This window comes from Pseudarthrobacter oxydans, from assembly GCF_013314975.1.
Lineage (GTDB): Bacteria > Actinomycetota > Actinomycetes > Actinomycetales > Micrococcaceae > Arthrobacter > Arthrobacter oxydans.
In genome coordinates this window covers 1-114,472 of the sequence record NZ_JABTYH010000013.1, presented here as the reverse complement: position 1 = coordinate 114,472, position 114,472 = coordinate 1, and the positions used below count along the sequence as shown (strand labels likewise).

98 protein-coding genes, 4 tRNA genes and 1 riboswitch (1 of these 103 cut by a window edge) are annotated in these 114,472 nt (G+C 67.2%); of the genes, 33 read left to right on the top strand and 69 right to left on the bottom strand.

Annotated features, from left to right (window positions below; translation table 11 throughout):
* The 5 genes from HTS88_RS10910 to HTS88_RS10890 form a co-directional block, all read left to right on the top strand.
* Positions 1 to 640, top strand: partial view of a PucR family transcriptional regulator gene (locus HTS88_RS10910; RefSeq protein ID WP_174178223.1) — the 3' portion only. It extends 605 nt beyond the left edge of the window; only the last 640 of its 1,245 coding nucleotides appear in the window; its start codon lies beyond the left edge, outside the window; its stop codon occupies positions 638 to 640.
* Positions 641 to 728: 88 nt separating this feature from the next.
* Positions 729 to 1,658 (top strand): acyltransferase domain-containing protein, encoded by a 930-nt coding sequence (locus HTS88_RS10905; protein ID WP_174178221.1) that lies wholly within the window; start codon positions 729 to 731, stop codon positions 1,656 to 1,658.
* Entirely contained in the window at positions 1,655 to 2,716 is a 1,062-nt protein-coding gene (locus tag HTS88_RS10900; RefSeq protein ID WP_174178219.1) for a beta-ketoacyl-ACP synthase III, read from the top strand. Before HTS88_RS10905 ends, HTS88_RS10900 begins: the two co-directional genes overlap by 4 nt.
* Before the next feature lie 79 nt (positions 2,717 to 2,795).
* Positions 2,796 to 3,041 (top strand): acyl carrier protein, encoded by a 246-nt coding sequence (locus HTS88_RS10895; protein WP_009359314.1) that lies wholly within the window; start codon positions 2,796 to 2,798, stop codon positions 3,039 to 3,041.
* Between the two features lie 208 nt (positions 3,042 to 3,249).
* A complete protein-coding gene (locus HTS88_RS10890; RefSeq protein WP_174178217.1) occupies positions 3,250 to 4,485 on the top strand; it encodes a beta-ketoacyl-[acyl-carrier-protein] synthase family protein in 1,236 nt (411 codons plus the stop codon).
* An 88-nt stretch (positions 4,486 to 4,573) separates the two neighbouring features.
* Here the strand turns inward: HTS88_RS10890 and HTS88_RS10885 are convergent, their stop codons facing one another.
* From HTS88_RS10885 to HTS88_RS10805, 17 genes are all read right to left on the bottom strand, one after another.
* On the bottom strand, positions 4,574 to 5,077 hold the full coding sequence (locus tag HTS88_RS10885; protein ID WP_174178215.1) for a DUF3145 domain-containing protein: 504 nt from the start codon (positions 5,075 to 5,077) through the stop codon (positions 4,574 to 4,576).
* A gap of 242 nt (positions 5,078 to 5,319) precedes the next feature.
* Positions 5,320 to 6,246, bottom strand: a complete 927-nt coding sequence (locus HTS88_RS10880) for a tyrosine recombinase XerC (protein ID WP_174178213.1) — start codon at positions 6,244 to 6,246, stop codon at positions 5,320 to 5,322.
* Between the two features lie 108 nt (positions 6,247 to 6,354).
* Complete coding sequence (gene dprA, locus HTS88_RS10875; protein ID WP_246256184.1) at positions 6,355 to 7,545, bottom strand: DNA-processing protein DprA; 1,191 nt, start codon at positions 7,543 to 7,545, stop codon at positions 6,355 to 6,357.
* Positions 7,546 to 7,556: 11 nt separating this feature from the next.
* Entirely contained in the window at positions 7,557 to 9,101 is a 1,545-nt protein-coding gene (locus HTS88_RS10870) for a YifB family Mg chelatase-like AAA ATPase (RefSeq protein ID WP_174178209.1), read from the bottom strand.
* Positions 9,102 to 9,458: a YraN family protein gene (locus HTS88_RS10865; RefSeq protein ID WP_066276799.1), complete on the bottom strand. Its 357-nt coding sequence runs from the start codon at positions 9,456 to 9,458 to the stop codon at positions 9,102 to 9,104.
* Positions 9,459 to 9,596: 138 nt separating this feature from the next.
* Positions 9,597 to 9,923: a DUF2469 domain-containing protein gene (locus HTS88_RS10860; protein ID WP_056335405.1), complete on the bottom strand. Its 327-nt coding sequence runs from the start codon at positions 9,921 to 9,923 to the stop codon at positions 9,597 to 9,599.
* 48 nt (positions 9,924 to 9,971) lie between these two features.
* Positions 9,972 to 10,742 carry a ribonuclease HII gene (locus tag HTS88_RS10855; protein WP_174178207.1) on the bottom strand — a complete coding sequence of 257 codons (771 nt, stop codon included), beginning with the start codon at positions 10,740 to 10,742 and terminating at the stop codon, positions 9,972 to 9,974.
* A gap of 2 nt (positions 10,743 to 10,744) precedes the next feature.
* Positions 10,745 to 11,572, bottom strand: coding sequence for a signal peptidase I (gene lepB / locus HTS88_RS10850; RefSeq protein ID WP_174178205.1), 828 nt, complete (start codon positions 11,570 to 11,572; stop codon positions 10,745 to 10,747).
* Positions 11,573 to 12,247: a signal peptidase I gene (lepB, locus tag HTS88_RS10845; protein ID WP_174178202.1), complete on the bottom strand. Its 675-nt coding sequence runs from the start codon at positions 12,245 to 12,247 to the stop codon at positions 11,573 to 11,575. It lies immediately after the preceding gene.
* 86 nt (positions 12,248 to 12,333) lie between these two features.
* Positions 12,334 to 12,693, bottom strand: coding sequence for a 50S ribosomal protein L19 (gene rplS, locus HTS88_RS10840; RefSeq protein ID WP_066276805.1), 360 nt, complete (start codon positions 12,691 to 12,693; stop codon positions 12,334 to 12,336).
* Positions 12,694 to 12,968: 275 nt separating this feature from the next.
* Entirely contained in the window at positions 12,969 to 13,781 is an 813-nt protein-coding gene (gene trmD / locus HTS88_RS10835; protein ID WP_174178200.1) for a tRNA (guanosine(37)-N1)-methyltransferase TrmD, read from the bottom strand.
* Positions 13,782 to 14,330, bottom strand: a complete 549-nt coding sequence (gene rimM / locus HTS88_RS10830; protein WP_174178198.1) for a ribosome maturation factor RimM — start codon at positions 14,328 to 14,330, stop codon at positions 13,782 to 13,784.
* Between the two features lie 107 nt (positions 14,331 to 14,437).
* A complete protein-coding gene (locus HTS88_RS10825; protein WP_013601399.1) occupies positions 14,438 to 14,680 on the bottom strand; it encodes an RNA-binding protein in 243 nt (80 codons plus the stop codon).
* Position 14,681: 1 nt separating this feature from the next.
* A complete protein-coding gene (rpsP, locus tag HTS88_RS10820; protein WP_104184819.1) occupies positions 14,682 to 15,104 on the bottom strand; it encodes a 30S ribosomal protein S16 in 423 nt (140 codons plus the stop codon).
* Between the two features lie 215 nt (positions 15,105 to 15,319).
* Positions 15,320 to 15,760, bottom strand: coding sequence for a hypothetical protein (locus HTS88_RS10815; protein WP_174178248.1), 441 nt, complete (start codon positions 15,758 to 15,760; stop codon positions 15,320 to 15,322).
* 79 nt (positions 15,761 to 15,839) lie between these two features.
* The gene (locus HTS88_RS10810; RefSeq protein ID WP_174178196.1) at positions 15,840 to 16,715 is read right to left on the bottom strand and encodes a VOC family protein; all 876 of its coding nucleotides are present in this window, start codon (positions 16,713 to 16,715) and stop codon (positions 15,840 to 15,842) included.
* Between the two features lie 101 nt (positions 16,716 to 16,816).
* Complete coding sequence (locus HTS88_RS10805) at positions 16,817 to 17,899, bottom strand: amidohydrolase family protein (RefSeq protein ID WP_174178194.1); 1,083 nt, start codon at positions 17,897 to 17,899, stop codon at positions 16,817 to 16,819.
* A 77-nt stretch (positions 17,900 to 17,976) separates the two neighbouring features.
* Positions 17,977 to 18,084, top strand: a riboswitch (TPP riboswitch).
* On the opposite strand from HTS88_RS10805, the gene thiC reads away from it, so the two are divergent.
* Entirely contained in the window at positions 18,079 to 19,902 is a 1,824-nt protein-coding gene (thiC, locus tag HTS88_RS10800) for a phosphomethylpyrimidine synthase ThiC (RefSeq protein WP_174178192.1), read from the top strand. (Overlaps the previous riboswitch by 6 nt.)
* 75 nt (positions 19,903 to 19,977) lie before the next feature.
* On the opposite strand, the gene HTS88_RS10795 is transcribed toward thiC, so the two are convergent.
* Both HTS88_RS10795 and ffh read right to left on the bottom strand, forming a co-directional pair.
* On the bottom strand, positions 19,978 to 20,709 hold the full coding sequence (locus HTS88_RS10795) for an alpha/beta hydrolase (RefSeq protein ID WP_174178190.1): 732 nt from the start codon (positions 20,707 to 20,709) through the stop codon (positions 19,978 to 19,980).
* 101 nt (positions 20,710 to 20,810) lie between these two features.
* Positions 20,811 to 22,394 carry a signal recognition particle protein gene (ffh, locus tag HTS88_RS10790; protein WP_174178188.1) on the bottom strand — a complete coding sequence of 528 codons (1,584 nt, stop codon included), beginning with the start codon at positions 22,392 to 22,394 and terminating at the stop codon, positions 20,811 to 20,813.
* Positions 22,395 to 22,511: 117 nt separating this feature from the next.
* Here ffh and HTS88_RS10785 point away from each other — a divergent pair, with 117 nt between their 5' ends.
* Entirely contained in the window at positions 22,512 to 23,915 is a 1,404-nt protein-coding gene (locus HTS88_RS10785) for a glucose-6-phosphate dehydrogenase (protein ID WP_174178186.1), read from the top strand.
* Positions 23,916 to 24,055: 140 nt separating this feature from the next.
* Here the strand turns inward: HTS88_RS10785 and HTS88_RS10780 are convergent, their stop codons facing one another.
* Entirely contained in the window at positions 24,056 to 24,394 is a 339-nt protein-coding gene (locus HTS88_RS10780; RefSeq protein ID WP_104184824.1) for a P-II family nitrogen regulator, read from the bottom strand.
* The gene (locus HTS88_RS10775) at positions 24,391 to 25,752 is read right to left on the bottom strand and encodes an ammonium transporter (protein ID WP_174178183.1); all 1,362 of its coding nucleotides are present in this window, start codon (positions 25,750 to 25,752) and stop codon (positions 24,391 to 24,393) included. Before HTS88_RS10775 ends, HTS88_RS10780 begins: the two co-directional genes overlap by 4 nt.
* A gap of 283 nt (positions 25,753 to 26,035) precedes the next feature.
* On the opposite strand from HTS88_RS10775, the gene HTS88_RS10770 reads away from it, so the two are divergent.
* Positions 26,036 to 27,226: an MFS transporter gene (locus tag HTS88_RS10770; protein ID WP_174178246.1), complete on the top strand. Its 1,191-nt coding sequence runs from the start codon at positions 26,036 to 26,038 to the stop codon at positions 27,224 to 27,226.
* Positions 27,227 to 27,245: 19 nt separating this feature from the next.
* Here HTS88_RS10770 and ftsY read toward each other — a convergent pair whose 3' ends face one another.
* Positions 27,246 to 28,454, bottom strand: a complete 1,209-nt coding sequence (ftsY, locus tag HTS88_RS10765; protein ID WP_174178181.1) for a signal recognition particle-docking protein FtsY — start codon at positions 28,452 to 28,454, stop codon at positions 27,246 to 27,248.
* 76 nt (positions 28,455 to 28,530) lie between these two features.
* Complete coding sequence (gene smc, locus HTS88_RS10760) at positions 28,531 to 32,118, bottom strand: chromosome segregation protein SMC (RefSeq protein WP_174178179.1); 3,588 nt, start codon at positions 32,116 to 32,118, stop codon at positions 28,531 to 28,533.
* Positions 32,119 to 32,350: 232 nt separating this feature from the next.
* Between smc and HTS88_RS10755 the strand changes: the two genes are divergently transcribed.
* From HTS88_RS10755 to HTS88_RS10745, 3 genes are read left to right on the top strand one after another with little or no spacing between them, the layout of a single operon-like run.
* Positions 32,351 to 33,373, top strand: coding sequence for a 3-oxoacyl-ACP synthase III (locus tag HTS88_RS10755; RefSeq protein WP_174178177.1), 1,023 nt, complete (start codon positions 32,351 to 32,353; stop codon positions 33,371 to 33,373).
* Positions 33,367 to 36,102, top strand: coding sequence for an alpha/beta fold hydrolase (locus HTS88_RS10750; protein WP_174178175.1), 2,736 nt, complete (start codon positions 33,367 to 33,369; stop codon positions 36,100 to 36,102). The genes HTS88_RS10755 and HTS88_RS10750 overlap by 7 nt, the downstream gene beginning before the upstream one ends.
* The gene (locus tag HTS88_RS10745) at positions 36,099 to 37,070 is read left to right on the top strand and encodes an NAD-dependent epimerase/dehydratase family protein (protein ID WP_174178173.1); all 972 of its coding nucleotides are present in this window, start codon (positions 36,099 to 36,101) and stop codon (positions 37,068 to 37,070) included. The genes HTS88_RS10750 and HTS88_RS10745 overlap by 4 nt, the downstream gene beginning before the upstream one ends.
* Before the next feature lie 34 nt (positions 37,071 to 37,104).
* Here HTS88_RS10745 and mutM read toward each other — a convergent pair whose 3' ends face one another.
* The 5 genes from mutM to coaD all read right to left on the bottom strand — a co-directional run bounded on the left by mutM (position 37,105) and on the right by coaD (position 40,219).
* A complete protein-coding gene (gene mutM, locus HTS88_RS10740) occupies positions 37,105 to 38,076 on the bottom strand; it encodes a bifunctional DNA-formamidopyrimidine glycosylase/DNA-(apurinic or apyrimidinic site) lyase (RefSeq protein WP_174178171.1) in 972 nt (323 codons plus the stop codon).
* Positions 38,077 to 38,080: 4 nt separating this feature from the next.
* Positions 38,081 to 38,809: a ribonuclease III gene (rnc, locus tag HTS88_RS10735; protein WP_174178244.1), complete on the bottom strand. Its 729-nt coding sequence runs from the start codon at positions 38,807 to 38,809 to the stop codon at positions 38,081 to 38,083.
* A gap of 21 nt (positions 38,810 to 38,830) precedes the next feature.
* Positions 38,831 to 39,034: a 50S ribosomal protein L32 gene (rpmF, locus tag HTS88_RS10730; protein ID WP_009356569.1), complete on the bottom strand. Its 204-nt coding sequence runs from the start codon at positions 39,032 to 39,034 to the stop codon at positions 38,831 to 38,833.
* Positions 39,035 to 39,070: 36 nt separating this feature from the next.
* On the bottom strand, positions 39,071 to 39,595 hold the full coding sequence (locus HTS88_RS10725) for a YceD family protein (protein ID WP_082874416.1): 525 nt from the start codon (positions 39,593 to 39,595) through the stop codon (positions 39,071 to 39,073).
* Between the two features lie 123 nt (positions 39,596 to 39,718).
* Positions 39,719 to 40,219 (bottom strand): pantetheine-phosphate adenylyltransferase, encoded by a 501-nt coding sequence (coaD, locus tag HTS88_RS10720; RefSeq protein ID WP_066276863.1) that lies wholly within the window; start codon positions 40,217 to 40,219, stop codon positions 39,719 to 39,721.
* Positions 40,220 to 40,262: 43 nt separating this feature from the next.
* Between coaD and HTS88_RS10715 the strand changes: the two genes are divergently transcribed.
* Positions 40,263 to 41,492, top strand: coding sequence for an aminotransferase class I/II-fold pyridoxal phosphate-dependent enzyme (locus HTS88_RS10715; RefSeq protein WP_174178169.1), 1,230 nt, complete (start codon positions 40,263 to 40,265; stop codon positions 41,490 to 41,492).
* The gene (locus HTS88_RS10710; protein WP_174178167.1) at positions 41,492 to 42,277 is read left to right on the top strand and encodes a spermidine synthase; all 786 of its coding nucleotides are present in this window, start codon (positions 41,492 to 41,494) and stop codon (positions 42,275 to 42,277) included. Before HTS88_RS10715 ends, HTS88_RS10710 begins: the two co-directional genes overlap by 1 nt.
* A gap of 28 nt (positions 42,278 to 42,305) precedes the next feature.
* On the opposite strand, the gene rsmD is transcribed toward HTS88_RS10710, so the two are convergent.
* From rsmD to thiL, 4 genes are read right to left on the bottom strand one after another with little or no spacing between them, the layout of a single operon-like run.
* A complete protein-coding gene (gene rsmD / locus HTS88_RS10705; RefSeq protein ID WP_174178165.1) occupies positions 42,306 to 42,929 on the bottom strand; it encodes a 16S rRNA (guanine(966)-N(2))-methyltransferase RsmD in 624 nt (207 codons plus the stop codon).
* A 45-nt stretch (positions 42,930 to 42,974) separates the two neighbouring features.
* A complete protein-coding gene (locus HTS88_RS10700) occupies positions 42,975 to 45,242 on the bottom strand; it encodes an ATP-dependent DNA helicase RecG (RefSeq protein WP_174178163.1) in 2,268 nt (755 codons plus the stop codon).
* Positions 45,232 to 46,218 carry a DAK2 domain-containing protein gene (locus HTS88_RS10695; protein WP_174178161.1) on the bottom strand — a complete coding sequence of 329 codons (987 nt, stop codon included), beginning with the start codon at positions 46,216 to 46,218 and terminating at the stop codon, positions 45,232 to 45,234. The genes HTS88_RS10700 and HTS88_RS10695 overlap by 11 nt, the downstream gene beginning before the upstream one ends.
* A 22-nt stretch (positions 46,219 to 46,240) precedes the next feature.
* Positions 46,241 to 47,191, bottom strand: a complete 951-nt coding sequence (gene thiL, locus HTS88_RS10690) for a thiamine-phosphate kinase (protein ID WP_174178242.1) — start codon at positions 47,189 to 47,191, stop codon at positions 46,241 to 46,243.
* A 258-nt stretch (positions 47,192 to 47,449) separates the two neighbouring features.
* Between thiL and HTS88_RS10685 the strand changes: the two genes are divergently transcribed.
* On the top strand, positions 47,450 to 47,953 hold the full coding sequence (locus tag HTS88_RS10685) for a DUF3515 domain-containing protein (protein WP_174178159.1): 504 nt from the start codon (positions 47,450 to 47,452) through the stop codon (positions 47,951 to 47,953).
* A gap of 34 nt (positions 47,954 to 47,987) precedes the next feature.
* Here HTS88_RS10685 and HTS88_RS10680 read toward each other — a convergent pair whose 3' ends face one another.
* The 6 genes from HTS88_RS10680 to leuC all read right to left on the bottom strand — a co-directional run bounded on the left by HTS88_RS10680 (position 47,988) and on the right by leuC (position 54,522).
* On the bottom strand, positions 47,988 to 49,136 hold the full coding sequence (locus HTS88_RS10680; RefSeq protein ID WP_174178157.1) for a D-alanine--D-alanine ligase family protein: 1,149 nt from the start codon (positions 49,134 to 49,136) through the stop codon (positions 47,988 to 47,990).
* A gap of 2 nt (positions 49,137 to 49,138) precedes the next feature.
* On the bottom strand, positions 49,139 to 50,191 hold the full coding sequence (locus HTS88_RS10675) for an NAD(P)H-dependent glycerol-3-phosphate dehydrogenase (RefSeq protein ID WP_174178155.1): 1,053 nt from the start codon (positions 50,189 to 50,191) through the stop codon (positions 49,139 to 49,141).
* Positions 50,188 to 50,961: a lysophospholipid acyltransferase family protein gene (locus HTS88_RS10670; protein WP_174178153.1), complete on the bottom strand. Its 774-nt coding sequence runs from the start codon at positions 50,959 to 50,961 to the stop codon at positions 50,188 to 50,190. The genes HTS88_RS10675 and HTS88_RS10670 overlap by 4 nt, the downstream gene beginning before the upstream one ends.
* 9 nt (positions 50,962 to 50,970) lie before the next feature.
* Entirely contained in the window at positions 50,971 to 52,296 is a 1,326-nt protein-coding gene (murA, locus tag HTS88_RS10665; RefSeq protein ID WP_066276889.1) for a UDP-N-acetylglucosamine 1-carboxyvinyltransferase, read from the bottom strand.
* A 151-nt stretch (positions 52,297 to 52,447) separates the two neighbouring features.
* A complete protein-coding gene (leuD, locus tag HTS88_RS10660) occupies positions 52,448 to 53,059 on the bottom strand; it encodes a 3-isopropylmalate dehydratase small subunit (RefSeq protein WP_174178151.1) in 612 nt (203 codons plus the stop codon).
* An 8-nt stretch (positions 53,060 to 53,067) separates the two neighbouring features.
* A complete protein-coding gene (gene leuC, locus HTS88_RS10655) occupies positions 53,068 to 54,522 on the bottom strand; it encodes a 3-isopropylmalate dehydratase large subunit (RefSeq protein WP_174178149.1) in 1,455 nt (484 codons plus the stop codon).
* 113 nt (positions 54,523 to 54,635) lie between these two features.
* Between leuC and HTS88_RS10650 the strand changes: the two genes are divergently transcribed.
* Both HTS88_RS10650 and HTS88_RS10645 read left to right on the top strand, forming a co-directional pair.
* Positions 54,636 to 55,355, top strand: a complete 720-nt coding sequence (locus tag HTS88_RS10650; protein WP_066276894.1) for an IclR family transcriptional regulator — start codon at positions 54,636 to 54,638, stop codon at positions 55,353 to 55,355.
* 47 nt (positions 55,356 to 55,402) lie between these two features.
* The gene (locus tag HTS88_RS10645) at positions 55,403 to 55,948 is read left to right on the top strand and encodes a DUF1697 domain-containing protein (protein WP_174178147.1); all 546 of its coding nucleotides are present in this window, start codon (positions 55,403 to 55,405) and stop codon (positions 55,946 to 55,948) included.
* Here the strand turns inward: HTS88_RS10645 and HTS88_RS10640 are convergent.
* The 8 genes from HTS88_RS10640 to HTS88_RS10605 all read right to left on the bottom strand — a co-directional run bounded on the left by HTS88_RS10640 (position 55,926) and on the right by HTS88_RS10605 (position 63,822).
* Positions 55,926 to 57,542: a GTPase gene (locus HTS88_RS10640; RefSeq protein WP_174178146.1), complete on the bottom strand. Its 1,617-nt coding sequence runs from the start codon at positions 57,540 to 57,542 to the stop codon at positions 55,926 to 55,928. The two genes, HTS88_RS10645 and HTS88_RS10640, sit on opposite strands and share 23 nt — an antisense overlap.
* Positions 57,539 to 59,332, bottom strand: a complete 1,794-nt coding sequence (locus HTS88_RS10635; RefSeq protein ID WP_174178144.1) for a dynamin family protein — start codon at positions 59,330 to 59,332, stop codon at positions 57,539 to 57,541. The genes HTS88_RS10640 and HTS88_RS10635 overlap by 4 nt, the downstream gene beginning before the upstream one ends.
* A 112-nt stretch (positions 59,333 to 59,444) precedes the next feature.
* Positions 59,445 to 59,520, bottom strand: a tRNA-Glu gene (locus HTS88_RS10630).
* Positions 59,521 to 59,658: 138 nt separating this feature from the next.
* Positions 59,659 to 59,730: transfer RNA gene (locus tag HTS88_RS10625), tRNA-Gln, on the bottom strand.
* 158 nt (positions 59,731 to 59,888) lie between these two features.
* Positions 59,889 to 60,626, bottom strand: coding sequence for an HAD family hydrolase (locus tag HTS88_RS10620; RefSeq protein WP_174178239.1), 738 nt, complete (start codon positions 60,624 to 60,626; stop codon positions 59,889 to 59,891).
* A gap of 13 nt (positions 60,627 to 60,639) precedes the next feature.
* Positions 60,640 to 62,154: a glutamate--tRNA ligase gene (gene gltX / locus HTS88_RS10615; RefSeq protein WP_174178142.1), complete on the bottom strand. Its 1,515-nt coding sequence runs from the start codon at positions 62,152 to 62,154 to the stop codon at positions 60,640 to 60,642.
* A 50-nt stretch (positions 62,155 to 62,204) separates the two neighbouring features.
* Complete coding sequence (locus HTS88_RS10610; RefSeq protein ID WP_174178139.1) at positions 62,205 to 62,981, bottom strand: fumarylacetoacetate hydrolase family protein; 777 nt, start codon at positions 62,979 to 62,981, stop codon at positions 62,205 to 62,207.
* Positions 62,982 to 62,991: 10 nt separating this feature from the next.
* Positions 62,992 to 63,822, bottom strand: a complete 831-nt coding sequence (locus HTS88_RS10605) for an MBL fold metallo-hydrolase (RefSeq protein WP_174178137.1) — start codon at positions 63,820 to 63,822, stop codon at positions 62,992 to 62,994.
* 124 nt (positions 63,823 to 63,946) lie between these two features.
* Between HTS88_RS10605 and HTS88_RS10600 the strand changes: the two genes are divergently transcribed.
* Complete coding sequence (locus tag HTS88_RS10600) at positions 63,947 to 64,540, top strand: hypothetical protein (RefSeq protein WP_174178135.1); 594 nt, start codon at positions 63,947 to 63,949, stop codon at positions 64,538 to 64,540.
* A gap of 85 nt (positions 64,541 to 64,625) precedes the next feature.
* On the opposite strand, the gene HTS88_RS10595 is transcribed toward HTS88_RS10600, so the two are convergent.
* From HTS88_RS10595 to ilvD, 10 genes are all read right to left on the bottom strand, one after another.
* Complete coding sequence (locus tag HTS88_RS10595) at positions 64,626 to 65,738, bottom strand: branched-chain amino acid aminotransferase (RefSeq protein WP_174178133.1); 1,113 nt, start codon at positions 65,736 to 65,738, stop codon at positions 64,626 to 64,628.
* Positions 65,739 to 65,841: 103 nt separating this feature from the next.
* Positions 65,842 to 66,894: a 3-isopropylmalate dehydrogenase gene (locus tag HTS88_RS10590; protein ID WP_174178131.1), complete on the bottom strand. Its 1,053-nt coding sequence runs from the start codon at positions 66,892 to 66,894 to the stop codon at positions 65,842 to 65,844.
* Positions 66,895 to 67,067: 173 nt separating this feature from the next.
* Entirely contained in the window at positions 67,068 to 68,627 is a 1,560-nt protein-coding gene (gene metG / locus HTS88_RS10585) for a methionine--tRNA ligase (protein ID WP_174178129.1), read from the bottom strand.
* A 34-nt stretch (positions 68,628 to 68,661) separates the two neighbouring features.
* Entirely contained in the window at positions 68,662 to 69,417 is a 756-nt protein-coding gene (locus HTS88_RS10580) for an ABC transporter ATP-binding protein (protein WP_104184854.1), read from the bottom strand.
* Positions 69,414 to 72,209, bottom strand: coding sequence for an ABC transporter permease (locus tag HTS88_RS10575; RefSeq protein ID WP_174178127.1), 2,796 nt, complete (start codon positions 72,207 to 72,209; stop codon positions 69,414 to 69,416). Before HTS88_RS10575 ends, HTS88_RS10580 begins: the two co-directional genes overlap by 4 nt.
* A gap of 214 nt (positions 72,210 to 72,423) precedes the next feature.
* Entirely contained in the window at positions 72,424 to 74,013 is a 1,590-nt protein-coding gene (gene serA, locus HTS88_RS10570; RefSeq protein ID WP_174178125.1) for a phosphoglycerate dehydrogenase, read from the bottom strand.
* A 127-nt stretch (positions 74,014 to 74,140) separates the two neighbouring features.
* Positions 74,141 to 75,166: a ketol-acid reductoisomerase gene (gene ilvC, locus HTS88_RS10565; RefSeq protein WP_174178122.1), complete on the bottom strand. Its 1,026-nt coding sequence runs from the start codon at positions 75,164 to 75,166 to the stop codon at positions 74,141 to 74,143.
* Between the two features lie 90 nt (positions 75,167 to 75,256).
* Positions 75,257 to 75,769: an acetolactate synthase small subunit gene (ilvN, locus tag HTS88_RS10560; RefSeq protein WP_009356538.1), complete on the bottom strand. Its 513-nt coding sequence runs from the start codon at positions 75,767 to 75,769 to the stop codon at positions 75,257 to 75,259.
* 2 nt (positions 75,770 to 75,771) lie between these two features.
* Positions 75,772 to 77,679: an acetolactate synthase large subunit gene (locus tag HTS88_RS10555; RefSeq protein WP_174178120.1), complete on the bottom strand. Its 1,908-nt coding sequence runs from the start codon at positions 77,677 to 77,679 to the stop codon at positions 75,772 to 75,774.
* A gap of 370 nt (positions 77,680 to 78,049) precedes the next feature.
* Positions 78,050 to 79,768, bottom strand: a complete 1,719-nt coding sequence (ilvD, locus tag HTS88_RS10550; protein ID WP_174178118.1) for a dihydroxy-acid dehydratase — start codon at positions 79,766 to 79,768, stop codon at positions 78,050 to 78,052.
* A gap of 254 nt (positions 79,769 to 80,022) precedes the next feature.
* Here ilvD and HTS88_RS10545 point away from each other — a divergent pair, with 254 nt between their 5' ends.
* The 3 genes from HTS88_RS10545 (at position 80,023) to HTS88_RS10535 (ending at position 82,523) form a co-directional block, all read left to right on the top strand.
* Entirely contained in the window at positions 80,023 to 81,204 is a 1,182-nt protein-coding gene (locus tag HTS88_RS10545) for a sunset domain-containing protein (protein WP_174178116.1), read from the top strand.
* A 58-nt stretch (positions 81,205 to 81,262) separates the two neighbouring features.
* Positions 81,263 to 82,333 (top strand): PQQ-dependent sugar dehydrogenase, encoded by a 1,071-nt coding sequence (locus tag HTS88_RS10540; protein ID WP_343044927.1) that lies wholly within the window; start codon positions 81,263 to 81,265, stop codon positions 82,331 to 82,333.
* Positions 82,334 to 82,447: 114 nt separating this feature from the next.
* Positions 82,448 to 82,523 (top strand) — tRNA-Lys (locus tag HTS88_RS10535).
* A 245-nt stretch (positions 82,524 to 82,768) separates the two neighbouring features.
* Here the strand turns inward: HTS88_RS10535 and HTS88_RS10530 are convergent.
* Positions 82,769 to 83,230 carry a MarR family winged helix-turn-helix transcriptional regulator gene (locus HTS88_RS10530; RefSeq protein WP_174178237.1) on the bottom strand — a complete coding sequence of 154 codons (462 nt, stop codon included), beginning with the start codon at positions 83,228 to 83,230 and terminating at the stop codon, positions 82,769 to 82,771.
* A 96-nt stretch (positions 83,231 to 83,326) separates the two neighbouring features.
* Between HTS88_RS10530 and bcp the strand changes: the two genes are divergently transcribed.
* The 8 genes from bcp (at position 83,327) to HTS88_RS10490 (ending at position 93,391) form a co-directional block, all read left to right on the top strand.
* On the top strand, positions 83,327 to 83,800 hold the full coding sequence (gene bcp / locus HTS88_RS10525) for a thioredoxin-dependent thiol peroxidase (protein ID WP_174178112.1): 474 nt from the start codon (positions 83,327 to 83,329) through the stop codon (positions 83,798 to 83,800).
* 99 nt (positions 83,801 to 83,899) lie between these two features.
* A tRNA-Leu gene (locus HTS88_RS10520) sits at positions 83,900 to 83,981 on the top strand.
* Between the two features lie 252 nt (positions 83,982 to 84,233).
* The gene (locus HTS88_RS10515) at positions 84,234 to 84,908 is read left to right on the top strand and encodes a fasciclin domain-containing protein (protein ID WP_174178110.1); all 675 of its coding nucleotides are present in this window, start codon (positions 84,234 to 84,236) and stop codon (positions 84,906 to 84,908) included.
* 178 nt (positions 84,909 to 85,086) lie between these two features.
* Positions 85,087 to 86,757, top strand: coding sequence for an ABC transporter substrate-binding protein (locus HTS88_RS10510; protein WP_174178109.1), 1,671 nt, complete (start codon positions 85,087 to 85,089; stop codon positions 86,755 to 86,757).
* A 79-nt stretch (positions 86,758 to 86,836) separates the two neighbouring features.
* Positions 86,837 to 88,339, top strand: coding sequence for a malate:quinone oxidoreductase (locus tag HTS88_RS10505; RefSeq protein WP_174178107.1), 1,503 nt, complete (start codon positions 86,837 to 86,839; stop codon positions 88,337 to 88,339).
* 69 nt (positions 88,340 to 88,408) lie between these two features.
* Positions 88,409 to 91,639 carry an efflux RND transporter permease subunit gene (locus HTS88_RS10500; RefSeq protein ID WP_174178105.1) on the top strand — a complete coding sequence of 1,077 codons (3,231 nt, stop codon included), beginning with the start codon at positions 88,409 to 88,411 and terminating at the stop codon, positions 91,637 to 91,639.
* A 160-nt stretch (positions 91,640 to 91,799) separates the two neighbouring features.
* Positions 91,800 to 92,909 carry an LLM class flavin-dependent oxidoreductase gene (locus HTS88_RS10495; protein ID WP_174178103.1) on the top strand — a complete coding sequence of 370 codons (1,110 nt, stop codon included), beginning with the start codon at positions 91,800 to 91,802 and terminating at the stop codon, positions 92,907 to 92,909.
* The gene (locus HTS88_RS10490) at positions 92,909 to 93,391 is read left to right on the top strand and encodes a MarR family winged helix-turn-helix transcriptional regulator (RefSeq protein WP_174178101.1); all 483 of its coding nucleotides are present in this window, start codon (positions 92,909 to 92,911) and stop codon (positions 93,389 to 93,391) included. The genes HTS88_RS10495 and HTS88_RS10490 overlap by 1 nt, the downstream gene beginning before the upstream one ends.
* Here the strand turns inward: HTS88_RS10490 and HTS88_RS10485 are convergent.
* Both HTS88_RS10485 and HTS88_RS10480 read right to left on the bottom strand, forming a co-directional pair.
* The gene (locus HTS88_RS10485) at positions 93,388 to 94,194 is read right to left on the bottom strand and encodes a transglutaminase-like domain-containing protein (protein ID WP_174178099.1); all 807 of its coding nucleotides are present in this window, start codon (positions 94,192 to 94,194) and stop codon (positions 93,388 to 93,390) included. The genes HTS88_RS10490 and HTS88_RS10485 overlap by 4 nt on opposite strands.
* Positions 94,195 to 94,267: 73 nt before the next feature.
* Entirely contained in the window at positions 94,268 to 95,080 is an 813-nt protein-coding gene (locus HTS88_RS10480) for a hypothetical protein (RefSeq protein ID WP_174178097.1), read from the bottom strand.
* Between the two features lie 144 nt (positions 95,081 to 95,224).
* Here HTS88_RS10480 and HTS88_RS10475 point away from each other — a divergent pair, with 144 nt between their 5' ends.
* On the top strand, positions 95,225 to 95,887 hold the full coding sequence (locus HTS88_RS10475) for a DUF1684 domain-containing protein (protein ID WP_174178095.1): 663 nt from the start codon (positions 95,225 to 95,227) through the stop codon (positions 95,885 to 95,887).
* Positions 95,888 to 95,927: 40 nt separating this feature from the next.
* On the opposite strand, the gene HTS88_RS10470 is transcribed toward HTS88_RS10475, so the two are convergent.
* Genes HTS88_RS10470 through HTS88_RS10450 form a run of 5 tightly spaced genes read right to left on the bottom strand, consistent with a single transcriptional unit; the run spans position 95,928 to position 101,878 of the window.
* Positions 95,928 to 97,082 (bottom strand): cysteine desulfurase family protein, encoded by a 1,155-nt coding sequence (locus HTS88_RS10470; protein WP_174178093.1) that lies wholly within the window; start codon positions 97,080 to 97,082, stop codon positions 95,928 to 95,930.
* Between the two features lie 3 nt (positions 97,083 to 97,085).
* Positions 97,086 to 98,003, bottom strand: coding sequence for a carboxylating nicotinate-nucleotide diphosphorylase (nadC, locus tag HTS88_RS10465; RefSeq protein ID WP_174178091.1), 918 nt, complete (start codon positions 98,001 to 98,003; stop codon positions 97,086 to 97,088).
* Entirely contained in the window at positions 97,996 to 99,813 is a 1,818-nt protein-coding gene (gene nadB / locus HTS88_RS10460) for an L-aspartate oxidase (RefSeq protein ID WP_174178235.1), read from the bottom strand. The genes nadC and nadB overlap by 8 nt, the downstream gene beginning before the upstream one ends.
* A gap of 53 nt (positions 99,814 to 99,866) precedes the next feature.
* On the bottom strand, positions 99,867 to 101,171 hold the full coding sequence (nadA, locus tag HTS88_RS10455) for a quinolinate synthase NadA (RefSeq protein WP_174178089.1): 1,305 nt from the start codon (positions 101,169 to 101,171) through the stop codon (positions 99,867 to 99,869).
* Entirely contained in the window at positions 101,168 to 101,878 is a 711-nt protein-coding gene (locus HTS88_RS10450) for an NUDIX hydrolase (protein WP_174178087.1), read from the bottom strand. Before HTS88_RS10450 ends, nadA begins: the two co-directional genes overlap by 4 nt.
* Before the next feature lie 257 nt (positions 101,879 to 102,135).
* Between HTS88_RS10450 and HTS88_RS10445 the strand changes: the two genes are divergently transcribed.
* From HTS88_RS10445 to HTS88_RS10435, 3 genes are all read left to right on the top strand, one after another.
* Positions 102,136 to 103,518 carry an amino acid permease gene (locus HTS88_RS10445; RefSeq protein ID WP_174178085.1) on the top strand — a complete coding sequence of 461 codons (1,383 nt, stop codon included), beginning with the start codon at positions 102,136 to 102,138 and terminating at the stop codon, positions 103,516 to 103,518.
* A 73-nt stretch (positions 103,519 to 103,591) separates the two neighbouring features.
* Positions 103,592 to 104,422: an alpha/beta fold hydrolase gene (locus tag HTS88_RS10440; protein ID WP_174178083.1), complete on the top strand. Its 831-nt coding sequence runs from the start codon at positions 103,592 to 103,594 to the stop codon at positions 104,420 to 104,422.
* A 133-nt stretch (positions 104,423 to 104,555) separates the two neighbouring features.
* Complete coding sequence (locus HTS88_RS10435; RefSeq protein ID WP_174178081.1) at positions 104,556 to 105,203, top strand: phosphoribosyltransferase; 648 nt, start codon at positions 104,556 to 104,558, stop codon at positions 105,201 to 105,203.
* Between the two features lie 129 nt (positions 105,204 to 105,332).
* On the opposite strand, the gene HTS88_RS10430 is transcribed toward HTS88_RS10435, so the two are convergent.
* Positions 105,333 to 106,664, bottom strand: coding sequence for an MFS transporter (locus HTS88_RS10430; RefSeq protein WP_174178079.1), 1,332 nt, complete (start codon positions 106,662 to 106,664; stop codon positions 105,333 to 105,335).
* A gap of 306 nt (positions 106,665 to 106,970) precedes the next feature.
* On the opposite strand from HTS88_RS10430, the gene HTS88_RS10425 reads away from it, so the two are divergent.
* A complete protein-coding gene (locus HTS88_RS10425) occupies positions 106,971 to 107,705 on the top strand; it encodes an IclR family transcriptional regulator (RefSeq protein ID WP_174178077.1) in 735 nt (244 codons plus the stop codon).
* On the opposite strand, the gene HTS88_RS10420 is transcribed toward HTS88_RS10425, so the two are convergent.
* From HTS88_RS10420 to HTS88_RS10405, 4 genes are all read right to left on the bottom strand, one after another.
* A complete protein-coding gene (locus tag HTS88_RS10420; RefSeq protein ID WP_246256181.1) occupies positions 107,702 to 109,072 on the bottom strand; it encodes an MFS transporter in 1,371 nt (456 codons plus the stop codon). The two genes, HTS88_RS10425 and HTS88_RS10420, sit on opposite strands and share 4 nt — an antisense overlap.
* 188 nt (positions 109,073 to 109,260) lie before the next feature.
* Positions 109,261 to 112,329 (bottom strand): AAA family ATPase, encoded by a 3,069-nt coding sequence (locus tag HTS88_RS10415; protein WP_174178075.1) that lies wholly within the window; start codon positions 112,327 to 112,329, stop codon positions 109,261 to 109,263.
* Positions 112,326 to 113,510 (bottom strand): exonuclease SbcCD subunit D, encoded by a 1,185-nt coding sequence (locus HTS88_RS10410; protein ID WP_174178073.1) that lies wholly within the window; start codon positions 113,508 to 113,510, stop codon positions 112,326 to 112,328. The genes HTS88_RS10415 and HTS88_RS10410 overlap by 4 nt, the downstream gene beginning before the upstream one ends.
* A 53-nt stretch (positions 113,511 to 113,563) precedes the next feature.
* Positions 113,564 to 114,460, bottom strand: a complete 897-nt coding sequence (locus tag HTS88_RS10405) for an aquaporin (protein ID WP_174178071.1) — start codon at positions 114,458 to 114,460, stop codon at positions 113,564 to 113,566.
* Positions 114,461 to 114,472 lie beyond the last annotated feature (12 nt).

Below are 114,472 nucleotides of genomic sequence, written 5' to 3'. Positions count from 1 at the left end.
GGTGGGCAACTCCCCCTCGGAGCCCAGTGCCAGCTACGTCAGCGAACTGCGCCGCATGGCCGGCCGGTACGCGGAGGATGCGCTGGTGGGCATCCAGGGCGACCGGCTCATCCTCATCCTGGGCGGCGTGCAGGACAGGGAAACCGCATATGTGAAGCTCAGCGAGATGTTTGCTCCCGGCCCTGTGGTGTACGGCCCCGAGGCCGGTTCACTGCTGGAGGCCAGCGGTTCCGCCCAATCGGCATTTGCCGGCCTGACCGCGGCCAGGGCGTGGCCCTCCGCCCCCCGGCCCGTGGCTGCCGACGATTTGCTGCCTGAACGGGTCATCTCCGGGGACGACGCCGCCCGCCGGTCCCTGGTCAAGAACATCTACCGCCCCCTCCTGGCGGCATCCAACGGGCTCGTCGAAACCCTCGGCACCTACCTGGAGCTGGGGCATTCACTGGAGGCGACAGCGCGGGAACTCTTCGTTCACGCGAACACCGTGCGGTACCGTTTGAAGCGCGTCTGCGACGTCACGGGGTGGGATCCACTCCTGCCGAGGGAGGCTTTCGTGCTGCAGGCCGCACTCGTCGTGGGGCGTCTTTCGGCGCCACCGAAAGCTGCGGCCGAACGCCAGCCGTCCCGGAATCAGCCCTGACGCGTTGTAGACTTCCTACAACCTGACCCCGTGAGCTTGGTGCGGACAAACACCGCTGGATCACACAGTAATTTGGAAAGCTGGATACGTGCTTGCAATAGTCTGCCCTGGACAGGGCTCACAGACCCCGGGTTTTCTGGCCCCTTGGCTGGAACTGCCCTCGGTGGCAGGCCAGCTGGCCGCCCTCAGCGACATCGCAGGCATTGACCTGATCGCCCACGGGACCACCTCGGACGAAGAAACCATCAAGGACACCGCCGTAGCGCAGCCCCTGATCGTGGCCGCCGGACTTGTTGCGGCCGCTTCCCTGTTCGATGTTGAGCTCAGCTCACTTCCGGTCATCCTGGCAGGCCACTCCGTTGGTGAAATCACCGCCTCCGCCCTCGCAGGCGTACTCACCGAGCAGGAGGCCATGACGTTCGTCCGCGAGCGGGCCAACAGCATGGCTGCAGCTGCTGCCGTCACCCCCACCGGCATGAGCGCAGTGGTGGGCGGCGACCCCGCCGACGTCCTGGCAGCCATCACGGCCTCGGGCGCCACTCCAGCCAACGTCAACGGCGCGGGACAGACCGTTGCCGCAGGAACCTTTGACCAGCTGAAGGCCCTGGCCGACAACCCGCCGGCAAAGGCCCGGGTCATCCCCCTGAAGGTTGCCGGCGCCTTCCACACCAGCCACATGGCTCCCGCAGTCAGTGCCCTTAAGGCGCTTGAACCCCAGCTGAAGCCGCAGGCGCCGAAGGTGCCGCTGCTGTCCAACTACGACGGCGGTGAAGTCACTGACGGCCACGCCGCCGTCGGGAGGCTCATCGCCCAGGTGTCACGTCCCGTCCGCTGGGACCGGTGCATGGAGACGATGGTTGCGCGGGGCGTCACCGGCGTCATTGAACTTGCTCCTGCCGGCACTCTTGCCGGGCTCGCCAAGCGGGGCATGCCCGGCGTCAAAACCGTCGCGGTCAAAACCCCGGACGACCTTTCCGCCGCCCTGGCGCTTTTCGCAGAACTGGAGGGCAACGCATGAGCGTTCCCACACTGAAACAGGCCCCGATTCAGGAGCACACCCGGATCCTCGGCCTGGGCGCCTTCCGGCCGGACGTCATCGTCACCAACGAAGACGTGTGCCAGTGGATCGATTCCTCCGACGAATGGATCCGCCAGCGCACCGGCATCGTGACCCGCCACCGGGCCCCGGCCGGGGTCAGCGTCATCGACATGGCCGAGGGCGCTGCCCGCGAGGCGATGGAGAAGGCTGGAATCCAGGCCTCGGACCTGGGCGCCGTCATCGTCTCCACCGTGACCCATCCCTACGCCACGCCGTCTGCCGCGGCCGCCCTGGCGGACCGCCTGGGCGCCACCCCGGCACCCGCCTTTGACATCTCCGCAGCCTGCGCCGGCTACTGCTACGGCATCGCCCAGGGGGACGCACTGGTCCGTTCAGGCGCCGCGAAATACGTCCTGGTGGTGGGCGCTGAAAAGTTGTCGGACGTCATCGACAACCGTGAACGAACCATCTCCTTCCTGCTCGGGGACGGTGCCGGCGCCGTCGTCATTGGACCCTCCGAAACTCCCGGAATCGCACCGTCGGTCTGGGGGTCGGACGGCAGCAAGTGGGACGCCATCGGCATGACCCGTTCCATGCTGGATGTCCGCGACCTTGGCATGGCTGCCCGCCAGTCGGACTCGACAGGGGACCTTGCCCTGCTCGAGGAAGCCCAGGAACTGTACCCCACCCTCCGCCAGGACGGCCAGACCGTCTTCCGCTGGGCCGTGTGGGAGATGGCAAAGGTGGCCCAGCAGGCCATGGACGCAGCCGGTGTACAGGCCGACGACCTGGTGGCCTTCATCCCCCACCAGGCCAACATGCGCATCATCGACGAGATGGTGAAGAAGCTGAAGCTGCCCGAGACGGTTACAGTGGCACGGGACATCGCCGATGCAGGGAACACCTCTGCAGCGTCCATTCCGCTGGCCACCCACCGCCTGCTGGCCGAAAAGCCGGAACTGAGCGGCGGACTGGCCCTCCAGATCGGATTCGGGGCCGGGCTCGTCTTCGGCGCACAGGTAGTTGTCCTTCCTTAGGAACGCCCCAACAGGCCGCAACCGCGTCCTGAACCATTTCCGGCAGCCCCTGCCGGCAATACAAGAAAAGGAGCCATCAATGGCTAGCAACGAAGAGATCCTGGCCGGCTTGGCTGAAATCGTCAACGAAGAAACCGGCCTGGCCCCCGAGGCCGTGGAGCTGGACAAGTCCTTCACCGAGGACCTGGACATCGACTCCATCTCCATGATGACCATTGTGGTCAACGCCGAAGAGAAGTTCGGCGTGCGCATCCCGGACGAAGAGGTCAAGAACCTCAAGACCGTCGGCGACGCCGTCAGCTTCATCGCCGGAGCACAGGCCTAGCCAAGGCTTCCGCCGTTCAATCGGCATGGCAGGGCTGCCGGTCCGGACGACCGGACCGGCAGCCCGCCGCATTTTCCGGTACCTGCACCACGCGGCAGTCCCCCTACGGGCGTTGTCCCCGGCAGCGTTGTTGCTTGAAGCAGTGTGCCGATCATCAATACGCGGGACCTCCGGCAGACGGATTCCCCACCGACGAAAGAGTGATCCCATGACACGCAAAGTAGTCATTACCGGTCTGGGTGCCACCACGCCCATCGGCGGCGATGTACCCACGATGTGGAACAACGCGCTCAAGGGGGTCTCCGGTGCCCGCACCCTGGAGGACGACTGGGTAGCCAAGTACGAGCTTCCCGTCCACTTCGCCGCGCGTTGCAGCACCCCGGCCCTGGACGTGCTCAGCCGCGTCGAGGCCAAGCGGATGGACCCGTCCACCCAGTTCGGCGTCATCGCAGCCCGTGAAGCCTGGGCTGACTCCGGCATCACCGACTTTGACAAGGACAGGCTGGCAGTCGCCTTCGCCACGGGTATTGGCGGCGTCTGGACGCTCCTTGATGCCTGGGACACCCTCAAGGAAAAAGGCCCCCGCCGGGTCCTCCCCATGACCGTTCCCATGCTGATGCCCAACGGCGTTGCCGCAGCCGTCAGCCTGGACCTCGGCGCCCGCGCCGGCGCCCACACCCCTGTTTCCGCCTGCGCGTCCGGCACCGAAGCCCTGCACCTCGGGCTCGACCTGATCCGCTCAGGCAAGGCCGACGTGGTCATGTGCGGCGGCGCCGAAGCCGCCATCCACCCGATGCCCCTCGCAGCCTTCGCCTCCATGCAGGCCCTCTCCCGCCGGAACGACGAGCCGGAACGCGCTTCCCGCCCCTACGACACGGGCCGCGACGGCTTTGTTATGGGTGAAGGCGCCGGAGCCCTGGTCCTCGAAGCTGAGGAGCACGCCCTGGCTCGCGGGGCGCGCATCTACGGTGAACTGGCGGGAACATCCGTCACCGCCGACGCCTACCACATCACCGCCCCCGACCCCGCAGGCCTGGGTGCCACCCGCGCACTGAAGGCCGCAATGTTCGATGGCAGGATCCAGCCGGAGGATGTGGTGCACGTCAACGCGCACGCCACGTCAACGCCGGTGGGAGACAAACCTGAATACACGGCCCTCCGCGCTGCACTGGGAAACCATGTGGACAACGTCGCCGTCTCCGCGACGAAGTCCCAGATGGGCCACCTCCTGGGCGCATCCGGTGCCGTTGAGGCCGTCCTGACTGTGCTTGCTGTCTACGACCGAAAGGCACCGGTCACCATCAACCTGGAAAACCAGGACCCGGAGATCCCGCTCGACGTCGTCACCTCGGCCCGCGACCTGCCCGCAGGCAACATCGTGGCGCTGAGCAACTCGTTCGGCTTTGGTGGCCACAACGCCGTGATTGCGGTCCGCAGCGTCTGATGTTCCGGACCTTGTACCGCGTACAAGAGGAGGCCCCGCCATTCGGCGGGGCCTCCTCTTTGCTATGGAAAAATCAGGTCGACGGCGGTCAGCCCACCTGGTGGAGCCAACGGACAGGGGCGCCTTCGGCCGCGTGCCGGAACGGCTCAAGTTCCTCGTCCCAGGCCTCCCCGAGGGCAAGGGAAAGCTCATGGTAGACGGCTGCGGGGTCGCCGGCGCCCGACTCGTAGGCGTACCGGATCCTGTCCTCGGACACCATGATGTTGCCGTGCACGTCGGTGACGGCGTGGAATATGCCCAGCTCAGGGGTGTGGGACCAGCGGCCGCCGTCGACACCCTGGCTTGGCTCCTCGGTGACCTCATAGCGGAGATGCGCCCATCCCCGCAGGCACGACGCAAGCTGCGATCCCGTGCCGGGGGCACCGGTCCAGGACAACTCGGCCCGGAACATTCCGGGCGCGGCAGGCTGCGGGGTCCACTCAAGGTCCGTCCGCTTGTCCACGACAGATCCGATGGCCCACTCAACGTGGGGGCACAGAGCCGTAGGGGCCGAGTGAACGAACAGCACACCGCGGGTCATTGCAACAGACATTCCATCCTCCATAGCTCTAGGTACGTCTTCCCCAACGACCTCTGCCTGGATGGAACTGCCGTGCCGTGCACTGCGGCTGTGTTTCCTGCCTGCGTATTCAGATGTATCAGATAAAGCTGTGTCCGGGCTTACCGTGACGCAGGAAGCTGCTAGCTTCAAGCGGGACTTGAAAGTTGCCGGACGTGATTCTTATTGTGCCGTACCGCACCAAATTACGCCAGTGCGATTCCCGTAACGCGGACTTACGCCCTCGGGTGCGCCTGCTGGTAGCTCTTGCGAAGCCGGTCGACCGAGACGTGGGTATAGATCTGGGTGGTGGCCAGGCTGCTGTGCCCGAGGATTTCCTGCACCGCGCGCAGATCGGCTCCGCCGTCCAGCAGGTGCGTGGCCGCCGAATGCCGGAGCGCGTGCGGGCCTGACGCGGAGGTGTCGCCGAGCCCAGCGAAAAGGTCGTTGACCATGGCGCGGACCTGCCGCTGGTCCACCCTTCCGCCCCGGACGCCCAGGAAGAGGGCCGGCCCGCTGTTGTCCCGGACAACGAGTGGCCTGCCGCGCCGCAGCCAGTCATCCACTGCCAGGGCTGCCGGAACACCGTACGGAACAGTGCGCTCCTTGTTGCCCTTGCCGATGACGCGCAAAGTCCGCCGGTCCGGGTCCAGGTCATCAACGTCCAGCCCGGCCAGTTCGCCCACCCGGACTCCCGTGGCGTAGAGCAGCTCCACGATGGCGCGGTTCCGCAGGGCGAGCGGGGCACCCTCGGCCGCAGCCTCTTCAAGGGTGGACAGCAGCCGGGTCAACTGTCCGGCCTGCAGTACCCCGGGCAGGGACTGTTCGCGCTTGGGGGCCTTGAGCCGGAGGGCGGGATCGGTGGTGATACGTTCCTCCGCCATGGCCCAGGCCGTAAAAACCCTGACAGCGGCGGACCGGCGGGCCAGGGTGCTGCGCGCCGCGCCCTCCTGGCTCTGGGCACCGAGCCAGCGCCGGAGGGTTCCGAGTTCCAGGTCCTGGAGCCGGACCGCGCCTTCGGACGCAGCGTGGGACAGGAGGCTGCGGACATCACCCAGGTATCCGCGGAGAGTATGGGGGGAGACTGCGCGCTCGGCGGACAGGTACTGCGCGAAGGCGTCAAGCGCCCCGCCGAGCTCCGCAGGCAATCCCTCATCATCCACCCGTCTACTCTCTCAGCTGCGGTGGGGAAATTATTGGCTGACACGCGTCGCGCCGCCCGGCGCCTGCGCCTCAGGTCCGGGGCGGCCGTACCTGCCGGGCAATTCGCGTCAGCCTGTTGCCTTGCCGCGTTTCCAGCCTCCCCGTTCCGGGACGGCGAGGCCCAGCAGGCCCAGCCGGCCCAGCCCGGCCCGCACCGACTCCTGGGCCAGGCCGGCCACCACCGAGAGTTTTTCCACCGATGTCACGGAGCGGAGGGGAAGAGCGTCCAGGAGGATCAGATCCTCCAGCGTCAGCCCGTCCTGCACCGCGGCCTGCCCGTGGCGGGGATCAGGGAGGGCGGAGCCGCTCGGCCCGGCCAGCTCGGCTACCTCGGCAGCATCGGTCACGCAGACAGCGCCGCCGTCCCTCAGAAGCCGGTGGCATCCGGCCGAGTTGGCGCTGTGTACCGACCCCGGAACAGCCCCGACCGCCCGGCCAAGGGTCTCGGCGTGATGGGCGGTGTTGAGCGCCCCGGACCGCCACCTGGCCTCGACCACCACGGTCACGGCGGACAGGGCGGCAATGATGCGGTTACGTTGCAGGAACCGGTAACGGGTGGGAGCGGAGCCCGGCGGAACCTCGGCCAGGACAGCGCCTTGGTTGGATACGGCCCGCAGGAGGTCATCGTTCCCCGAAGGATAGAACCGGTCCACTCCCCCTGCCATCACAGCAATGGTGGGGACCGCACCGGACGCTCCGGCGAGGGCGGCCCGGTGGGCATGCGCGTCGATCCCGTAGGCCCCTCCCGACACCACGGTGAAGCCGCGCTGGGCCAGCGAGTAGGCAAGATCGCCGGTGACGGAGGCGCCGTAACTGGTGCTGTCCCGCGAGCCAACCAGGGCTATGGATGTTGCTGCTCCGGGCAGCGGCTGTTGCTGGCCCCGCCACCAGAGGCAGATCGGCTCCTGGATTCCAAGGTCAGCCAGCTGGACCGGCCACAATTCGTCCGACGGAATGATCAGCCGGCCGCCCAGCCGCGCCATGGTTGCCAGGTCCCGCTCGGGGGCCAGATCCGGTATCCGGGGATGCCAGCGTTTCAGGGAAGCGGCCAACCCTGCCCAGCTGGTGCCAGGGCCCCCGTCCGAGAGCAGCGCGGTGATCTCCCGCTCCAGCTCGGGGCCGGCCGACAGTTGCCCCGTGGCGATCCGCAGGGCATCCACTGCCCCGGCCGCCTGCACCAGCGCAAGGCCGGCCGCGTCCTGGGGTTCCATGAGGCGTGAGAGTGCGGCTCGGGAACGCCGCTCGATGCCCGAATCCATGGCTGCCTCCTTCATGCTGCGGCCGCCGTTGCCTGCCGAAGCCCCAGCGCCTGGCCGATGTCGTTGATGTCCGGTTGCTCCCGGTATCCCAAGTCGGCGAGGGTCCATGCGAGCCGGAGCACCCTGTCGTAGCCGCGCGCCGTGAGGATGCCGCGCTCCAGGGAATGATCCAGGATGCGCGTCACTGCGGGCGGGAGCCGAAGCTCGCCCCGGAGGATGCGGCCGGGGATCTGCGCATTGGTTTCCAGCCCGTAGGCGGCCAACCGCTCCCGTTGCCGGGACCGTGCGCCCAGCACCCGCCGTGCGACAGTTGCCGTGTCTTCCTCAGCCCCTGCCTGTCCGAAGTCGGCCAGGGAAACCCGTTCCACCTGAAGCTGGATGTCCACCCTGTCGAGGAGCGGACCGGACATCCTGGCCAGGTAACGCCGTCGCATCATGGGCGTGCAGGTGCAGTCGAGGCCTTTGCCGGAGGCCTTGCCGCAGGGACAGGGATTGGCGGCGAGCACCAGCTGGAACCTTGCTGGGTAGGCAGCGGTTCCTGCTGACCGGTGGATCACCAGTTCACCGCTTTCCAGGGGCTGGCGGAGGGCATCGAGCACGCGGCGCTCGTACTCGGGTGCCTCGTCAAGGAACAGGACTCCGCGGTGGGCACGGGAGGCGGCTCCGGGCCGGGGAAGCCCCGAGCCTCCCCCAATGATGGCTGCCGCGGTTGCCGAGTGGTGCGGACTTTCGAAGGGTGGCCGCCGGAGGAGCTGCACAGGGGAAGACGGCAGTCCGCACAGCGAATGGATGGCCGTGACCTCCATGGACTCATGGTCGCCAAGATCCGGCAGGAGCCCGGGCAGGCGTTCCGCCAGCATGGTCTTGCCCGCGCCCGGAGGACCGGTCAGGAGGAGGTGGTGGGCGCCGGCAGCTGCGACTTCCAGTGCGCGCCGGGCATCCCCCTGGCCGGAGACATCCGCCATGTCAGGGTAAGTGCCGGCCTCCACTCCTGCGTCCCCGGGGCTGTCCGTGTCCTCTGGTTCGAAATCCAGCGCAAGCTCCTGGGGATCCGCGCCGAATTCCAGCGCCAGCCGGGCCAGGGTGCTGTACCCCCGCACGTTGGCATCGGGAACCAACGATGCCTCCGCCAGGTTTGCCTGCGCCACAACGATGTCCGGAAAACCGGCCTGCACCGAGGCCATCACCGCCGGCAGGATTCCGCGAACAGGGCGCAGCCGGCCGTCGAGTCCCAGCTCTGCGATAAACACCGTCCGCCCGGTGGGTTTGATGTCATTGGCGGCGCGGAGTACGGCCATGGTCACCGCCAGGTCGAATCCGGATCCCCGCTTCGGCAGGGAGGCGGGGATGAGGTTGGCGGTGATCTTCCGGCGGCTCAGCGGAATTCCGGAATTCTTCGCCGCCGACCGGATCCGCTCCTTGGCCTCATTAAGGGAAGCGTCCGGGAGGCCGAGCAGTACGAATGCAGGGAGGGTCTGGCCGATGTCGGCCTCGACCTCCACCATGTAGCCGTTGAGCCCCACCAGGGCAATGGAGTAGGTGCGTCCCAGCGGCATTCAGCCCACCCCCCTGAGGTGCTCCACCAGGGGCGACCCGCCGCCGTCGTCAATCACCGCGATGACGTCAACGCGCCGCAGCGGCATCCGAAGCTCACGGTCCCGGCACCATGCGGCCCCCAGCCGGTGCAGCCGCGCCAGCTTGTCCGGGCCAACGGCTTCAAACGGATGGCCGTAATCGAGGGTACGGCGGGTTTTGACCTCGGCGATCACGAGGGCATCGCCGTCGAGCGCGACGATGTCTATTTCACCCTCGGTGCAGCGCCAGTTGCGCTCCACCACGAGCATGCCAAGGGTTTCCAGGTATCCGGCGGCAAGGTCCTCGCCGTGCCGGCCCAGCAGGTCTTTCGATTTCATGTCTACCTCCGCAACCAGCCTGGACGGGCTGGAACACGAAGGACAGGACGGCGGTCCCCTATGTGGATGAACCGGGCCCGGCAGGCCTTGTGAAGGAAAAGTCAGCTGTGCAGGGGAAGTCCGGGCCCGCGCAAGGTGCTAGTTGCCCAGGTCGACATCCTTGGGCAGGGCAAGCTCCTCGTTGCGCGGAAGCTCTTCGACGTTGACGTCCTTGAAGGTCAGGACGCGGACACTCTTGACGAACCGTGCGGAACGGTAGACGTCCCAGACCCAGGCATCCTGCAGGGTCAGGTCAAAGTAGACCTCGCCGTCTGCGCTGCGGGCCTGCAGGTCCACGTGGTTGGCCAGGTAAAAGCGGCGTTCGGTCTCGACAACATAGCTGAACAGCCCGACGACATCGCGGTATTCACGGTAGAGCTGAAGCTCCATGTCGGTTTCGTAGTTTTCAAGATCCTCGGCACTCATGCTTCCATCTTGCACCATCGGCAGGGCGGCTGGTGTCCGGCGCGGGGCTCAGTCCCCGTCGGCAGGCCCTGCACCGTCCGCCAGGCCTTCGTCAGCCAGTTCCCCGCCAAGGAGCCGCCAGCTGACCCGGTGGTATGGCGTGGGCCCGGCAGCACGGAGGACATCCCGGTGCAGTGCGGTGGCGTAGCCCTTGTTGACGTCCCAGCCGAAGTCAGGGAACTCAGCATGGAGCTCCCGCATCATCCGGTCGCGCTCAACCTTTGCGATGACGCTGGCAGCCGCCACGCTCAGGCACTGCATGTCCGCCTTGACCTTGGTGTGCACGGGAGCGTCGCAGCTGCCCTCCAGTACCGGCTCGTCGAACAGGGACAGCTGCCCGGCAGGTGAGAGCCAGTTGTGGCTTCCGTCCAGGAGCACCGCCTCGGGGCGGACACCCGCGGAAAGGACTTCCTGCCACGCCCTGGTTCCGGCAAGGCGCAACGCGGCGATGATGCCGATGGAGTCGATTTCCTGCGCTGAGGCGTGGCCCACTGCCGACGCCACGCTCCACCGGCGGACCAGCGGGTCAAGGCGTTCCCGCTCCGCAGGGGGCAGGAGTTTGCTGTCCCGGACCCCGGCCAGGGGCTTCTGCCGTTCCAGGTCAACGACGGCGATGCCCACACTGACGGGCCCGGCAAGCGCGCCGCGCCCCACCTCGTCTACACCGGCAAGGTACCGGATCCCCTGGGCCTTGAAGGTCCGCTCGTGCCGGAGGGTGGGTGCCTTCCCTGGTGAGGGAACCTTGGTGGAACCCGGCCTGGTCTTGAGTGCGGCGGGCATGGTCAGGGCGCCGCCGGTACGTTGCGGAACACGTCGGGATAGTTGCCCAGGGTGGTGAACCGGCTCAGCGGCCAGGCAATGACGGCGGCCTTGCCCTCAAGGTCGGCCATGTCGATGAATCCGCCGTCGGAGTCCATGTGGGCGCGGGAGTCGGCGGAATGGTTGCGGTTGTCTCCCATCACCCATACCTTGCCCTCGGGGACAGTCACGTCGAAGTTGCGGATCTGCGGGATTTCAGCCGGATTGACGTAGCTCTCGTTGATGGCGGTCCCGTTAATGGTCAGTCTACCGCCGGCATCGCAGCAGACCACGTGGTCACCCGGGAGCCCGATGACCCTCTTGACCAGGTGCTGCTCGGAGTTGTCCGGCAGCAGGCCAACGAACGTCAGCCCGTCCTGGACCCAGGTGAAGGGGCCCTGCGGTTGTTCGGGCGCGGGCTGGAGCCAGCCCTTGGTGTCCCGGAAAACCACGACGTCGCCGCGGTTCAGCGCGAACGGCTCGGGGACCAGGAGGTTGACGAAGATGCGGTCGTCCACTTCCAGGGTGTTGACCATGGACTCGGACGGGATGAAGAACGCACGGAACAGGAAGGTCTTGATCAGGAAGGACAGGACGACGGCGATCACCACCACCGTGGCCACTTCCTTCAGCCATGCGAAGACGGGGCTGCCGGCGGGCTTCGCCGCAGACTTGGCGGCGGCGCGGCTGCCCGCGGCGCCGGACGCAGGCGCGCCAGGACCCTGGGCCGAAGTCCCGGGAACGGCATCGGCCGGAACGTCCGAAGCGCCTTCGTGGCGTGGTTCGGGAGTCCGCGCGTGGTTCTCGGGCATCTACTGTCCGTTCTCTGTTGTTGGTCCTGCAGGCGGACGGGGTATTGAAGCAAATCTATCAAGCGGCCAGATGATCTGGACCGGCCTGCCGATCACCCTGTCCAGCGGGACCATGCCGCCGCCGGGGGCTCCGAGCAGGCTTCGCGAATCGGCCGAGACGGAGCGGTGGTCCCCCATCAGCCACAGCCGGCCATCTGGGACCACGGCACTGAACCTTTGGGTGCTGGGGGCATCTCCGTTGAAGATGTAGGGCTCCGCCAGGGGCTCCCCGTTCACCGTCACGTTGCCGCCGCCGTCGCAGCAGGCCACCGAGTCCCCGGGGAGCCCGATGACCCTCTTGACGTAGGTGGTGTCGCTGCCGGTGAGGCCGACCCAGTGGGTGACGGCAGCCGCGGTGTCCGCCAGGGGGCCCTTGCCGCTGTTGAGCGGGGCGAAACTGCCCCTGCCGTCAAAGACGACGATGTCCCCGCGCCGGATCGGCTCGGCGCGGAAGTCGGTCCGGGAAACCAGGATGCGGTCCCCGCCTTCCAGCACGGGCTCCATGGACGCGGACGGGATGAAGTACACATCAAGCCACAGTGATCGGACCAGTCCGCTGACCGCAACGGCCAGGATGGCGGCCAGGAACGCAAAACGCCAGCCCATTTTCCGGGGCTGGCGTTTTGTGTGGTCCATGGTCCGTATCCTGGGCGCTGGTGCTGAATGGCTCCGGCGCTGGCCGGATACGGCTGTGGCCCGGCCTCTGCAGGTCCGAAAAGGACTTACTTTGCGGTGCTGAAGTCGCGCTTTTCCTTGATCTTCGCAGCCTTACCGCGCAGTGCGCGCATGTAGTAAAGCTTCGCGCGGCGGACGTCACCCTTGGTGACGACCTCGATCTTGTCGATGATCGGGGAGTGAACCGGGAAGGTACGCTCCACACCGACGCCGAAGGAGACCTTGCGGACCGTGAAGGTCTCACGGACGCCGTCGCCCTGGCGGCCCAGGACGAAGCCCTGGAATACCTGGACACGGGAGTTCTTGCCTTCGATGATGTTCACGTGCACCTTGAGGGTGTCACCCGCGCGGAACTCGGGAACATCGGTACGCAGCGAGGCTGCATCGAGGGAATCGAGAATATGCATAATTGCACTCCTGGTGAACGCCACAGGTCATTCACTTTGGGTCACGGCAGCAAAACCTGGGGCGCTCGTGGCGCACCGGGGATCTCCGCCGAAAGGTAAGTGGTCCGGCCACTTCACTGGTTGATGAGGCCGGTTGCCTTAGCTGTTGGTTGCGCTCCCCCTGTGGCAGGTGCGGACCCAGCAGACACAAGGACTAATTTTGCCACACTGCGGGGTCTACGGCCAATCCCGCAGCGCCCGCACCCAGGCTGCCTGCCATGGCTGCATGACGCCCCTTAGTCCTGCGGGGTGCCTTCAGCGCCGGGCCGGCGGCGCAGGCGGCCGTTCACGACGTCGTATCCCAGGTCCTGCAGTTCGGTGCGGTCGGCACGCGGCAGCTTCCCGGCGTCGAACGCTTCGAGGAGGTCGGGGCGGCGTTCCGCCGTCCGCCGGAACTGTTCATGGCGGCGCCACTGCGCAATCCTGCCGTGGTTCCCGCTCAGCAGCACGGCAGGCACTTCGCGCTCGCGCCACACAGAGGGCTTGGTGTAGACGGGGTACTCCAGGAGCCCGTCGGAATGGGATTCCTCCACCAGGGACTCGGGGTTGCCTACAACGCCCGGCAGCAGTCGTCCAATGGCTTCCACCATGGCCAGCACCGCAACCTCGCCGCCATTGAGGACGTAGTCACCCAGGCTGACGGGGCGGACGTCGAAATGCTCCCGGGACCACTCGATGACGCGTTCGTCGATGCCCTCGTAGCGTCCGCAGGCAAACGCGAGGTGCTCCTGCTCGGCCAGCTCGTAGGCCAGCGCCTGGGTGAACCTCTCCCCCGCCGGCGACGGCACGATCAGGACAGGCCTGCCCGATCCCTCCGGGCGGTCGGCTGCGATGGATTCCAGGGCCTGCGCCCATGGTTCGGGCTTCATCACCATGCCGGCGCCCCCGCCGTAGGGCGTGTCGTCGACGGTGCGGTGCCTGTCCGTGGTGAAGGCGCGGAGGTCGTGGACGCGGAGGTCCAGGATCCCGTCCTGGCGGGCTTTCCCGATCAGGGACAGTTCCAGCGGTGCCAGGTATTCGGGAAAAATACTGACGACGTCGATCCGCATTTAGTCTTTCTCCTCCGGCTCCGAAGCGGCTGCTTCGTCCTCCGCATTCAGCTCGAAGAGGCCGTCCGGCGGCGTGAGGAGGATGAACCCGCCGTCAACATTGACCTCGGGCACGATCTGCTCCACGAAGGGAATCAGGATTTCCTTGCCCTCCGGAGTGGTAACCATCAGCAGGTCCTGGACGGGCATGGTGTTCAGTGCGGTGACCTTGCCGACCACCCGGGAACCGATTCTGGCCTCGAGGCCAACGAGTTCGTGCTCGTACCAGCCTTCGTCGTCGTCTTCGTCCAGCTCCTCGGTTTCAATGAAAAGCTTGGCACCCCGGAGGGTTTCCGCTTCGTTGCGGGTCCCAATTTCGTCGAAGCCCAGCAGCAGGATGTCCTTGTTCCAGCGGGCGCTGTTTACGGTGAGCGGTCCCGCTGACGCCGGCTCAACCACGAATTCGGTGCCCGGCACGAACCTGTCCCCAGGGGCGTCGGTCAGGACCTGGACCGTCACTTCGCCGCGGATGCCGTGCGGTTTGCCGATTCGTGCCACCTGAAGCTGCATGTGTTCCTCTGTGTTGGATGTGGTTTTCGGTGCTCTGGTAAAAGCACTCCGGCCCCTCCACCGCATGGGTGGAGGGGCCGGAGCTAAAACGGAATAGTGCCGAGCGCTCAGCGGCGGCGGTCGGTGTCGACAACGTCGACCCGTACCGGTTCACCACCGGCCAGGGCTGCCACTACGGTGCGCAGTGCGCGCGCCGTGCGGCCCTGGCGGCCAATCACCCGTCCAAGGTCGTCCTGGTGAACGCGCACTTCGAGGGTGTCCCCGCGGCGGTTGCTCTTGGAGCTGACCTTGACGTCGTCCGGGGAATCAACGATTCCGCGGACCAGGTGTTCCAGCGCTTCTGCCAGCAATCTACTCAGCCTCGGTGGTCTCTGCCTCGGCCTCGGCGGGAGCTTCGGCTGCGTCAGACTTGGATGCCTTCTTGGTGATGGCTTCCGGGATGATCACGGAACCCTTTTCCGGGGCAACGAAGGCTTCCTTCTGGGTCTTGGTCTTCAGGGTGCCTTCCTGGCCCGGCAGGCCCTTGAACTTCTGCCAGTCACCGGTGATCTTGAGGATCGCGGCGACCTGCTCGGACGGCTGGGCGCCGACGGACAGCCAGTACTGGGCACGCTCGGAGTTGACCTCGATGTATGAGGGCTCTTCGGTGGGGTGGTACTTGCCGATCTCTTCGATGGCGCGGCCGTCACGCTTGGTGCGTGAGTCCGCGACGACGATGCGGTAGTACGGTGCGCGCATCTTGCCAAAGCGCTTAAGGCGAATCTTTACGGCCACTGTTGTGGTCACTCCTGTTTCAGAAAAGGGGGTGAACCCGGCGTTCTGCACCCGTGGGGCGGGCCATACTTGCGGGTTCGAAGGACAGGATCCAGACGCGGAGAGAGGGGCCACGCAGATCGAGTACCTGTTTATTGTGCCAGATCAGCGCCAGGATTTCGACTTGGCGCGGCGTGACACGGGCGACGCCGGCCGGAGGTTCCGGCCGGATCAGCTCAGGCGGACCAGACGTACAGGCCGGTACGCTCCGAGTCGTCGATTCCGCCGGCGAGTTCAGCGAGCCGCTGCACGTATGTCCGCGCCTCTGCAGCGCCAAACGGCATGTCATCCTGCGCGGCCCACTGCTCGGCAACCTCTTCGAGGATGTCGCCTTCCCCTTCGGTTTCATAGGACAGCAGGTCCGCCAGGGCGCGCACCATGGCCGGGGGCACGGCCAGGAGCGAATCGCTGCCCACATCCACCATGGTCAGTTCGTAATCCGCTCCTCCGGCGTGCACGGCGGTACCGGCCAAGTCGCCCAGCTGCTCCACTTCAAAATCGCTGATGTCCGGAATCCGGACCGCGTCACCTGCGGGAGCGCTGCCGCCGCCGTCAAGGACGCCAGCACGCTTCAGTGCTGCGTCGTGGGTGGCAACAAAGATCTCGGTGAAGCCCATGGGGATTGCCCTCATTCCTTTGGCGGTGGTGCGGCCGCCGGGAGGCTGCTCCTGCCCGGCCGTTCGGATTCAGCCTAGTTCAGCGCACAGCCACCCGGATGCGGTTGCGCCACGGATCCTCGAAGCGGAGTTCGGCTCCGGTGTGGTGCGCGGCAACGCCGGCGACCTTGAGGCGGTCGGCGAGGGAGCCGACGTCGTCCCCTGACGGCACCTCGATGAGGACCTCGCCCAGGCCGAGGGTGTCCTTGCGGGGTCCCGCCCCGCGGCTGTTCCAGACGTTCATGGCCATGTGGTGGTGGTAGCGTCCGGCGGAAACAAACAGGGCCTGCCCGTGCCAGCCGGCGGTCTTCTCGAAGCCGAGGGTCCCCACGTAGAAGTCGCGCGCCGTCTGGACGTCTCCCACCTGGAGGTGCACGTGGCCGACGCCTGCCACGGACCCGAGCTGGCGCTCCAGGGAATCTTCCGTCAGGTGCTGCTCGAGGTACCGCTGCGGCGGGAGGGCCAGGCTGTCCATCACCACGTCCGTGCCGTTCCAGGACCAGTTGCTGCGCGGCCGGTCCCAGTAGAGCTCGATGCCGTTGCCCTCGGGGTCGTTGAAGTAGAAGGCTTCGCTGACAAGGTGGTCGGCGCTGCCGGTGAACGAGCGCGGTTCGAACCGGGCGGCGGTGGCGATGGTGGCAGCAAGGTCTGCCTGGTTCTCGAACAGCAGCGCCGTGTGGAACAGGCCGGCCTCTCCCCTGCCCGGCAGGTTCAGCCCGGGCGCGGGCGCCAGGTGCACAAGCGGCTTCTGCAGCCGGCCAAGGTAGATGCCGCCGTCCTGCTCCGCAATGACCTCCAGGCCGAGGGCGCGCTGGTAGTAGTCGGTCATAACCTTCATGTTGCCCACCTTGAGCATCACAGTGCCCATGGCGAGGTCGGCAGGAAGAAGATCCTGGCTTGCGGCTTGTGCAGTCATTGGTAACTCCCGGTGCTGTGGGCCTTCCGGTTGGCAGCCCTTACACACTTAAAATTACTTGAAGCTTCAATTTATTCCAAGTCCCGGGGCCGGTTATCTTTTCAGCGGACCACCCGTCCGCCCAGGACAACGTGCGCCAGGTTACGGACCGCTTCCGGTACCTTCCGCGGGTCCTCCCGGCACAGGACAACATCTGCCCGTGCCCCTTCCTCCAGGCCCTCCGCGCCCAGCCACTCCCGCGCACTCCAGCACGCGGCGTCCAGGGCAGACGCCATGGGCAGCCCGGCAGCATGGAGGGCCAGGATCTCGTCGGCGATCCTGCCGTGCCTGATCACGCTGCCGGCGTCGGTCCCGGCGTAGATCCGCACGCCGGCCTCGAACGCCTCAAGCACCCGCTCCTCCCGCCGTTCCCACAGTGAACGCATGTGCGTCGCATACTGCGGGAACTTGGGTGCTGCCTGCGCGGCGATGTCCGGGAACGTGGCGATATTGACCAGGGTGGGCACAATGGGCACCTGCTGCTCCACGAAGCGGGGCAGGTGCCGCGGCAGGAGGCCGGTGGCGTGCTCGACGCAGTCGATGCCGGCGTCCAGCACGTCGTCGAGCGTCTCTTCCGCGAAGCAGTGGGCGGTGACGCGCGCGCCTTCGTCATGGGCGGCCAGGACTGCATCGCGGACGACGGCGGCAGGGAACGACGGCGCGAGGTCGCCGGCGCCGCGGTCAATCCAGTCCCCCACAAGCTTGACCCAGCCGTCACCTTCCCTGGCCTGTTTACGGACAGCTTCCACCAGGCCCTCCGGTTCGACTTCCTCAGCAAACCCCCGCAGGTACCGGCGCGTGCGCGCAACGTGGCGTCCGGCGCGGATCAGCACCGGGACGTCCTTTCTGTCCTGCAGCCATCGCGTGTCAGCAGGGGAACCTGCGTCCCGGATCAACAGTGTGCCTGCCATCAGGTCCGTCCGCGCCTGCTCTTCGGCAGTCGGAGCATCCACCGCCCCTCCCACGCCGAGCCCGATGTGGCAGTGGGCATCCACGAAGCCCGGCAGCACCCATCCCGCCAGGATCCGGTCCGGAGCCTTCGCCGGCCGGCGGAACGTCAGGCGCCCGTCGACGGACCACAGTCCGTGCTGCTCACTCCCGGGTCCGGTCAGGACTGTTCCCGTGAAGTGGATGATTTCTGCCATGTGCACCTCTTTCCTGCCCGGTCAGGCTAGCACCGGCAATGTGACAAGCCCCGAAAGAAGGGCTGTGGTAGCTTTCATCTTGACCACACGGGTGCCCCTGCAGGGGCTGAGATCGGGCTGACGCAGCCTGCGACCGTCGAACCTGTCCGGGTAATGCCGGCGAAGGAAGTGAGTATTCCTTGAGTACACCAAATCAGCAGCTTAACCCTGCCCGCAACACCCCGGGTGCCGCCACTGACGGGAACCCGCCGCCGGTGACGCAATCCTTGAAATCCCACTCCCTGGCCTACCTCGAGGACGCCGGGACCGGGATCCGTGTTCCCGTGACGGAAATTGCGTTGGAGCCGTCCCCCAACGGCATTGCGAACCAGCCGTTCCGGACCTACCGGACGGCCGGTCCGGGGAGCAATCCAGTTCAGGGCCTTCCTCCCTTTCGCAGGGAATGGATCGAGGCGCGGGCAGACACGGAAGCGTACAGCGGCAGGGAGAGGAACCTGCTCGACGACGGCCGCTCGGCTGTACGCCGCGGCGCCGCCAGCGCGGAGTGGAAGGGAGCGCCTCCCGTGCCGCGCCGCGCCGTAGAGGGCCGGACCGTGACCCAGATGCACTATGCGCGCCAGGGCGTCACCACCCCGGAAATGCGCTTCGTGGCGCTGCGGGAGAACTGCGATGTTGAACTGGTCCGGAGCGAACTCGCCGCGGGCCGGGCCATCATTCCCAACAACATCAACCACCCCGAATCCGAGCCGATGATCATCGGCAAGGCCTTCCTGGTGAAGATCAACGCCAACATCGGCAACTCGGCAGTGACCAGTTCAATCGCCGAAGAGGTGGACAAGCTGCAGTGGGCAACCCGGTGGGGCGCCGACACCGTCATGGATCTCTCCACCGGCGACGACATCCACACCACCCGGGAGTGGATCATCCGCAATTCGCCTGTCCCGATCGGCACCGTCCCCATCTACCAGGCCCTGGAGAAGGTCAACGGCGAAGCCAACGCCCTGACCTGGGAGATCTTCCGTGACACCGTCATCGAACAGTGCGAGCAGGGGGTGGACTACATGACCATCCACGCCGGCGTGCTGCTTCGCTACGTCCCCCTGACCGCCAACCGCGTCACGGGCATCGTGTCCCGTGGCGGGTCCATCATGGCCGGGTGGTGCCTGGCGCACCACCGGGAGAACTTCCTCTACACGCACTTCGATGAGCTCTGCGAAATTTTCGCCCGGTACGACGTCGCGTTTTCCCTGGGTGACGGCCTGCGGCCGGGGGCGACGGCGGATGCCAACGATGCCGCGCAGTTTGCCGAGCTGGACACGCTCGCCGAGCTCACGCAGCGTGCCTGGGAGCACGACGTCCAGGTGATGGTGGAGGGTCCTGGACACGTCCCGTTCCACCTGGTCAGGGAGAACGTTGAACGGCAGCAGGAGCTGTGCAAGGGCGCGCCGTTCTACACGCTGGGCCCGCTGGTGACCGACGTGGCCCCGGGCTACGACCACATCACCTCCGCCATCGGTGCAACGGAAATTGCCCGCTACGGCACGGCAATGCTGTGCTACGTCACGCCCAAGGAACACCTGGGGCTGCCCAACAAGGACGACGTCAAGACAGGGGTGATCACGTACAAGATCGCTGCTCACGCGGCAGACCTTGCCAAAGGCCACCCGGGCGCCCACGAACGTGATGACGCACTGTCCAAGGCACGCTTCGAGTTCCGGTGGCGGGACCAGTTTGCGTTGTCGCTGGACCCGGAGACGGCCGAGGCCTTCCACGACGAAACCCTCCCGGCCGAACCGGCGAAGACCGCGCATTTCTGCTCCATGTGCGGGCCCAAGTTCTGCTCCATGAGGATCAGCCAGGACATCAGGGACGAGTACGGCTCCGCCGAGTCGCAGGCGGCGCTTGCTGTAGCGGTAGCCGGCATGCGGGGCAAGAGCGAGGAATTCCTGGCCGCCGGCGGGAAAGTCTATTTGCCGGAGCTGAGCGTTCCGCCGGGGCGCTAGCAGCCTGCAGGTGCCGTCCGGCTGGTCATTGGGGGCCGGCCGGACGGGCCCCTGTGGAGGGCAGTTTCGGGAGGATCAGGAGGCGCGTGCCTGCACGCGGCTGGAGTCGCTGATGAACGAACGGATGATGCGGTCCCCTTCCGGGGAGTCGTGGGGCCGGTGCCCGCCGGCGGCAGTACGGTGGAGCGCCCCGGTTTCACGGAGGTAGCCGGCGATCTCCTCGTAGAGCGGCTCCCAGCCGCCGGTCAGGACGAGCGTCGGCACGCCGGGGACGATATGCAGCGGGGCTTCCCAGGACGGCGCCTGCAGCCGCAGCCGCCTGGCAGAACGCTTCTCCTCGGCAGTCACCGGCTGCTGCAGGTCGGTGGCATAGACCCTGCGGACGAACTCGCGCTGGAAATCCTCGTCACTGAGTTGATGCCGGACGTTATGCAGCGGCTGCATCAGCCCGATGTGCGCCGCCGTGGCCGGCAGTTCAGCGGTCAGGGACAGGCAGGCCGGCTCCACCAGGGTCAGCGAGTAGACAAGGTCCGGTCGTTCGACGGCGGCCATCATGGCGGAGATGGCCCCTTGCGCATGCGCCACAACGTGCCCGCCGGCGCTGCCCCGGCCGTCGTCCCCAAGGGAGTCCAGCAGGATGCGTGTGTCCTCCTCGAACGAGGACGCGGTGGGTTCGGCAACGGTGTCGAAGCCGTGGCGGCGCAGGAACAGGGCATCGTAGGACAGGGCCACGCCGTGCTGGCGGGGCCAGGCTGCGGCCCCGAAGCTGCCCGCGCCGTGCACGAACACTACCCTCTGCTTGAACATGACCCAACCCTATTCCACGGCACCGGCATCCCCGGCAGGCAGCAGCAGATGTCGTCGCGAGCCCTCAAACGGCATATGCTGCTGAGCTGATCCTGGTGTGCCTATTTGCCGAGGAACTTGTCGAAGCCCTTGGGCAGGTTGAGCTGGGAGGGATCGAAATCGCCGGCCTGCTGGCCAAAGGCTGCGCCGGTGGGCAGCGCCTTGGCCGCGTTCGCCCGGCGGGCCTCGGCGTCCTTGCGCTCCTGCGCGGCTTTGGCCGGGTTGCCGGACTTGGCCTTCTTCTTGGGCGCGCTCTTGGCGTTCTTCCGGGCACCGCCGCCGGCCCCCGGCAGGCCCGGCATCCCGGGCATTCCCGGCATGCCGCCCTGGGCCATCTTCTTCATCATCTTCTGGGCCTGCGCGAAGCGCTCCAGCAGGCCGTTGACCTCGGAAACGTGGACGCCGGAACCGCGGGCGATGCGGGCACGGCGGGAGCCGTTGATGATCTTGGGAGCGACGCGCTCGTGCGGGGTCATGGACCTGACGATGGCCTCCACGCGGTCGATCTCGCGCTCGTCGAACTGCTCGAGCTGCTGGCGGATGTTCTGCGCACCCGGCATCATCATGAGCATCTTCTTCATGGAGCCCATGTTGCGGATCTGCTGCATCTGGGCCAGGAAGTCGTCAAGGGTGAAGTCCTCCTGGTCGGCGAACTTCTTCGCCATCCGGGCGGCTTCGTCCTTGTCCCAGGACTTCTCTGCCTGCTCAATCAGGGTGAGGACGTCACCCATGTCCAAGATGCGCGAGGCCATCCGGTCAGGGTGGAAAAGCTCAAAGTCGTCCAGGCCCTCGCCGGTGGACGCAAACATCACCGGCTTTCCCGTGACAGACGCGACGGAAAGGGCGGCACCACCGCGGGCATCGCCGTCGAGCTTGGACAGGACGATGCCGGTGAAGTTGACGCCTTCGTCGAAAGCGAGCGCCGTGTTCACCGCGTCCTGGCCGATCATCGAGTCGATGACGAAGAGGACCTCGTTGGGCACGATGGCGCGGCGGATCTGGCGCGCCTGCTCCATCATGTCCGCGTCGACGCCCAGCCGGCCGGCGGTGTCCACAATGACGATGTCATGGAGTTTCTGCCGCGCTTCCTCAACACCGGCGCGGGCAACCTCAACCGGGTCCCCGGCGGGGTGTTCGAGCTCGGTGTAGGTGGCACCGGGGTGCGGTGCGAAGACGGGCACCTTGGCGCGCTGGCCCACGATCTGCAGCTGCGTGACGGCGTTGGGGCGCTGCAGGTCGCAGGCCACGAGCATCGGGCTGTGGCCCTGTGACTTCAGCCACTTGGACAGCTTGCCGGCGAGGGTGGTCTTGCCGGCACCCTGGAGGCCGGCCAGCATGATGATGGTGGGGCCGCTCTTGGCCAGGCGGATCCGGCGGGTTTCACCGCCGAGGATCTCCACCAGTTCCTCGTTGACGATCTTGACGATCTGCTGGCTTGGGTTCAGGGCACCGGAAACCTCAGCGCCCAGGGCGCGTTCGCGTACCCGGCCGGTGAACTCACGGACCACTGGAACGGCAACATCGGCGTCCAGAAGGGCGCGGCGGATCTCGCGGACTGTGGCATCGACGTCGGCTTCAGTAAGCCTGCCTTTACCGCGCAGGTTCTTGAAGGTTGCTGTCAACCGGTCAGAGAGTGAATTGAACACGCGACGTGCACTTCTTTCAGTGGATGATCAGGGCAGTGGATGATCAAAGGCTGTTGATGATCGGGACTCGACTATCTAGGGTACCAAGCCGGGCCCGCAAGGTGGCATGCTGGCCAAATGACGAGCCAACCAACTGTTAAGACCCTGCTCATCCTCGGCGCCTCGGGGGACCTGACGGGCAGGCTGCTCCTGCCGGGACTGGCGCGCCTGGTGGCAAGGGGACGCGCTGCGGGCCTCCGGCTGGTGGGTGCCGGATCCGATCCCTGGACCCCGGAACAGTGGCGGGAACGGGTGCATGCGTCCTTCGAGGCAGCCGCCGGGTCCGCAGCCGCCGAGGGGAAGGAAGCCCTCCAGTCACTTGAGAAGGAAACGGTGTACCACCAGCTGGATGTCACCGCCGAGGGGGCGCTGGCCTCGCTTCTTGGGGCGCTCGAGGGTCCCACCGCCGTCTACTTCGCGCTGCCGCCCCGCATCAGCCAGCTTGCCTGTGAGTCCCTCCGGCCGGAGCAGGTCCCGCCGGGCACGCGGCTGGTGATGGAAAAGCCCTTCGGTTCCAGTGAGGACTCGGCCCGCTCTCTCAACCAGACCCTGGTCCGGCTGGTCCCCGAAGACCACGTCCACCGGGTGGACCACTTCCTGGGCAAGGCCACGGTGCTGAACATCCTGGGCCTGCGGTTCGCCAACAATTTCCTGGAACCGGTGTGGGACCGGCACCACGTGGAAAAGGTGGAAATCATCTTCGACGAGGACCTCGCGCTGGAGGGGCGGGCCCGCTACTACGACGGCGCCGGCGCACTGCGGGACATGATCCAGAGCCACCTGCTGCAGATCATGGCCCTGCTGGCCATCGAGCCTCCGGCCACCATCGGTGAACGGGACCTGCGGGATGCCATTTCCGCCGTCCTTCGGGCCAGCAGCGTACCGGAGCCCTATGCCGGTTCCACCCGCAGGGCACGCTACACAGCTGGCCAGGCAGGAGGGAAGGACGTTCCCGACTACGCACGGGAGGAAGGCGTGGACGCTGAACGCGGGACCGAGACGCTGGCCGAGATCCAGGTCAACATCGACAACTGGCGCTGGAACGGGGTCCCGTTCATTCTTCGGTCCGGCAAGGCACTGGGCGCGAAGCGCAAGGAGGCAGTGGTCACCTTCCGCCCGGTGCCCCACCTGCCCCGGGGCTTTACCGGCGTGGACTCCCCCAACAAGCTGCGGATTGGCTTCGGCCCGGACACCCTGAGGTTCGACGTCGACGTGAACGGGCCCGGGAACATCTTCAGCCTGAGCCGGGCCACCCTGGAAACCGAGCTCAGCGGCTCCGACCTCCTCCCCTACGGCGAAGTCCTGGAGGGGGTGCTGGCGGGCGACCCGCTGCTGTCCGTCCGCGGAGATACGGCGGAGGAGTGCTGGCGGATTGTGGAGCCGGTCCTGCGGGCCTGGCAGCAGGACCTGGTCCCCCTGGAGGAGTACGACGCCGGCTCTGCCGGACCGGCATCCTGGCCCACCGCGGTGCACGGAAAGTGAGCCCCGGCGGCTTCGGCCGGCGGGCCCGCCGCCGATCAGGGGCCCTGCCTTAAACAGCGGAAGAGCGGGCAGGAAAACCCTGGGGTTTTCCTGCCCGCTCTTTTGCTGTTCACGGATGTTTCCGTGGAGTACCGCCGGCCCTAGATCGCGGCGACACCGCGTTCACCGGTGCGGACCCGCACGGCTTCGGAGACATCAACCGTCCAGACCTTGCCGTCACCTGCCCGGCCGGTGTTGGAACTGGCGATGATGACATCGAGGATGTCGTCCGCCTGCTCGTTCGTGGCCAGGACCTCCACGCGGATCTTTGGCAGCAGATCCACGTTGTACTCCGCTCCGCGGTAAACCTCGGTATAGCCGCGCTGCCGGCCGTAGCCGCTGGCCGCGCTGACCGTCAGACCCTGTACGCCGTAGGCCTCCAGACCTTCCCGGATGGCTTCGAGCTTTTCCGGCCTGACGATCGCTGTAATCAGTTTCATGCCCCCACGCTTTCCTTACCTGTTGCTGATTCTGTCTTCTGCGCACCCGTTGCTGCGTCGGATGCCTGCGCGGCGTCCGCCTGCGTCTTTCCGGTGATCATGTCGTGCAGGGGCTGGAAGCTTCCGCCGTGTCCCCCGACGCCGAACTCGTAGGCTGTCTCGGCGTGCAGGCTGAGGTCCACACCCACCGTTTCCTGTTCCTGCGAGACCCGGAAGCCCATGGTCTTGTGGATGGCCAGGGCGATGATCGTGGTCAGGACCGCGGAGTAGGCGATGGCGATCCCGGCTGCTGCCAACTGTGCCCACATCTGGGTCATGCCGCCGCCGTAGAAGAGGCCGCCGCCGGCGCCTTCCTCGGGAAGGGCGATGAAGCCAAGGGCCACGGTGCCGATGATGCCGGAAACAAGGTGGACACCCACAACGTCCAGCGAGTCATCGAAACCCCAGCGGAACTTCAGTCCGACTGCCAGGGCGGAAGCGACGCCTGCGACGACGCCCAGGCCAAGGGCACCGACCGGGCTGACGTTGGCGCAGGCGGGGGTGATGGCAACGAGGCCTGCAACCACGCCGGAGGCTGCACCGAGTGAGGTGGGGTGGCCGTCGCGGATGCGCTCCGTGACCAGCCAACCGAGCATTGCTGCTGCCGGGGCCGCGAGGGTGTTGACCCAGATGAGGCCGCCCTGCTCTGCGGTGGAGGCAGCGCCGCCGTTGAAGCCGAACCAGCCAAACCAGAGAATCGCAGCGCCGAGCATCACGAACGGGATGTTGTGCGGGCGGTGGTTGGGGTCCTTGCCGAAGCCCCGGCGGTTACCGACGATGAAGACGAGGATCAGGGCCGCAACACCGGCGTTGATGTGGACCACGGTGCCGCCAGCGAAGTCGATGGCTTCGCCGAGTGCCGCGCCGACAGCGCCTTCGGTGCTGAACAGGCCGCCGCCCCACACCATGTAGGCGAGCGGGCAGTAGACCAGCGTGACCCAGACCGGAACGAAGACGGTCCAGGCGCCGAACTTGGCGCGGTCAGCGATGGCGCCGCTGATGAGGGCCACCGTGATGATGGCGAAGGTGGCGCCGAAGCCCACCGTGATGAGCCCGTCGGGGGTGTCAATGCCTTCAAGCCCGAAGTTGGCGAAGGGGTTGCCCACCATCTGGAGGAAGCCGTCCCCGGAGGTCATTGAGTATCCCCACAGGACCCAGATGACTCCCACCATGCCGATGGAGATGAAGCTCATCATCATCATGTTCAGCGCGGCTTTGGCCCGGGTCATGCCGCCGTAGAAAAATGCCAGACCCGGTGTCATCAACAGCACAAGCGCCGCCGACACCATGATCCATACGTGACCTGCGGTAAGTTCCATGGTGCACGCCTCTCTTGTCTATGTGGTCGAAATTTTGCGGAGATGATCCGCCTGCCAACGCCTTTTGCGTCCTGTAACGAGTGTGTCGGCGCTGTGTTTCGGCCGCGGAGGATTTGTATTGCGGGGCTGTTACAACAACCTCTAGGAAGTAAATGGTGCATATCTGGCTTGTTACGGTTATGTTTCACCCCTCCCGCCGTAGCCCGGCACCCACATATGCAAGGACCACTGGACCATGACGGCAGATACCCGCGTGAGCCGCGCTACATCGCGGATTTTTTCGATGCTGGGCAGGGACAGGCAAAAGCTCCCGCGCGACATCAAGGTGATGCTGGCCGCGGCGTTCCTGATTGCGCTGGGATTCGGTCTTGTTGCCCCCGTGTTGCCGCAATTCGCCACAACCTTCGGGGTGGGAAATACCGAGGCTTCCGTAATCGTGGCCATCTTCGCGTTCATGCGGCTGGTCTTCGCCCCTGCGGGCGGCGCCCTCATAGGCCGGCTGGGCGAACGCCCCGTCTATGTCACGGGGCTGCTGATCGTGGCCGCATCCACCGCTGCGTGCGCCTTCGCCCAGGACTATTGGCAGCTGCTACTGTTCCGCGGGCTGGGCGGCGCCGGCTCAGTGATGTTCACCGTGGCGTCGATGGCGCTGGTGGTCCGGCTCGCGCCGCCCGAGAGCAGGGGCCGCGTCTCGGGTGCCTATGCGTCCGCGTTCCTCATCGGGAACGTGTGCGGCCCTATTGTCGGCGGGCTCCTGGCAGGTTTCGGCCTGCGCGTTCCCTTCCTGGCGTACGCAGCCGCCCTGGTGGTAGCCGCCGTCGTGGTCCAGACGCAGCTGAGCCATCAGCGCCGGGGCAGCGGGCCCCGGCAGGAACGCGCGGACATGCCGCTGGCCGAGGCCCTGGCTGCAGGGACGTACCGGACGGCGCTGGTGTCCAGCTTCGTGAACGGCTGGGCCACGTTCGGGGTCCGGATGGCCACCGTTCCGCTGTTCGCGGTGGCCGCGCTCGGCGCGGGGCCTGAAGCGGCGGGGTTTGCCTTGGCAGTCTTTGCTGCCGGCAACGCGGCGGCTCTGACGTTCTCGGGCCGGCTGGCCGATACCCTGGGCCGTAAGCCCATGATGGTGGCCGGGCTGCTGGTGGCGGGTGCCTCCACGGCTGCCATCGGCTTCACCACCGGGCTGGGCTGGTTCCTGGCGGCATCGGCGCTTGCCGGCATCGGCTCGGGACTCTTCGGCCCTGCCCAGCAGGCCGCCGTCGCCGATGTGATCGGCAACGGGCGGTCCGGCGGGAAGGTGCTGGCCGTGTACCAGATGACGTCCGACGTCGGCGCGATCGTGGGGCCGGTCCTGGCCGGCGTGCTGGCCGACCGGCTGGGCTACGGCTGGGCCTTCGGGGTGACCGGCGGCATCATGGTGGTGGCGGCGTGCTCCTGGCTTGCCACCCGGGAGAGTCTGCGGAAGCCCGCGGCGTAACCGCGGCCTGCAGCTGCGGCTAGTTCAGCAGGGCGTCCACGAAGCCTTCAACCTCGAAGGGGGCAAGGTCGTCTGCCCCTTCCCCGAGGCCGATCAGCTTCACCGGGACGCCGAGAGTCTTTTGGATTGCGACGACGATGCCGCCCTTGGCGGTTCCATCCAGTTTGGTCAGGACGATGCCGGTGATGTTGACCACTTCGGAGAACACCCGGGCCTGGTTCAGGCCGTTCTGGCCGGTGGTTGCGTCCAGCACCAGGAGGACCTCGTCCACTTCGGCCAGCTTCTCCACCACGCGCTTGACCTTCCGGAGTTCGTCCATCAGGCCCACCTTGTTCTGCAGCCGGCCGGCGGTGTCGATCATCACGACGTCGACTTCCTGGTCGATGCCGGCCTTGACCGCCTCGTAGGCAACCGAGGCGGGATCTGCGCCGTCGACGTCCGACTTGACGGTGGGAACGCCGACGCGCTGGCCCCAGGTTGCCAGCTGCTCTGCAGCGGCAGCACGGAACGTGTCCGCCGCGCCGAGCAGGACGTCCTTGTCTTCTGCCACCAGCACGCGGGCAAGCTTGCCTACGGTGGTGGTCTTGCCGACGCCGTTCACGCCGACCACCATCATCACGGCAGGCCTGTCGGCGTGCCGCTGGACGTTGAGCGTGCGGTCCATGGTGGGATCGACGAGCTTGATGAGCTCCTCCCGCAGCAGCAGCTTGACCTGCTCAGGAGTCCGGGTGCCCAGCACCTTCACGCGTTCGCGCAGCGCGTCCACGAGCTGCATGGTGGGTTCGGTGCCGAGGTCTGCGAGGAGGAGCGTTTCCTCCACTTCGTCCCAGACGTTTTCGTCGATCTTGTCGCTCGAGAGCAGGGCCAGGAGCCCCTTGCCCATGACGTTGTTGGAGCGGACCAGCCGTTCGCGGAGGCGGACCAGCCGGCCCGCCACAGGCAGCGGGGTTTCCACCGGAATGACTTCAAGTCCTGCGGCGTTGTCCGGGACTTCGGTGGCCTCCAGGCCTTCAAGGTCCGCGCCGTCCGGGGCCGTGCGGTCTGCCACCGAGCCCGGCCGGTCCTCCACCGCCGTGCTGCCGCCCCGCGGCAGGACGGGGTCGTTGGCGTCCCGCGTGCCGGGGTAGCGCGTGATGTTCTTCCGGGTCTTCATCAGGACCGGAATCAGCCCGCCGAGAACCACCAGGGCAGCAAGGATGGACAGAAGTATGGGAAGGATGTCATTCACTCCCCTAGCTTCTCATAGACGCCGGGGCTCTTTTGGGGGCCGGGGAGGCAGTTGACCTGCCGTTACACCGGCGGCGTCAGACCTCGGCCCCAAGCCTCTGGCTGATCACGGTGGAGACGCCGTCGCCGCGCATGGTGACGCCGTACAGGGCGTCGGCAACTTCCATGGTCCGCTTCTGGTGGGTGATGACGATGAGCTGGCTGGATTCCCGGAGTTCTTCGAAGATCGTGATGAGCCGGCCCAGGTTGGTGTCGTCCAGGGCCGCCTCCACCTCGTCCATGACGTAGAACGGCGAAGGCCGCGCCTTGAAGATGGCAACGAGCAGGGCCACCGCGGTCAGCGAGCGTTCGCCGCCGGACAGGAGCGACAGCCGCTTGATCTTCTTGCCGGCGGGACGGGCCTCCACGTCGATGCCGGTGGTGAGCATGTCGGACGGGTCGGTCAGGACCAGCCGCCCCTCGCCGCCCGGGAAGAGCCTGGCGAAGACCCGGGTGAACTGGGCCTGGGTATCCTCGAACGCCTCCGTGAACACCCGCTGGACGCGGTCATCCACTTCCTTGATGATGTCCAGGAGGTCCTTCCGGCTGGCCTTCAGGTCTTCCAGCTGGGCGCTGAGGAACTGGTGGCGCTCCTCAAGCGCGGCGAATTCCTCCAGCGCCAGGGGGTTGACCCTGCCCAGGCCGGCGAGGTCCCGTTCGGCCTTCTTCAGCCGCTTTTCCTGCTCTGCCCTGTCATAGGGTTTACCCTCCACGATGTCCGCACCGGTGTGGTCCACAGGGGCGCGAAGGGCGGCCCATTTGTCACCGCTCTCCCCCGCCGGGACGGGAACCGGGACGTCCGGGCCGAACTCGGCCACCAGGGCATCGGGGGTGATCCCCAGTTCGTCAATGGAGCGGCTCTCGAGGGCTTCGATCCGTGCTTTTTGCTGGGTCCGGGCGAGCTCATCACGGTGGACGTTGTCCGTGAGGTCGGCGAGTTCACGGGCCAGCAGTTCGTTTGCGGTCCGGATCGCGGCGAGCTCCCGGTCCCGCTGCTCCCGGTTTTCCTCCGCCAGGTCCCGCTCATGCTGTGCCAGGTCCACGGACACGTCCACATGGCGAAGGGCCAGGCCGACGGCGGCCGAAACGGCTGCCGCCCGCCGCGCCTTGATGCGGCGGACCCGGGCGCGTTCGGCAGCTTCCTCGCGTGCCCTGCGTTCCGTTGCGGCCGCGCGCTCCAGGGATGCGGCCCGGTTCCGTGTGGCCGCGAGCTGCTCCTCTGCGCTGCGGAGCGACAGCCGTGCCTCCACTTCGGCGCTGCGGGCATGGGAGGCCGCCTGTGCGAGCGCGTCACGGTGCCCGGTGGAGGGCTCCTCTTCCAGCGGGACTTCCTGCGCTGCGGCCAGGCGGGCAGTGACAGCAGCGAGCGCCTCCTCCTCGGCGGCAACGTTCTCCTCAGCCTTGGCCAGCGATGCCGCCAGGCGGTCGCTTTCCCCGACGGCGCTGCGAAGGACGGAGTTCAGGTGGCCCAGGCGTTCTGCCACGGCGGCCAGCCTGGCGTCCGAGTCATGCAGCCTGTCCAGTGCAGCGTCGGCATGCTCCTGCGCCTCGGACCGCCGGGCCTCGGCGCCGGCCAGGGCGAACCTGTTCCGCTCCAAACCTGCCGTGACCTCGGCAAGTTCGCTCTCGGCGTCGTCCACGGCGGCCTGCACCTCGAGGAGGGACGGCGCCTTCGCCGAACCACCCGTGGCTGACATGGCCGTAAAGATGTCTCCGGCCCGGGTGACGGCAGTCAGCTCCGGCTGCGCCGCCACCAGGGCGGACGCGGCCTGGATGTCGGGGACGACGGCGGTGCCGGACAGCAGGTGCGCCACGAGAGGTGGGCATGGGGACGCGGATGTGACGAGGTCCGCTGCCCAGTGTGCCCCCGCGGGGAGGGGCGCCGTTGCGTCCGCCGGCTTTTCCGCAGCGTCATCAGCCGATTCGACGAGCAGCGACGCGCGTCCGGCGTCGTGGTCCTTCAGAAGCTGGACCACGGCGACAGCAGTGGCGGAATCCTGGACCACGACGGCCTCGGAGGCCTCGCCCAGGACCGCGGCGATGGCGGTCTCGAAGCCCGGCGTCACGGCCAGTTGCCCTGCCAGCGATCCGTGGATCCCTTCGAGGCCTGCGTGCAGGGCGTGGCTGGCGCCGTCCTTCCGTTCGAGGCCCAGCTTCAGGGCGTCCCGCCGCGCCACCAGGGCGTCACGCTTCCGGACTCCCTCGCTGACGGCGGCCTGGAGGCCTGCGATCTGCTGGACCACCGTGTCCAGGGCGTCGCTGGCGGCCTCGTAGTCGGCGTCAAGGGATTCCTCCCCCTCCTCAACGCCCGCCACCTGGTTTTCCAGGGCCGCGAATTCGGCCTGGGCGCGCGCCCGCCGTTCGTTCCCGGCGGCAAGAGATTCGCGCAGCCTGCCCAGCTCCGCCTGGGCGGACTCCACCCGTGACCTCGCCGCCGCCACCTGGCCGGCCAGGCGGGCCAGGCCCTCACGCCGGTCGGCTGCCGCGCGGAGCTCTGCAGTGAGCCGCATGTCCTCTTCCAGGGCAGCGCGTTCCGCGTCGGCCTTGTCCGCCGAGGCTGTTTCGAGGGCGCTTCGCCGGTCCAGGATGCCCCGCTCCAGTTCGGCAAGCTCCTGACGGACCCTGGCCGCCTGGCGTTCCAGCTGTTCCGGATCGCGGCCGGGCGGCGGGGCCTCCACGGAACCGAGGAGGCTGCTGCGTTCCTGCGCCAAGGAGCCCAGGGACCGCAGGCGCTCCCTGGTGGCGGACAAACGGTACCAGGCGTCCCTGGCGGCGTTCAGCTGGGGGGTTGCTTCAGCTGCACGTTGTTCCAGCACGGCCTGCTCCCGGCGGCCGGTCTCCAGCTCCCCGGCAACAAGGGCCCGGCGTTCCTTGAGGGCGGCCTCGTCCGCTACGTCCTGTTCCAGCGCCAGCTGAAGCTGGACGAGGTCGTCGGCCAGGAGGCGGGCGCGGGCATCGCGGACATCGAACTGGACACGCTGGGCCCGGCGGGCCACTTCGGCCTGCTTCCCCAAGGGCGTGAGCTGGCGGCGGATTTCCCCGGTGAGGTCGTTGAGGCGCTGCAGGTTGGCCTGCATGGCGTCCAGCTTGCGCACCGTTCTTTCCTTGCGCCGGCGGTGCTTCAGGATGCCGGCCGCTTCCTCGATGAAGCCGCGGCGGTCCTCCGGCGTGGCGTGCAGGACACGGTCAAGCTGGCCCTGGCCCACAATGACGTGCATCTCGCGGCCGAGGCCGGAGTCCGACAGCAGTTCCTGGATGTCCAGCAGGCGGCAGCCGGCGCCGTTGATGGCGTATTCCGAGCCGCCCGAGCGGAACAGGGTCCGCGAGATGGTCACCTCGCTGTACTCGATGGGGAGGGCGCCGTCAGTGTTGTCGATGGTCAGCGACACATGGGCCCGGCCCAGCGGCGGCCGGCCCGAGGTGCCGGCGAAGATGACGTCTTCCATCTTGCCGCCGCGAAGGGTCTTGGCACCCTGTTCCCCCATGACCCACGCCAGGGCGTCCACCACGTTGGACTTTCCGGATCCATTGGGGCCGACCACCGCGGTAACCCCCGGCTCGAAATTGAAGGTGGTGGCGGACGCGAATGACTTGAACCCCCGGACGGTCAGGCTTTTGAGGTGCAAGGCGTTTCGGTTCTCCTGCTCGGCGGACGCGGATGGTGGGGACAGCCACGGATACCTACAATCTACTGCGGGCCGGGACATTTTCGTGCAGAAGCCCGGCCGGGCCGGGCCGGATGCCCTGTCCTGCATGTGCAGGAATGGACCGGCACCGGGCATGATTAGTCCTTGGGCTTTGTGCTTGAGGGGGCGGTTACCCGCCACAGCACGGGACGGACACGAACAGAGGCTTGATTTGATGGGGAATGCAACATTCCGGCACCGCAACACCGCTCTGCTCTCGGTGATCGGCGTCCAGGCTCCGCGGATTGTCAGTTCAACGGAATTCGACCACCGGCTGGCATCCACCCTGCGCCGGCTGAAATTTCCCCCAAAGCTGCTCGAGCGGGTAGCCGGTGTCACGCACCGCAGGTGGTGGGCACCCGGTACCTCCTTCGACGACGCCGCCATCGAGGCAGGCGCAAAGGCCCTGGCGGACTCCGGCATCGAAGCGTCCGAGGTGGGACTGCTGATCAACACCTCCGTCACGCGGCGGAACCTCGAACCGTCCGTCGCGGTCAAGATCCACCACGGACTGGGCCTGCCGTCCTCCGCCATGAACTTCGACGTCGCCAACGCCTGCCTGGGGTTCGTCAACGGCATGACCCTGGCCGCGAACATGATCGACTCCGGCCAGATCAAGTACGCGGTGATCGTCAACGGCGAGGATGCACAAGCCACGCAGGAGGCCACCCTGGCCCGGCTGCAGAGGCCCGAAACAACCCGCGAGGACTTCAACCGCGAGTTCGCCACGCTCACCCTGGGCTCAGGGGCCGCTGCGGCCGTCCTGGGACCGGCGGACGAACACCCGGGGGCGCACCGGATCCTCGGCGGCGTGATGCGGGCCGGGACGGAGCACCACGAACTGTGCGTCGGCGGCATCGACGGCATGGCCACCGACACCAAGGGCCTTCTCGACGGCGGCCTGCAGCTGGTGCTCGACGCCTGGCACGAGGCCCAGCCCGAGTGGGATTGGGGCTCGATGGACCGTTATGTCACGCACCAGGTGAGTACGGCGTACACCCAGGCCATCGTTGACGCCATCGACCTGGACCCGGACAAGGTGCCCATCACGTTCCCGCACTGGGGCAACGTGGGGCCGGCGTCGCTCCCCATGACGCTGGCCGCCGAGTCCCAGAACCTCAATGAGGGGGACCGCGTGCTGTGCATGGGCGTCGGTTCCGGCCTCAACACCGCCATGGTGGAAATCGTTTGGTAACCGCCGACTGGCCCGGCGTCGACCCGGAATGGTCACGCGGAATCGATGTGCCGTCCACCTCAGCCGCAGATGAACCCGGAACGGTGCGCCGCTGGCACCTCCTGGACAACGGAGCGCAGCTGTCCCGCCGCGGCCTGGCTCCTGCCGGCACCCTGCTCTGCGTGCACGGCAACCCGACGTGGTCCTACCTGTGGCGGACGCTGCTGGCCGCCGGATCGCGCCCGGAGCAGCCCTGGCGCGTGGTGGCCGTGGACCAGCTGGACATGGGCTTCTCCGAGCGGACCGGGACATTCCGCCGGCTGGCGGACAGGATCAACGATCTTGGCGACCTCACCGCCGCCCTGGAGCTGGACGGCCCCGTGGTCACCGTCGGCCACGACTGGGGCGGGGTGATCAGCCTCGGCTGGGCCCTGGCCCATCCGCAGCAGCTCGCCGGGGTGGTGCTGACCAACACCGCGGTCCACCAGCCTGCCGGCTCACCCATCCCGCCGGCGCTGCGCCTTGCCCTGCACCCCGCCGTGCACAAATGGGGCACAACGACGTCGGACGCTTTCCTGCGGATCACCCATGCCCTGGCACGCCCGCAGCTTGCCCCCGGGGTCCGGCGCGCGTTCATGGCCCCGTACGCGGGCGCCGGCCGCCGCGGGGGCGTGGGGAACTTCGTGGCGGACATCCCCGCGGACCCATCCCATCCCAGCTTTGCCGCGCTCAGGCGCGTCGCCGAAGGAGTGCGCGGGCTGAAGGTTCCAGCGCTCCTGCTCTGGGGCCCGCGGGATCCGATCTTTTCCGACCGGTACCTCAAGGACCTGATCGGCCGGCTGCCGGACGCGAAAGTACACCGCTTCGAAGGAGCCGGCCACCTGGTCGCGGAGGACCGGGATATCGCCGGTCCCGTCTTCGAGTGGCTCGCCGGGTACGGCGTGGACAGTGCGGCGGGCGGCGGGGGGACTGTGTTTGCGGCGGCAGCCCAGCCTGCCGCGCCTTCCCAGGCTGTGTCATCCCATGCGGCGCCTGAGCCTGCCGTGCGTTCCCTCACGGCAGATTCCGGCACCGGCTTTACGCCTTTGTGGGAACCGCTGGCGGAGCTCGCGGCAGGACCGGCCGGCGGGGACACCGCCGTCGCTGAAATGGCCTCGGACGGGAGCGTCTCCCGTTCGCTCAGCTGGCTGGAGCTTGAACAGCAGATCGCCGCCGTGGCCAAGGGACTCCGGCAGGCCGGGGTACGGACGGGCAGCCGTGTGAGCCTGATGGTTCCACCCGGCGTGGACCTGACCGTGGTCCTCTACGCCTGCCTGCGGCTCGGCGCCGTGGTGGTGGTGGCGGACGCCGGACTCGGCACCCGGGGCCTGAGCCGCGCCGTCAAGGGCGCCGCCCCGGATTTCCTTATCGGCATCGACAAGGCCCTCGCCGCAGCCTCAGTACTCGGCTGGCCCGGGCGGCGGATCAGCGTGCGGGACCTGCCCTCCGCCCGCCGCCGGCTCCTCGCCGTCGAGACCTCCCTCGCCGCCCTGGCCCGCCAGGGCAAGCTCATGACACCCGTCCTGCAGGACCCGGACCCGGATGCGCCCGCCGCGGTGCTCTTCACCTCAGGCTCCACCGGACCCGCCAAGGGTGTGGTGTACACGCAGCGGCGGCTGGCGGCGATGCGGGACACCGTGGCCGCGACGCTGGGGATCCGTCCCGGCGCACGCCTGGTGGCCGGGTTCGCGCCCTTCGCCCTGCTGGGACCGGCCCTGGGGGCGGTCTCCGTGACGCCCGCCATGGACGTCACCGCACCGCGCACCCTCACAGCCCGCGCACTGGCGGACGCCGCCGCGGCCATCGACGCCACCGTGGTCTTCGCCTCCCCCGCGGCACTGCGCAACGTCCTCGCCACCCGGAACAACCTGGGCCAGGCCAGCCGGCAGGCCCTGGGACGCGTGGACCTGCTCCTCTCGGCCGGCGCCCCCGTGGCCGAAACGCTCCTCGCGGAGACGCAGCGGCTGCTGCCCCACGCCTCGCTGCATACCCCCTATGGAATGACCGAGGCACTGCCGGTTACCGACATCAGCTATGAACAGATCCGTGCCGCCGCGGCAGACGCTGCCGCCGGACATACGGCAGGGGCCGGCAACGGCGTGTGCGTGGGACGGCCCGTGCACGGCGCCCGCGTAGCGGTCATCCCGCTCGCTGCGGACGGCACCGCCCCCGGCGACACACCTGTCACGGAACCGGGAACCACCGGCGAGATCCTGGTGAGCGCACCGCATGTGAAGGAAACCTACGACAGGCTCTGGCTGACCCAGCGTGAGAGCATCCGCACGGCCGGCTGGCACCGCACCGGCGACGTCGGACACTTCGACGGTGCCGGCCGGCTCTGGGTGGAAGGACGCCTGGCCCATGTCGTCACCGCGCCGGACGCCGTGGTGACTCCGGTGGGCGCAGAACAGGCTATCGAACGGCTGGACGGCGTCGGGCTGGCGGCCGTCGTCGGCGTCGGCCCTTCCGGGACGCAAGCTGTGGTGGCCGTCGTCGAGACGATGCCGCAGGCCCGCCGGGCGGGCCCCGCCGCGCAGCAGCTCGCAGCGCGGGTCCGGGAAGCGGCCCGAACGCAAGGCGTCAGCGTCTCCGCCGTCCTGGTTGTGCCCTCCCAGCCCACCGACATCCGCCATAACGCCAAGATCGACCGGACGCGCCTGTCCCGGTGGGCCGCCGCGGTGCTGTCCGGCGGACGGGCGGGCAGGCCATGAGGGTCCTGGTCACCGGGGCGAGCGGCCTGCTGGGCGGCGGGGTGGCGCGGCTGCTGGTCCACCAGGGCCACGACGTCAGCACCTTCCAGCGGCGCCCGGCCCTCGTCGACGGCGCCACGGACCATCCCGGCTCCCTCACGGACGACGATGCCGTCCGCCGCGCCGTTACCGGTGCGGACGGCGTTATCCACCTGGCCGCCAAGGTCTCCTTCACGGGGAAAGCCGCGGACTTCGACGCCGTGAATGTGGACGGCACGCGCCGCCTGCTCCGCGCAGCCCGCAGGGCGGGGGTCAGGGACCTGGTCTTCGTTTCCTCGCCGTCCGTGGCCAACTCGGGGTCCGCGATAGCGGGGTTGGGCGCCGAGCCCGCGGACCCCGCCCGCGCGCACGGCGACTATTCGCGCACCAAAGCCGAAGCCGAACTGCTGGCGCTGGCTGCGGACTCCCCGGATTTCCGGGTCGCAGCGGTGCGGCCGCACATCGTGTGGGGCCCTGGTGACACACAACTGGTGGAACGGGTCCTGGACCGCGCCCGCCGCCGCCGGCTGCCGCTCCTCGACGACGGGGCTGCCCTGATCGACACAACCTACGTGGACAATGCGGCTTCGGCCATCGTCGCGGCGCTGCACCGCATGGAGCACATCCACGGCCGGGCGCTCGTGGTCAGCAATGGTGAACCACGGCCGGTGGGCGAGCTGCTGGCGGGCATCTGTGCAGCAGGTGGCGTCCCGGCTCCGTCCTGGTCCGTTCCGGGCGGCCTGGCGCGGGCGGCAGGGTCCCTGATCGAAGGCCTGTGGACCCGGGCCGGGCGGGCCGGGGAACCACCGATGACCAGGTTCCTCGCCGAGCAGCTCTCCACCGCCCACTGGTTCGACCAGCGCGAAACCCGCCGGCTCCTGAACTGGGCACCGGCAGTATCCCTTGACGAGGGCCTGGCGAGGCTGGCCGCGCACTACCGCGCCCGGTAGGCCGCTGGTCTATTACGCTTCCGCGAGCGTTCCGCTACCAGCGCCCGTTCCGCGGCCGGGGCTGGCAGGCCGGGCAGGTGTAGGACGAACGGTTCATGAACTGTTCGCGCTTCATGACGCTGGACACGCCGGCCGCGGCGCAGCGCTTGCACTCCAGGCCTTCGCGGCCGTAGGCATTTAGGGACCGGTCGAAGTACCCGGAGGCGCCGTTGACGTTGACGTAGAGGGAGTCAAAGCTGGTCCCGCCGGCGGCCAGGGCGTCCAGCATGACCTGCCGGGCTTCCGCGATGACGCGTTCCGCCTCGGCCCGCCGCAGCGTGTCCGTGGGCCTGGCGTAGTGCAGCCGGGCGCGCCAGAGGGCTTCATCGGCGTAAATGTTGCCGATGCCGGACACCAGGCCCTGGTCCAGCAGTGCCCGCTTCAACCCCGTTTTACGTTTCCGGAGACGCCGGTAGAAAAGGTCGAACGAAAAGGCCGGGTCCAGGGGATCCCGTGCGATGTGCGCCGCTTCCCCTGCGATCAGCGGAAGGGGCGATTCAGCGAGTCCGCCGGGGCCGCCGTCGTCTGTTGGAACCAGGTCGGTGACAAACAGGCCCCCGAAGATCCGCTGATCCACGAACCGCAGCTGGTCGGGCATGCCGTCGCGGGGGCTGAGCCGGAGGCGGACTTTGAGGTGCTTTTCGTCCGGTACGTCCCTGCCCTGCATCAGGAGCTGGCCGCTCATGCCCAGGTGCGCCATGAGCGCCACCTGCGGTACGCCGGCACTTTCCCGGGTTCCCGCCGGCGCGCCGGCGCCGGTGTCCAGAAGCGGCATCCAGAGGAACTTGCCACGCCGCACAACGTCCCCGACGGTGGCGCCCTGCAGGTTCCCGATAAAGTCTTCGGTGCCCAGCGCGTGGCGGCGGATCGAGCGTGGATCAACCACCTCCACCGCCTCGATGGTCCGTCCCCGGACCCAGCTGACCAGGCCGCGCCGGACCACCTCGACTTCGGGAAGTTCGGGCACGGCGCTAGGTTGCGGGGGTGGAGCCGGCGGACGCGGCTGCCCCCGGAGGGTTGCCGGCTCCGGAGAGTACCCGCCAGGCGTCTGCGGCAGCTTCCTGCTCCGCTTCCTTCTTGGAATGGCCGGAGCCCTTACCGTAGGCGGTGCCGCCGACGTGCAGGACTGCAGTAAAGGTCCGCGCGTGGTCCGGCCCGGAGCCATCCACGGCGTAGTGGATGGTGCCCAGCTGGCGGCTGGCGGCCAGTTCCTGGATGCTGGTCTTCCAGTCCGTCCCGGCGCCCAGGGCTGCGGCGTCCTTGAGCAGCGGACCGATCAGGCGCATCACCAGCTGGCGGGCTGTCTCGATGTCGTTGGAGACGTAGGTGGCACCGATCAGTGCCTCCATGGTGTCTGCAAGGATTGACGCCTTGTTCTTGCCCTGCGTGAGCTTTTCGCCCTGCCCAAGGTAGATGTACTCCCCGATGCCCAGGCTGCGGCCGATACCGGCCAGCGCGCGGGTGCTGACGACGGCGGAACGCCGTTTGGCCAGGTCGCCCTCGGGAAGATCCGGGTTGTCCCGGTACAGGGCGTCCGTGACGGAAAAACCCAGGATGGAGTCGCCCAGGAATTCCAGGCGCTCGTTCGTGGGGATGCCGCCGTTTTCGTAGGCGTAGGAACGGTGGGTGAGCGCAAGACGAAGCGTCCCGGCGTCAATAGAGACACCGAGACGCTTCAGAAGCTCTTCAGTTGAAGACATCATGTCAGCCTGAGTGGCCGATTAGACGTCTGCGACCTTGCGTCCCTTGTACTCAAGGAACAGCGCAGTGCCGGCCGAGTCGGTGACAACCTTTGCCTGGTGCGGCAGGCTGTAGGTGACCTGGCCGTTCTCGACGGTCTTCACCAGGTGGGGGGCGGTCGCCTTCCACTGGGAGCGGCGGGCGCGGGTATTCGAGCGAGACATTTTCCGCTTGGGAACAGCCACGGCTAACTCATTTCTCTCTAGACAAACACGTACACATCAATTTTGCCGGTCAGGCTTAGCCATATCAGCTAGGGCAGCCCAGCGAGGATCCAGGACCTCGTGGTGGTGCCCCGGCTCGTCTTCCAGGCGAACTCCACATTCGGAGCAAAGGCCCTGGCAGTCTTCCCGGCACACCGGCTGGAACGGCAGCGCGGTCACTACTGCGTCCCGCAACACCGGTTCAAGATCGATTACATCGTGCTCGACTCGACGTTGCTCTTCATTATCTTCTTCGTCCGAAAGCTCCACGCCTTCATAGAAGAAAAGTTCCTGCACATTGACCTCAAGGTCATACGCAAGGGGATCCAGGCATCGGCCGCACTCACCTGTTACTTCAGTGAGCACGGTACCTGATACCAGAATTCCTTCGTGTACGGCCTCAAGCCTCAGGTCCAGCTCAACATCCGAGCCTTCCTGAACACCAATGAGCGCCACACCAAGGTCACCTGGTGCGGGTACATGTTCCTTCAGTGTCCGCATGCTTCCCGGGCTGCGCCCGAGGTCCTTGACGTCGAACGCCAAGGGCGAACCAGCACCTCTTTTAATGAGAACTCCTGTTGAACATATGACCGACGTACCATCTTAGCCTGAAGAGCCACGGGGACTCAAACCGGCCGGCGCACAGCGCCGAAGTACCGGACAAGCCTACCCTTTCGGGTGCTGGTTGTGCGGAGGCTCGCCCGCGAGCATCCGCCGCTGCACTGACCGGGGCACATAATCGGAGACGTTGCCGCCCAGGCCTGCCACCTCCTTGATCAGGGTGGAGGACAGGTGAAGGTAGTGCGCCTCAGCCGGCAGGAAGACTGTTTCCACGCCGCTGAGCTGCCGGTTCATGGTGGCCATGGGCAGCTCGTAGTCGAAGTCCGACGATGACCTCAGGCCTTTGACGATGGCTGAGACGCCCCGCTGCCGGCAGTACTCGGCCAGCAGCCCTTCCCCTACGGGTTCCACCACGATGCCCTTGAGCGAGGCGAGGGTTTCCCGCGCCATCTCCAGGCGCTCGGTCAGGGTGAACCTGTACTTCTTGGCCTGGTTGGTGGACACGGCCACAATGACTTCATCGAAGAGGCCGGCCGCCCGTGCAATAACCTCGAGATGGCCGTTGTGGATGGGGTCGAAGGATCCGGGGCAGACAGCGCGTCTCATGCTCCGAACCTACCCCATGGGAAGGGCGGGATACCATGACTGGATGCATGCACCACGGGAAGTTTCCGCGCCCACGGCTCCCGCTCCCTGGCAGCGCACGGCCCTCGGAGCAAACCTCCTCTCCCCCGGCGGAGGGCTGGGCGTCACCATCTTCGAGGAGATGACCACCCTGGCTGTCCAGACAGGTGCCATCAACCTCGGCCAGGGATTTCCGGACGAGGACGGACCACTGGAAATCAGGGAAGCCGCCCGGGCCGCCATCGCAGCCGGAGCGAACCAGTATGCACCGGGCAAAGGCATCCCGGAACTGCGTGAGGCAGTGGCGGCACACCAGCAGCGCTTCTATGGCCTTGCGCCCGACCCCGCCACCGAGGTGGTCATCACCACCGGCGCCACCGAGGCCATTGCCGCCGCGCTCCTGGCGTTCGCCGGGCCTGGCGACGAGGTGCTGACCCTGGAACCCTTCTACGATTCCTACGGCGCCGTGATCGGCCTGTCCGGCGCAACCCACGTCACCGCCCCGCTGCTGGCCCCGGACTTCATGCCGGACATGGCAGCACTCGAAGCCGCGTTCAGCCCGCGGACAAAGATTGTCCTCCTGAACAACCCCCACAACCCGACCGGCGCCGTCTTCCCGCGGGAGGTGCTGCAGCGGATCGTCGAGCTGGCACGCACGCACAACAGCATCATCGTCACGGATGAGGTCTATGAACACCTCACATTCGGCGTCAGCCACGTGCCGGTGGCGTCCCTGCCCGGAGCCGCGGACCGCACCATCACCATCTCCTCCGCGGGCAAGACGTTCTCCCTGACCGGGTGGAAGATCGGCTGGCTCACGGGCCCGGAGGAGCTGGTGGCCGCCGTGCGGACCGTCAAGCAGTTCCTCACCTACAGTTCGGGCACCCCGTTCCAGTCGGCCATCGCCCTGGGGCTGGGCCTGCCGGACTCCTTCTACGAGGGCATCGCGGCATCCCTGCAGCAGAAGCGGGACATCCTGAGCGAAGGGCTCCGCGCCGCAGGCTTCGACGTCTTTTCCCCGCAGGGCACGTACTTCATCAATGTTGACACTGCCCCCCTGGGCATCACCGACTCGGTGGACCTTGCCCGGAGGCTTCCGGCCCTGGTGGGAGTCGCCGCGATCCCGGTCCCCGTGTTTTGCCACGAGGAGGGGGCGCAGCGGACCCGAAGCCTGCTCCGGTTCGCCTTCTGCAAGAAGGACGGCGTCCTGCACGAGGCCGCCGCACGCCTGGCTTCCCTCAGCGGCAGGCTCTGATGCCAGCCGGGCGTGACACCCGGGCGCGGTTCCTGCGGACCACCGGGCAGCACGCGTCCATTGAACCGGATGCCTTCACCGAGGGCAGCTATGTCCTGAGCATCGGCGGCGCGGAACAGTCCCACGTCAACCTTGTCCGGCCGGAGGAGATCTTCTACGAGTACCTCCGCCGGATCGGCCACCTGGTGGACCTTGCAGCACCTGCCGGGGAGCCTGTCCGCGCGCTGCACCTGGGGGCCGGGGCACTGACCCTGGCGCGGTATATCCACGCAACCCGGCCGGGATCGGCGCAGTATGCCGTGGAGCTGGAGCGTGAGCTGCTTGACTTCGTCCTGCGCCAGCTCCCCCTGCCCGAGGGCACGGACCTGCACACTGTCACCGGCGACGCCCGGGAATCACTGGCCCGGCTGGACCCGGAACTCCGGTTCGACGTCGTCATCCTGGACATCTTCTCCGGGCCGGAGGCACCGGCGCACCTGGCATGCAGCGCGTTCTACCGGGAAATTAAGGACCGGCTCAGCCCCGGCGGTGTGCTGATCGTCAATGTGGGTGACGAACCGGGGCTCACCCTGGTCCGAAGCCAGGTGGCGGCCATGCGGGAGGCCATGGCGGATGTGGCTGCCTTCGCAGAAGCGGGCATGTTCGAGGGCCGCCATCCCGGAAACGTGATCCTTGCGGGCACGCAGACCCCGTGGCCCCGGGACTGGACGGCCGAACTGACCGCCCGGGGGCCGCACCCGGCGAAAGTCCTGGCCGGACTGGATCTGGACCCCTTTGCGGGCTGACCGCTGAGCACCTCGGGCGCCGGCCCGGCTAGCGTTCCGCGTCTTCCGCCGCTTCCGGAACGTCGCCCTCGTCGATGGCGTCCGGCACGTTGGGCTCGGCGTACCACAGCCTGGTTTCGCCGTACTTCTTCTCCGCGAACCGGGCCAGCGCGTCAGGCCACTGTGGCTCCGGGGAACGGGACGACCGCTCCACCACCACCACGGCGGCAGCCGACAGGTGCGGTGCGAGCTTCTGGAGCGCGGCATTTAAGGCCACCTCCTCAAGCGGGTACGGCGGGTCCATGAAGACAAGGTCCCACTCAGCAGTCTCCGGGGCACGGTCCAGGAAGGGTTCGACCTTCGAGCGGTGCACGGTGACGGCCTTGCGCCCCAGCACGCCGTTGACGAGGTCGGCATTGCGCTGGCACACTGCACTCGCCTTCCCGTCCGACTCCACCAGGTCGACTGTCTGCGCTCCCCTGCTGCCGCTCTCAACCCCCAGGGAGCCGGAGCCGGCATAAAGGTCCAGGACCCTGGCACCGGAAATGACGTTGAAGGCATCAAGCCGGGAGAAAAGCGCCTCCTTGACCCGGTCCGTGGTGGGCCTGGTCAGGGAACCGGGAACGGCTGTGAGGGGGGAGCCGCCGGCGGCCCCCGCAATGATCCGGCTCACCGGGCACTCCTGTCTGCGAAGCCAGGCAATCCGGCGCACACCATGCTATCCGCGTTCAAGGAACGCCTCCTTTTCCGGATTGAGGTACTTCTCTATCGCTTCGGCAAGCTCGGGACGGTCCGCCAGTGCGGGGTCCCCGCCCACGATCTGCTGGGCATCTTCCCGTGCCCGGGCAATAACATCCCCGTGCTCCAGGACCCGCAGCAGCTTCAGGGTGGAGCGTCCGCCTGACTGCGAGGCACCAAGAATGTCGCCCTCGCGACGCATCTTGAGGTCCTCCTCGGACAGCGCAAACCCGTCGGTGGTCGCGGCCACTGCCTCCAGCCTGCGCCGGCTGGGGTGGCCCGGTTCAAGGGAGGTCACCAGCAGGCAGGTCCCCGGGAGCCCGCCCCGGCCCACCCGGCCGCGGAGCTGGTGCAGCTGGGAGATCCCGAACCTGTCGGCGTCAAGGATGACCATCAGGGTTGCATTGTGGACGTCCACGCCCACCTCGATCACGGTGGTGGACACCAGCAGCTTGATGCGGTTCGCCGCAAAATCGTCCATCACCCCGAATTTCAGGTCAGGCTCCTGGCGGCCATGGAGGGGTGCCAGCGGCACCCCGGACAAGGACGGCTCCTCCAGCAGATGCTCGACGACGGCTGTCACCGAGGCGAGCTCCCGCCCGCCGTCGCCTTCCGTGTCCCCCGCCGGAGGTGCCGCTTCACCGGGACTGAAGTCGCCGTCGTCGTCCGTTCCGATCCTGGGGCAGACGACGTATACCTGGTGGCCCGCGTCAATCTCCTCCCGCGCCCTTGCCCAGATGCGGCCTGCCCACGCCGGGTTCTCGGCCAGCCCCACCAGGTGCGTGGAAATGGGGGCCCTGCCGGCCGGCAGTTCGTTCAGGACGGACGTTTCGAGGTCGCCGAAAACGGTCATGGCGACCGTACGCGGAATGGGCGTGGCCGTCATGACGAGCAGGTGAGGGGGCTTCCTGGCCTTGGCCCGGAGCGCGTCACGCTGCTCCACGCCGAACCGGTGCTGCTCATCCACCACGATCAGGCCGAGGTCGTAGAAGGAAACGTTGTCGCTGAGGAGGGCGTGGGTACCGATGACGATCCCAGCGGTTCCGGACGCGGCATCGAGCATGGCCTGGCGCCGTGCCGCCGTAGGCATGGACCCGGTGAGCAGCGAGACCTGGACGGAGGCGCCGTCCATGCCGCCCAGCAGGCCGTCGCCGGACAGGGGCCCCAGCGTGCGGCGGATCGAATCGAAATGCTGTGCGGCGAGGACTTCCGTGGGTGCCAGCAGGGCCGCCTGGCCCCCGGCATCCACCACCTGCAGCATTGCCCGGAGCGCCACCACGGTCTTGCCGGAGCCCACTTCGCCCTGCAGGAGCCGGTTCATGGGGGTGTCCCGGGCCAACTCGTCCCCGAGGGTCTCCCCGACGGCGGCCTGCCCGGCAGTGAGGGTGAAGGGAAGATCGGCGTCGAAGCGGGCCAGGAGACCGTCCGGTACGGGCCTGCGCGCGGTGGCTTCCTCCGCGGCAAGCTGGGCGCGGCGGCGGGCCAGCGCGGACTGCAGCACCAGCGCTTCCTGGTAGCGGAAACGGCGGCGCGCCTGCTGCCAGTCACCGGCTGACTCCGGCTCGTGGATCAGCCGGTACGCCGTGGCAATGGGGAGGAATTCCTCCCGTGCCGCGATGTCGGAGGGGATGGGGTCGGGCAGGGAGTCGAGGTCGGCGGTTTCGAGCAGCGTGGAGACGGCCTTTTGGATTTTCCAGCTGGGCAGCTTGGACGTGGCCGGGTACACGGGGATGGGCATGGCGGCCATCTTTTCCGGATCGCGGCCGTTGTCACTGAACATGTCCTCGTCCAGGAGCTGGTAGTCCGGGTTGGTGAGGCCGAGTGAACCCTTGAAGCTGGTGACCTTGCCGGAAAAGAGGGCCAGCCGGCCCTGGAGCAGCTCCGCCTGGGCCTTGTAGCCGTTGAAGAAGCTGATTTTTAGGGTCCCTGGCGCTTTGCCGCGGTACTCCGTGCCGCCTACCAGCCGGAGTCCCTGTTTTCCGTCGTCGTCCGAAACCACGACGTCGGTGATGGTGCCGCGCCGCGCCTGCATGCGGCGGGTGCTGCTGGACAGGACCCGTGCGATCAGGGTGACTTCCTCGTCCCGCGGGATCTCGCTGATGGGGGTCAGCTCCCCGCGGTTCATGTAGCGGCGCGGGTAATAGTTGAGCAGCCCCTCCACCGTGGTGATGCCCAGGTGCTTTTCAATGACTGCGGCGGAACGCTTGCCAAGCCGGCGTTCCAGCGCCAGGTCCAGTTCAGCGCTCATGCCCGCTGGAGTTCACTGCATCCGCTGCCGGATCGCGCGGCAGGGCAAGTTCGCTGATGCTGATGTTGGCGGGCTCGCCGAGGGACCGGATGATTTCGACGGCGGGCTCCCCCTCTGGCACGTGGACGTGGACGCGCCACCGGTAGTTGCCCCCGGAATCAGGCCCGCTGCCCACCTGGCTCATGATGACCGATTCGCCGATTTCGTCCAGCCGCTGCCGGAGTGTGGCTGCGTTGAGCGGGGAAAGGCTGATGGTGCACATGACTTCCACGCCGTCGTCGTCCGGCATGGCGGTGTGGATGTGCGGATCCGACACGTCGTAGCCGTGCAGTCCGTCGAGGAGCTCGCTCTGGAGCTCCTCGCCAAGGATCGCCGAGCGCAGGCAATCGAGGATCAGCAGCATTCCCACCCCGCCTGCGTCCACCACGTGCGCGGAAGTCAGGGCGGCCAGTTGGTCCTCGGTATGGATCACGGCTGCGAGGGCGGCTTCGACGGCGGCGTCCAGGGCGAGGCCCAGGGCGTGGTTGCTGTCGTCGCCGTTTTGCCCTGCGTCCACGGCGGCGGCCGCCCGGGCCGCCGCTTCCATGACGGAGAGCATGGTGCCGGGAACGGGGTCGCTCAGGGCTGACCAGGCGCGGATCTGGGCGCGGTTTAGCGCTGCTGCGAGGAGCGTGGATGTCAGGCGGGTGTGCCCCGCAAGCGGCTCGGCGGCGGCCGTCAGGAACACCGAAAGAAGCGTTCCCGAGTTTCCCCGGGCTTCCTCCATTGCGGCCTGCCCGGCGGTGGCCAGGACGGCTCCCACGTCCATCTGTGCAGGCTGGTCCCCGTCGGCGGACACGGCCCGGGAGGCCGCCCGGACGGTGACGTAGAGGTTTGTCCCGGTGTCGCCATCGGCCACCGGGAAAATATTAATGGCATTCAGGCGGTCGCTGTGGTTGCCAAGTGCCGTCTCAGCCTTGCCCAACCACCTCTTCATCGCTTGCGCGTTGGCGGCAACCTTAGTGTGCAAAGTGATCCCATCCCCCGGTGTCCGCGGACCGGCCCGCTATCGTGACGCCCGGGCGCTCGTTGATTCCCAGTGCTTGTATTGAGCCTATCGCAGTGAATCCGGCGGGCAGCAGGGTGCCGGAGGGGAATGTGGCCAGCAGCCCGTGGTCTTCCCCGCCGCCGAGCACCCAGTCCCCGGCATCAGTGTGCAGATGTTCCGCTGCGTGCCGCAGGACGTCCTTGAGCCTCTCCAGCGGGCCCGGATGGAGGTCGACGGCGACACCGCTGGCTGCCGCCAGCCGCAAGCCGTCCCGCAGCATGCCGTCCGAGATGTCCAGCATCGCTGTTGCGCCGGCAGCCCTCGCGGCGGGTCCCGCGGCCAGGGGTGGCCGCGGCCTGCACTGAAGGCCGGCCAGCCCGCGGAGTTCGGCGCTGAGGGTTTCCAGCGGAATGGCGGACTCGAGCAGGGCAAGTCCTGCGGCGGCGTGGCCGGCGGTGCCTGCGAGGGCCAGGGTGTCTCCGGGTTTGGCCCCGGACCGGAGGACTGCCGGGCCGCCGTCAAGGGTGCCCAGCACCGCAACCGTCACGGAAATTTCCCGGCCGCGCCCCAGGTCGCCTCCGGCCACCGAGCAGGTGGCCGCGCCGAGGTCCCTGATCCCGGAGGTGAGTCCGTCCGCCAGGTCCTCCACCCAGCCCACAGGGGTGTCAGGAGGAAGCGTGAGGCTCACCACCAGCGAGGTTGCGCTGGCCCCCATGGCATTGATGTCGCTGAGGTTCTGCGCCGCTGCTTTCCAGCCGACGTCGAACCCGGTGGTTTTGTAGCCGCTTGGCCACTGGAGCCGGAAGTCCTGGTCCTGGACCTGTGTGTCGATGCTGATGACGGTCCTGCCGTCCGGGGCAGCGATCACGGCGGCATCGTCCCCCGGCCCCAGGAGGGTGGCGGTGCAGTGCGTGCCTTCCATGGCCAGCCGAGGAAAGATCCGGGCCAGCAGCTCGCCCTCGGAGAGGGCAGAAACAGGGAGGGCGGAGACAGGCGGGGCGGAGACCGTCAGCTGGGGCCGGTCTCCTGCGGGCTGGTCACTGCCGGATTGCGGACGGGGCTGCGGGCGGGAGGACAGGGGTTTTTCAGGCACCCCACTACGCTATCGCGGGGTCCTGACATTGGGGGCAGGCGGTGCCCGGCGTCGGGGCTGCCCCGCTGGCGGCGATAGGCTGGGGGGATGCACCGTCCCCAGCTTTCCCTGCCCGCCCGCGCTGCCAGGCTGGCACTGATTGGGAGCCTTGCGGCCATATCATTGACGTCCTGTTCGCCTCCCGTGGATGTTCCAGCCGCCCAGGACGCAGCCAACCCCGCCTGCGCTCCCATGATGGTGGCGTTGCCGGACGCGATTGGCGAGTACCCGCTCCGGAAGACCAACAGCCAGGCGACGGCCGCCTGGGGTGATCCTTCCCTGGTGATCCTCCGCTGCGGCGTCAACGTCCCGGGCCCCACGACAGACCGTTGCGTGACCGTTAACGGCATCGACTGGGTCATCAAGGAGGGCAACCCCGTCTGGACCCTGACGACCTATGGCCGCGAACCGGCAACCGAGATCCTGATGGACCCCGACAAAATCAGCTCCGCAACAGTCCTGGCAGACCTTGCAGCGGCCGCCGGCAAGGTACCGGCGGCCAGGAACTGCGTGGGCCAGGAGGACCTGCAGAACCTGCCGCCCAGCCAGTAAGCGAGCACGTTGCGGTCAGGGGCCGGTGGGGACGTCAGCGGAGCCCGGTTTTACGGTGCAGCGCCAGGTAGATCAGTTCATCGATGAGGTCTGCGTAGTCCAGCCCGGAGGCCGCCCACATCTGCGGGTACATGCTCTTGGGCGTGAACCCTGGCATGGTGTTGATCTCGTTGATGATGAGCTCACCGGCGGGGGTGTAGAAGAAGTCCACACGGCTCAGTCCTTCGGCACCTACGGCGTCAAAGGCTGCCGCTGCCAGCTCGCGGACCCGGGCGATGGCTTCCTCGGGAATGTCTGCCGGGCAGCTGAGGGAGGCGGCGTCGTCCTCCACATACTTGGCGTTGAAATCGTAGAACTCGTGGGTGCCGCCGGCCACGGAGATCTCCCCCGGCATGGAGGTCCGCGGAGCGTCTGTCCCCCTGCCTTCGAGGACAGCGCATTCGATCTCCCGGCCGATAATCCCGGCCTCGATCACCAGCTTGAGGTCGTGCTTGCGGGCTTCCTCGATGGCGGCGTCCAGGTCCGCCAGCGAATCAACCTTGGAAATGCCCATCGAGGAGCCTGCGCGGGCCGGTTTGACGAAGACCGGGAAGCCCAGCCTGTCCACCTGTTTGCGGACCAGCTCCGGGTCCTTGCGCCACTGACGGTCGGTGACCGCCACATACGGGCCCACGTTCAGCCCTGCCGCCTCGAAGACCACTTTCATGTAGTGCTTATCCATGCCCACGGCGGAAGCAAGGACGCCGGCGCCCACGTAGCGGGTGTCCGAGAGTTCCAGCAGTCCCTGGATGGTACCGTCCTCGCCGAACGGGCCATGAAGCAGCGGGAAAACCACGTCCACAGTTCCCAGCTCCTGGGGCACCTCGTTCGGGGACGCGACGATCAGCTGGTGTTCGCCCCCGATTTCCGCCAGGGTGACAGTCTGCGGTGACGGCACCACCTCGGGCAGAGCCGTTGACGCGAGGGACCATTGGGCGGTGTCGGCGCCCGCGAGGACCCACTGCCCGGTCTTGGCGATTCCAATCGGAATCACCTCGTACTTGTCCTTGTTGATGGCGCCGAGCACACCGGCAGCCGTTACGCAGCTCACGGCGTGCTCGCTGGAGCGGCCGCCGAAAAGTACCGCCACCCGGGGTTTCGCCCGCGGCGCGGTCTCCCCCGCGGCCAGGTTTTCGTGGGACATCGTCAGTAATCGCCTTCAGGTTTCAGTTCCCGGGACAGCAGGAGGGGCCCCAGTTGGTCAACGGACAGCTTGCCTGCCAGCACGGCAACGACGGCGGCCGTGATGGGCATCTCGACGCCCAGCTTGCCTGCCAGTTCGTGGACGGCCTGGCCTGATTTTATGCCTTCGGCGGTCTGGGTCATCTTCTGGCCCACCTCCTCCAGCGTGAGGCCCTGGCCGAGCAGGCGGCCGGCGGTGTGGTTGCGCGAGAGCGGCGAGGAGCAGGTGGCCACGAGGTCGCCCAGCCCGGCCAGGCCGGCCATGGTCTTGGCCTCGCCGCCCAGGGCCAGGGCGAGGCGGGACGTCTCGGCCAGGCCGCGGGTGATGACGGACGCTTTGGTGTTGTCCCCCATCTGTTTGCCCTCGCAGATGCCCACGGCCAGCGCAATGACGTTTTTTACGATCCCGCCGATCTCCACCCCAACGACGTCCGCTGTGGTGTAGGGCCGGAAGTACGGAGCGGTGCAGCTCCTGGCGATCCAGCCGGCAGCTGCGGAATCGGTGCAGGCAACCACCGATGCGGTTGGTTCTTCGCGGGCAATCTCCATGGCCAGGTTGGGACCGGACACAATGGCGATACGTTCGGCGGGCAGGCCCAGCTCCTCGCCGATGACCTCGCTCATCCGGGCGTCCGTGCCGAGCTCAAGGCCCTTCATCAGGGAAACCATCATGGCGTCCCGGGCGATCAGGCCCTTCCATTCCCGCAGTTGCGGCCGCAGGGACTGCGCCGGGACGGCGATGACCACGAGGTCCGCGCCGTCCAGGACGGCGGCAACGTCCGTGGACGCCGAGATGCTCTCCGGGAGCGGGACGTCCTTCAGGTATTGCTCGTTGACGTGGCTGGTGTTGATCTGGTCCACCACTTCAGCGCGGCGGCCCCACAGCCTGATGGTGCGCGGATCGCCTGCTGCCGCCGCCGCATCAGCCAGGATCTTGGCGAACGTCGTCCCCCAGGAGCCGGCGCCCAGCACGGCAACGGAACGGGCCGAGCCCGCTTCCCTTTCCCCAGCGGTCACGGAGTTTCCGTTCCGGTACCGGGCTGCTGCTGCCCGCGTTCCACGAACCTGCCGTGCTTCGCCTGCTGCTGCTTGGCCGGGTCCCAGCGCTCCGCGGGAGGCTCTTCCTGCCGGATCTCCGCCAGGAGGCTGGTGATTGCGTCCATGATTGCGTCCGTGGCGCCTGTCAGGGTGGCTTTGTCCAGCGGGCGCCCGGCGAAGGCGCTCAGGTCCACGGGATCGCCCACCACAACCCTGGACCGCTTGCGCGGGAACAGGTGGAACCGCTTGCCGTAGCGGGGGAAGACCTCATGGGCACCCCAGTGGGCGATCGGCACCACCGGGATGCCGCCTTCAAGGGCGAGCCGTGCGGCGCCGGTGTGGCCCTTCATGGGCCACAGCGCAGGGTCCCGGGTGAGGGTGCCCTCGGGATAAATGATGATGGCGCCGCCCTCGGCAACAATCTCCTGGGCGAGCTGCAGCGAGCGGTTCGCCCCCGCCGTCGAACGTTCCACGGGGATCTGCTTGGTGGCCCGCAGGACCCAGCCCAGCACCGGGACCTTGAACAGGCCGGACTTGGCAAGGAAGTGCGGGGCAATCCCGTGGTTGTAGAGGAGGTGGCCGATGATCAGCGGATCGATCTCGGTGCAGTGGTTGGGCGCCGCAATGAAGCCGCCGGCAGGCAGTTTCGCGGTGCCCTCCCACTTCTTGTCCATCATGAGGTTAAACAGGGGGCGGACTATTCCGGCGACCACCGCAAGGGTGGCGCGGCTCTTGGCCGGTTCTTTCACGTCTGCCCGCTACTTCGTGGTGGTGATGTCGAAGTCGGCACCCAGCCCGGCCAGTTTTTCGGTAAACCGTTCGTAGCCGCGGTTGATGATGTCGATGCCGGTCACGCGTGAGGTTCCCGTGGCCGCCAGAGCCGCAATCAGGTGGCTGAAGCCGCCGCGCAGGTCCGGGACGTCGATATCGGTGCCCTTGAGCTGGGTAGGTCCGGAGATCACGGCCGAATGCAGGAAGTTGCGCTGGCCAAACCGGCACGGGACGCTGCCCAGGCATTCACGGTGCACCTGGATGCTGGCTCCCATCCGGATGAGCGCATCCGTGAATCCGAAGCGGTTCTCGTAGACGGTCTCGTGGACGATGGAGACGCCTTCGGCCTGGGTCAGGGCCACCACCAGGGGCTGCTGCCAGTCCGTCATGAAGCCGGGGTGCACGTCAGTCTCCAGGACCAGCGGGTTGAGCTTGCCGCCGTGGTGGTAGAAACGGATGCCGTCCTCGCCGATGTCCATCCCGCCGCCCACCTTGCGGTAGGTGTTCAGGAAGGTCATCATGTCCCGCTGGGAGGCGCCCTCAACAAAGATGTCGCCCTTGGTGACCAGGGCAGCAGAGGCCCACGACGCTGACTCGTTCCGGTCCGAGAGCGCCCGGTGGTTGTAGCCGCCGAGGTCGCGGACACCTTCAATGCGGATGGTCCGGTCCGTCTGGACGCTGATGATGGCGCCCATCTTCTGCAGCACGGCAATGAGGTCGATGATCTCCGGCTCGGTGGCGGCACCGGAGAGCTCGGTGATGCCCTCGGCGCGGGTGGCGCTCAGCAGGACTTGCTCGGTGGCGCCCACCGACGGATACGGAAGGGAGATCTTTGCCCCGTGCAGGCCCTTGGGTGCCGAGATGTGGATCCCGCCGGGGCGCTTCTCCACCACGGCACCGAACTGCCGCAGCACGTCCAGGTGGTAGTCGATGGGGCGGTCGCCGATTTTGCAGCCGCCGAGATCGGGAATGAACGCCTCGCCGATGGCGTGGATCAGCGGTCCGCACAGCAGGATGGGAATCCGGGAGTCGCCTGCGTGGGCGTCAATGGCAGTGCTGGAGGCCGTCTTGGCTGCCTTCGGATCCAGCGTGAGGTCGCCGTTGACCGGGTCCTTGACCACGGTGACGCCATGCAGCTGCAGGAGGGAGGTGACCACCTCCACGTCCTTGATCTCCGGAACGTTCCGCAACACCGAGGGTTCGTTGCCCAGCAACGCTGCCACCATCGCCTTGGGGACAAGATTCTTTGCTCCCCTGACGCTGACGCGGCCTGTAAGCGGGACTCCGCCGCGGATTGTCAGAACACTACTCATATACCGGTTTCCTTACGATCACTCGCCCCCAAATCCTTGCAAAGGCTCCAACCAAGCATAGGAGGTTGCGTTACCGAACCGAAATACGCGGGCGACGGCGGCAGGGCGTGGCGCGCCGCCGTCGCACCTTTTAAAGACATGCAGCTCTGCTTCAGCCCGCGGAGGAAAGGCGCGCAGGCAGGGTTTTGGGCTTGAACGAGGGCCGGGTGGCCTCGTAGGCCGTGATGTCCGCCTCATGCTGCAGGGTCAGCCCGATGTCGTCCAGGCCTTCCAGCAGGCGCCAGCGGGTGTAGTCGTCGATCTCGAAGGGCGCAACGATGTTGCCGCACGCCACGGTCTTGGACACCAGGTCCACGGTGACTTCGGTCCCCGGAGCGTTCTCGAGCTCCTTCCAGATGAGCTCGATGTCGTCCTGGGAGAGCTCGGCGGCCAGCAGCCCCTGCTTGCCGGAGTTCCCGCGGAAGATGTCGGCGAAGCGGGAGGAGAGGACGGCTTTGAAGCCGTAATCCTTGAGCGCCCAGACGGCGTGCTCGCGGGACGAGCCGGTTCCGAAGTCCGGGCCAGCCACCAGCACGGAGCCGGCAGTGAAGGGCTCCTTGTTGAGGATGAAGGACGGGTCCTTGCGCCATGCCGAGAACAGGGCGTCCTCGAACCCTGTCCGGGTGATCCGCTTGAGGTAGACGGCGGGGATGATCTGGTCCGTGTCCACGTTGCTCTGCCGCAGCGGGACGCCGATTCCGGTGTGGGTGGTGAACTTTTCCATGGCGTGTCCTAGGCTGCGTCGGTGCGGATGGCGGCGGATTCGGGGGCCGGATCAAGGTCCGACGGCGAACTCAGGGTGCCCCGGATGGCGGTGGCAGCGGCGACCACCGGGGAGACCAGGTGGGTGCGGCCGCCCTTGCCCTGGCGTCCTTCGAAGTTGCGGTTCGAGGTGGAAGCGCAGCGCTCCCCCACCTCCAGCTGGTCCGGGTTCATGCCCAGGCACATGGAGCAGCCGGCGAAGCGCCACTCGGCGCCAAAGTCCTTGAACACCCGGTCGAGGCCCTCGGCCTCGGCTTCCAGCCGCACGCGTGCGGAGCCCGGAACAACCAGCATCCGGACGTTGGGGTCCTTTTGGCGTCCGCGGATGATGTCCGCGGCAGCGCGCAGGTCCTCCATGCGGGAGTTGGTGCAGGAGCCCAGGAACACCGTGTCCACGCGGATTTCCTTCATCGGGGTGCCTGCCTCCAGCCCCATGTACTGCAGCGCACGCTCGGCGGCTGCCTTGGCGTTCTCGTCGCCGAAGTCCTCGGGCGACGGCACGGACTCGGACAGCGAAACTCCCTGGCCGGGGTTGGTGCCCCAGGTGACGAAGGGCTCCAGGGTGTCGGCGTCCAGGTCAACCTGGGCGTCGAAGACGGCGTCCTCGTCAGTGCGCAGCGTGTTCCAGTACTCGACGGCGGCGTCCCAGTCGGCGCCCTGGGGAGCGTGCGGGCGGCCCTCCATGTAGGCGTAGGTGGTTTCGTCCGGCGCCACCATGCCGGCGCGGGCACCGGCTTCGATGGACATGTTGCAGATGGTCATGCGCGCGTCCATGGACAGCGAGCGGATGGCGGACCCGCGGTATTCCAGGACGTAGCCCTGCCCGCCGCCGGTGCCGATCTTGGCAATGACGGCCAGGATGATGTCCTTGGCGGTGACGCCGGGACGCAGTGTCCCCTCGACGTTGATGGCCATGGTCTTGAAGGGCTTCAGGGAGAGCGTCTGGGTGGCCATGACGTGCTCCACCTCAGAGGTGCCGATGCCCATGGCCAGGGCGCCGAAGGCACCGTGCGTTGACGTGTGGGAGTCGCCGCAGACCACTGTCATACCCGGTTGGGTGAGGCCCAGCTGCGGGCCGACCACGTGGACGATGCCCTGCTCGGCGTCCCCGAGGCTGTGCAGCCGCACGCCGAACTCCGCGCAGTTGTTGCGCAGGGTCTGGATCTGGGTGCGGCTGGTGAGGTCCGCGATAGGCTTGTCGATGTCCAGCGTGGGGGTGTTGTGGTCCTCCGTGGCGATGGTGAGGTCCGGGCGGCGCAGCTTCCGGCCGGCCAGCCGCAGGCCTTCGAAGGCCTGCGGGGACGTCACTTCGTGGACCAGGTGAAGGTCGATGAAGAGAAGGTCGGGCTGGGCGTTGGCACCGTCACCATCACCTTTGCGCACCACATGTGCGTCCCAGACTTTCTCGGCCAATGTCTTTGCCATGGCCATCTCCCTTCACTGCTGTTTGGCTGATGAGATCAACTGAATCAGGACGGCTCGGCACTGCGCCAGCCAAAAGATTTGCATCTCAGATATTGAGACGGCAATATCATTACATGGACAATTCTAGTGGAGTCGGTGTCATTGATAAAGCGGCCCAGGTGCTTGATGCGCTCGAAGCCGGCCCCACCACGCTGGCACAGCTTGTGGCAGCCACGGGCCTGGCCCGGCCCACTGTCCACCGCCTGGCCCTCGCCCTGGTCCACCACCGCCTCGTGAGCCGCGATATCCAGGGCCGTTTTGTCCTGGGAAGCCGCCTGGTTGAGCTGGCATCGGCTGCAGGCGAGGACCGTCTGATAGCTTCCGCGGGGCCCGTCCTGATGCAGCTGCGCGACGCCACCGGCGAAAGCGCCCAGATTTTCCGCCGCCAGGGTGACTGGCGCGTGTGCGTGGCCTCGGCCGAACGGCCTATCGGCCTGCGCGACACCATCCCCGTGGGTACCCAGCTGTCCATGAAGGCAGGGTCTGCGGCGCAGGTACTGCTCGCGTGGGAAGACCACGACCGTCTTCTCGAAGGCTTGCAGTCAGCACGTTTCACGCCGACGGTCCTGGCCGGAGTACGACGCCGGGGCTGGGGCCAGAGCCTCGGGGAACGGGAGCCGGGAGTCGCCTCCGTCTCCGCACCGGTGCGGGGACCGTCCGGCCGGGTCATCGCCGCGGTTTCCATTTCCGGGCCCATTGAGCGCCTCACCCGCCAGCCCGGCCGGCTGCACGCGGAAGTGGTGTGCAACGCCGGACGGCTCCTCACCGAAGCCCTCCGGAAGAACAACGACTGACGCCCGGCAAAGGCCGCAACCGGCCCGCCCGGCGCTAGGATTTCGCCATGGGCAGCTATGCGGTTTTCCTCCGTGGCATCAACGTGGGCGGCATCAACATCAAGATGGCCGCCTTGCGGGACGCCCTCCAGGCTGCCGGCTTCCAGGACGCCGGGACACTGCTTGCGAGCGGAAACGTCGTCCTCACCAGCACCCTCGGAGCCGCCGCTGTCAAGCGCACCTGTGAGAAGTGCCTCAGGGATGCCTTTGGCTATGACGCCTGGGTGGTGGTCCTCGAAGCCGGCCGGGTCGCAGAACTCGTGGCGGCGTGCCCCTACCCTGCCGACGACAAGGCCACCCATACCTACATCACGCTCTCCTCGGACCAGGAAGTGCTCGATGAACTCGACGCGGCCGGGGCTGCACTGGAAGGACACCAGCAGAAGAGGCTGGGGCCGGAGGCGCTGGCCTGGCTGGCACCGGCAGGCGGAACCCTGGACAGCCCCTTCAGCAAGATCTCCGCAAAAGCCAGGTTCAAGGCCGCAACCACGACGCGCAACCTGCGGACGCTGGTCAAAGTCCGGGATGCTGCTAGCCGGTTGCAGCCGTCCTGAGTGCAGCATCGAATGCGGCGTGCCTGCTGACCTCCAGTTCCACCGGTTCCACCACGAGTTCCTGCGCAACGGCAGCCACTGCGGCTTTGAGCCTCTTCCGTGCCCTCGCTGCCCGTAGGTTGGCCGCAGCAGCGGCTATGAAGCGGCCGGTGATGGCCAGGAAAATACCCAGCACCACACCCCCGGCAATCATCAGGGTGGGGATTGGCCACCCCTCCACCCGGGGCACCTCAGGCACGGGCATCTGGAAATAGCCCAGGGCCGCCAGGACGCCGAGCCAGCCCAGCCCGCCCAGGACGGTGAGCAGCGCCAGCCACTGCACCACGTTGAAAACTCCCCACCACCAGGACTTCCGGTTGGCGGCGAGGTCCGTTCCGGCGATGGCCTGGTCAAGGGCATCGGGCAGCCGCTCCCGGCCCTCCCTGGCGGCTCCCCGGATGGCCGCCCGCCAGGGCCCGGGAGCGCCGGTGCTCGCGGCGTCGGCGAATTCACGCACGGCGGCGTCCGTGCGTGCCCGCTCCGGCGCTCCTGCCGGTGGCAGTGATGTCCGGTTGAGCTCCGATGGCGCCGCGCTGCGCAGGTTGAGCCGCCGCAGCGGATCAGCACGGAACCGGGAGAGCCATCGGGTCACGGGCCAGCCCGTGCGCCTGACGGACTCCAGCCGGTAGGACTGGCCCACCGCGCGGACCACCACGGGAACGTTGGCTGCCACAGCCAGTTCGTCGGCAAGGCGGGTAATGGCCGCAGGCCGTACACCGGCTGCGGTTCCCTCGCCGGACACCGCGCCCAGCTCCGCTGATGCCCTGGTGACATCGGCAGCAAGCCGCTGCGACTGGGCCTTGCGTTTGACGGCAACCCCACGGATGGCAGCCCGGACCTGGTCAATGCCGGCTCCCGTCAACGCCGAAGCCGCAAGCACCTGGACCTTGGCAAGTCCGTCGCGGGCAAGGATGGAGCGCAGGGATTCCAGGACGGGCTGCACATCACGTTCCGGCAGCCGGTCCACCTGGTTCAGGACCACCAGGGTCACCGCGCCATGCGAGGCCAGGCGGGACAGGAAGTCGTTGTGCACGGCCGCGTCGGCGTACTTTTGCGGATCAAGGACCCACACCAGGACGTCCACCATTCCCACCATCCGCTGGACCACCTCACGGTTGGATGCCTTGGTGGAGTCGAAGTCCGGCAGGTCCAGCAGGACCAGGCCGGTGTCCTCGTCCGCGAATCCTTCGACGGCGGCGGCGTGGTGGCGGTTGCGGACCTCCAGCCAGTTCAGCAGCGGCTCGCTGCCGTCCGCACCCCAGATCCCTGCCAAAGGTTCCGACGTCGTTGGACGCCGCGCTGCCGCCGTCGCAATTTCCGCGCCGCTGACCGCGTTGAAAAGCGAGGATTTTCCGCTGCCCGTGGCACCGAAGAATCCCACCACGGTGTGGTCCGCGGAAAGCGACCGCCGTGAACTTGCGCGCTCCAGGACACTGAAGACTTCCTGCAGGGACTCGTCCGGAAGGACGCCTTGGCCAAGCTCGCGGGCGTCGTTGAGGGCGGAAAGCCGGCGGTCCAGCCGGGTCGCCTCCCGGGTATCGCTGTGGCGGCTCATGCGTTGTCCGCCAGGCGCACCAGCGCGGCGGCGTGCGCGGCCAGGGTGTCGGGGATGCTGCCGTCGTAGTCCGGCAGGCGGGAGAGGAACTTGCGCCTCTCTTCCTGCAGCAGCACCTGGCATCGGGTGTGCAGGTCCTCGCGCGCTTTTTCGGCCATGCGCCTGACGGCGTCCTCGCCGAAGACGGCCTCGAGCAGCCGCTGGCCCACGACGGCGGTTCCTCCGGCGACGCCCACCTCGAGTCCCGTAAGCCCGGCCGTCATGGAAAAGACGACGATCATCAGCGCGGCGCCGAGTCCGTTGATGCCGAAGGAGAGCCAGCGGGCCTGCGTCCGCTTTCCCTGGCCCTCGGTGCGGATCATGTCCATCAGGGCTTCCTGCCAGGCCCGGATCTCAGCGGCGGCGCGGTCTTCAAAGCCCGGAGTTGTGCCGGAGAGGTCATCCGTACCCAGCAGCTGGCGCCCGGCGGGATCGTTCCGCCAGCGCTGGTCTGTGTCCTCGGCGGCATTGGCGGCCTCGTCAACAATGACAGCCTGCAGGCCGGTCTCGATGGCAGCTTCCACCCTGACGGCGGGTGCGGGTTCACCACGGAAGAAGGCACCCACCCGGTCGCGGAACCGTCCCACGTTCTGCTCGAGCGTCCGGAAGAATTCCCCCGTACCCACAAAGTCCTGCCAGCGGGCCAGCACCTCTCCCCTCAGGAGGGCGCCGTCCCTCGTGGCATCGAGGATGCGGTCCGCAGCGTCCCCGTAGGCCCCGACGGCGGCATCCTCGAGGTTGGCGGCGGCGTGCTGCTGCTCCCGGGCGGCCAGCGCGACGGCGGAGACGCGCCCTGCCATCGCCCGGACGGTTCCGTTCAGGGTGCGGCGGGCGATGTCGGACCGGCCGGCGGCGTCGGCCGCCAGGTCAGCCAGCCAGGCCCGCAGCGGCTGGACGGCCCCGGCGGGCAGCATGCCCATGGCATCCAGGGTGGTCTCCGGAATGATGAACAGCTGCGCCGCGCCGAGCCCTTCCCGGTCGAGGAGGCTGCGCAGGTCCTCGCTGACTTCTTCTTCCGCCCCCGCGGGAACCCTGTCCAGGACCACGCCCACCATGATGTCCCGCGACGCGGCGTTGAGGAGCAGCTTCCAGGGAACGGCGTCGGCGTAACGGTTGGCAGTGGTAACGAAGACCCACAGGTCGGCGGCGGCCAGGAGCTGGGCGGCCAGCTTGCGGTTGTCGTCCGAGATGGAATCAACATCCGGGGCATCCAGGACGGCAACTCCGGCGGGCACTCCCGGGTCTGCCACAAGGACAAGGGAAGACATGGCGGCTGCATCCGGAACCGCTCCTGCCCGGTTAGCGGGCAAGGGGCTGTTGGTGACGGACCCACGGATCCTGCTGAGGCTCGGCAGCACGCGCTGCCCCTCGAACCAGTCCGCCTCCGATGGGTGGTGCAGGAGGATCGGCTGGCGGGTGGTGGGACGGATGGCGCCTGCGCGGGTGACCGGGTGCCCCACGATCCCGTTCACCAGGGTTGACTTGCCCGCTCCCGTGGAACCCCCGACGACGGCCAGGAGCGGAGCGTCAAGGCTTCGGTACCGCGGAAGGATGTAGTCATCGAGCTGGGCCACGGCACTCGCGGCCTCACGCCGGGCCTGCTCCGAATCAGGCAGGGCCAGCGGCAGCTCGGCAGCGGCCAGATCCTCGCGCACCTCTTCCAGCAGCGCGACGGCCGCCAAGGCTGCGGCGCTGCCCGCGGGCGTGCGCTGCGCGTGGTTCGGGTGGTCCTGCTCGTTGGGGGAGGTCACAGCAACATCATGCCAGTTCGAACTCTCCACGGCCGCAGTAACGGCGCGCGTTGCCGGTGGGCACCAGCACACAACAAAAATGGCCCCGGGCGTGTGCCCGGGACCATTTCGTTGGTGACCCCAGCGGGATTCGAACCCGCGTTACCGCCGTGAGAGGGCGGCGTACTAGGCCGCTATACGATGGGGCCGTGTACTTTACCGTACTTTTACCAGCGTTTCCGCTGGTCAAGCTCAGTGATTGTTTCATACACTTCGCTTCAGTTTCAAATCGGCGAACCGGCTGAAACCTTCCGTTTTGAGCGCTGAAATCAGCTTTCAAACCAGAGCTGGGATACCAGGACTCGAACCTAGAATGACGGTACCAGAAACCGTAGTGTTGCCAATTACACCATATCCCAATGATACTTTCGGGCCGGTTTTCAGGGCGTTTACCCTGCTCCGTGCGCCTCAGCACGAGAAATTACTTTACCCGAGACTTCGTGCTCGCACAAATCGGGCTCCGGCGTGCCGGTCGGGGACGCGGGCCGGGCGTACGCCCGGCCCGCGCCGAGCGCCCTCAGGCGACAAGTTCGCCCAGCGACGACACCATGTTGCCCCGGAATTCCTTAACCTGCTCCCCCGCCCTGTTGAGCCAGACGCCCAGGAGGCCGGCCGCCGTCGAGCCTTCCGCGTCCAGCAGGCGGTTGTCCCCGACGTAGAGCGTTTCAGCAGGTCCGGTGCCCAGGAGCCGGACACCTTCCAGGTAGATGGACGGATCTGGCTTTGCCACGCCCAGCGTGTCCGTCCCCACCAGGCGCCTGACGCGTCCAAGGCCTGCGCCGTCCAGCTTGGCGCGCTGATAGTCGTGGACGTTGTTGCTGACGGCGCCGTAGGGCACGCCGGCCTGGTCCAGCAGGTCCAGCAGCGGCATGACATCCGGGAAGGGCTTCACGTAGGCGGGCTGCTTTTCCACGTATGCCGTGAGCCACTGGTGGGATTGCTCACCTTCTTCCAGCTCAACCCCGAAGTGGCCCAGGGCAGCGCGGCCGCGCAGCAGCCGCTGCTCGTTGAACGTCAGTTCCCCGGCCAGGTAGCGGTCGTAATAGTGGGTGGTTTCGTGCGTGAAGATGCGCCCGAACCGCTCCCAGCCGGCCTGGTCCATGCCGGGCAGGAGGTGTTCGCTGACCTCCCGAAGGGCTGTGGTCATCGAAAACTCGAGGTCCACCAGGGTGTCGTCTATGTCGAACAGGACCCCGCGGACTGACCCGAAGGGCGTGTCCAGGACACCGGCGCCGGCCCTTCGGGAAGCTGTCATCGCCGTGCGGTCATCAGCCACGGAAGGCCCGGAGCCTGCGAAGGGAGGATTCCCTGCCCAGGATCACCATGGACTCGAACAGCGGCGGGGAGATGCGCCGTCCGGAAACAGCGGTACGCACGGGTCCGAACGCGAGCCGGGGCTTCAGGCCCAGGTCTTCCACGAGCGCCTGCTTGAGCGCTGCCTGGATCTCTTCGGCGGTCCACTCCTGGACACTGTCGAGGGCCCCAATAGCGGCATCCAGTACCTCGTCGAGGTTCTGCGGAAGGCCCTTCCGGGCGTCGTCGGCAACGTCAATGGCGTCGTCGTCCTTGAACAGGAATCCGAGCATGTCCGGGGCCTCGCCCAGAAGCGTGATGCGCTCCTGGATCAGCGGCGCGGCTTCGGTCAGGATGTCCTCCTGCCGCGCCGTGAGCTCCTCCCCCACATAGCCGGCAGTGCGCAGGTAGGGCACCAGCCGCTCCCGGAAGTCCCCGGGGGCGAGCATCCGGATGTGGGTCCCGTTGATGGCTTCGGCCTTCTTGATGTCAAACCGCGCCGGGTTGGCCAGGACGTCGTGGACGTCGAAGTTTTCGATGAGCTGGTCCACGGTGAAGATGTCCTCATCGGCGGAGAGGCTCCAGCCCAGCAGGGACAGGTAGTTCAGGAGGCCCTCGGGAATGAAGCCGCGGTCACGCAACAGGAACAGGTTCGACTGGGGATCACGCTTGGAGAGCTTCTTGTTGCCTTCACCCATGACGTAGGGCAGGTGGCCGAACTCCGGCATGTAGCTGGCAACACCGAGCTCCATGAGTGCACGGATGAGGACAACCTGGCGCGGCGTGGAGGACAGCAGGTCCTCGCCGCGCAGCACGTGGGTGATACCCATCAGTGCGTCGTCAACCGGGTTCACCAGTGTGTAGAGAGGGGAACCGTCAGCGCGGACAATGACGTAGTCCGGGATGCTGCCGGCCTTGAACGTGATCTCGCCGCGGACCAGGTCGGTGAAGGTGACGTCCTCGTCGGGCATCCGGACCCGCAGCACGGGCTGGCGGCCCTCGGCTTTGAAGGCGGCCACCTGTTCGTCGGTGAGCTCACGGTCAAAGTTGTCGTAACCCAGCTTGGGGTCGCGGCCGGCGGCGCGGTGGCGTGCCTCGACTTCCTCGGGGGACGAGTAGCACTCGTAGGCGTAGCCGCCCTCGATCAGCTTGGCCACGACGTCCTTGTACAGGTCCAGCCGCTGCGACTGGCGGTAGGGCTCGTGGGGGCCGCCCACTTCGACGCCCTCTTCCCACGTGATGCCAAGCCACTTCAGCGCCTCGAGCAGCTGCAGGTAGCTTTCCTCCGAGTCGCGCGCCGCGTCCGTGTCCTCAATGCGGAACACGAAAGTGCCCTTGGTGTGCTTGGCGTGGGCCCAGTTGAAGAGGGCCGTCCGGATCAGCCCGACGTGCGGAGTGCCGGTGGGCGACGGGCAGAACCGGACCCGCACGGGCGTGTCGGCGGAAACGGGGGGCAGGGAGGCAGCATTCGACGCGGAAGCAGTAGTCATAGTGGCTCCAACTTTACCGTCTGCCGCCAGGGGTCCGGGCGGCCCCGGCGTCAGCGGCGGACTATGGGGTTGGACAGGCGGCCGATGCCCTCGATCTCCACCTCAAAGCGGTCGCCGGCGCTGACCAGGCCCACTCCGGCGGGCGTTCCGGTCATGATGACGTCGCCGGGCAGCAGGGTGAAGGCCTGGGACACGATGGACACCAGTTCGCGGACGCCCCGGATCATCTGGCTGGTGCTGCCGTCCTGCCGCAGTTCCCCGTTGAGCCGGCCCTGGATCTGCAGGTCCTCGGTGTCCAGGTCCGTCTCGATCCAGGGGCCGAGCGGCGCCGAGGTGTCAAAGCCCTTGGCCCGGGTCCACTGCAGGTCGGTCTTCTGGACGTCCCGGGCGGTGAGGTCGTTGCCGCAGGTGTAGCCGAAGATGACATCGTCCACGCGGTCCTCGGGCACGTCCTTGCAGATCCGCCCGATCACCACGCACAGTTCCGCCTCAAAGGAGACTTCCTCGGAGAAGTCCGGCAGCACCACGGGATCGTTGGGGCCCACGACGGCGGTGTTCGGCTTCAGGAACAGGAGCGGCTGGGCGGGGACTTCATTGCCGAGTTCATGGGCGTGCTCCACGAAGTTGCGGCCCACGCCGATGACCTTGCTGCGGGGGATGATCGGCGCGAGCAGCCGGACGTCCTCCAGCTTGTGGCGGACGGAGGTTCGCTCCACGCCGTTGAAGAAGGGGTCTCCATGGATGACAGTGATTTCCTCACTGCCGGCGTCACCTTCGACGACGCCGTAAAGGGGATCAGAATCAACAACAAACCTGGCAATACGCATGGCTCCTACCCTACCGTCTTGCCGGGCGTGGCTCCCCGGGCCGCTGCTGGCCTGCGTCTCCGCGAAGGTAGTGGAGCTGGGCCGAGACGGACGTTTCGGCAGCGCGCCGCACGGAAGGGTCGACGTCGGCATAGACGACGTCCGCGACGTCACGGGCGGTGGCTTCCGGCCCGAGGCTGGCCAGTGCATTTCGTACCTGTTCGAGCCGGTCCAGGCGGTGGCTGCGATAGGCACGGGCAACGTCGGCCAGGGACGGAAGGGTGGGGCCGTGGGCGGGGAGGACAGCTGCGGGACCAAGTGCCTCAAGCTTGTCCAGCGAGCCAAGGTAGTCGCCCAAAGTCCCGTCGGGGTAGTCAAGCATGGTGGTGCCGCGGCCGAGGATGGTGTCGCCGGAGAGAACCGAACCCTGCGGGCCGTCACCGGGCAGGTGGAAGCAGACCGAATCTGACGTGTGGCCGGGAGTAGCCAGCACCCTCACTTCAAGCCCTGCCGCATGGATCACCTGCCCGTCCTTCAACGGAGCGCCTCCGCCGTAACAGTGGGCCGTGCCTGCCGCCCGCACCGGGGCACCGGTCAGCTGGTGCAGCCGTGCAGCACCGGCGGTGTGGTCCGCATGGCGGTGGGTCACGAGGACCAGTTCCACGGGCCCGGCCGCAGCGAGTGCCCGCAGGTGGGCCTCGTCCAGTGGTCCTGGATCCACCACCACGGCGCCCGGGCTGCCGGGCGCCCTCAGGACGTACGAGTTGGTTCCGTCCAGGCTCATGGGCCCGGGATTGGGCGCCAGGACGTACTGTGTCAGGGCGGAGCTGCGCTGGAGGACGGGACCGGAAGCTGAAGTCACCCTCCCATCCTTTCACTGCCAGGTGCACCACTGCCGTTCGCGCCGCCGGAATAGAACAGGCAGGTTTCCGGGTTGAGCACCAATGAAGACCACACGACCTCCCAGGAAGCCGGAACCGGACACCATGAGCACAACCTCACTAACTGACCTCCTCGCCGATGCTGACGCTGCCGGCCACGACCATGCCGCAACCGGGAAGAACAGTGGACTCCAGCACATCCACAATCACGCGACGGGCAGCATCGTGTGGTTTCCCACGTGGAAGAAGTTCCGCGAGACCGACGATTGGAGTGAGGCGGTGGAGGGGGTGGCCGAGGATTTCCGGTCGGGGGCAGCACCCGTGGACGAATGGGCGGCGAAGTTCCTGGCTGAAGACCTGGATGTGCTCCTGACGCGTGCTGCCGCTTCAAGCGACGCAAACGTCTTTGTGCAGGAAAACCTCGTGCACCACCTGACCCGGACCTGGGCCGTCGGCGATGCCGTGGCGAAGGCAAAGGGGCAGGATCTTCCCACGGGCGGCACCACGCCCTCCGTCTTTGCCGGCTATCCCTATGACGTGTACGCCCAGGACGGCGGCGCCTTCGCAACGGCGCTTTGGAACGATGTCATTGACGCCCGTCGCAACCGGGCCATCGCAGAAGAAGCGGCCCGCAAGGCGCTGAAGCCTGTCTCGCGGAAGGCGCTGAAGAACGCTGCCCGTAAGGCCGCACGGCGCTGACCAGCCCGCCGGCTGGCGGGTGAACGAACGGCGCCCGCCGGGACCAAGCCCGGCAGGCGCCGTCGTACGTTCATAAACCGGAAGGCTAGGCCAGGCGGGTCAGCCAGCCGTGCGTGTCCGGCACCGTGCCCGTCTGGATGCCGAGCAACTGCTCGCGGATGGCCATGGTGGTCTCCCCCGCCTTGGCGTCCTCGGAGCCGATGAACTCGGTGGCGTCCTTAAGGACTCCGATCGGCGTGATCACGGCTGCGGTGCCGCAGGCGAACACCTCGGCAATGTCACCGGAGGCAACGCCGTCGCGCCATTCATCGAGGGTGATCTTGCGCTCGGTGACCTCGCGGCCCATGTCCTTGGCCACCTGGATGACGGACATCCGGGTGATCCCTTCGAGGATGGTGCCGGTCAGCGCCGGGGTGACCAGTGAGCCGTCCTTCATCACGAAGAAGACGTTCATGCCGCCCAGTTCCTCGACTGCGTTGTCGTTGAACTGGTCGAGGAAGAGGACCTGCTTGCAGCCGTTGGCTTCAGCCTCCTGCTGGGCGATCAGCGACGCCGCGTAGTTGCCGCCGCACTTCGCATCGCCGGTTCCGCCGCGGCCGGCGCGGGCGTACTCCCGCGAGATCCAGATGGACACGGGCTTCAGTTCGCCGCCGAAGTAGTTGCCGGCCGGTGAGGCGATGACGCGGAAAGAGACTTCCCGTGCGGCGCGGACGCCCAGGAAGGCCTCGGTGGCGATCATGAACGGCCGCAGGTACAGCGCCTCACCTTCGCCGGCGGGGACCCATTCCTTGTCAATGGCAACCAGTTCACGGATTGCCCCGAGGAAGTACTCGGCCGGCAGTTCGGGAAGGGCGAGCCTGCGGGCGGACTTGTTCAGGCGTGCCGCATTGGCTTCGGGACGGAAGGTCCAGATGGAGCCGTCGGCATGGCGGTACGCCTTGAGCCCTTCGAAGATCTCCTGGCCGTAGTGGAAAACAGCTGCCGACGGGTCCAGGACGATTGGCCCGTACGCCTCTATCCGGGCATTGTGCCAGCCGCCCTTGCCGTTCTCGTCCACGCTGTAGTCCACGATGGCGGTGTGGTCGGTGAAGTGGTTGCCGAATCCCGGGTTGGCCAGGATGGCTGCACGCTCTTCAGCAGACTTCGGGTTGGCCGAGGGCTGCTGGGTGAATTCGACGCCATGGGCAGTCTGGGTCATGGTTCCTCCACGATCGGCCGCCCCGGGTTCAGCGCTGAACGGCAGGGCGGCATTTGGTGATTCGAGACAAGCTTACGCCCGATGCCTGCGGCTCCGGCGCGGGTTAGAGTCCGGCCGCGATGGCATCGCCTACGGCACTCGTGCTGCGGGCATCGCCGTCGCGCTTTTCGACGTCGGCAGCCACCGCGGCTTCGATCTTGCGGGCCGCGGCGGTGTAGCCGAGGTGGTCCAGCAGGAGCGCGGCGGACAGGATCGCGGCGGTCGGGTCGGCCTTGCCCTGGCCGGCGATGTCCGGGGCGGAGCCGTGGACCGGCTCGAACATGGACGGCGCCGTGCGGTCCATGTTGATGTTGCCGGACGCGGCCAGCCCAATACCGCCCGTCACGGCTGCGGCAAGGTCCGTGAGGATGTCGCCGAAGAGGTTGTCCGTGACAATCACATCGAAGCGCGACGGATCCGTGACCATGAAGATGGTGGCGGCGTCCACGTGCAGGTAATCGTGGGTGACGTCCGGGAACTCGATGGCGACGGCCTCGACCGTGCGCTTCCACAAGTGCCCTGCGAAGACCAGGACGTTGTGCTTGTGGACCAGGGTGACGTGCTTGCGCTCCCGGGCGCTTGCACGGCGGAATGCGTCGCGCACAACTCGCTCCACGCCGTGCGCGGTGTTCAGGGAGACTTCGGTGGCCACCTCGTGGGGGGTCCCCGCACGCAGGGTGCCGCCGTTGCCAACGTAAGGGCCTTCGGTGCCCTCGCGGACCACGATGAAGTCGATGTCGCCCGGGTTGGCCAGGGGGCTGCCCACGGTGCCGTACAGCTTGGAGGGGCGCAGGTTGACGTAGTGGTCCAGGCTGAAGCGGAGCTTGAGCAGCATCTCGCGTTCGATGATCCCCGACGGGATCCGCGTGTCGCCGGGGGCCGCGCCCACTGCGCCGAACAGGATGGCATCCCGCCTCCGGAGGTCCGCGAGGACTTCGTCCGGCAGGGTCTCCCCCGTGGCCAGCCAGTGCTCAGCGCCGAGCTTGTAGTGCGTCTGCTTGAGCTCGACGCCCTCCGCCGCCACGGCCTTCTCGAGGACCTTGACTGCCTCGGCAATCACTTCGGGGCCGATGCCGTCGCCAGGGATAACTGCAAGATCGATGGAGGATGCGCTCATGGATTCAGGTTAGCCAAGTTATCCATATGCTGGTCAAGCTGTCTCATAATCCGAACACCCCAGGGACGCTCCCTCACTTCCTGCCGGAAAACAACCAACGCTCTCCCACCGCCTGTCCAGGGGTGAGAGAGCGTTGGGCCCAAACGTGCAGGAAGTGAGAGAGCGTGGCAGCGTCAGGCCCCGGCCGGCTCCTCGTATTTGGGGAACACGGGCGACGGCGCAGGCAGCTCGGTCCCGGCCACAATCCGGGTGGGGATCGCTGCGAACTGCCGGGCTTCCCCCTCGGGCTGGCCTAGGGTTGCCAGGAGCGCACCGGTGGCCCGGGGCATGACCGGCTGTGCCAGGATGGCCACGATCCGCAGCACCTCAAGGGTCACGTACAGCACCGTGTTCATGCGTTCGACGTCGGTCTTCCGCAGCACCCACGGCGCCTGCTCCGCGAAGTAGGCATTCGTATCTCCCAGGACACCCCAGATCGCCTCGAGCGCGCGGCTGAACTCCTGTTTCTCAAAGGCTGCCCGGGCTGCGGCAAGGAGGGCGTCGGCCTGGGCCAGGATGGCAGTGTCCGCGGCAGTGAACTCCCCCGGGACGGGAACGCGCCCGCTGCAGTTCTTGGCCACCATGGACAGCGACCGCTGGGCCAGGTTTCCGAAGTTGTTGGCCAGGTCCGAATTCATCCGCCCCACGATGGCGTCGTGGTTGTAGCTGCCGTCCGCGCCGAAGGGCACTTCCCGCAGGAAGAAGAAGCGCACCTGGTCCAGTCCGTACTGTGCCACGAAGTCCGCCGGGGCAACCACGTTGCCCAGCGACTTGGACATCTTCACGCCGTTGTTGTGCAGGAAGCCGTGGATCATCACCCGCTTGGGCAGCTCCAGGCCCGCGCTCATGAGGAAGGCGGGCCAGTAAATGGCGTGGAAGCGGGAGATGTCCTTGCCGATGATGTGGACGTCAGCAGGCCAGTACTTCCGGAAGTTCTCCGAGTCCACGTCCGGGTACCCCACGCCGGTGAGGTAGTTGGTCAGGGCATCCACCCACACGTACATCACGTGCTTGTCGTTGCCCGGGACCGGGACGCCCCAGTCGAAGGTGGTGCGGCTGATGGACAGGTCCTCCAGGCCTCGCTTGACGAAACTGATGACTTCGTTGAAACGGTACTGCGGGGCGCCGAATTCCGGGTGGGCCTCATACAGGGCAAGGAGCTTGTCCTGGTAGGCCGACAGCCGGAAGAAGTAGCTCTCCTCGGCCGTCCAGGTCACCTCGGTGTCCGTCTCCTTGGAGTAGCGCACGCCGTCGTCCTTGACCACGGTGTCGTCCTCACCGTAATAGGCCTCGTCCCGGACGGAGTACCAGCCCTCGTACTTGGACAGGTAGATGTCGCCGTTGGCTTCCATCTTCTTCCAGATGGCCTGCGAGGCGGCGTAGTGGTCCTCGTCTGTGGTGCGGATGAAACGGTCGTAGGTGATCCCCAGGGCGGCGTGCGCCGCCTGGTAGATCTCCGCGTTCCGGTCCACCAGCTCCTTGGGAGTGATGCCTTCCTTTTCGGCCGCCTGGGCGATCTTCATCCCGTGCTCGTCCGTCCCGGTCAGGAACATCACGTCAAAGCCGTCCAGCCGCTTGAAGCGCGCCATCGCATCGGTGGCAATGTACTCGTAGGCGTGGCCGATGTGGGGCACACCGTTGGGGTAGGTGATGGCCGTGGTGATGTAGAACGGCGTTTTCTCTGAAGCAGTCACGTGGAGGACGTTACCTTCGGTGGGGAGGGACGGGCTAGATGAGTTCGGTCAGGGTATCGCTGAGCCGGACAAGTTCGTGGTCGTGCGAGGCCACCAGCACGGCGATGCCGTCGGACGTGGTGTCCTTCAGGATGCTGATGATGCGGTTGGCGGAGGCCCGGTCCAGGCTCGCGGTGGGCTCATCCACCACCAGGACCCGGGTGCCCAGGATCAGGGCACGGGCAATGGCCACGCGCTGGCGTTCGCCGCCGGACAGCTGGGCGGGACGGTGCCGCATGCGCCGGCCCAGGCCAACAAGGTCCAGCAGGTCCTTGGCCATGTCCCGCCGCTGGTCCACTTCGCCGTCCGGAACGGCCGGGAGGAGCACGTTCTCGAGGGCGCTCATTCCGTCGATCAGGGCGCCGCCCTGGTCAACGTACCCGATCAGCGCACGACGGCGGTCCGCGATTTCGTCGTCGCCCATGCTTTCGAGCGAATCGCCTTCCCAGAAGACGCGGCCCGACGTCGGCAGGGTCAGTCCGGCGCCGACGGTCAGGATGCTGGTCTTGCCGGAACCGCTTCGGCCGGCGACACAGTGCATCTCACCGGCGTGCAGGGTCAGGTCGAAGCCTTCCACCACGCTGACGGCTTCGGCGCCGCCCTTGCCCCCGCCGTAGCGGATGGTGATGTCGCTCAGTTCCAGCGGCGTGGCGTGGTCGGCGGCCTTGACGATGGTGTTGGCCCGGGTCTGCAGGGGGACCTCACCGGAGCCGGACCGGCGGCTCCGCTGGACGTTGGTCGGGTTTGTCATTGGACCACTTTCGTTGCAATCGGTATCCAGCAAAGTACAGCCACGAGGCCGGCCACGCCCGCCCACAGCGCGGCGTAGGGTGCCAGCAGCAGGCCGATGCCCAGGGCGCCGAGGACGCCCAGGGGCAGGGCCACGGTTCCCACCAGCGCGTTCTCGAACAGGCGGACCTGGCGGAGCATGTCCGGATTCCAGCCCATGGCCTCGAGGATGCCAAGGTACTGGCGCTTGGCATTGAGTTCAAACCGCCCGGTGACCAGGGTCAGCACAAGCCCTACGGCAACTCCGGCGAGGGCCAGGAGGATGCTCGGCAAGGCAACGCTGGCCGCGGCCAAGCCGCTGAGCGCACTGGCGCCGGCGGCGCGCGGGATGTCGATGAGCAGGGCGGCCAGGCCGCCTGCTGCAGCCCCGAACACGCCCACGGCTACGGCCAGGGACAGGGTGTTGAATTTGTTGGTGCTCAGCTGGCGGTTGGCGAAGGTCAGTGGTGAGTCCACAGGAATCAGCCGTTCGTCATGCTGCGGTTCCTGGTCGATCTCGTCGCGGTGGCGCAGCTGCTGTGCGGCAAAGAAGGCCGCCGCCGCGTACAGCACCAGGACTGACGCGGAGACCAGGGCAGTGGAAAGGCTCCAGCTGGCCAGGCTCAGCACGATCCCGGCCACGGCGAGCAGGACCGCTCCGACGCCGAATTCCTCCAGGACCCAGCGGCGGATCCGGCCCTGGGTCCAGCCCATGGCACGCAGGGTTCCGGCTTCGCTCCTCCGCTTGCGGATGTAGCTCACCGTGGATGCGCCCGTCAGGAGGGCTGCGCCGCAGAGCGTCAGGAAGAGCAGGGTGATGTTGGTGCCGGACAGCGACCCGGTAACAGCCTCCGCGGCGTTCTGCCGGACCCAGGACTGCTGGACGGTCCCCAGGGCGGATTCCTTGCCGGCGTCGTCCTTGCTGTAGCCCGGGACGAAGATGCTGGCATCCTCCCGCGCGGACCCGGCCACAATGGTGGCCTCCAGGCCCATCTCGCGGATTTCGCCGGCCAGCTGTTCGACGTCGGGCTGCGCTTCCTTCCAGCTTCCGGGCGCTTTTGCACGGACACGGACGGCGTCGATGACGCTGGCGTTTTCGGTGTAGCCGCGGGCAGCAGCAAGGCCGTAGTAATCCGTGATGGCGCCTGCGGACTGGCTGGCGAGCCCGGTGGCGCTCAGGGAAGGCTCAAGTTCCGTGGCGGGGACTTCGTTGCCCGCAGCGTCCTTGACCAGCGTGAACGGGGTGGGGTCGTAGCCGCCCAGCGGCAGCTTGTTGACGTCGCCGGCGGCAGCGGCGACGGAGGCGGGATCGAATGTGCCGTAGACCATGGCCAGCGGGGCGGCTGCCTGCTCCCCCGTTGCCAGGTTTTCCCGGTAGGAACGCTCATCCACGGGTTCGCGCTGGGTCTGGTCAACGGGCGTGCCGTTGGCGCTCTTCTCGGGAAGCCGGTTGACGGTGACCCATTCACCGGGCACTGCCGTCTTTTCCTCGGCACCGTTGGCGGCTGCTTCGCCGTCGGTGTACTTGGGCGCCGCAGCGAAGTCGGTGCTCCAGGTGGCGGGAGTGTAAAGGCCCTGGTTGAAGTTGCCGCTGCTGCCGAGCAGTGAGGAGTGGTCCGTGGAACCCGGCCAGGAGAGGACGAAGGGGTCCTTTGAAACGAACGGCAGGTAGTCCTTGTCCAGGGAACGCGAGACGGTGCCGACGTCCTTGACGACCTTGCCGGCGTCGTCGATTTCTTCGATCTTGACGTTGTACTTCAGGTCCAGGGACGTCCCGGAACGGACGATCAGGGGAATGGCCTGGGAATCATCAGTCAGCTGCCCGTTCCGCTTGGCCTGCTGGTACTGGGTCATCAGCGGCGCCCAGTACTTGAGCTTGACGCCGAGGAAATCCGGCCCTTCCTCCAGCTCGTCCAGGCTGATGCCGTTGGTGAACAGTCCCTCGAGGTAGCGTCCCACCGCGCCGGCGTCGCGGGCATCGGCCGGCGGCGCCTTCTCCAGCGGGGACAGGAAGTCACCGGCGGAACCCAGGAGGGCCCGTTCGGCAGCCGGGTCGACGGCGACCACGGATTCCGTTATCTCGGGGGCCATGGGCAGTGACACGGAAAGGTTGAAGAGGTTGTGCTCGGAGCCGCCGGCCGGTGCGGGAAACTTGATCCCGGTTTCGTCTGCGGGACCTGCGATGCGGATGCTGCTGCCGCCGGCAGTTTGCTCCTCCACGAGCCTGGCCTTGCCAAGGGTGCCTTCGGCGGTGGACTTGAAGAGGGTCTGCTCGGAGACGCCGTCGGAGCTGACCGCACTGGCCGTCAGGCGGTACTTCCGGGTTTCATCGCCCAGGACCGATTCGGCGGCCGGCCACTGGTCCGGGGCGGTTGCTCCGGCGGCCTGGTCCGCGGTTGCGGTGCCGGCCAGCCCGGCGTTGTAGCCGAGGTAGTCCATGGCATCGAGGCGCGGGGATTCAAGGTTCTGGGTCACGCGGGAGACAAGGCTGATCGGGGCTGCCACGGAGGTGCCGGAGAGCTTCCTGATGGCCTCCAGCTGCTCGAAGCTGATGCCGCCGGAGCCGTTGGCGATCTCGGGCTGCATGAGCGAGCTGGAGGGGGCCTTCGCCTGGACCAGGACGTCGTAGAGGCCGCGTGAATTTTCATCAACGGTCCTGTTCAGTGCGGCCTGGGACTGGCTTTGGACAAGGACCGACAAGCACATGGCTGCGATCAAGATGGCCGCGGTCAACAGCAGCACTTTGCTTCTGATGAACCTCTGGACGGCGTTCATGGAACTCCCTGAAACCTGGATTGCGTGCGCGCACCCGGACGGCGCCCATGCGGACATGGACGATCACGGACGGATGTGCAAAAGGTATTGGCCGGCCTGCCGGCCCGGTCCTGAATCAGGACCTAGCCATTGTAAGCAGACCGGCCAATCATACGTGGCCGTGCCGGGACTCGCCGAGGGCGGCCGGCGGTGCGGTGTTTCCCCGGGGTGCGGGTTAGTCCTCCAGGTCCACTTCACGCACCATCTCGGCGCCGATGCCGGCCTTGATGGCGTCCAGGACCTGCTGGGGAACAGAGCTGTCGATGGTCAGCAGGGCAAGCACCTGGCCGCCTTCGTCAGAGCGAGCCACCTGCATGCCGGCGATGTTGATGTTGTTCATGCCGAGGATGTGTCCGATGGTTCCGATGACCCCGGGGCGGTCTGTGTAGGCCACCACCACGAGGTGCTCGCTGATCGGGATCTCAACCTCGAAGCCGTTGATGCCCACGAGCTTCTGGATCTGCTTGGGTCCGGTCAGGGTGCCGGCCACGGAGATCTGGGTGCCGTCACTCAGGGCGCCGCGCAGGGTGAGGACGTTGCGGTACGACTCGGTGTCGGGTGTGGTGATCAGGCGGACGTTGATGCCCCGCTGCTCGGCGATGACCGGAGCGTTGACGTAGGAAACCTGCTCGGTCACGACATCCGCGAAGATGCCCTTGAGGGCGGCCAGTTCGAGGACCTTGACGTCGAGGGACGAGATCTCGCCGGCCACTTCGACGTCGAACTGGGTGAGGGAGGCGTGCGTCAGGGCGGTGAAGATCCGGCCCAGCTTCTCGATCAGCGGGATGCCGGGACGGACGTCGGGGGCGATGATGCCGCCGGCCACGTTCACGGCGTCGGGCACCAGTTCACCGGCGAGGGCGAGGCGGACCGACTTGGCCACCGACACGCCGGCCTTTTCCTGCGCTTCGTCGGTGGAGGCGCCGAGGTGCGGGGTGACCACCACGTTGTCCAGCTTGAAGAAGGGCAGGTCGGTGCTGGGTTCCTTGGAGAAGACGTCCACGCCGGCGCCGGCGATTTCGCCGTCCTGCAGGGCCGTGAAGAGTGCTTCCTCGTCCACCAGTCCGCCGCGGGCGACGTTGACGACGTAGGCGGTGCTCTTCATCTTCTTGAAGGCGTCAGCGCCCAGCATGCCCACCGTTTCCGGCGTCTTGGGCATGTGGATGGTGATGAAGTCCGCCTGCGCCAGGAGTTCGTCCAGGGTCACCAGCTGCACGCCGAGCTGTGCCGCGCGGGCTGAGGTGATGTAGGGATCGTAGGCGAGGATCTTGGTGTCAAAGCCCTTCAGCCGGGCGGCCACAAGCGCGCCGATCCGGCCCAGGCCGATGATGCCGATCTTCTTTTCGAAGAGTTCGATGCCCGTGTACTTGGAGCGCTTCCACTCGCCGTCCTTCAGGGCTGCGCTTGCCTGCGGGATGTGGCGGGCCAGGCTGAGGATGTGGCCAACGGTGAGTTCAGCTGCCGAAACGATGTTCGAGGTGGGCGCGTTGACCACCATGACGCCGGCCTGGGTGGCTGCCTTGATGTCCACGTTGTCCAGGCCTACTCCCGCGCGGGCGATGACCTTGAGGTTCTTCGCAGCGGCGATCGCCTCGGCGTCCACCTGCGTGGCCGAGCGGACCAGGATTGCGTCAACGTCGCCGATGGCGGAGAGCAGCTGGGAACGGTCGGCGCCGTCGGTCTGGCGGATCTCGAAGTCCGGGCCCAGGGCCTCGACGGTAGCGGGGGAAAGTTCTTCGGCGAGCAGTACTACGGGTTTTGACACGGCTGATCCTCTGCGTTGCAGTCCGGGGGATAGAAACAAGTCTAGGCCGACGGAAAGGCCGGGCTCACATTGTTAAGTGTGAACCCGGCCTCACAGTCTGCCTTTATCACGGCACGTTGGGCCAGCCTTAGCGGGCTGCGGAACCTTCGACGTAGTCCACGTCCTGCTGCTGCCAGGCGAAGAGGGAGCGCAGTTCGCGGCCGACGGCCTCGATGGGGTGCTGCTCTGCCTTGGCACGCAGTGCCTTGAACTCCACGCCGCCGTTGTCCTGGTCTTCGATGAAGCGCTTGGCGAAGGCACCGGACTGGATGTCGGCCAGGACGGCCTTCATGTTTTCCTTCACCTCGGGGGTGATGACGCGGGGGCCGGAGACGTAGTCGCCGTACTCGGCGGTGTCGGAAACGCTCCAGCGCTGCTTGGCAATGCCGCCTTCCCACATGAGGTCAACGATGAGCTTGAGCTCGTGGAGGACCTCGAAGTAGGCGATCTGGGGCTGGTAGCCAGCTTCGGTGAGGGTTTCGAAGCCGTACTGGACCAGCTGGGACACGCCGCCGCACAGGACGGCCTGCTCGCCGAAGAGGTCCGTCTCGGTTTCTTCGGTGAACGTGGTCTTGATGACGCCGGCGCGGGTACCGCCGATGGCCTTGGCGTAGGACTTGGCCAGGTCCCAGGCGGAACCGGTGGCGTCCTGCTCGACGGCGATGATGTCCGGGATGCCGCGGCCGGCTTCGAATTCGCGGCGCACGGTGTGGCCGGGAGCCTTGGGAGCGACGAGGATGACGTCAACACCCTCCGGAGCCTGGATGTAGCCGAAGCGGATGTTGAAACCGTGGGCGAAGGCAAGGGCCTTGCCGGGCTTCAGCTTGTCCTTGATGGAGTCGTTGTAGATCGAGCGCTGGTGCTGGTCCGGCGCCAGGATCATGATGACGTCGGCCCATTCGGCGGCGTCGGCAACGTTCTTGACGGTGAAGCCGGCGTCCTCGGCCTTGGCGATCGACGTCGAGCCCTCCTTGAGGGCGATGGCAACCTCGACGCCGGAGTCGCGCAGGTTGAGCGCGTGGGCGTGGCCCTGGGAGCCGTAGCCAACAATGGCTACCTTGCGGCCCTGGATGATCGACAGGTCGGCGTCGTCGTCGTAAAACATTTCAGTCACTTGCGTAACTCCTCTTGAGTGGGTTGTAGATAGGTGTCTTGTGGTGCGGTTGCGGGCGTTGCCTGCTGCCGGGCCGTGCCCGGCAGCTTCCTAGGCGGAACGCAACGCCCTGTCACTCATGGAGCGGGATCCCCGTCCAACGGCCAGGGTGCCGGACTGCACGATTTCGCGGATGCCGAAGGGCTCCAGCACTGAGAGCAGCGCTGCAAGCTTCTCCGGAGTACCGGTTGCCTCAATCACCAACGAGTCTGTGGACACGTCGACGACGGCGGCACGGAACAGGTCTGCAGCCTGGGTCACCTGCAGACGTGTCGCGGCATCCGCACGTACCTTGACCAGGATGTGGTCTCGCTGTACGGAAGATTCAGAAGTCAGCTCAACGATCTTGATGACGTTGATCAGTTTGTTGAGCTGCTTGGTGACCTGCTCGATCAGGTCGCCGTCGGCATCGACGACGACGGTCATCCGGGAGATCCCCGGAACCTCGGTGGGGCCAACAGCCAGTGAGTTGATGTTGAAGGCACGGCGGGCAAAGAGGCTCGCGACGCGGGTCAGGACGCCGGGCTTGTCTTCCACCAGGACGGAGAGTGTGTGGCGGCTCATGGTCAGTCCTCTTCTTCCCATTCCGGGGTCATGTTGCGGGCAACCTGGATCTGGTCGTTGCTCACGCCGGCGGGCACCATCGGCCACACCATGGAGTTCGGGCTCACCACGAAGTCGATGACCACGGGCCGGTCGTTGATTTCGAGTGCCTTCTGGATGGTGGCGTCGATGTCCTCGTCGCGTTCACAGCGGAACGCGGCGCAGCCGTAGGCCTCCCCCAGCTTGACGAAGTCCGGGATGCGGACGGTGTCGTGGCCGGTGTTGAGGTCGGTGTTGGAGTACCGGCCCTCGTAGAAGAGGGTCTGCCATTGCCGGACCATGCCCAGGGAGGAGTTGTTGATCACCGCCACCTTGATGGGGATCTTGTTGATGGCGCAGGTGGCCAGTTCCTGGTTGGTCATCTGGAAGCAGCCGTCGCCGTCGATGGCCCAGACCACGCGGTCCGGCTCGCCGACCTTGGCGCCCATGGCGGCCGGAACCGCATAGCCCATGGTCCCGGCACCGCCTGAGTTCAGCCAGGCGTGCGGACGCTCGTACTTGATGAACTGCGCTGCCCACATCTGGTGCTGGCCCACGCCGGCAACGTAGACGCCTTCGGGCCCGGTCAGGGCGCCGATGCGCTCGATGACCCGTTGCGGTGCGCTGAGCCCGTCATCGGGTTCGGTCCAGCCCAGCGGGTAGGTCTCCTTGAGGTTGTTCAGGAAGGCCCACCAGGTGGTGAGGTCCGGCGTTCCGGATGCCTCGAACTGGGTGCGAACAGCGTCAGTGAGTTCAGGGATGATCTCCTTGACGGACCCGACGATGGGCACGTCCGCGGTGCGGTTCTTGGAGATCTCGGCGGGGTCGATGTCCGCGTGGATAACCTTGGCCAGGGGCGCGAAGGTCTTGAGGACACCGGTGACGCGGTCGTCAAAACGGGCGCCCAGGGTGATCAGCAGGTCGGACTGCTGCAAGGCAGTCACGGCGGAGACGGTGCCGTGCATACCGGGCATTCCCATGTGCTGGGGATGTGAGTCCGGGAAGGCGCCCTTGGCCATCAGTGTGGTGACAACCGGGGCTCCGGTGGCCTCGGCGAGTGCCAACAGTTCCGCCGCGGCGTGCGCCTTGATGACGCCGCCGCCAACGTACAGCACAGGCTTGCTGGCCGCTGCGATCAGCTTGGCGGCCTCGCGCACCTGCTTGTTGTGCCCGCGGGTGACGGGGCGGTAGCCGGGCAGGTCGATCTTCGGCGGCCAGGAGAAGGTCATCTGGCCAACCTGGGCGTCCTTGGCCACGTCCACGAGGACGGGACCGGGGCGGCCGGTGGACGCCAGGTGGAACGCCTCAGCCATGACATGCGGGATGTCGTTGGGGTCCGTCACCAGGAAGGAGTGCTTGGTGATGGGCATGGTGATGCCCACGATGTCGGCTTCCTGGAACGCATCGGTTCCGATCACGCCGCTGGACACCTGGCCGGTGATGGCCACCAGCGGCACGGAGTCCATGTGGGCATCCATGATGGCGGTGACGAGGTTGGTGGCGCCCGGGCCCGAGGTGGCGATACACACGCCAACCCGTCCGGTCACCATGGCGTAGCCTTGCGCGGCGTGGCCGGCTCCCTGTTCGTGACGGACCAGCACGTGATTCATGCTGGAGGCCATCAAGGGGTCATAGGTGGGCAGGATCGCGCCACCGGGCAAACCGAAAATATCGTCGACGCCGAGTTCTTCGAGCGAGCGGACAATAGCTTGCGAGCCGGTCATCACCGTTGGGGGTACAACGTTGTTCGGCCCAAGGACAGGAGAGGCGGCAGCAAGGTCGGCGGCGACGACGGCCTGGTCGGCCGTCCGGTCGGCGCGTTCCGGAGCCTTGGTGGCTCCAGCGGACTTAGTAGCCATCAGCGAGGGGCTGATCGGCGATCCTTTGCTCATCGGACTCTTCCTTGTGGATCATCTGTGGTTCGTGGAAACTGCAGGAAATAAAAAAACCCCTCAGCCTGGCGGCTCTTCGAGGGGTTGCGCGTGACGGTTCGTTACCCGGGGCTAATGTGCCACGCGCTTGGTAAGGACGACGACGATGCCGGTAACGAAAGTCATGCGTTCAGTTTTCCCTCTGGGCAAGATGCGTGTCAACGAGCTGACCCGCGATCTCACCATGTGGACCCCATTGTCCACCAAACGAGCAACGCTGCCCAAGGGCGCCTTGCTGAAGCCCGCCCACACACGGCGGCAGGGCTTAATATGGGTAGCGCCGAGGGCCCCGGGCCGTTTGGCGCTCAGCGCCAAACGGCCCGGGTAGGCGCTACCCGCAGTATGCGCCCGTACTGGCGCTGTGCACCAGCTTGGCGTACTTGGCCAGGACGCCCTTGGTGTAGCGTGCCGGCAGGGGTTCCCAGCCCACCTTGCGGGCTGCGAGCTCTGCCTCGTCCACCAGCAGGTCGAAGCTGCGGGCGGCGATGTCCACGCGGATCCTGTCGCCGTCCTTCACGAAGGCGATGGGGCCGCCGTCGACCGCTTCCGGGGCGACGTGGCCGATGCACAGGCCGGTGGTGCCGCCGGAGAACCTGCCGTCGGTGAGGAGCAGGACGTCCTTGCCCAGGCCGGCACCCTTGATGGCGCCGGTGATGGCCAGCATTTCGCGCATGCCGGGGCCGCCCTTGGGGCCTTCGTAGCGGATCACGACGACGTCGCCGGCCTTGATCCGGCCATTGTCCAGTGCGTCCAGGGCGCCCTGTTCGCGCTCGAACACCCGCGCGGTTCCTTCGAAGACGTCGGCGTCGAAGCCTGCGCTCTTCACCACAGCGCCTTCGGGGGCCATGGTGCCGTGCAGGATGGTGATGCCGCCGGTCTTGTGGATGGGGTTGTCCAGCGCGCGGAGGATTTTACCGTCCACGTCCGGCGGGTTGATGGCCGCGAGGTTTTCGGCCACGGTCTTGCCGGTGACGGTGAGGCAGTCGCCGTGCAGCAGGCCGGCGTCGAGCAGTGCCTTCATGATGACGGGCACGCCGCCGATCTTGTCCACGTCGGTCATGACGTAGCGGCCGAAGGGCTTGAGGTCGCCCAGGTGCGGGATCTTGTCGCCGATGCGGTTGAAGTCGTCAAGGGTCAGCTCAACTTCGGCCTCGCGGGCGATGGCCAGCAGGTGCAGCACGGCGTTCGTGGAACCACCGAACGCCATGGTGACGGCGATGGCGTTCTCGAAGGCCTTCTTGGTCATGATGTCGCGGGCGGTGATGCCTTCGCGCAGCAGGTTGACGACCGCTTCGCCGGACTTGCGGGCGAACTCGTCACGGCGGCGGTCCGCCGAGGGCGGGGCGGCGGAGCCGGGCAGGGACATGCCGAGTGCCTCGCCGATGCAGGCCATGGTGTTGGCCGTGTACATGCCGCCGCAGGCTCCTTCGCCCGGGCAGATGGCCTTTTCGATGCGCGTCAGGTCTTCCATGCTCATCTTGCCGGCGGCGCACGCGCCCACGGCTTCGAAGGCATCAATGAGGGTGACTTCCTTCTCGGAACCGTCCTCGAGCTTGACCCAGCCGGGCATGATGGAGCCGGCATAGAGGAACACGCTGGACAGGTCCAGGCGGGCTGCTGCCATGAGCATTCCGGGAAGGGACTTGTCGCAGCCGGCCAGCAGCACGGATCCGTCGATCCGTTCAGCCTGCATCACGGTTTCCACGGAGTCGGCGATGACTTCGCGGGAAACCAGGGAGAAGTGCATGCCTTCGTGGCCCATGGAGATGCCGTCGGACACGGAGATGGTGCCAAACTGCATGGGGAAACCGCCGCCCGCGTGCACGCCTTCCTTGGCGCCCTGCGCGAGCCGGTTCAGGGAGAGGTTGCAGGGAGTGATCTCGTTCCACGAGCTCGCAACGCCGACCTGGGGTTTTGCGAAGTCGTCGTCCCCCATGCCGACGGCCCGGAACATGCCACGTGCGGGAGCCGCGTGGATTCCGTCGGTTACAACCCGGCTCCGGGGTTTGATGTCAGGCTTGTTCTCGGTTGCGATGTGGGTGTCACTCATAGGGGAAAGTCTATGGCTCCGCCGAACGGCGCAACGACAGATCCGTGACGTTTGGGGGCAAAAACAGAAAATTTCAGTCAAATGGTGGACACCCATCTCAGATAATGAGATGACCCGGGAATGCCCTCCCCCGCTTGTGGTGCGGCTCACGGTGACGGGCCGCCTGCCGGCTTCCCCGTCAATCTGGACAGTTCTGACCGCCGGACGTAGCGTCGGGGAAAGTACACCTTGCCATCCGGACTGAAGGGCTTGCCATGGATTTTGTTTTTTGGATCATTCTGCTTGTTGTCATCGTGGGCGTCGTGTGGTGGCTGCTCAAACGCAACAGGTCGTCGACGGCGCCGGGGCCCTCCGCCCCGGAGCGGACCCGCGCGGACGGGGCGCTTTCCGGCGGCAGTGCCGCGGCATCCGCTGAAGCTGCCGGAACCACCGGGATCGCCGGCGCGGCAGGCTTTGGCCGCCCCGCCGAGCCCGCGGCACCCACCACCGCCGATGATCACGCAGGAGCGGCGTCACCTGCCGGGGCAGAGGCCGCCCAGCCCACCGGCACGAAGGAGCGGGAAGGTTCTACTGCCAACGCCGCTGCAGCAGCCGGCATGACAGGGGTGCCAGGCACCACGGCCCCGTCAGCGTCCAGCCAGGATGTCCGCCGCCAGGACGACGACGAGTGGGAGACACAGTGGTCGGAGGCTTCGGGCTCCTCCGCCGTTTCCCCCGCCGCAGGATCCAGGGGCAGTGCCTCTACGGAGGGCGTTCCCACCCATGCGGCCCAGGTGGATCCGGCCGGTGAAAGCGGCGTCCCCGCCGCAACGGGGCACCAGGCGGAACCGGCGGCAGCGACGGACGCGGAACGCCATCACTCCCCGGTCCACCACCCTGAGTACACCGAGCCCCACGCTCCTACGCTGCCGGGCGCGGAAACGGCCGCCGTGGAGGACATGGACGACGCCGGAGCCGAACCGCAGCTTGAGGACCGCGCAGGTGCCTCCGCGCCACAGCCTGCCAGCGGGGTCAGCGGTTCACCGCAGGGTGGCGCGGGCCTACCGCCCCGGCACGGCGGGGAGGACCGTGCAGCGGCGGCCGCCGAAGCCGCCGTAATTCCTGAAACTGCCGCCTCCGCTGAAACCGCGGACCGCACCCAGTCTTCTTCGCTGGTGGAAACCGCAGCGGACCGCGACCAGCAGCCCCAGTCCGTTCCACCGTCCGAGCCGGCAGGGCACCTGGCAGCGGACGAGCCTTATGGCGCCGGCTCGGCGGCGGCCGGAACTGACGGCAGCGGCCCGGACGGGTACACCGTGAAGGGCGACGCCGGAGCCATGGTCTACTACGAGGAGGGACACTCCGACTATGAGCAGGCCCGGGCCGACGTCTGGTTCGAAACGGAGGCACATGCCGAGGCAGCAGGCTTCCGGGCTCCACGGCGGCGGCGCCTTTAGCAACGGACCAGCCCGCTCGGGCCAGCCTCCTCCCTCTGTCCGAAAGCGCCTGCCTGCTGTGGCTGCAGCCTGCCTCGTTGTGCTCCTGGCGGGCTGCACGGGCGGTGGCGGCAACGGGCCCACCGGGAGTACTACCCTCCCGGAGACAAATGAAGTGCGGGTGCCGGACGTTGCCGAGCGCCTTGAGCTTGACCTGAAGATTCCCTGGTCCGCCGTGTTCCTGCCGGACGGAACGGCCATCATCTCCGAGCGGGACACTGCCCTACTCAAGGCAGTGCCGGCCGGTGGAAGGGGGCGGGAAGCCGTAAGCCTAGGTGAAGTTCCAGGGGTGGCCGCCGCCGGCGAGGGCGGCCTGTTGGGACTTGCACTGTCCCCCGGCTTTGCCTCCGACCGCTACCTGTACATGTATTTCACCGCACAGGAGGACAACAGGATTGCCAGGGCAAGGGTGCAGGAAACCGCCGGCGGTGCACTGTCCCCGGACCGCCCGGAGATCATCTTCACCGGCATCCCGAAAGCCACCACCCACAACGGCGGCAGGATCCGCTTCGGCCCGGATGGCTTCCTGTACGTCGGTACGGGCGACTCGCAGCGGAGGGACCAGCCGCAGGACCCCGGGGCCCTGGGCGGCAAGATCCTGCGGCTGACGGCCGACGGCGGTCCGGCGCCGGGCAATCCCTTTGGCAACGCCGTCTACAGCCTGGGCCACCGCAACGTCCAGGGCCTCGCATGGGACAGCGCAGGACGGCTGTGGGCCAGTGAATTCGGCCCCGATGTCAATGACGAGCTGAACCTGATTGTGGCCGGCGGAAATTATGGCTGGCCGGAGGTGACCGGAGCGCCCCGCCGCCCCGGGTTCCAGGACGCAAAAGTCGTGTGGCCGTCAACCAGCGAATCGTCCCCGAGCGGCCTGGAGATCGTGGGATCCACCGCCTATCTCGGGGCACTGCGGGGCCAGCGGCTGTGGACAGTGCCACTTGCGGGCGGGGAAGCCGGGACGCCTGTGGGCCATTTCACACGCCAGTACGGCAGGATCCGCGACGTCGTGCGGACTCCGGAGGGCGGATTCTGGCTCCTGACAAACAACGAAAACCCTGATTTCGTGCTGGTTTTGCCGCCGATTTCCTGATGCGGAGGCAGTCCAGGGCTTCGATTTCACATGGGCAAAAAGTTCGTGTAGAGTTTCATGTCGTTGCGGAGGTCAACGGGGAAAGAAAAGCCCGATGATCAAGGCAAAGAAGATGCACCTCTAGCTCAATTGGCAGAGCAATTGACTCTTAATCAATGGGTTCCGGGTTCAAGTCCCGGGGGGTGCACCACTGGGAAAACAGCCTCCGGCTTGCGGAAACGCGAACCGGGGGCTGTTTTGTTGTTTGCCGCATTCCAGGGCGGGCCTGCCGCCGTTCATCCCGGTAATTCGCCCCACGCCGCTGACCTTCAACTTTCACGCAGCTGTTTCAACAGGGACCGTCCGTCCCCTTCCACCCGCAGGCCTGACGGCAACAAAAAAGGCGTGGCCGCAGCTGTGAAGCTGTGGCCACGCCCCGGTGCTGAAGCGCCGGTTCTAGCGTGTTGACGGCGAGTTCTCCACCAATGCATTGTCGCCGGGAGACTTGGCGAATTGGCTAGCGAGTTCCCGCACCACTGCCTGGAGCTCCTGCCGCAGCAGGTCCGGGTCGATCGAGGCTGACGCCAGCACGGACCGTTCCATTTCCACCGCTGCAGCCACCGCTTCCTTGCCCTGCTCGGTAAGCGACACGACGTGGCTCCTGCGGTCCGAGGTGCTGCGGACCCGGACAATGTGTCCGTGGGCCTCCAAACGGCTGAGCGTCTTACCCATGGTCTGCGCCTGGACGCGAACGTATTGCGCGAGCTGGGCCTGCGTCATGGGGCCCTGGGCATCCAGGACCTCAATCGCGATAACTCCGGCGTGGGTAAGGCCGATGGCGCCGAGTTTTTCGTTCCAGGAGTGTTCGACGAGGCGCGCAGCAGTGGACAAGAGGCGCCCCGTGGGCCAGTGATCCATATCAGGCATAGCAGCCAGTATAGCCAAGTGGGGATTAGCGCTGGTTCCCGGCGCTTACTAGGCTGGTGTGTCCCGCCTGCAACTAGGAGAAAAACATTGGCTGAAAGACTCGTTTCCGGCGACGACGCGCCCGGATTCACATTGAAGGATTCGTCAGGCACCGACGTCAGTTTGTCCCCCCGCCAGGGCCGACACACCATTGTGTACTTCTATCCTGCGGCCGCCACGCCGGGCTGCACCAAGGAGGCGTGCGATTTTCGCGACAGCATGGCCTCTCTCCAGTCGGCGGGCTACGACGTCCTGGGCATCTCCCCCGACCCCGTGGAAAAGCTTGCAAAATTCGCAGCCAAGGAAGGCCTGGGCTTCCCTTTGCTTTCCGATGCGGACCATGCGGTTGCCGAGGCATATGGCGCTTGGGGCGAAAAGAAGAACTATGGCAAGACCTATGAGGGGCTCATCCGTTCCACCATCGTGGTGGACCCCGACGGGAAGGTTGCGCTGGCCCAGTACAACGTCAGGGCCACAGGCCACGTAGCCAAACTTCGGCGGGACCTGAACCTGGACACCTGACAAAGATCCGCCAAGCCGGGGCCCTGCCGCGGCGACGCTACAATGGACACTGGCATCCGCCGGCGGGCCCCTGTGGGGGCCGCAACGGCCGGAAGCCCTGCGCGAGTGGTGAAATTGGCAGACACGCAGGATTTAGGTTCCTGTGCCTTCGGGCGTGGGGGTTCAAGTCCCCCCTTGCGCACTGTATGGTCCCCCGGCTGCGGCCGGGGGACCTTTGCATTTAACACCCTTTCGCCCCGCCCTTTCCGCACGGTCCGGAAGGGGAATCCGGGCTCCGCCGAAAAACTCCAGGGAATTTACCCATCCGCATCCTGCCGACGGCCGAATAGACAGTGAGACACCAGCCAAGGGCAGGTGCCCACCAGCAAGTTTCGGAAGACGCCGCAGGCACCACGCCCGCGGCGGGTAGATGCCACAACCAAGGAGAACCGACATGCAGACCATCAAGCGCACAACCTTCACCGTCGCAGGCGTTGCAGCAGCGGCCCTGCTCAGCCTGACTGCCTGCGGCGGGTCCGCAACCACCACCGCCTCCTCCGCCCCGGCAGCCGAGCCGTCCGCGTCCAGCATGGCCCCCTCGCCGTCGGCCAGCACCTCTGCCGCGGCCATGGACCCGGCCGCCAACCTGGTGGGCCCGGGCTGTGCTGCCTACGCCGAGCAGGTTCCCTCCGGTGCAGGCTCGGTTGAGGGCATGGCCCTTGACCCCGTTGCCGTCGCGGCCTCCAACAACCCGATCCTCACCACCCTCACCTCGGCAGTGTCCGGGAAGCTGAACCCCAAGGTGGACCTCGTGGACACCCTGAACGGCGGAGAGTTCACGGTCTTCGCTCCGGTGGATGACGCTTTCGCCAAGATCGATGCAGCCACCATCGAAACCCTCAAGACGGACGACGCGCTCCTGAGCAAGATCCTCACCTACCACGTGGTTCCGGGCCAGATCACCCCTGACATGATCGCCGGCACCCACGCCACCGTCCAGGGCGGCAGCGTGACCGTTACGGGCAGCGGCGACGAGCTCAAGGTTGACGACGCCAACGTGATCTGCGGCGGCGTGCAGACCAAGAACGCCACCGTCTACCTGATCGACTCGGTACTGATGCCCAAGTAGTCACCAGGCAGGCCAGTTCCTTCCGGTGAAGCCGGGGGCCGTCCGAAAGGACGGCTCCCGGCTTTTCGGCTCCCGCGGGAACCGTCCGGCCGGTTCCGGGTTACTTTAAGGAGCGTCTATTAGACTGGGCTCCGGCCCGCACGCGGCGGAGCCGGCAAAATCCCGAGGTGATAATCGAGTGCCCAGCAGTACATCGCGGCGGACGGTCATCAAGACCGGCGCTGTTTTCCTCGCCTTGGGCATGACCTCGTGCACCGCCGTCCCCGCCCCCTCTCCGTCCTCCGGCTCCCCCAGCACCACGGCTGCTCCCGAGCCCTCCGCCACCTTCAATTTCGGAACCGCAGCCCAGCCGCTGGGCCTGGATCCGGCACTTTCCAGTGACGTCGAGTCCCAGCGCATCACCCGGCAGATCCTCGAGGGACTGGTGGGCGTGGACCAGGTCACCGGGAAACCCACACCACTGCTCGCCACGGAATGGACCGAGTCCAACGAAGGCCGCTCCTACACCTTCAAGCTCCGGACCGACGTCATGTTCCAGGACGGAACCCCGTTCAATGCCGACGCCGTGTGCACCAACTTCAACCGCTGGTTCGCCTTTTCCCCGGATATCAGGCGGCAGGCGCCCGGCAGCTCCTTCAAGGGAGTCTTCAAGGCCCATTCGGATGAGCCGGAGCTCTCCATCTTCAAAAGCTGCACGGCCGAATCACCGGACACGGTCCGGATAGACCTCACCCAGCGCTTCACCGCCTTCCTGCAGGCCCTCACGCTGCCTGCCTTCGCCATCGCCTCGCCGGCAGCCCTCGCCGCGGGCACGGCTGACGTCCTGGACCAGAACCGCGGCGGGCAGCCCGTGTCAGGCTTCGGCACCAATCCGGTGGGAACCGGACCGTTCAGGCTCGCCTCGTGGGACGAAGGCAGTGTCACCCTGGCCACCAATACCTCCTACTGGGGGGAGCGCGGCCAGATTGCCACGATCAACTTCGTGGCCTACGACCATCCGCAGGCGCGGCTCCAGGCCCTGCTGGACGGCAAGATCGACGGCTACGACGCTGTAACGGTGGGCAACTTCGACCAGCTGGTCAAGCGCGGAAAGCAGATCGTCCAGCGTGACCCGTTCTCCGTGATGTACGTGGGCATCAACCAGGACATCCCCGTACTCAAGAACCTGAAGGTCCGCCAGGCCATCGAAATGGCGATCGACAAGGAAACGCTGATCCGCCGGTTCTTCATTGACAACACCGCCAAGGCCACGCAGTTCGTCCCGCCCAAAATCAGCGGCTTCAACAACGACGCCCCGGCGCTGGGCCACGATCCTGCCAAGGCCAAGGAATACCTCGAAGAGGGAGGGTACGCCGGGGAGGAGCTGAAGTTCTACTATCCCCTGAACGTCACCCGCCCCTACCTGCCCACACCCGAGAAGGTGTATGCCGAGATCAGCCGCCAGCTCACCGCCGTCGGACTTAACATCCGTCCCGTGCCGGTGGACTGGGCGGACGGCTACCTGCAGAAGGTGCAGTCTCCCGGCGACCATGCGCTCCATCTGCTGGGCTGGAACGGCTCCTACTCCGACGCCGACAATTTCGTGGGCCCCCTCTTCGGCGAAAAGAACGGCGAGTTCGGCTACCACGATCCTCAGGTCTTTTCGAAGATCAACCGGGCGCGCGGGCTTCCGGAAGGCGAGGAACGGGATGAGCAATATCACACCATCAACGCCCAGATCGCCGCGACCGTACCGGCCGTCCCCGTCGCCTTCCCCATCTCCGCGCTGGCCCTGTCCGACCGCGTGCTGAGCTATCCCGCCTCCCCGGTCTTAAATGAAGTTTTCACGAAGGTGCAACTAAAGCCTTGACGGAGCGGTCCAATTTCAGTATGTCCGCTGCCCGGGGATATTCTGTGACAGCCAGAGCCGCTGCAATCGGAGACTGATCGTGACCTTCATTTCCAAGACCCCACATGCCGACGTCGTCCTGATTGGCGGCGGCATCATGAGCGCCACGCTGGGGGCATTCCTCAAGCAGCTTGAGCCGGACTGGACCATCTCTCTGTTCGAGCGGCTGGACCAGCCGGGGCTGGAAAGCTCGGACCCGTGGAACAACGCCGGAACCGGCCACGCCGCCCTCTGCGAGCTGAACTACTCCCCTGCCGCCAAAGACGGCTCAGTGGACCCCTCCAAGGCGCTGCTCATTAATGAGCAGTTCCAGCTTTCCCGCCAGTTCTGGTCCCACCTGGTGGACCAGAAGCTGATCGGATCCCCCAAAGGCTTCATCAACACCGTGCCGCACATGAGCTTCGTGATCGGCGAGGACCACACGCGGTTCCTGCGCACGCGGTACGAGGCACTCAAGCCCCACACGCTGTTCCGGAGCATGGAATATTCCGAGGACCACGCCCAGATCGCCAAGTGGGCTCCCCTGATCGTGAAGGGGCGCGACCCGAAGCAGCGCGTTGCCGCCACGCGCGCAGCCGAGGGCACCGACGTCGATTTCGGGGCACTGACCCGGGAGCTGACCACCTACCTCGGGAACAACGGCGTCGAAATCAACTACGGCCATGACGTCACGGGAATCTCCAGGGCGTCCGACGGCGGCTGGAACCTTTCGCTGAAGTACCCCAAGTCCGGCGAGCACAGCAAGATCCACGCCAAGTTCGTGTTCGTCGGCGCTGGCGGCGGCGCCCTGCACCTGCTGCAGGCCTCCGGCATCCCGGAAAGCAAAGGCTACGGCGGGTTCCCGGTCTCCGGGCAGTTCTTCCGCTGCACCGACGAAACCATTGCCGCGCAGCACAGCGCCAAGGTCTACGGCCAGGCATCGGTGGGCGCGCCCCCCATGTCCGTGCCGCACCTCGACACCCGCTACGTGGGCGGCAAGCGGTCGCTGCTGTTCGGCCCCTACGCCGGATTCTCCACCAACTTCCTGAAGAACGGCTCGTACCTGGACCTTCCGCTGTCCATCAGGCCCAGCAACATCATTCCCATGCTGGCCGTGGCCAAGGACAACATGGACCTCACCGCCTACCTGGTGAAGGAAGTGGCCAAGAAGCACGCCGACAAGGTGGAGGCCCTGCGCGAGTACTACCCGGAGGCCAAGGACGGCGACTGGGAACTGATCACCGCCGGCCAGCGTGTACAGATCATCAAGAAAGATCCGCAGAAGGGCGGCGTGCTGCAGTTCGGCACTGAAGTAATCGCCGGCCGGGACGGTTCGATCGGCGCGCTCCTGGGCGCATCGCCCGGAGCGTCCACTGCGGTACCTATCATGATCGAGCTGCTGAAGAGGACCTTCCCCCGGAACTTCAAGGGCTGGCAGTCCAAACTCAAGGACATGATGCCCGGCTACGGGGTCAAGTTGGACGAGAACCCGGACCTGGCTGTCGAGCTGGAAAAGGCGACGGCCGCATCACTTCAGCTGGAGAGCGTTTCCGCCAGCCGCTGACCCTGCCGGGGCCGGCGGCCGGCGCCTTCGGGTCCGTATCAGTCCCTCAACCCCACAGGAGATCATGCGATGTTCCGGCTGGCACAACTTTCACTTGCGAACCGGGCCCTGATCGCACTGATCACAGTCTTCGCCTCCGTCTTCGGCGTGATCACCATGTCATCGCTGAAGCAGGAACTCATCCCCTCGATCGAGTTCCCGCAGATCACGGTGCTGACCGCCATGCCCGGCGCCTCCCCGGAGGTGGTCGACAAGCAGGTGAGCGGACCGCTGGAGACGGCGCTGAACGGCGTGGAGGGGCTGGAATCCACCTCCTCCACGTCCCGCAACGGCGTCTCGCAGATCACCATGGTGTTCACGTACGGCTCCAACCTGGACCGTGCGAGGAACCAGATCGACCGTGCCATCTCAAACGCCAAGCGGTCACTGCCCGAGGATGTCCAGCCGCAGGCAATCGCAGGCAGCATCAGCGATTTTCCCATCGTCTTCCTGGCCGTGTCCTCGGACAAGACGCTCAGCGAGCTGAACGCCGACCTCCAGCGGCTGAGCGTGCCCCGGCTGCAGAAGATCGACGGCGTCCGCGGGGCCGATGTGACCGGCGGCGCCTCCCAGCACATCGAGATCCTTCCGCGCGGTGACGCCATGGCCGCCGCGGGTGCGAGCATCACGTCCATCCGGGACGCGCTGGAGAACAACGGTGCGCTGATCCCCGCCGGCACACTCGAAGAGCAGGGAAAGACGCTCTCCCTCCAGATCGGCAGCCCCGTGGATTCCCTGGCGGCCATCGAGGCGCTGCCGCTGGGCGGCGCCAAAGACGGGGCCACCATCGGCAGCGTGGCGGACGTGTCGCTGCAGGATGACGAACGGACATCCATCACACGCACCAACGGAGAGGAAACCCTCGCCGTCTCCGTGACCAAGAAGCCTGAGGGCGACACGGTGGGCATCTCGCACGCGGTGCGTGACACCCTGGACGAGCTTGAGGCGGAACTGGGTTCGAATGCCAGGTTCACACCGGTGTTCGACCAGGCACCCTTCATTGAGAAGTCCATCAAGGACCTCACCACCGAGGGCCTGCTGGGCCTGGGCTTCGCCGTTGCGGTCATCCTGGTGTTCCTGATGTCCACCCGGTCCACGCTGGTCACGGCAGTCTCCATTCCGCTCTCGCTCCTGATCACCTTCATCGGCCTGTCCGCCACCGGATACTCCCTGAACATCCTGACGCTGGGTGCGCTCACCATCGCCATCGGCCGCGTGGTGGATGACTCCATCGTTGTGATCGAGAACATCAAGCGGCACCTGAGCTACGGCGAAGACAAAGTCACTGCCATCCTGACTGCCATCAGGGAGGTGGCCGGGGCCATCACCGCCTCCACCCTCACCACTGTGGCGGTGTTCCTCCCCATCGCATTTGTTGGCGAGCTCGCGGGAGAGCTGTTCAGGCCGTTCGCCCTCACCGTCACCATGGCGCTGCTGGCCTCGCTCCTGGTCTCGCTGACCATCGTCCCGGTGCTGGCCTACTGGTTCCTGAAGAACACCGGTGCCGCAGGCGCGGGGCCGGCAGCTCCCGCAGCCGCCCGGCGGACCGCGGACGAGGCCCGTGCCAGGGCATTGGAAGCGGAACAGCGCAGCAGGCTCCAGCGCGGCTACCTGCCAATCCTCACCAAGACCCAGAAGCATCCGGTGATCACGCTGGTGGCCGCCGCCCTGGTCCTCGGTGCCACCGCCGCCATGACGCCGCTGCTGGCCACCAACCTCCTGGGCAATTCCGGGCAGAACAGCCTCACGGTCCGCCAGGTCCTGCCGGCCGGCACCACCCTTGCCGACACCAGCGCGGCAGCCGTCCGGCTGGAGGAAGTGCTTCGCGGCATCGACGGCGTCAAGGACATCCAGGTGACGTCGGGCAACGCCCAGGCAGGCTTCGCCGCGCTTACCTCCACCGGCTCGTCCAACTCCACGTTCACCGTGGTGACGGATGAAAAGGCGGACCAGGAACAGCTGCAGGAGACGGTGCGCAGCGAACTGTCAAAGGTGCCCGATTCCGGCAAGATCTCGGTCGGAACGCAGCAGGGCGGTTTCGGCACCTCGTCCACCGTGGACATCACCCTCAAGGCGGCCACCACTGCCGACCTCCAGGAAGCCAGCGACACCATGGTCGCGGCGATGACCGGCGTGCCCGGCACCAGCGAGGTGGCCACCAACCTTGCGGCCAGCCAGCCCGTGGTCCAGGTCAGGGTGGACCGGGCCAAGACGGTAGCCGCCGGGCTCAACGAGGAACAGGTGGCCGGGGTCCTGGCGTCCACCATCAGCCCCATCCCGGCCGGAGAAGTCCGGATTGACACCAACGACTTTCCCGTCCGGATCGGCCAGGGCACCAGGTTCACCAGCATCGACGCCGTCCGCAACATTCCGCTTCCGGCAGCGGGCGGGCCGGTGCCGCTGGGAAGCATCGCTGCAGTGGAACAGGTGGAGGTGCCGGTGTCCATCACCGCCAGCAACGGCCAGCGCACGGCACGGGTGTCAGTGACGCCGTCGGGCTCCAACCTGGGCGCGGTCAACGCGGAAGTCCAGAAGCGGCTGGCGGACGTCCAGCTGCCGCCAGGGGTCACCGCCGAAATCGGCGGTGCCACCACCCAGCAGCAGGAGTCCTTCCAGCAGCTCGGGCTGGCCCTCCTGGCGGCCATCGCCATCGTGTACGTGATCATGGTGGCCACCTTCAAGTCGCTGGTCCAGCCGCTGATCCTGCTGGTATCTGTCCCGTTTGCAGCCACCGGCGCCGTAGCACTGCTCCTGGTGACAGGCGTGCCCCTGGGACTGCCCTCGCTGATCGGCATGCTCATGCTGGTGGGGATCGTGGTCACCAACGCCATCGTGCTGATCGACCTCATCAACCAGTACCGGCAGCCCCGCGACGGCCGGCCGGGCATGAACGTGGCGGATGCGATCACGCATGGGGCACGGCAGCGCCTGCGTCCCATCCTGATGACCGCGCTCGCCACCGTGTTCGCGCTGACGCCCATGGCCATGGGCCTTACCGGCGGCGGTGGCTTCATCTCGCAGCCGCTGGCGGTTGTCGTCATCGGCGGGCTGATCTCCTCGACCGCCCTGACCCTGGTGCTGGTGCCCGTCCTGTACAGGCTGGTGGAGGGCCGGCGTGAAAAGAAGGCGCTGCTCCGGGACCTTCAGGCACGCCACGAATTCGGGCCCGGGCCGGACGTTGACGAGGAGTTCAGGGACTGGACCACGGGCATGGTTCCCAAAACCAGCGGCCGCCGCGCCGCCCCCGGCGGCCCCGCCTAGGGGCACGTCCGGAACCCCGTCCCGGAGCAGCTTTCGCCCGCACGGGCTTCACGGAATATTTCCCCAAGGGATGCGTTGTACCTTGCGGTAGATGCAAATGCATCTAAATTGGACTACACTGGGACCAAGCCCGGAGAGTCCAGGAAGGGAAAGGCACATCATGCAGATTGGTGTTTTCAGCGTCAGCGACATCACCACGGACCCCACCACGGGGCACACCCCAACCGAGAACGAACGCATCAAAGCGTCGGTGGCCATTGCCAAAAAAGTCGAGGAAATCGGGATGGACGTCTACGCCCTCGGCGAGCACCACAACCGCCCCTTCTTCTCCTCCTCCCCCACCACAACCCTGGCGTACATCGCAGCCCAGACGGAACGCATCACGCTGTCCACGGCCACCACGCTGATCACCACCAACGATCCGGTGAAGATCGCGGAGGACTTCGCGATGCTCCAGCACCTGGCCGACGGCCGTGTTGACCTGGTCCTGGGCCGCGGCAACACCGCGCCGGTGTACCCGTGGTTCGGCAAGAACATCCAGGACGGCGTGGAGCTGGCCATCGAGAACTACAGCCTGCTGCGGAAGCTGTGGGACGAGGACACCGTCAACTGGTCCGGCAAGTTCCGGACGCCGCTGCAGAACTTCACGTCCACGCCCCGCCCGCTGGACGGCGTCGCCCCCTTTGTGTGGCACGGCTCCATCCGCACCCCGCAGATCGCCGAAGTGGCGGCCTACTTCGGCGACGGCTTCTTTGCCAACAACATCTTCTGGCCCAAGGAGCACTACCAGCAGCTGATCGGCCTGTACCGCGAACGCTATGAGCACTACGGCCACGGCAAGGCAGACCAGGCCATCGTTGGCCTCGGCGGACAGTTCTTCATGAGGAAGAACTCGCAGGACGCCGTCAAGGAATTCCGCCCGTACTTCGACAACGCGCCTGTCTACGGCCATGGCCCCTCGCTCGAGGACTTCACCTCGCAGACACCGCTGACGGTGGGCAGCCCGCAGGAAGTCATTGAAAAGACCCTGACGTTCCGGGAGTACTTCGGCGACTACCAGCGCCAGCTGTTCCTGATCGACCACGCGGGCCTGCCGCTGAAAACCGTACTCGAACAACTGGACCTGTTCGGCGAGGAGGTCCTCCCCGTCCTGCGGAAGGAGTACGCGGCCCGCAAGCCGGCCCACGTTCCCGAGCCGCCCACGCACGCCGGCCGGGTGGCCGCGCTTCTGGCCGCCCAGGACGCGGAAAAGTCCGCCGCGGACGCGTGATGGCGGGCAAGAGCACGGAGTCGCCGGTGCGGCTCGCCGCAGAAACCTGGGAGTCGCTGTTCCGGGCCCAGGTTGCGGTGATGCGGAAGCTGCAGTCCGGCCCGGCCTTCCGGAAGCTGGCAGTCAATGAGTACGACGTCCTGTTCACCCTCTCCCGCTGCCCGTCAGGCTGGCTGCGGCTCAATGAACTCAACGACAACGTCCTGTTGAGCCAGTCCAGCCTCAGCCGGCTGGTGGAGCGGCTTGAGAAGCGCGGGCTCATCGCGCGGATGCCCGCGCCGGAGGACGGCCGCGGTGTCCTGCTGAAGCTGACGGACGAGGGACGGGAACTCCAGAAGGAGATTGGCCGTGAGCATGTGCGCGACATCTCCGAACTCATGGGCCCGGCGCTGACACCGGCGGAACAGAAGGAACTCATGCGGCTCACCACCAAGCTGCGGAGTTCCCTGGGCCCGCGGCCGCCCCGGCAGGACCCGCGCTAGCCCAGGGCCACGAGCCTGGCGGGGTCCTCCACCGGCAGGCTGCCGTTGACCACCGCAGTGACCTGCATCTGGCTCAGGCTCAGGCTTCCGCCCACCGTGGACAGGAATGCGGTGTCGGCCGAGTCCCGGCCGGCCGTGATCCGCAGCATCGATTCCCGCGGGGCGAGGCCCGTGGGATCGATGACGTGCCACCCGCCTTCCACGTAGGCTTCAGCGACGGCGTGGAAATCCATGGGGCTCAGGCCGGGCGCGTAGACGGCGGCCAGGCGCGCCGGAATGTCCTTGGACCTCAGCAGGGCAATGGCCAGGTGGGCGAAGTCGCGGCAGACGCCGCGGCGGCTCAGGAGGGTTTCCACGGCGCCGTCGGTGCCGCGGGAGGAGCCGCTGATGTACCGCAGCTCGCCGTTCACCCAGTTCCGCACGGCGTGCAGCAGCTCCCCGCCGGAGGCTCCGTCGAATTCCGCATACGCGGTGGGCAGGAGGCGGTCCGACTCCGCGTACCGGCTGGGCCGGACGTAGCGGATGCGGTCAGCAAGTTCTGCCTCCTCAGGCTGCGCCTTTCCGGCGACCGTAGCGGAGTAGTCCACGACCACCTCGGACGGTTCCGCGAACTCCATGTAGTGGAGCCGGCCGCCGTGGTGGTCCGGCACCTCGCTCACGGGGACCTGCGCGCCGCCAACCGTAATGGACAGGTTTTCCTCGAAGGACGAATAGCCGGGGTTCCTGGCGGCGGCGATGGCCATGGCCACTTTGGTGTTGGGTGTGGTCTTGAAGACCAGGCGTGCGGAAACAGTGCGTTCCATGACTCTCCGGGGGTGTCGGCAGGAAAGAAGCCGCCGTTTGTCCCGGCCGGGGATGCGGGCAGGGGAACGGGGGCTAGTTCTTGATCTCCAGAGACATTAGCATCCGCTGAACGTTGGCGAAGTCAGCACTCTCGCTGGCGTACTTTGCCGCCTGCTCAAGGGTGTCGAATGCTTTGGCGGGCGCCACTTTTTCATCGGGCGCAAAGGCCCTGACGGACACCAGGTCACCGAAGGAGTAGTCACCTTTCCCCGCCGGCCCACGGACTATATTGCGCAGTTCGCAGGCCTGCCCGTCGGGGCCGCCAATCAGGTTGGTGATGCCGTAGGAGCCGAAGAACCGGTACCCCTGGATTGCCCGGAACACCACCCTGGGCGGAATGGTCCCCTCGCCGCCTGCGGCGGACAGCTCAACAGGCACGCTGCTGATCACGGTGTAGGGACGCCGCGCGTCCTCCGGACAGTCGGCGGACGACGGCGGGAGTCCCGTCCGGAGCGCCGCCATGAAGGTGCCGTCCGGCTTTTTCACCTCGATTTTAATGGCACCGGGCAGGGTTCCTTCCTCAGGGGGCGCCGCTTGCGCTATCCAGGTTTCCGGCAGTTCGAAGACCACGGTTTTTGCCGGATCGGAGAAAGTCTTCCACGCAGATGCGGTGGCGGCAGGCTGGGCTGTTGCCGAGCCGGACGCGGCGGGCGTGGCGCCTGCGGATGCCGCAGCAGTTGCAGACCCTTCCGGCGAAGCGGTGGCGGTGGGAGCAGCCCCGGAATCACCGGCCTCCGCTGTCCACGCAGGCCCGCTCTTGGGCGGGGTGGAGCAACCGGCAAGGAGTGCTCCGGCGAGGAGCACTGCGGTCCCGGGCAGGACCCCCGCTGATGCGATGCGTCTCATGCAGCCAGCCTAGCTGGACGGAGCAGCGGCGCGGCCTGACCCGGAGCGGCGTTTCCCGGCTCATAAGGACGGCCGGAACCGGGCAGCAGCGGTGCGTGTCGCCGCCGGAGGGGCATCACCAGCGCCGGGGACTAGGCTGGTGCTATGGCGGACATCCAGCACGGCGCAGCCGAAGATCACTTGGCGGAGATCTCCGCCGTCGACATTGCCGACTGGCGGCTGCGGACCTTTGCCTTGTACGACAATGTCCGCAAATTGTCCGTGGAAAGCCCGGCGGAAGCACATTCCTACTGGCGCCACCAGCGCGACCTTCTCTTTGCCACGCACCCCGCCTCCGCGCTGTCCGCAGCGGACAAGGCGCGGTTCTCCGGCCTCAAGACGGCTGACTACGATCCCATCTACCGATTCCACGTTCCGCTGACCAAAGAGGGTGCTGGACGGGAAATGAGCGTGGAAACCGGCACGGACGGGGTGGTGAACTTCGTGCGGCTTGGCACGTTCGACCTCCCCGAGATGGGGCAGCTCGCCGTGTGGAAGCTGCGGGGATACGGCGGCGGCATCTTCGTGCCCTTCCGGGACGCGACCGCCGGCCAGCCCGGGGGAAGCTACGGCGCCGGCCGGTACCTGCTGGACACCATCAAGGGCGCGTTCCACGGGGTCAGCGGGACGGGTCCGGGCGCCGCTTTCGTCCTGGACTTTAACTTCGCCTACAACCCCTCCTGTGCCTACAACGAGGCGTGGGCGTGCCCCCTGCCGGGACCGTCCAACCGGCTGGCTGTGGAAATTCCGGTCGGCGAGCTGTACTGACCGCTGCGGGCAGCAGGACGCCGATCCTTGCGGAGGATCGTTAGCCGCCAAGCGCCCGCACGCTCTCCACTGCGTGGCGGACTGCCCCCGCTGCGGTGTTGAGGTCCTCCTCGGTGACCGCGGCATCGAAGCTGAACCGGACGGCTGTCTGGGCCACCTCAGCCTCGTAGCCCAGCGCCGTGAGGACGGGCGACGGCGCATCGGACCCGGCTGCGCACGCTGATCCGCTGGAGCACACCACGCCCTCCCGCTCCAGTTCCAGGAGTACGGATTCGCCGCTGGTTCCCGGGAAGCAGAACGATGCCACGGACGGAAGCCGGCGGGTGGGATGCCCGGTGAGGACCGCGCCCGGCACTCCGGTGAGCACTGCGTTGATGAAGGCATCCCGCAGGGCCGCCACACGTCGTCGTTGTTCCTCCTGGCGGGCCTGGGCAAGCGTCAGCGCCGTGGCCAGGCCAACGGCACCTGCCACGTTTTCCGTCCCGGACCGGCGGCCCCGTTCCTGGCCGCCGCCGTGGATGAGCGGCTCGATCCTGGTGCGGCCACGGACAAAGAGCACGCCACAACCCTTGGGCGCCCCCAGCTTGTGGCCCGAGATGCTCATGGCGTCGACGCCCAGCGTCCCGGTGTCCAGGGGCAGCCATCCTGCCGCCTGGACCGCGTCCGTGTGGAAGGGGACCCCAGCGTGCCGGGCCTCCGCGGCCAGCTCGGCCACCGGCTGTACGGTCCCCACCTCATTGTTGGCGTACATGATGCTGACCAGTGCGGTTTCCGGACGCAGGATTGCCCGGAGGGATTCCGGCGCCACCAGCCCCGTGCCGTCCACGGGTACAACGTCCACCGCGAATCCGTGGAAGCGTTCCAGGTACCGTGCGGATTCCTCCACGGCCGGATGTTCGACGGCGCTGATCACCACCCGGTTGAGCTGCGGACGGGCAGCCTGCCGCGCCAGGGCAATGCCCTTGACAGCCAGGTTGTCCGCCTCTGTCCCGCCGGACGTGAAGGTCACCTCTCCCGGCCGGCAGCCCAGGACAGCGGCCACTGAGTCCCGTGCACTGGCGAGGGCCGTGGCAGCTGTGTCACCGAGGGTGTGGTGGCTGGAGGGGTTCCCGAAGTCGCCGGTCAGGTATGGCCACATGGCTTCCAGCACCTCGCGGCGGACCGGGGTGGTGGCGGCTGCATCAAGGAAAATCATGGCTTACCCGGCCGTCAGTTCCACGTCCAGGCCAAGGTCCAGGGCTGCCACCGTGTGGGTGAGTGCCCCGACCGAGATGACGTCCACGCCGGTGGCAGCGATCCCCGCGACCGTGCTGAGGTTGACGTTGCCGCTTGCTTCCACGCGGGCCCGTCCGGCCACCAGCGCAACGCCCTGGCGGAGCTCCTCCGGCGTGAAGTTGTCCAGCATGATGGTGTCCACGCCTGCTGCGAGGACGGGTTCGATCTGGTCCATGCGGTCCACCTCGACTTCGAAGTGGGTGGTGTGTCCCAGCTGGGCTTTGGCCGCCAGGAGCAGCTCCGTCAGCCTGGCGGGGTCCCCTCCGGTCATCACGGCCAGGTGGTTGTCCTTCGCCAGCACTGCGTCGGAGAGGCTGTATCGGTGGTTGGCGCCTCCCCCGCACCTCACGGCGAACCGTTCCAGGATCCGCAGGCCGGGGGTGGTTTTCCGGGTGTCGGTGATCCTGGCCCGCGTCCCTTCGGCCAGCTGGACGAATTCCGCGGTCCTGGTGGCGATCGCGGACATCCGCTGGACCAGGTTGAGGGCCACACGCTCGGCGAGCAGGACGGAGCGTGCCCGTCCTGTGACCCGCGCGAGGTGCGTGCCGGCGTCGAACCTTTCCCCGTCTGCCAGCAGCAGCTCCACTGTGGTGCCGGGGTCCACCAGCTGCATGGCGTCCCGGAAGACGGTGGCCCCGCTGAAGACGCCGGGCACGCGGGCGTTCAGGACCGCCGTGGCGCGGGCATCGGCGGGGATGAGCAGCTGGGAGGTGATGTCCCCGGCCGGCGCGTCTTCGGCGAAGGCGCGCTCCAGGATCTCCCGGACGGGAGCCGCCGGCAGGGCGAGGTCCAGGCCAACGGCCCTGGCCGCCACGGGTGCGATTACGGAGTTTTCAGTCACGGACAAGGCTCGCTTTCGGGCGCAGGCGGGAGTGTTCTTGGAGTTGATCAGCGATGCCGGCGGCATCTGCCGGGCTGTCGCTCCGGTAGTGGGCGCCCAGGGACGCAGTCCGTTCCCGGGCGGCAGCCACGAGCAGCTGCGCGGCGAGCAGCAGGTTGCGGTCCTCATGCTCCCGCGGTCCCGGCCCGGCGGCCACTGTTCCGGGGAGAACGACGGCGGCCCACCGGTCAAGGGTTTCCGTCGCCTCCCGCAACAGCACCCCATTCCGCAGCACCCCGGCCTTGGCAGTCATCAGGCGCCGAAGAGCATCCCGCGAGAACGGAGTTTCCACATCGATACCTCCACCGGAGCTGGCCGGCAGGCTCCCGCCCAGGCCACCCGACCCGGTACCCGCGCCTGCTGAAGCCGCAGGGAAGGTGACGGACAAATGGTCGCCTGAGGGTGCCCCGGAAGCATGCGTAAAGGGGAGGCCGCCCGCGGCCGTGGGGCCACGCGATCCGGGTTCCCTGGCCGAGCTTGCGAGGTTAGGGGGATCGTGGGGAGCATGCGGAGGGGCGCCCTCAGGCGCCCCCCAGCCAAAGTCACCGGAGAGGAAGTCCTCAACAGCGCGGCGGCCGAAGACGAGTCCCTCGAGGAGGGAGTTGCTGGCCAGCCGGTTCGCCCCTTGGACGCCCGTGCATGCGACTTCGCCGGCGGCGTACAGTCCGGGGATGCTGGTCCTGGCGCGGAGGTCGGTGAGGACCCCGCCCATCCAGTAGTGGGCTGCCGGGGCCACGGGGACCAGGTCCCGGGTCCAGTCGATACCGGCCGCGAGGGTCTTTTCGGTGAGGGTCGGGAACCGCCGTGCCAGGAACCCGGCTCCCCTGGCTGCCTCGATGACGCGGGCGTCCAGGTACACGTGGCCGTTGGGGTCGCCGAGCTTGGCCAGGTGCAGGGCTATGCTGCGGGAGACCACGTCGCGCGGGGCAAGCTCTGCGTCCGGATGGTACGACCGCATGAAGCGCTTCCCGTTGCCGTCGACGAGGACCGCCCCTTCGCCGCGGACAGCTTCGGAGATCAGCAGCGGCTCGCCTGGGGCGGGACCGGCTGGCCGGACCAGGCAGGTGGGGTGGAACTGGAAGAATTCCAGGTCGGCTGTCCTGGCTCCGGCGCGGACTGCGAGCGCCAGGCCGTCGGCGGTGGCGACTTCCGGGTTGGTGGTTTGGGCGAACAGCCTGCCGGCACCTCCCGTTGCCAGCAGGACGGCGTCCCCGTGCAGTGCTGCCCTCTTCCCGTCCTGCAGGAATTCCACTCCGGTGACTGCGCCGCCGTCGTATAGGAGGGCCGTGGCGTGGGCGCCTGTGATGACCTTCAGGACACCTGCTGCCTGCCGGGAGAGCACCGCCTGGATGAGCGCGCCGGCCACTTTCGCGCCCGTGGCGTCGCCTCCGGCGTGGAGGATGCGCGGCGCGGAGTGGGCAGCTTCCAGCCCCAGCGCCGGTCCTCCGTCCGTCTCCACATCGAAGCGCACGCCGAACCGCTGCAGGCCGGCGATGTCGTGCCGGGCCTCCGTGCACATCAGCCGAACGGCGTCGGCGTTGCAATGCCCGGCGCCGGCCTGGAGCGTGTCGGTGATGTGGGCCGCTACGGTGTCACCCGGGGATGGTTCATCCAGCACGGCCGAGATCCCGCCCTGGGCGTACCAGGTGTTGCTGTGCTCCAGGCCAACTTTTGTCAGGAGAACCACGGAGGCGCCGGCATCGGCGGCCAGCAGCGCCGCGTACAGTCCGGCGATGCCGCTGCCAACGACGATGAGCCGGCGGGCGGGCATCCTGGGCCCGCCGGGCACAAGGGGCCCGCTGGACACTCTGGCCTGGCTGGACATTACGGCCTGGCGGCGAGCATGCGCTCGAGGGCGGTCCGGGCATGGTCCTGGACGGACTCTGCCACGGTGATGCGGTTGACCACCCGGCCGGCCACCAGCTCCTCCAGCACCCAGGCCAGGTACCCCGGGTGGATGCGGTACATGGTGGAGCAAGGGCAGATCACGGGGTCCAGGCAGAAGATGGTGTGCTGCGGGTACTCCGCTGCAAGCCGGTTCACCATGTTGATCTCGGTGCCGATCGCAAAGGTGGTTGGCTCCGTGGCAGCCGCGATGGCCTTCTTGATGAAATCGGTGGAGCCGGCAGAGTCGGCGGCGTCCACGACTTCCATGGGGCACTCGGGGTGGACGATCACCTGGACGCCGGGAAAGTCTTTCCTGGCCTTCTCGATCTGCCCCACGTTGAAGCGCTTGTGCACCGAGCAGAATCCGTGCCACAGGATCACCCGGGAATCGAGCAGTGCCTGCGCGTCGTTACCGCCCAGATCCCTGCGCGGGTTCCACATGGGCATCTGCTCCAGCGGCACGCCGAGGGCTTTGGCGGTATTGCGGCCCAGGTGCTGGTCAGGGAAGAACAGCACGCGCTGGGCTCGCTGGAACGCCCACTCAAGCACGGTCCTGGCGTTCGAGGACGTGCAGACGATGCCGCCGTGCTCACCGCAGAACGCCTTCAGGGCTGCGGAGGAATTCATGTAGGTGACGGGAAGGACCGGAACCCGGCCCTCGGCGTCGGGCTCGGTGCCGAAGATCTCCTCAAGCTGCTCCCAGCACTCGGCCACGGAGTCGGCGTCGGCCATATCCGCCATGGAGCAGCCAGCCGCCAGGTTGGGGAGGATGACTGCCTGTTCCGGTGCGGAAAGGATGTCAGCGGTTTCCGCCATGAAGTGGACGCCGCAGAAGACGATCGCTTCCGCGTCCGGCCTGGTGAGTGCCGCGTTGGCCAGCTGGAAGGAGTCGCCCACGAAGTCGGCGTACTGGATCACTTCGTCCCGCTGGTAGAAGTGCCCCAGGATGACGGCACGGTCGCCGAGGGCAGCCTTTGCCGCGAGGATGCGTTCGCCCAGCTCAGCGTCGCTGGCGAGCTTGTATTCCTCCGGCAGCTGGCCCTGGCGCGGGGTGGCGGCCGGCGCAACGTCTGCGCTGGAGGCGCCGGGACCATAGGCGGGGATGCCGGCGAGCGCCTCGGCGAGGTCGTAGTCCCACGGGCCCTTGGCCAGGGCTGGGCTGCAGGTGCTGCCTTTCGCCGTCGCGCCTTGCTCCGCCTGCTCGCGCGTGATCAGCTGGATTGCTGTGTTGACGCTGCTCATAGTGTGCTCCTGTTGTCTGGGTCAAGGCCGGGCCGGCCGGTAAAGCGGTAGAGGCGCGGGGGGCGGTGCTTGCCGCCCTGGAGGTACTCGCCGGTTTCCTCTATTTCGGGGGTGGACTTCAGCTGCCTGCGGAAGTTCGCCGGATCCAGCTCACGGTCCAGCACCGCCTCGTAGACCTCGCGGACCTGGGCCAGAGTGAAGTACTCCCCCAGGAGGTGGTAGGCCACTGACCCGTAGGCCAGTTTGTTGCGCAGCCTCCAGAGGGCGTAGTCCACGATCGCGTTGTGGTCGAAGGCCAGCTCCCCCAGCCGGTCCGCCCGGAACCATCGGACGTTTTCCGACTCATCGGCGAGCGCGGCTTCCGTCGGCTGGACCAGCGCCCAGTACACGATCGAGACCACCCGCTGGGTGGGTGAGCGGTGGAGCCCACCGAATGCGTACAGCTGTTCCAAGTAGCTGGGGGCGAGCCCGGTGGTCTCCCTCAGGTTCCGGGACGCGGCGTCCTGGAGGGATTCCGCGTGGCTGAGCGGTCCGCCCGGGAGCGCCCAGAGCCCCTTGAAGGGCTCCCTGATCCGGCGGACCAAAGGCAGCCAGAGCGTAGGCCGGCCGGAACTTTCACTGGGCCGGAGGGCGAAGATGACGGTGGAGATGGCCAGGGAGGGCGGTGCAGCCTGGCGCTCCGACACGTTTGCAGAGCTGGAGTACATATTCCACCGCCTTCCTGGCAGCAGGGGCCCGTGTTCAGCATGGTGCCCGGTTTAGTTATGGTCAGCTTGACCAAAACTAATTGTACGGGCATGCGCTGGGAAAATGCCAAATGTTTCTGCCCCCCTGCCCGGGCCCCTGTCCCGCGCACTCGGCTGCGCACTCCACTGCCCGGAATACCGCCGGCGGGACTAAGGCGGTAAATTCAAGTGGTCCCACAAGGAGCCACCATCCAGACCCCAAGAAGGTTCACGGCATAATGACGACGAAGTCCACCACAGCCCGTCCCAAAGGACACCACCTGCACCCCGTCCACAGCATGAAGCCCCGGCAGCTGACCATGATGGGGCTGGGCAGCGCCATCGGCGCGGGGCTTTTCCTGGGTTCGGGCGCGGGTGTGCAGGCCGCCGGCCCGGCGGTCCTCATTTCGTACATGGTGGCCGGTACCCTCATCATCCTGGTCATGTGGGCGCTGGGAGAGATGGCTGCGGCGAACCCCAACAGCGGAGCATTCTCCGTCTATGCCGAACGCGCCCTGGGCAAGACGGCCGGTGCCACCATCGGCTGGCTGTGGTGGCTCCAGCTGGTGGTGGTCATCGCCGCCGAGGCCCTCGGTGCCGCAGCCCTCCTCTTCTCCGTCTGGCCGGCCGTTCCGGTCTGGGCCCTGGCGCTGGTGTTCATGGTGGTCTTCACGGGCATTAACCTCGCCGGGGTGCGGAACTTCGGGGAATTCGAGTTCTGGTTCGCCATCCTCAAGGTGGCTGCCATCGTGCTGTTCCTTGCGGTAGGCGCCGCCCTGCTCCTGGGTGTGCTGCCGGACGTCGCCTCGCCGGGGCTGTCCAACCTCACCGCTGATTTCGCCCCGCAGGGCCTCGGCGGTATTGCCTCGGCGCTCTTTGTGGTCATCTTCGCGTTCGGCGGCACGGAGATCGTGTCCGTGGCGGCGGCGGAGACCGAAGACCCCGAGCGGAGCGTGGCCAAAGCCATCCGCACTGTGGTGTGGCGCATCCTGGTCTTCTACATCGGCTCCGTCTTCGTCATCGCCGCTGTCCTGCCGGCAACCTCCCAGAGCCTGTCCTCACCCTTCGCCGGCGTCCTGGACGCGGCCAGGATCCCCGGTGCCGCGACGGCCATCACCCTGGTGGCCGTCGTCGCACTCCTGTCAGCGCTGAACGCCAACCTCTACGGGGCATCCCGCATGGCCTACTCGCTCGCCCAGCGCTCGGCGGCCCCCCGGTTCCTGACGCGGCTTTACGGCGCCAACGTGCCCATGCTGGCCGTCGCGGTCTCGGTGGCTTTCGGATTCATCGCCACGGTGCTGGAACTCCTCTTCCCCGAGCGGATCCTGCCGGCGCTGTTCCAGCTGGTGGGGTCCACCTGCCTGGTGGTGTGGGGAAGCGCCCTCCTATCGCAGCTGATCCTTCGGCGCCGCGCCGACCGCGCCGGCGCACCCCTGCCCCTGCGGATGAAGGGCTTCCCCGGCCTGACCATCCTGGGGCTGGTGCTCCTGGCCGTCATTTTTGCCGTGGGTTTCAGCGCTGAAGGCAGCCGCATCCAGCTGTTCAGCACATTTGCGCTCATCGCCGGCATCGCCCTGGCCTGTGCGCTGGGCGCCCGGCTCACGCAGCGGGCCGGCGGGTAGAGTAACGTCCAAAAGCAAGAGGCACCGAAGCGCCAGGTCTGTCCGGGCGCCGTAGTTGATGAGGACTGACACCATGAGCGGCAGGCACAGCGGCCAACAGCAGACGCATACCGTGGAGGGCACGGACCCGCAGCTCTATGTGGCGGTGCACGAGCCCGCCGCTGACGCCGGCCTTCGCCCCGTCCTGCTGGTGCACGGCTTCTCCTCGTCGAGCAAGCTCAACTGGGAGGACACCGGGTGGGTGGCAGCACTCCTCGATGCCGGGCGGCGCGTGATCACGGTGGACCTGCCCGGACACGGCCGCAGCGGCGCGCCGGAGGACCTGGACTCCTACTCCCCCAGCAGGATCCGCGCGGACCTGCTGCAAACAGCGTTCGACGCCGGGGTTCGGCCTTTGCAGGAGGGGGAACCTTCCAGCGGCCTTGACGTGGTGGGCTACTCGCTGGGTTCCCGGCTCGCCTGGGAATTCGGCGCCACCCAGCCGGAAATCACGCACCGCCTCGTCCTGGGCGGTCCCAACATCTCCGACCCCTTGGCGGAGTTCGACCTTCGGGCCGCACAGGACTACCTGGCTGACGGCACGCCCATTGCGGACGAATCCACGGCCCAGCTGCTCAAGATGGCGCTGCTGCTGCCCAGCAACAACATCTTCGCGCTGCTCTCCCTGGTGGAGGCCATCAAAGCCGAACCCTACGACCCTGCAGAAGCAGTGCCCCACGTCCCCATGCTCCTGGTGGCCGGGGACAAGGACGAACGCGCCGGCAGCCTGCCGCAGCTTGCCGAGCTGGCGCGGAAGGCAGGCGGGAGGGCTGAACAGCTGACCCTTCCCGGCCGTAACCACACAAACGCCGTCACCAGCAGGGCATTCAAGCAGGCGGCCGTCAGGTTCCTGGCGGGCCAGTAACCTGCCTGAGGTCCGCTTTCTTCCAGCCCGTTCCGGAGGCGGTTCTTCAGCGGATTTTGCCGGTATCTTGAGGCGCCCGCCGTCCCCGCAAACGGTAGGCTGAACTTTAGGCTGGACGAGCCTGGAGGGACTGATGGGCACGATTTTCGAAGACCGTACGGACGCCGGCGAACGGCTCGCTGCTGTGCTCACGCAGTTCCGGGAGCGGCCGGACACTGTGGTCCTGGGCCTGGCCCGGGGCGGCATCCCGGTAGCGGCCGCCGTCGCCAAAGCCCTCTACCTGCCCCTCGGAACAGTCCTGGTCCGGAAGCTGGGAATTCCCGGCCACGAAGAAACGGCTTACGGGGCACTGGCGTGGGTCCGGGGCCGCACCGTCCGGCTGATCAACAAACCGCTGCTTGACCGGGTCCTCGAACACGGCGTGCACCAGGAATGGCTGGACGCGGTGGAGCAGCGGGAGCGGGCCGAGCTGCTCCGCCGCGTGGAGATCTATCCCGGAGCGGACCTGGACGTGGCGGGCAAGACCGTCCTGCTGGTCGACGACGGGCTGGCCACCGGTGCCACGATGAGGGCAGCCGTCGAAGCAGTGCGTGAGGGCGGCGCGGCCACCGTCGTGGCGGCAGCCCCGGTGGGCTCCGTTGAGGCGGAAGCGTCCGTGGAACGGGTCTGCGACGCGGTGCTGTGCCTGCACCTGCCCGGCAAATTCCGGGCGGTGGGCAGCTTCTACCGGCACTTTGACCAGATGTCCGACGACGAAGCGATCAGCATCCTGGAGCAGTAACACCGCAGGCTTTTCCTTTCGCAGTCCGGCAAAAGGAGACGAGCCGGCACGGCACAGGCGCCCCAGACGGCGAAGCGGGCCGGACCGCCATGGTCCGGCCCACCGTCGTCCTGCACTGGGCGGTGTTGATTAGTGGTGGCTGACGCCGAGTGGCCGCCCCTTGGTTTCCTTGGCCAGAACCACACCAATGGCGGAGATGACGCACAGGATCATGATGTAGATGCCGATGGAGCCTGTCCACTTGGTGGACTGCAGCAGGGTTTCAGCGATGGTCGCTGCGAACGCGCCGCCCAGGATGGCGCCGAATGCGTAGCCGATGGAGATTCCCGAGTAGCGGACGTTGGCCGGGAACATCTCGGCGTACATTGCGGACATCGGCCCGTAGGACAGTCCGAGTCCAATGGTGAGGACAAACAGGGCCAGTCCGTACAGCCAGATGTTCCTGGTATCGATCAGGGCAAACATGGGGATCATCCAGGCGAAGATGATCGCGTACCCGGCCAGGAAGGTCTTGACCCGGCCGATCCGGTCCGAGATCCAGCCGCCTGCAAGGGTAAAGATCAGCCAGCCGAAGGATGCCAGGGTGGTAGCCAGGAGCACTTGGGGCGTGGGCATCTGCAGCGTCCGGGTGGCGTAGGCGATGAAGAACGCGATCAGCAGGTATCCGGCGGCATTGTTGCCGATGAAGATCATGGTGGAGTACAGGACCGGCTTCTTGTGGCTGCGGATCAGTTCACCGAGCGGGGCTTTGCTTTCCTGCTTCCGGGCGGCCATCTCCTGGAAGACCGGGCTTTCGGCCACGGCCCGCCGGATCAGGTACCCCACGACGATGAGGACGATGGAGAGCAGGAACGGCACCCGCCAGCCCCAGGCCGCAAAGTCTTCCTTCGACATGCTGGAGTTGAGGAAGAAGAGCAGGCCGGTGGCCAGGATCATGCCGATCGGCACGCCGATCTGCGGGTAGGCGCCGAACAGGCCGCGCTTGTTCAGGGGTGCGTGTTCCACCGCCATCAGCGCAGCTCCGCCCCATTCACCTCCGGCCGAGAAGCCCTGGATGATGCGGAGGGTGATCAGCAGGATGGGCGCCCAGGCGCCGATCTGTGCGTAGGTGGGCAGCATGCCGATCAGGGCGGTGGCGGCACCCATCATCACCAGGGTGAAGACGAGCATCGCCTTGCGTCCCAGGCGGTCGCCCAGGTGCCCGGCCACCACGGCACCGAGGGGCCGGAAGAGGAAGCTGATGCCGATCAGGGCGAACGAGAGGATCTGCGCCAGGCCCGGGTTGGACTGGTTCAGCGGTGCCAGGAACAGCGGCGACAGCAGCGTTGCTGTCAGCTGCGCAAAGATGAAGAAGTCGTACCACTCGATCGTGGTACCGACGAGGGTGCCGGCGAGGACCTTGCGTTCCTCCCGCCGGGAGCTGGGACCGGCGAGTGTGTCCACCTTGGAAGGTGTGGTCATTGAAACTCCATTGTTCAAGGCAGCAGTGCTGCCGGGACGCCTTCAGGATTACCGACAGAACGGTCAGTTAGTTAGTAGGGTACACCGAAAATGTGAGGCGGGACACGGCCTTCCAGAACTTTCTTGCGCGGTCGGCAGAGGAGGTGCGCCTCCCCCGTGGCGCCCGCTGCCCGGCAGCCTGCGCTCATGGACTCCATGGAGGGCGGGTTCTATATTTGGAATGCCGTTTCGTATTCAGGACGCGAACCCGGGTAGCCGGCCCGGTCCCGGGGCGGTCGCTACTTACCGCCACCTAGGATGGACACCATGAATCCCACCGCCGCAGCCCCGGCCGGAGCCGCGCCGGCGCAGGCTTCCCCCTCCCAGACCCTGTCGCGGGGAATCCGTGCCCTGGAGATCCTGGCGGCGGCGCCCGGGCCGCTCACCATCGCAGAACTGGCGGACGCCATGGGAGTGCACCGCTCGGTGGCCTACCGGATCCTGCGCACCCTGGAGGACCATTCACTGCTGGTGCGTGACGACGCCGGCCGGGTCCAGCCGGGGCCCGGGCTTGCGGTCCTGGCGCGCGGCGTTTCCCGCAACCTGCAGGCTGCCGCGCTGCCGGAACTGACGCAGCTGGCCAATGCCCTGGATATGACGGCGTTCGTGGCGGTCTGGGACCACCACGACTGCATCACCCTGCTCACGGTGGAGCCCCGGCATTCCGGTGCCACCGTGGCGCAGCATCCCGGCACCCGCCATCCCATCAATGCCGGCGCGCCCGGGATCGCCATCCAGTCCGCGCTCACCGAGGCGGAATGGGACCGGCTGGCCACGGGCATCCCCTACCGGCCCGAGGCTGCCGAAACCCGCCGCACCGGCTATTCGGCCAGCCACGATGAGGTGATCGCCGGGGTTTCCTCCCTGGCCGCGCCTGTCAGGGTTCCCGGCGGGCGCCCCGCTGCGCTGGCCGTCGTCTATATCCGTTCATCGCGTGATCCCGCGGCGGTGGGAGCCGCGCTGGTTGAGAGCGCGGCAAGAATTGAACGGCAGCTGGCCTAGGCCTTCCGGCGAAGAACGACGGCGGCTCCCGCTCCCAGCAGCGCCAGCCCGGACGCTGCGCCGGCAGTGACAAGGAAGGCCGCAGCGTAGCCGTGGCTTTCGGCAAGGTGGCCGCCCAGGGAAGACCCCAGCGCGGTGCCGGCCACGATGCCGCTGGCCAGCGCCGTCATGACGGTCCCCAGGCGGCCCGCAGGAGCCACGGACCCGCCGACGGCGAAGACCGTGACCATGACCGGCCCCACCGGCAGGCCCAGGATCAGCAGCGCCGCCACCATCGCGGGCATGGAGGACGGCAGGAGGAGCAGCAGGGACAGGGCAGCCATCAGTGAGGCGCACAGCACCCAGCGCCGGGCAGGACTGAACCGCTGCGGCCAGTACGCAACGGACAGTGCGGCCACGGCCGAGCTCAGCCCCATGACGGCATACAGCAGGCCGGCCGCCTCAGAGCCTGCAAACCCTGCCGAGAAAGAACTCAGGGCGGTCTGGGTGGAGCCGAAGAACGTCCCCATGCACACCATGGCGGACACGGGCAGGGCTACCGCCGCCGGGATCCTTGCGGCCCGTGGCTGTGGACCGGCCGGTACCTGCCCACCCCTGGCGGGCCTGCTGGGCGGAACTGCCCGGTGCGTCCGGTGAACCGCGAAGGCGGGAACGAGGGTGATGGTCAGTGCAACCGCCACTGCGAGGGGCAGCCAGGGCGCCAGCAGGCTGGCCAGGATTCCCACCAGGGCGGGGCCCAGGACGAAGGTCACCTCATCTGCGGTGCTTTCGTAGGAAAGGGCGGTGTCCAGGTCCCGTGTTTGGTCCGTGGCCGAGCCGTGGGCGGCCAGGGCCATCCATCGGACCCTGGCGAGCGGACCCACCTGGGGGCAGCTGGCACCGGAGACAAAGGAGGCGGCAAGGACGGCTGCGGGGACACCCGGAGATTCCGCGGTGGCCCACACAGCCAGGATCAGGGCCACCACGGCAATGCTGTTCAGGAGTGCAGCGATCAGGAGCACAGGGCGCTGTCCCCTGCGGTCGGCAAGGGACCCCAGAACCGGCGCGCCCACGGCTGAACCGATGCCCACGGCGCCTGCTGCCATCCCGCCGAGCGCGTACGAGCCACTGGCTGACGTGACCAGGGTCAGCGTTCCCACCGTCAGCATGGCCAGCGGCAGCCGCGCAAACAGGCCGAGGGGTATAAAGGCGCGGCCGGCAAGAAGGGGAAGCCTGGCGAAGCGGCCGCGGGAGGCTGCAGGAATTTCTTCAGGAAAGGCCGGCGCAGCGGCGGCTGACGCCGATGCCGGTTCTGACGCCGATGCCGGCAGCTCTACGGCGGCGGGGACTGATCCATGTGTGTTGGCGGGTGAAACGGGTGAGTTCAATTCCGGGCTCGTTCATGTCGTGCGCATCGTCCCTCCTCCCGATGCGCGCAACCCGGTAACGCTGCCATTATACCGGCGCCTACGTATCTGGCCCGCAGCGCAGCCCGCCGGTTGTTTGTGGCCGTCCGGTCGCACTGGCGCCTCTGCGCCGTCAGGTCACAGCGCAGATTGGTGACAGGGCCGTACGGTCATACTGGCGCGTCTGCGCCGTCCGATATCCGGAGGGTGGAGCCGTTCCGGCCCTTGAGCACCTGGAGCTGGGCGCTGATCCGCTGCTTCATCTCCGCGACATGGCTGACCAGTCCCACCACGCGGCCGCCGTCCCGCAGCCCTTCAAGGGCGTCCATGACCTGTTCCAGGGACTGCTCGTCCAGGCTTCCGAATCCCTCGTCGACAAACAGCGTTTCAATTTCCACTCCGCCGGCCTCCTGCTGGACGACGTCTGCCAAGCCAAGCGCCAGCGACAGGGAAGCCATGAACGACTCACCGCCGGACAGGGTGGAGGTGTCCCGGCGGAACCCGGTCCACTGGTCCACCACTTCCAGCCCAAGCCCCGATTTTGCCCCGCGCGCCGCCTTGGCGTCCGTGTGCTGGAGCAGGTAGCGGCCATCGCTCATGGCCACCAGCCGTTCGGAGGCGGCCACGGCAACCTGCTCCAAGCGGGCGGCCAGGACATAGCTGTTCAGGCTCATCCGGTAGTTGTTCTCGCCCCGCCCGGCCGCCGCATCAGCCAGCCCGCCCAGCATCCGGGCCCTTTCAGCGGGCTGCCGCGCAGATCCTGCCAGGTCTTCGTACTCAGCACGGATGCCGCGCAGCGAGGCAAGGCACCGGGCGGCCAGGCCGGCAGCCAGGTCAGCATCCCGGGCGTCCTGGAGGGCCTCTGCCGCAGTTTCACGCAGGGCGTCGAGCCGTACCTGGTCCAGCTCGTAGCCCGCGGACTTCTCCTCCAGTGCCAGCAGGACGTCCTCGGACGCGAACAGCTCCGCCACTCTCGCTTCCTCGTCCTGGGCTGCCCGCACCCGGGCCTCGAGCGAAGCCGCCTCATCGGCGTCGAGCAGCTGCTCCCGTGCCTCGCCAGCGGATGTGAAACCGGCTGCAGGCAGGGCCAGTTCCAGTTGGTCCAGAGCCTCCGCTGCCTGGGCTTCCATTCTGTCGAGGTGCGCCTGCGCCTCGACCGCCTTGTTGAGCACAGTCACGGCGGTTTCCAGGGCACGCAGCCGGTGGGCCAGGCTGCGGTGGGTGCCCCTTAGCCCTGCCAGCGCCTGGTCCAGGGCCGAGGATTGTTCGGACACGTCGGCCAGTGACGCTGCGGTCCGCGCCAGCTCGCCTTCGGTACCTGTGCGGGATTCCAGGGCGGCCGCCGCAGCGGTCTCGAGTTTTCCGAGCCGCAGCCTGACTGCTTCCAGTTCTTTAACTGCGCCATCGGCGTCGGCCGCTGCCCGGCGCGCACCCTCCGCCGCACTGAGGGCCTCATCCTCCGCGGTGTCCCCGCCCTGCCCGGCGAGGACCGCCACCAGCTGGCTGGCCTCCCCCAGCTCGCGGGCCACCAGGGCGAAGGCGGCTTCCGCTGCTTCGTGGACCAGCCGGGCTTCTTCTTCCTCCTGTGCAAGTTCCGGCCCACCGGAGCTCCCTGCAGCCGGAGCGGGATGGTCCGGACTGCCGCAGACGGGGCATTGTTCCCCATGGACCAGCTTGGCAGCCAGCTCGGCAGCGGCATTGGCCAGCCGCTGCTCCCTGAGGTCCAGCCACCGGCGTTTCGCCTCCAGTTGCCGGTCACGGCATTCGTCATGGCGGACCTTCACGAGGTCCCGGGCAGCAACGGCGGAGCCGTAGCGCCTGACCACGTCCAGCAGTTCCTCCGCTGCTGCGGCTTCCTTCCGGCGCAGGGCCGCAGTGGCCGCATGGTGTTCCAGGTTCTGCAGCCCGTCCTGGAGACGGCTCCGCTCATCCGTCAGTTCCTTGGCGCGCTTGCCGGCCCGTTCCAGGTCCGCGGCAAGTTCCCCATGCTTCCTTAGCAGGCTGCTGTGGCGCTTCCGAAGGGCCTGCAGCCGGTCCTCGTCGGGCAGCCTGGCCTCGACCACGGCCAGGAGGGAGCGCAGCCGGCCGAGCTCGGTTGCAGCTCCGGCGGCAGGGCTTGCGGCATCCGCGGCGGGGCCTGCCGCTAAGTGGAGTTCCAGCTCAGCGAGTTCGGGATCTTCCCCCGCGGCCAGGCTGAGAAGGGTGAAGGCGGATTCCACGGCAGTAGCAGCGCTCCGGGCTTTGGCGGCACTGGCATCAACGTTCCGCAGCTGCCCCTGCAGGACCTCGGCCTTCCGGTGCCGGGCCAGCCGGAGGAGGTGATCGTCAAGCAGCTGCGCGCCCTGCTCCACCGCCAGTTTCCTGGCTGCGGCGGAATCGAGCTTCCGGCGCCGGTCGGCGCGAAGTGTTTCGGCTTCAACGGCGTTCCTGCATTCGGTGCTGGCGGCCTCGGCCCGTCCTGCCTGCGCCGTTAGCTCCTCACCGCGGGCGGCCACGGCTTCCTCCAGCCAGCCGAGCCGCGCCGTGGCGTTCTCCGGAGAGGGAGCGCTGGAGCCGTCAAGGCTGAGGCGCGCAGCCTCGGCCTCCGCCTGGGCAGCCAGGAGCTCCAGCCGGCCAGCCAGGTGTGACACTTCTTCCTTTGCCGCCTGCGCCTGGCGGGACAGCTCCTGTTCCACCGATTCAAACCGCTCGGTACCGAAGAGCTTTTGCAAGAGTTCCAGCCGGTCCGTGGCCTTGGAGCGCAGGAACGCGGCAAAATCTCCCTGCGGCAGCATCACCACGCGGGTGAACTGCTCGCGGTCCATGCCCAGCAGCGCCAGGATCTCAGCGCCTGCCTCGTCATTCCGGGCGGACTTGTCCGTCCAGGTGCCACCAACGCGTTCCCGCAGAAGGGTCTTGGCCTGCTGCGTGGTGAAGCCGTTCTTCCCCCGGGCGCTCGGTTTATCCCAGGCCGGGGACCGTGTCACTTCAAAGCGGCGCCCCTGGGCCGAGAACTCACAGGTCACCGCGGGTTCCTGCGCCGGGTCCGCATGGTCGCTGCGGAGCCGCTTACCGTCCTGGCGGGCTCCCGGAACGGAACCATAGAGGGCGAAGCAGACGGCATCCAGGACGCTGGTCTTCCCGGCACCCGTGGGGCCGTTGAGCAGGAAGAGGCCGTGTGCGCTGAGCCGGTCGAAATCGATCTCCTCGGTGCCGGCGAAAGGTCCGAATCCGGAAATCTGCAGGCGGTGGATCCTCATCGTGAAGCCTCCAGGAGGCGGACGTTTTCGAGCGCGTCGGCGAGCGCCGCCTTTTCTGCGTCATCGGGGACCCTGCCCCGCACGTGTTCCAGGAAGCCGCAGCAGACCGAGAGATCGTCGGGCGCCTCCGCGAGCCTGCTGCTGTAGCTGGAAGCGGCGGCCGCGGTTCCGCCCTCGGGGTCGAAGCCGAGGACCAGGGTATCCGGGAACCGGGAACGGAGCCGTTCCATGGCCCTGGCGGGACGCTGGGCGTCTGTCAGCGTGACCTGGCAGTACGCTGTTTCGGCCCACTGGTGCTCGGGCAGCCCAAGGAGCTCTTCCAGCGGACCGCGCAGCACGGCCAGCGCCCGGGGCGCTTCCCACAGGACTTCCTGCACGGAGCTGACACCCTCAGCTCCAACCTCCACGAGCCAGCCGCCCTTCCGGTGCGTGGCTTCGGAAAAGGAATACGCCAGCGGCGAGCCTGAGTACCTGACCTGCGGAGACAGTGCTTGGCGGCCGTGCAGGTGTCCCAGCGCGGTGTAGCTGAAGCCGTCGAAGAGGTCCAGGGGTACGGCCCCTACCCCGCCGATGCTCAGGTCGCGTTCGCTGTCCGAGCTGATCCCGCCGCTGGCAAACGTGTGCGCCAGCACCACGGAGTGGACGGCGGCGGACGCTGAACGCCGTTCGATATCCTCCCGGATCAGCGCTGTTGCCGCCCGGGTGACCTCGAAGTGGCTGGCAGTGTCCACCCCGAGCTGTTCGGCGACAAGACGGGGCTCGAGCCACGGTATGCCGTAGATGGCCAGCACAGCTTCAGCAGGGTGGCCGTCAGGGGCATCGTCCAGGGGCAGCAGCAGTGGCTGGTCCAGGCTCTCGATGCTGGTCCGGAGATGGACTCCCCCGCGTTCCAGGAGGCGGGAGGCGAAACCCAGGCGGATGGCGGAATCATGGTTGCCGCTGGTCAGCACCACCTGTGCGCCCGCGGCTGTCAGGCGGACCAGCGCGTCATCGAGCAGGCGCACCACATCGACTCCGGGAAGGGCACGGTCATAGACGTCCCCGGCCACCAGGACGACGTCGACTCCGTGCTCAGTGACCGTGCGGACCAACTGGGCAATGAAGTCCCGTTGGGCATCCAGCATGCCAACGCCGTGGAAGGACCGCCCCAGGTGCCAGTCCGATGTATGTAGTAGCCGCATGTTTCTAAGCTATCGGCTGCCACTGACAGCCAGCGCAACCGCCGCGTTCACGGTCAGCCCCGTTTGCCGTCAAAGAATTCCTGGGCTTCGCTGGATCCGGGTTCGGCCGTTTCGGCGGGCTCCCCTGCCTCGGTGGTTTCTCCGGTCCCGGCCTGCACAACGGCACCGGCACCGGCACCGGCACCAGCAGCAGTTCCCATGCTCCGGAAGACCAGCCCGGCAATTGCAGCTCCCAACAGCGGGGCGGCCAGGAAGACCCAGAGCTGCTCCAGGGCCCAGCCCGAGCTGAACACTGCGGACGCAACAGCGCGGGCAGGATTGAACGGCAGGTTCCCTACCGACTGGCCCAGCTGCAGCAGCACCGCAAAGCTCAGGCCCACGGCCACGGGGGCTGCGTACCGGCTGCCCCCGTCCCGGGTGTCGCTGCCGGACGTGCCCAGGAAGACCGCCACGACGATAGCGGCTCCGAGCATTTCAAGGAGCAGTGCTGCCGCCAGCGGCGCCTGGATGATGGAGTGTTCGCCGAAGCCGGCAGTCACGGTGTCAAAAGCGGTGCGGCTGTCCGCGATGCCCGGCAGGGTGCGCAGGATCCCGTAGAGCGCGAAGGCTCCTGCGAGTGCGCCCACCAGCTGGGCGCCCGCATAGGCGGCGGCAGCTCCGGGCCTGATCCGCCCGGCCACCAGGTGGCCTGCCGTGATGGCGGGGTTGAAGTGGCCGCCCGAAACGTGCGCGAACGCCAGCATGGCGGCGGTCACGGCCAGGCCCGCGGCAAGTGCCGCAGGAAGGGGGCTGGAATCCGGGATGGTGAACAGGGGCACGCCAAGGCCGGCCACCACGATGAACAAGGTGCCGAACGCTTCGGCTCCCAGCCTGGGCAGGAGCCCCGGCCGGGCGGCCTCCAGGCCGCTGGGCAGCAGGACGTCGTGGGGGGCGGGTGCGGGGGAACTCATGGCGGGACCCTT

Excerpts from the sequence above, each read along its gene's own strand:
- HTS88_RS10900 (WP_174178219.1), top strand. The coding sequence starts at position 1,655 with ATGAGCGTTCCCACACTGAAACAGGCCCCGATTCAGGAGCACACCCGG.
- HTS88_RS10895 (WP_009359314.1), top strand. The coding sequence starts at position 2,796 with ATGGCTAGCAACGAAGAGATCCTGGCCGGCTTGGCTGAAATCGTCAAC.
- HTS88_RS10890 (WP_174178217.1), top strand. The coding sequence starts at position 3,250 with ATGACACGCAAAGTAGTCATTACCGGTCTGGGTGCCACCACGCCCATC.
- HTS88_RS10885 (WP_174178215.1), bottom strand. The coding sequence starts at position 5,077 with ATGTCTGTTGCAATGACCCGCGGTGTGCTGTTCGTTCACTCGGCCCCT.
- dprA (WP_246256184.1), bottom strand. The coding sequence starts at position 7,545 with ATGGATTCGGGCATCGAGCGGCGTTCCCGAGCCGCACTCTCACGCCTC.
- HTS88_RS10870 (WP_174178209.1), bottom strand. The coding sequence starts at position 9,101 with ATGCCGCTGGGACGCACCTACTCCATTGCCCTGGTGGGGCTCAACGGC.
- HTS88_RS10865 (WP_066276799.1), bottom strand. The coding sequence starts at position 9,458 with ATGAAATCGAAAGACCTGCTGGGCCGGCACGGCGAGGACCTTGCCGCC.
- HTS88_RS10860 (WP_056335405.1), bottom strand. The coding sequence starts at position 9,923 with ATGAGTGCCGAGGATCTTGAAAACTACGAAACCGACATGGAGCTTCAG.
- HTS88_RS10855 (WP_174178207.1), bottom strand. The coding sequence starts at position 10,742 with ATGCCCGCCGCACTCAAGACCAGGCCGGGTTCCACCAAGGTTCCCTCA.
- lepB (WP_174178205.1), bottom strand. The coding sequence starts at position 11,572 with ATGCCCGAGAACCACGCGCGGACTCCCGAACCACGCCACGAAGGCGCT.
- lepB (WP_174178202.1), bottom strand. The coding sequence starts at position 12,247 with ATGGACCACACAAAACGCCAGCCCCGGAAAATGGGCTGGCGTTTTGCG.
- rplS (WP_066276805.1), bottom strand. The coding sequence starts at position 12,693 with ATGCATATTCTCGATTCCCTCGATGCAGCCTCGCTGCGTACCGATGTT.
- trmD (WP_174178200.1), bottom strand. The coding sequence starts at position 13,781 with ATGCGGATCGACGTCGTCAGTATTTTTCCCGAATACCTGGCACCGCTG.
- rimM (WP_174178198.1), bottom strand. The coding sequence starts at position 14,330 with ATGCAGCTTCAGGTGGCACGAATCGGCAAACCGCACGGCATCCGCGGC.
- HTS88_RS10815 (WP_174178248.1), bottom strand. The coding sequence starts at position 15,760 with ATGGGCTTCACCGAGATCTTTGTTGCCACCCACGACGCAGCACTGAAG.
- HTS88_RS10810 (WP_174178196.1), bottom strand. The coding sequence starts at position 16,715 with ATGACTGCACAAGCCGCAAGCCAGGATCTTCTTCCTGCCGACCTCGCC.
- HTS88_RS10805 (WP_174178194.1), bottom strand. The coding sequence starts at position 17,899 with ATGGCAGAAATCATCCACTTCACGGGAACAGTCCTGACCGGACCCGGG.
- HTS88_RS10795 (WP_174178190.1), bottom strand. The coding sequence starts at position 20,709 with ATGTTCAAGCAGAGGGTAGTGTTCGTGCACGGCGCGGGCAGCTTCGGG.
- HTS88_RS10785 (WP_174178186.1), top strand. The coding sequence starts at position 22,512 with ATGACGAGCCAACCAACTGTTAAGACCCTGCTCATCCTCGGCGCCTCG.
- HTS88_RS10780 (WP_104184824.1), bottom strand. The coding sequence starts at position 24,394 with ATGAAACTGATTACAGCGATCGTCAGGCCGGAAAAGCTCGAAGCCATC.
- HTS88_RS10775 (WP_174178183.1), bottom strand. The coding sequence starts at position 25,752 with ATGGAACTTACCGCAGGTCACGTATGGATCATGGTGTCGGCGGCGCTT.
- HTS88_RS10770 (WP_174178246.1), top strand. The coding sequence starts at position 26,036 with ATGCTGGGCAGGGACAGGCAAAAGCTCCCGCGCGACATCAAGGTGATG.
- HTS88_RS10745 (WP_174178173.1), top strand. The coding sequence starts at position 36,099 with ATGAGGGTCCTGGTCACCGGGGCGAGCGGCCTGCTGGGCGGCGGGGTG.
- rnc (WP_174178244.1), bottom strand. The coding sequence starts at position 38,809 with ATGTCTTCAACTGAAGAGCTTCTGAAGCGTCTCGGTGTCTCTATTGAC.
- coaD (WP_066276863.1), bottom strand. The coding sequence starts at position 40,219 with ATGAGACGCGCTGTCTGCCCCGGATCCTTCGACCCCATCCACAACGGC.
- HTS88_RS10715 (WP_174178169.1), top strand. The coding sequence starts at position 40,263 with ATGCATGCACCACGGGAAGTTTCCGCGCCCACGGCTCCCGCTCCCTGG.
- HTS88_RS10710 (WP_174178167.1), top strand. The coding sequence starts at position 41,492 with ATGCCAGCCGGGCGTGACACCCGGGCGCGGTTCCTGCGGACCACCGGG.
- HTS88_RS10700 (WP_174178163.1), bottom strand. The coding sequence starts at position 45,242 with ATGAGCGCTGAACTGGACCTGGCGCTGGAACGCCGGCTTGGCAAGCGT.
- HTS88_RS10695 (WP_174178161.1), bottom strand. The coding sequence starts at position 46,218 with ATGAAGAGGTGGTTGGGCAAGGCTGAGACGGCACTTGGCAACCACAGC.
- thiL (WP_174178242.1), bottom strand. The coding sequence starts at position 47,191 with ATGGAAGGCACGCACTGCACCGCCACCCTCCTGGGGCCGGGGGACGAT.
- HTS88_RS10685 (WP_174178159.1), top strand. The coding sequence starts at position 47,450 with ATGCACCGTCCCCAGCTTTCCCTGCCCGCCCGCGCTGCCAGGCTGGCA.
- HTS88_RS10680 (WP_174178157.1), bottom strand. The coding sequence starts at position 49,136 with ATGTCCCACGAAAACCTGGCCGCGGGGGAGACCGCGCCGCGGGCGAAA.
- murA (WP_066276889.1), bottom strand. The coding sequence starts at position 52,296 with ATGAGTAGTGTTCTGACAATCCGCGGCGGAGTCCCGCTTACAGGCCGC.
- leuD (WP_174178151.1), bottom strand. The coding sequence starts at position 53,059 with ATGGAAAAGTTCACCACCCACACCGGAATCGGCGTCCCGCTGCGGCAG.
- leuC (WP_174178149.1), bottom strand. The coding sequence starts at position 54,522 with ATGGCAAAGACATTGGCCGAGAAAGTCTGGGACGCACATGTGGTGCGC.
- HTS88_RS10650 (WP_066276894.1), top strand. The coding sequence starts at position 54,636 with ATGGACAATTCTAGTGGAGTCGGTGTCATTGATAAAGCGGCCCAGGTG.
- HTS88_RS10645 (WP_174178147.1), top strand. The coding sequence starts at position 55,403 with ATGGGCAGCTATGCGGTTTTCCTCCGTGGCATCAACGTGGGCGGCATC.
- HTS88_RS10640 (WP_174178146.1), bottom strand. The coding sequence starts at position 57,542 with ATGAGCCGCCACAGCGATACCCGGGAGGCGACCCGGCTGGACCGCCGG.
- HTS88_RS10620 (WP_174178239.1), bottom strand. The coding sequence starts at position 60,626 with ATGACAGCTTCCCGAAGGGCCGGCGCCGGTGTCCTGGACACGCCCTTC.
- gltX (WP_174178142.1), bottom strand. The coding sequence starts at position 62,154 with ATGACTACTGCTTCCGCGTCGAATGCTGCCTCCCTGCCCCCCGTTTCC.
- HTS88_RS10610 (WP_174178139.1), bottom strand. The coding sequence starts at position 62,981 with ATGCGTATTGCCAGGTTTGTTGTTGATTCTGATCCCCTTTACGGCGTC.
- HTS88_RS10600 (WP_174178135.1), top strand. The coding sequence starts at position 63,947 with ATGAGCACAACCTCACTAACTGACCTCCTCGCCGATGCTGACGCTGCC.
- HTS88_RS10595 (WP_174178133.1), bottom strand. The coding sequence starts at position 65,738 with ATGACCCAGACTGCCCATGGCGTCGAATTCACCCAGCAGCCCTCGGCC.
- HTS88_RS10590 (WP_174178131.1), bottom strand. The coding sequence starts at position 66,894 with ATGAGCGCATCCTCCATCGATCTTGCAGTTATCCCTGGCGACGGCATC.
- HTS88_RS10580 (WP_104184854.1), bottom strand. The coding sequence starts at position 69,417 with ATGACAAACCCGACCAACGTCCAGCGGAGCCGCCGGTCCGGCTCCGGT.
- HTS88_RS10575 (WP_174178127.1), bottom strand. The coding sequence starts at position 72,209 with ATGAACGCCGTCCAGAGGTTCATCAGAAGCAAAGTGCTGCTGTTGACC.
- ilvN (WP_009356538.1), bottom strand. The coding sequence starts at position 75,769 with ATGAGCCGCCACACACTCTCCGTCCTGGTGGAAGACAAGCCCGGCGTC.
- HTS88_RS10555 (WP_174178120.1), bottom strand. The coding sequence starts at position 77,679 with ATGAGCAAAGGATCGCCGATCAGCCCCTCGCTGATGGCTACTAAGTCC.
- ilvD (WP_174178118.1), bottom strand. The coding sequence starts at position 79,768 with ATGAGTGACACCCACATCGCAACCGAGAACAAGCCTGACATCAAACCC.
- HTS88_RS10545 (WP_174178116.1), top strand. The coding sequence starts at position 80,023 with ATGGATTTTGTTTTTTGGATCATTCTGCTTGTTGTCATCGTGGGCGTC.
- HTS88_RS10530 (WP_174178237.1), bottom strand. The coding sequence starts at position 83,230 with ATGGATCACTGGCCCACGGGGCGCCTCTTGTCCACTGCTGCGCGCCTC.
- HTS88_RS10515 (WP_174178110.1), top strand. The coding sequence starts at position 84,234 with ATGCAGACCATCAAGCGCACAACCTTCACCGTCGCAGGCGTTGCAGCA.
- HTS88_RS10500 (WP_174178105.1), top strand. The coding sequence starts at position 88,409 with ATGTTCCGGCTGGCACAACTTTCACTTGCGAACCGGGCCCTGATCGCA.
- HTS88_RS10495 (WP_174178103.1), top strand. The coding sequence starts at position 91,800 with ATGCAGATTGGTGTTTTCAGCGTCAGCGACATCACCACGGACCCCACC.
- HTS88_RS10490 (WP_174178101.1), top strand. The coding sequence starts at position 92,909 with ATGGCGGGCAAGAGCACGGAGTCGCCGGTGCGGCTCGCCGCAGAAACC.
- HTS88_RS10485 (WP_174178099.1), bottom strand. The coding sequence starts at position 94,194 with ATGGAACGCACTGTTTCCGCACGCCTGGTCTTCAAGACCACACCCAAC.
- HTS88_RS10480 (WP_174178097.1), bottom strand. The coding sequence starts at position 95,080 with ATGAGACGCATCGCATCAGCGGGGGTCCTGCCCGGGACCGCAGTGCTC.
- HTS88_RS10475 (WP_174178095.1), top strand. The coding sequence starts at position 95,225 with ATGGCGGACATCCAGCACGGCGCAGCCGAAGATCACTTGGCGGAGATC.
- HTS88_RS10470 (WP_174178093.1), bottom strand. The coding sequence starts at position 97,082 with ATGATTTTCCTTGATGCAGCCGCCACCACCCCGGTCCGCCGCGAGGTG.
- nadB (WP_174178235.1), bottom strand. The coding sequence starts at position 99,813 with ATGCCCGCCCGCCGGCTCATCGTCGTTGGCAGCGGCATCGCCGGACTG.
- nadA (WP_174178089.1), bottom strand. The coding sequence starts at position 101,171 with ATGAGCAGCGTCAACACAGCAATCCAGCTGATCACGCGCGAGCAGGCG.
- HTS88_RS10450 (WP_174178087.1), bottom strand. The coding sequence starts at position 101,878 with ATGTACTCCAGCTCTGCAAACGTGTCGGAGCGCCAGGCTGCACCGCCC.
- HTS88_RS10445 (WP_174178085.1), top strand. The coding sequence starts at position 102,136 with ATGACGACGAAGTCCACCACAGCCCGTCCCAAAGGACACCACCTGCAC.
- HTS88_RS10440 (WP_174178083.1), top strand. The coding sequence starts at position 103,592 with ATGAGCGGCAGGCACAGCGGCCAACAGCAGACGCATACCGTGGAGGGC.
- HTS88_RS10435 (WP_174178081.1), top strand. The coding sequence starts at position 104,556 with ATGGGCACGATTTTCGAAGACCGTACGGACGCCGGCGAACGGCTCGCT.
- HTS88_RS10430 (WP_174178079.1), bottom strand. The coding sequence starts at position 106,664 with ATGACCACACCTTCCAAGGTGGACACACTCGCCGGTCCCAGCTCCCGG.
- HTS88_RS10425 (WP_174178077.1), top strand. The coding sequence starts at position 106,971 with ATGAATCCCACCGCCGCAGCCCCGGCCGGAGCCGCGCCGGCGCAGGCT.
- HTS88_RS10415 (WP_174178075.1), bottom strand. The coding sequence starts at position 112,329 with ATGAGGATCCACCGCCTGCAGATTTCCGGATTCGGACCTTTCGCCGGC.
- HTS88_RS10410 (WP_174178073.1), bottom strand. The coding sequence starts at position 113,510 with ATGCGGCTACTACATACATCGGACTGGCACCTGGGGCGGTCCTTCCAC.
- HTS88_RS10405 (WP_174178071.1), bottom strand. The coding sequence starts at position 114,460 with ATGAGTTCCCCCGCACCCGCCCCCCACGACGTCCTGCTGCCCAGCGGC.